98 protein-coding genes, 1 tRNA gene, 1 other RNA gene and 2 pseudogenes are annotated in these 103399 nt (G+C 74.4%); 56 read left to right on the forward strand and 46 right to left on the reverse strand.

Annotation, left to right across the window (positions count from 1 at the left end):
* The first annotated feature begins 561 nt into the window (after positions 1 to 561).
* The 3 genes from LPA42_RS25205 (at position 562) to LPA42_RS25215 (ending at position 1380) form a co-directional block, all read left to right on the forward strand.
* The gene (locus tag LPA42_RS25205) at positions 562 to 753 is read left to right on the forward strand and encodes a DUF397 domain-containing protein (RefSeq protein WP_228986907.1); all 192 of its coding nucleotides are present in this window, start codon (positions 562 to 564) and stop codon (positions 751 to 753) included.
* Positions 754 to 810: 57 nt separating this feature from the next.
* Positions 811 to 1053, forward strand: coding sequence for a hypothetical protein (locus LPA42_RS25210; RefSeq protein ID WP_077938866.1), 243 nt, complete (start codon positions 811 to 813; stop codon positions 1051 to 1053).
* 108 nt (positions 1054 to 1161) lie between these two features.
* The gene (locus LPA42_RS25215) at positions 1162 to 1380 is read left to right on the forward strand and encodes a hypothetical protein (protein WP_077938872.1); all 219 of its coding nucleotides are present in this window, start codon (positions 1162 to 1164) and stop codon (positions 1378 to 1380) included.
* Positions 1381 to 1456: 76 nt separating this feature from the next.
* Here LPA42_RS25215 and LPA42_RS25220 read toward each other — a convergent pair whose 3' ends face one another.
* The 8 genes and pseudogenes from LPA42_RS25220 to LPA42_RS25255 form a co-directional block, all read right to left on the reverse strand.
* Positions 1457 to 3025, reverse strand: a complete 1569-nt coding sequence (locus LPA42_RS25220) for an amidohydrolase family protein (protein ID WP_077938867.1) — start codon at positions 3023 to 3025, stop codon at positions 1457 to 1459.
* A gap of 471 nt (positions 3026 to 3496) precedes the next feature.
* Positions 3497 to 4723, reverse strand: a complete 1227-nt coding sequence (fabF, locus tag LPA42_RS25225) for a beta-ketoacyl-ACP synthase II (protein WP_077938868.1) — start codon at positions 4721 to 4723, stop codon at positions 3497 to 3499.
* 1 nt (position 4724) lies between these two features.
* Entirely contained in the window at positions 4725 to 4964 is a 240-nt protein-coding gene (locus LPA42_RS25230) for an acyl carrier protein (protein ID WP_007072348.1), read from the reverse strand.
* A gap of 85 nt (positions 4965 to 5049) precedes the next feature.
* Positions 5050 to 5994, reverse strand: coding sequence for a beta-ketoacyl-ACP synthase III (locus LPA42_RS25235; protein ID WP_077938869.1), 945 nt, complete (start codon positions 5992 to 5994; stop codon positions 5050 to 5052).
* Positions 5991 to 7157 carry an acyltransferase domain-containing protein gene (locus LPA42_RS25240; protein ID WP_077938870.1) on the reverse strand — a complete coding sequence of 389 codons (1167 nt, stop codon included), beginning with the start codon at positions 7155 to 7157 and terminating at the stop codon, positions 5991 to 5993. Before LPA42_RS25240 ends, LPA42_RS25235 begins: the two co-directional genes overlap by 4 nt.
* A gap of 101 nt (positions 7158 to 7258) precedes the next feature.
* A pseudogene (locus LPA42_RS25245) lies at positions 7259 to 8509 on the reverse strand (PucR family transcriptional regulator); the annotation flags it as partial.
* A 50-nt stretch (positions 8510 to 8559) separates the two neighbouring features.
* Positions 8560 to 9276 (reverse strand): response regulator transcription factor, encoded by a 717-nt coding sequence (locus tag LPA42_RS25250; RefSeq protein ID WP_228986914.1) that lies wholly within the window; start codon positions 9274 to 9276, stop codon positions 8560 to 8562.
* Positions 9277 to 9377: 101 nt separating this feature from the next.
* Positions 9378 to 10604 (reverse strand): sensor histidine kinase, encoded by a 1227-nt coding sequence (locus LPA42_RS25255; protein WP_077938873.1) that lies wholly within the window; start codon positions 10602 to 10604, stop codon positions 9378 to 9380.
* A gap of 180 nt (positions 10605 to 10784) precedes the next feature.
* On the opposite strand from LPA42_RS25255, the gene LPA42_RS25260 reads away from it, so the two are divergent.
* Positions 10785 to 11324: a hypothetical protein gene (locus LPA42_RS25260; protein ID WP_077938874.1), complete on the forward strand. Its 540-nt coding sequence runs from the start codon at positions 10785 to 10787 to the stop codon at positions 11322 to 11324.
* 105 nt (positions 11325 to 11429) lie between these two features.
* Positions 11430 to 11780: a hypothetical protein gene (locus LPA42_RS25265; RefSeq protein ID WP_077938875.1), complete on the forward strand. Its 351-nt coding sequence runs from the start codon at positions 11430 to 11432 to the stop codon at positions 11778 to 11780.
* 107 nt (positions 11781 to 11887) lie between these two features.
* Here the strand turns inward: LPA42_RS25265 and LPA42_RS25270 are convergent, their stop codons facing one another.
* Positions 11888 to 12643, reverse strand: coding sequence for a hypothetical protein (locus LPA42_RS25270; protein WP_091275298.1), 756 nt, complete (start codon positions 12641 to 12643; stop codon positions 11888 to 11890).
* Positions 12644 to 12870: 227 nt separating this feature from the next.
* On the opposite strand from LPA42_RS25270, the gene LPA42_RS25275 reads away from it, so the two are divergent.
* Positions 12871 to 13506 (forward strand): copper resistance CopC family protein, encoded by a 636-nt coding sequence (locus LPA42_RS25275; RefSeq protein WP_077938876.1) that lies wholly within the window; start codon positions 12871 to 12873, stop codon positions 13504 to 13506.
* A 67-nt stretch (positions 13507 to 13573) separates the two neighbouring features.
* On the opposite strand, the gene gltX is transcribed toward LPA42_RS25275, so the two are convergent.
* The 3 genes from gltX to LPA42_RS25290 form a co-directional block, all read right to left on the reverse strand.
* Entirely contained in the window at positions 13574 to 14983 is a 1410-nt protein-coding gene (gene gltX, locus LPA42_RS25280; protein ID WP_077938877.1) for a glutamate--tRNA ligase, read from the reverse strand.
* A 104-nt stretch (positions 14984 to 15087) separates the two neighbouring features.
* Positions 15088 to 16365, reverse strand: coding sequence for an MFS transporter (locus LPA42_RS25285; protein ID WP_077938878.1), 1278 nt, complete (start codon positions 16363 to 16365; stop codon positions 15088 to 15090).
* 4 nt (positions 16366 to 16369) lie between these two features.
* Complete coding sequence (locus tag LPA42_RS25290) at positions 16370 to 17773, reverse strand: GH1 family beta-glucosidase (protein ID WP_077938879.1); 1404 nt, start codon at positions 17771 to 17773, stop codon at positions 16370 to 16372.
* Positions 17774 to 18025: 252 nt separating this feature from the next.
* On the opposite strand from LPA42_RS25290, the gene LPA42_RS25295 reads away from it, so the two are divergent.
* Complete coding sequence (locus tag LPA42_RS25295) at positions 18026 to 18472, forward strand: SRPBCC family protein (protein ID WP_043966977.1); 447 nt, start codon at positions 18026 to 18028, stop codon at positions 18470 to 18472.
* Positions 18473 to 18573: 101 nt separating this feature from the next.
* On the opposite strand, the gene LPA42_RS25300 is transcribed toward LPA42_RS25295, so the two are convergent.
* From LPA42_RS25300 to aceE, 3 genes are all read right to left on the reverse strand, one after another.
* Positions 18574 to 19497, reverse strand: coding sequence for a hypothetical protein (locus tag LPA42_RS25300; protein ID WP_077938880.1), 924 nt, complete (start codon positions 19495 to 19497; stop codon positions 18574 to 18576).
* Complete coding sequence (locus LPA42_RS25305; RefSeq protein WP_077938881.1) at positions 19494 to 20783, reverse strand: choice-of-anchor B family protein; 1290 nt, start codon at positions 20781 to 20783, stop codon at positions 19494 to 19496. The genes LPA42_RS25300 and LPA42_RS25305 overlap by 4 nt, the downstream gene beginning before the upstream one ends.
* Before the next feature lie 153 nt (positions 20784 to 20936).
* Positions 20937 to 23681, reverse strand: a complete 2745-nt coding sequence (aceE, locus tag LPA42_RS25310) for a pyruvate dehydrogenase (acetyl-transferring), homodimeric type (protein WP_077938882.1) — start codon at positions 23679 to 23681, stop codon at positions 20937 to 20939.
* A gap of 157 nt (positions 23682 to 23838) precedes the next feature.
* Here aceE and LPA42_RS25315 point away from each other — a divergent pair, with 157 nt between their 5' ends.
* Together LPA42_RS25315 and LPA42_RS25320 are read left to right on the forward strand one after the other, a co-directional pair.
* Positions 23839 to 24159, forward strand: a complete 321-nt coding sequence (locus tag LPA42_RS25315) for a hypothetical protein (RefSeq protein ID WP_077938883.1) — start codon at positions 23839 to 23841, stop codon at positions 24157 to 24159.
* 92 nt (positions 24160 to 24251) lie between these two features.
* Complete coding sequence (locus LPA42_RS25320; RefSeq protein WP_176734070.1) at positions 24252 to 24656, forward strand: secondary thiamine-phosphate synthase enzyme YjbQ; 405 nt, start codon at positions 24252 to 24254, stop codon at positions 24654 to 24656.
* Between the two features lie 31 nt (positions 24657 to 24687).
* On the opposite strand, the gene LPA42_RS25325 is transcribed toward LPA42_RS25320, so the two are convergent.
* The gene (locus LPA42_RS25325; RefSeq protein WP_077938885.1) at positions 24688 to 26331 is read right to left on the reverse strand and encodes an alkaline phosphatase; all 1644 of its coding nucleotides are present in this window, start codon (positions 26329 to 26331) and stop codon (positions 24688 to 24690) included.
* 191 nt (positions 26332 to 26522) lie between these two features.
* On the opposite strand from LPA42_RS25325, the gene LPA42_RS25330 reads away from it, so the two are divergent.
* From LPA42_RS25330 to LPA42_RS25350, 5 genes are all read left to right on the forward strand, one after another.
* Complete coding sequence (locus tag LPA42_RS25330) at positions 26523 to 27005, forward strand: MarR family winged helix-turn-helix transcriptional regulator (RefSeq protein ID WP_077938886.1); 483 nt, start codon at positions 26523 to 26525, stop codon at positions 27003 to 27005.
* 79 nt (positions 27006 to 27084) lie between these two features.
* A complete protein-coding gene (locus LPA42_RS25335; protein ID WP_077938887.1) occupies positions 27085 to 29655 on the forward strand; it encodes a transketolase C-terminal domain-containing protein in 2571 nt (856 codons plus the stop codon).
* A 112-nt stretch (positions 29656 to 29767) separates the two neighbouring features.
* Positions 29768 to 30205 carry a DUF3052 domain-containing protein gene (locus tag LPA42_RS25340; protein ID WP_043966983.1) on the forward strand — a complete coding sequence of 146 codons (438 nt, stop codon included), beginning with the start codon at positions 29768 to 29770 and terminating at the stop codon, positions 30203 to 30205.
* Between the two features lie 100 nt (positions 30206 to 30305).
* Positions 30306 to 30773 carry a peroxiredoxin gene (locus LPA42_RS25345; protein ID WP_077938888.1) on the forward strand — a complete coding sequence of 156 codons (468 nt, stop codon included), beginning with the start codon at positions 30306 to 30308 and terminating at the stop codon, positions 30771 to 30773.
* Between the two features lie 97 nt (positions 30774 to 30870).
* Positions 30871 to 30942: transfer RNA gene (locus tag LPA42_RS25350), tRNA-Val, on the forward strand.
* A gap of 59 nt (positions 30943 to 31001) precedes the next feature.
* On the opposite strand, the gene LPA42_RS25355 is transcribed toward LPA42_RS25350, so the two are convergent.
* Together LPA42_RS25355 and LPA42_RS25360 are read right to left on the reverse strand one after the other, a co-directional pair.
* On the reverse strand, positions 31002 to 32201 hold the full coding sequence (locus tag LPA42_RS25355) for a pectate lyase (RefSeq protein WP_077938889.1): 1200 nt from the start codon (positions 32199 to 32201) through the stop codon (positions 31002 to 31004).
* A 146-nt stretch (positions 32202 to 32347) separates the two neighbouring features.
* Positions 32348 to 33016, reverse strand: a complete 669-nt coding sequence (locus LPA42_RS25360) for a TetR/AcrR family transcriptional regulator (RefSeq protein WP_077938890.1) — start codon at positions 33014 to 33016, stop codon at positions 32348 to 32350.
* Between the two features lie 49 nt (positions 33017 to 33065).
* Between LPA42_RS25360 and LPA42_RS25365 the strand changes: the two genes are divergently transcribed.
* Entirely contained in the window at positions 33066 to 33920 is an 855-nt protein-coding gene (locus LPA42_RS25365) for an alpha/beta fold hydrolase (protein WP_077938891.1), read from the forward strand.
* Between the two features lie 44 nt (positions 33921 to 33964).
* On the opposite strand, the gene LPA42_RS25370 is transcribed toward LPA42_RS25365, so the two are convergent.
* Together LPA42_RS25370 and LPA42_RS25375 are read right to left on the reverse strand one after the other, a co-directional pair.
* Positions 33965 to 34297, reverse strand: a complete 333-nt coding sequence (locus LPA42_RS25370) for a DUF6204 family protein (RefSeq protein ID WP_077938892.1) — start codon at positions 34295 to 34297, stop codon at positions 33965 to 33967.
* Between the two features lie 148 nt (positions 34298 to 34445).
* Complete coding sequence (locus LPA42_RS25375; protein WP_144082712.1) at positions 34446 to 35318, reverse strand: hypothetical protein; 873 nt, start codon at positions 35316 to 35318, stop codon at positions 34446 to 34448.
* Positions 35319 to 35504: 186 nt separating this feature from the next.
* Here LPA42_RS25375 and LPA42_RS25380 point away from each other — a divergent pair, with 186 nt between their 5' ends.
* Positions 35505 to 36302, forward strand: a complete 798-nt coding sequence (locus LPA42_RS25380) for an alpha/beta fold hydrolase (RefSeq protein ID WP_077938894.1) — start codon at positions 35505 to 35507, stop codon at positions 36300 to 36302.
* Here the strand turns inward: LPA42_RS25380 and LPA42_RS25385 are convergent.
* A complete protein-coding gene (locus LPA42_RS25385) occupies positions 36274 to 36942 on the reverse strand; it encodes a dihydrofolate reductase family protein (protein WP_077938895.1) in 669 nt (222 codons plus the stop codon). The two genes, LPA42_RS25380 and LPA42_RS25385, sit on opposite strands and share 29 nt — an antisense overlap.
* A gap of 66 nt (positions 36943 to 37008) precedes the next feature.
* Here LPA42_RS25385 and LPA42_RS25390 point away from each other — a divergent pair, with 66 nt between their 5' ends.
* The 3 genes from LPA42_RS25390 (at position 37009) to LPA42_RS25400 (ending at position 39386) form a co-directional block, all read left to right on the forward strand.
* Positions 37009 to 37608 carry a TetR/AcrR family transcriptional regulator gene (locus LPA42_RS25390; protein WP_077938902.1) on the forward strand — a complete coding sequence of 200 codons (600 nt, stop codon included), beginning with the start codon at positions 37009 to 37011 and terminating at the stop codon, positions 37606 to 37608.
* A gap of 64 nt (positions 37609 to 37672) precedes the next feature.
* Positions 37673 to 38152, forward strand: coding sequence for an N-acetyltransferase (locus tag LPA42_RS25395; RefSeq protein ID WP_077938896.1), 480 nt, complete (start codon positions 37673 to 37675; stop codon positions 38150 to 38152).
* Between the two features lie 82 nt (positions 38153 to 38234).
* Complete coding sequence (locus tag LPA42_RS25400) at positions 38235 to 39386, forward strand: polysaccharide pyruvyl transferase family protein (protein WP_077938897.1); 1152 nt, start codon at positions 38235 to 38237, stop codon at positions 39384 to 39386.
* A 69-nt stretch (positions 39387 to 39455) separates the two neighbouring features.
* On the opposite strand, the gene LPA42_RS25405 is transcribed toward LPA42_RS25400, so the two are convergent.
* Entirely contained in the window at positions 39456 to 39662 is a 207-nt protein-coding gene (locus LPA42_RS25405) for a hypothetical protein (RefSeq protein ID WP_043966998.1), read from the reverse strand.
* A gap of 159 nt (positions 39663 to 39821) precedes the next feature.
* On the opposite strand from LPA42_RS25405, the gene LPA42_RS25410 reads away from it, so the two are divergent.
* Positions 39822 to 40343 (forward strand): DinB family protein, encoded by a 522-nt coding sequence (locus LPA42_RS25410; protein ID WP_077938898.1) that lies wholly within the window; start codon positions 39822 to 39824, stop codon positions 40341 to 40343.
* Positions 40344 to 40421: 78 nt separating this feature from the next.
* Here the strand turns inward: LPA42_RS25410 and LPA42_RS25415 are convergent, their stop codons facing one another.
* Entirely contained in the window at positions 40422 to 41294 is an 873-nt protein-coding gene (locus LPA42_RS25415; protein WP_077938899.1) for a carbohydrate kinase family protein, read from the reverse strand.
* 85 nt (positions 41295 to 41379) lie between these two features.
* Here LPA42_RS25415 and LPA42_RS25420 point away from each other — a divergent pair, with 85 nt between their 5' ends.
* Both LPA42_RS25420 and LPA42_RS25425 read left to right on the forward strand, forming a co-directional pair.
* Complete coding sequence (locus LPA42_RS25420; protein ID WP_228986908.1) at positions 41380 to 44709, forward strand: DEAD/DEAH box helicase; 3330 nt, start codon at positions 41380 to 41382, stop codon at positions 44707 to 44709.
* Positions 44706 to 45752 carry an SWIM zinc finger family protein gene (locus tag LPA42_RS25425; protein ID WP_077938903.1) on the forward strand — a complete coding sequence of 349 codons (1047 nt, stop codon included), beginning with the start codon at positions 44706 to 44708 and terminating at the stop codon, positions 45750 to 45752. The genes LPA42_RS25420 and LPA42_RS25425 overlap by 4 nt, the downstream gene beginning before the upstream one ends.
* Here the strand turns inward: LPA42_RS25425 and LPA42_RS25430 are convergent.
* Positions 45721 to 45978 (reverse strand): DUF3040 domain-containing protein, encoded by a 258-nt coding sequence (locus LPA42_RS25430; RefSeq protein ID WP_043967006.1) that lies wholly within the window; start codon positions 45976 to 45978, stop codon positions 45721 to 45723. The genes LPA42_RS25425 and LPA42_RS25430 overlap by 32 nt on opposite strands.
* A gap of 445 nt (positions 45979 to 46423) precedes the next feature.
* Here LPA42_RS25430 and LPA42_RS25435 point away from each other — a divergent pair, with 445 nt between their 5' ends.
* From LPA42_RS25435 to LPA42_RS25455, 5 genes are read left to right on the forward strand one after another with little or no spacing between them, the layout of a single operon-like run.
* Positions 46424 to 48538: a DUF1800 domain-containing protein gene (locus tag LPA42_RS25435; protein WP_077938905.1), complete on the forward strand. Its 2115-nt coding sequence runs from the start codon at positions 46424 to 46426 to the stop codon at positions 48536 to 48538.
* A 32-nt stretch (positions 48539 to 48570) separates the two neighbouring features.
* Positions 48571 to 49950, forward strand: coding sequence for a DUF1501 domain-containing protein (locus LPA42_RS34240; protein ID WP_077938906.1), 1380 nt, complete (start codon positions 48571 to 48573; stop codon positions 49948 to 49950).
* Complete coding sequence (locus tag LPA42_RS25445) at positions 49947 to 51365, forward strand: ferric reductase-like transmembrane domain-containing protein (protein WP_077938907.1); 1419 nt, start codon at positions 49947 to 49949, stop codon at positions 51363 to 51365. Before LPA42_RS34240 ends, LPA42_RS25445 begins: the two co-directional genes overlap by 4 nt.
* Before the next feature lie 24 nt (positions 51366 to 51389).
* Positions 51390 to 51950, forward strand: a complete 561-nt coding sequence (locus LPA42_RS25450; RefSeq protein WP_228986909.1) for an FMN-binding protein — start codon at positions 51390 to 51392, stop codon at positions 51948 to 51950.
* A 49-nt stretch (positions 51951 to 51999) separates the two neighbouring features.
* A complete protein-coding gene (locus tag LPA42_RS25455; protein WP_228986917.1) occupies positions 52000 to 52758 on the forward strand; it encodes an FAD:protein FMN transferase in 759 nt (252 codons plus the stop codon).
* A gap of 432 nt (positions 52759 to 53190) precedes the next feature.
* Here the strand turns inward: LPA42_RS25455 and LPA42_RS25460 are convergent, their stop codons facing one another.
* Positions 53191 to 53862: a bifunctional DNA primase/polymerase gene (locus LPA42_RS25460; protein ID WP_077938910.1), complete on the reverse strand. Its 672-nt coding sequence runs from the start codon at positions 53860 to 53862 to the stop codon at positions 53191 to 53193.
* 247 nt (positions 53863 to 54109) lie between these two features.
* Here LPA42_RS25460 and LPA42_RS25465 point away from each other — a divergent pair, with 247 nt between their 5' ends.
* The 7 genes from LPA42_RS25465 (at position 54110) to mctP (ending at position 61076) form a co-directional block, all read left to right on the forward strand.
* Entirely contained in the window at positions 54110 to 55339 is a 1230-nt protein-coding gene (locus LPA42_RS25465; RefSeq protein ID WP_077938911.1) for a helix-turn-helix domain-containing protein, read from the forward strand.
* Entirely contained in the window at positions 55336 to 55938 is a 603-nt protein-coding gene (locus LPA42_RS25470) for a flavoprotein (protein ID WP_077938912.1), read from the forward strand. Before LPA42_RS25465 ends, LPA42_RS25470 begins: the two co-directional genes overlap by 4 nt.
* Before the next feature lie 108 nt (positions 55939 to 56046).
* A complete protein-coding gene (locus LPA42_RS25475; protein WP_228986910.1) occupies positions 56047 to 57012 on the forward strand; it encodes a Nif3-like dinuclear metal center hexameric protein in 966 nt (321 codons plus the stop codon).
* Complete coding sequence (locus tag LPA42_RS25480; RefSeq protein WP_077938914.1) at positions 57002 to 57739, forward strand: zinc ribbon domain-containing protein; 738 nt, start codon at positions 57002 to 57004, stop codon at positions 57737 to 57739. Before LPA42_RS25475 ends, LPA42_RS25480 begins: the two co-directional genes overlap by 11 nt.
* A 4-nt stretch (positions 57740 to 57743) precedes the next feature.
* A complete protein-coding gene (locus LPA42_RS25485; protein ID WP_077938915.1) occupies positions 57744 to 58973 on the forward strand; it encodes a bifunctional RNase H/acid phosphatase in 1230 nt (409 codons plus the stop codon).
* Positions 58974 to 59175: 202 nt separating this feature from the next.
* Positions 59176 to 59418, forward strand: a complete 243-nt coding sequence (locus tag LPA42_RS25490) for a DUF3311 domain-containing protein (RefSeq protein WP_077938916.1) — start codon at positions 59176 to 59178, stop codon at positions 59416 to 59418.
* Entirely contained in the window at positions 59418 to 61076 is a 1659-nt protein-coding gene (mctP, locus tag LPA42_RS25495) for a monocarboxylate uptake permease MctP (protein ID WP_077938917.1), read from the forward strand. Before LPA42_RS25490 ends, mctP begins: the two co-directional genes overlap by 1 nt.
* A gap of 126 nt (positions 61077 to 61202) precedes the next feature.
* On the opposite strand, the gene LPA42_RS25500 is transcribed toward mctP, so the two are convergent.
* Entirely contained in the window at positions 61203 to 61679 is a 477-nt protein-coding gene (locus LPA42_RS25500; protein WP_077938918.1) for a MarR family winged helix-turn-helix transcriptional regulator, read from the reverse strand.
* A gap of 53 nt (positions 61680 to 61732) precedes the next feature.
* Here LPA42_RS25500 and LPA42_RS25505 point away from each other — a divergent pair, with 53 nt between their 5' ends.
* The gene (locus tag LPA42_RS25505) at positions 61733 to 62965 is read left to right on the forward strand and encodes an MFS transporter (RefSeq protein WP_077938919.1); all 1233 of its coding nucleotides are present in this window, start codon (positions 61733 to 61735) and stop codon (positions 62963 to 62965) included.
* 22 nt (positions 62966 to 62987) lie between these two features.
* Here the strand turns inward: LPA42_RS25505 and LPA42_RS25510 are convergent, their stop codons facing one another.
* Positions 62988 to 63749, reverse strand: a complete 762-nt coding sequence (locus LPA42_RS25510; protein WP_077938920.1) for a sulfite exporter TauE/SafE family protein — start codon at positions 63747 to 63749, stop codon at positions 62988 to 62990.
* A 236-nt stretch (positions 63750 to 63985) separates the two neighbouring features.
* Here LPA42_RS25510 and LPA42_RS25515 point away from each other — a divergent pair, with 236 nt between their 5' ends.
* Together LPA42_RS25515 and rnpB are read left to right on the forward strand one after the other, a co-directional pair.
* Positions 63986 to 65638, forward strand: a complete 1653-nt coding sequence (locus LPA42_RS25515) for a hypothetical protein (protein ID WP_077938921.1) — start codon at positions 63986 to 63988, stop codon at positions 65636 to 65638.
* A gap of 38 nt (positions 65639 to 65676) precedes the next feature.
* Positions 65677 to 66095: RNase P RNA component class A (rnpB, locus tag LPA42_RS25520), an RNA gene on the forward strand.
* Between the two features lie 126 nt (positions 66096 to 66221).
* On the opposite strand, the pseudogene LPA42_RS34580 reads toward rnpB, so the two are convergent.
* The 3 genes and pseudogenes from LPA42_RS34580 to LPA42_RS25530 form a co-directional block, all read right to left on the reverse strand.
* Positions 66222 to 66481 (reverse strand): annotated as a pseudogene (locus LPA42_RS34580) (GntR family transcriptional regulator).
* Between the two features lie 224 nt (positions 66482 to 66705).
* Positions 66706 to 67194, reverse strand: coding sequence for a hypothetical protein (locus tag LPA42_RS25525; RefSeq protein WP_144082714.1), 489 nt, complete (start codon positions 67192 to 67194; stop codon positions 66706 to 66708).
* Between the two features lie 441 nt (positions 67195 to 67635).
* A complete protein-coding gene (locus LPA42_RS25530) occupies positions 67636 to 67857 on the reverse strand; it encodes a winged helix-turn-helix domain-containing protein (protein ID WP_077938922.1) in 222 nt (73 codons plus the stop codon).
* A 349-nt stretch (positions 67858 to 68206) separates the two neighbouring features.
* Here LPA42_RS25530 and LPA42_RS25535 point away from each other — a divergent pair, with 349 nt between their 5' ends.
* A complete protein-coding gene (locus LPA42_RS25535) occupies positions 68207 to 68563 on the forward strand; it encodes a hypothetical protein (RefSeq protein ID WP_228986911.1) in 357 nt (118 codons plus the stop codon).
* Between the two features lie 21 nt (positions 68564 to 68584).
* Here LPA42_RS25535 and LPA42_RS25540 read toward each other — a convergent pair whose 3' ends face one another.
* Positions 68585 to 68815, reverse strand: coding sequence for a hypothetical protein (locus tag LPA42_RS25540; RefSeq protein WP_077938923.1), 231 nt, complete (start codon positions 68813 to 68815; stop codon positions 68585 to 68587).
* Positions 68816 to 68891: 76 nt separating this feature from the next.
* Between LPA42_RS25540 and LPA42_RS25545 the strand changes: the two genes are divergently transcribed.
* On the forward strand, positions 68892 to 69578 hold the full coding sequence (locus LPA42_RS25545; RefSeq protein ID WP_077938924.1) for a TetR/AcrR family transcriptional regulator: 687 nt from the start codon (positions 68892 to 68894) through the stop codon (positions 69576 to 69578).
* 54 nt (positions 69579 to 69632) lie between these two features.
* Here LPA42_RS25545 and LPA42_RS25550 read toward each other — a convergent pair whose 3' ends face one another.
* The gene (locus LPA42_RS25550; protein WP_077938925.1) at positions 69633 to 70313 is read right to left on the reverse strand and encodes an HAD family hydrolase; all 681 of its coding nucleotides are present in this window, start codon (positions 70311 to 70313) and stop codon (positions 69633 to 69635) included.
* Positions 70310 to 71302 carry a DMT family transporter gene (locus tag LPA42_RS25555; protein WP_077938926.1) on the reverse strand — a complete coding sequence of 331 codons (993 nt, stop codon included), beginning with the start codon at positions 71300 to 71302 and terminating at the stop codon, positions 70310 to 70312. The genes LPA42_RS25550 and LPA42_RS25555 overlap by 4 nt, the downstream gene beginning before the upstream one ends.
* A gap of 124 nt (positions 71303 to 71426) precedes the next feature.
* Here LPA42_RS25555 and LPA42_RS25560 point away from each other — a divergent pair, with 124 nt between their 5' ends.
* The 4 genes from LPA42_RS25560 (at position 71427) to LPA42_RS25575 (ending at position 74706) form a co-directional block, all read left to right on the forward strand.
* On the forward strand, positions 71427 to 71960 hold the full coding sequence (locus tag LPA42_RS25560) for a YlcI/YnfO family protein (RefSeq protein WP_077938927.1): 534 nt from the start codon (positions 71427 to 71429) through the stop codon (positions 71958 to 71960).
* 80 nt (positions 71961 to 72040) lie between these two features.
* Positions 72041 to 72880: a DUF4097 family beta strand repeat-containing protein gene (locus LPA42_RS25565; protein WP_077938950.1), complete on the forward strand. Its 840-nt coding sequence runs from the start codon at positions 72041 to 72043 to the stop codon at positions 72878 to 72880.
* 30 nt (positions 72881 to 72910) lie between these two features.
* Entirely contained in the window at positions 72911 to 73870 is a 960-nt protein-coding gene (locus tag LPA42_RS25570) for an ATP-binding cassette domain-containing protein (RefSeq protein ID WP_077938928.1), read from the forward strand.
* Positions 73867 to 74706, forward strand: coding sequence for an ABC transporter permease (locus LPA42_RS25575; protein ID WP_077938929.1), 840 nt, complete (start codon positions 73867 to 73869; stop codon positions 74704 to 74706). Before LPA42_RS25570 ends, LPA42_RS25575 begins: the two co-directional genes overlap by 4 nt.
* A gap of 24 nt (positions 74707 to 74730) precedes the next feature.
* Here LPA42_RS25575 and LPA42_RS25580 read toward each other — a convergent pair whose 3' ends face one another.
* From LPA42_RS25580 to LPA42_RS25610, 7 genes are all read right to left on the reverse strand, one after another.
* A complete protein-coding gene (locus LPA42_RS25580; protein WP_077938930.1) occupies positions 74731 to 75105 on the reverse strand; it encodes a DUF4259 domain-containing protein in 375 nt (124 codons plus the stop codon).
* A gap of 217 nt (positions 75106 to 75322) precedes the next feature.
* Positions 75323 to 76846, reverse strand: a complete 1524-nt coding sequence (locus LPA42_RS25585; RefSeq protein ID WP_077938931.1) for a SulP family inorganic anion transporter — start codon at positions 76844 to 76846, stop codon at positions 75323 to 75325.
* Between the two features lie 239 nt (positions 76847 to 77085).
* Positions 77086 to 77685 (reverse strand): hypothetical protein, encoded by a 600-nt coding sequence (locus tag LPA42_RS25590; protein ID WP_077938932.1) that lies wholly within the window; start codon positions 77683 to 77685, stop codon positions 77086 to 77088.
* 193 nt (positions 77686 to 77878) lie between these two features.
* Entirely contained in the window at positions 77879 to 79102 is a 1224-nt protein-coding gene (locus tag LPA42_RS25595) for a S8 family peptidase (protein WP_077938933.1), read from the reverse strand.
* A 105-nt stretch (positions 79103 to 79207) separates the two neighbouring features.
* Positions 79208 to 79984, reverse strand: coding sequence for a nucleotidyltransferase (locus tag LPA42_RS25600; RefSeq protein ID WP_077938934.1), 777 nt, complete (start codon positions 79982 to 79984; stop codon positions 79208 to 79210).
* A 26-nt stretch (positions 79985 to 80010) separates the two neighbouring features.
* Positions 80011 to 80499, reverse strand: a complete 489-nt coding sequence (locus LPA42_RS25605) for a roadblock/LC7 domain-containing protein (RefSeq protein ID WP_077938935.1) — start codon at positions 80497 to 80499, stop codon at positions 80011 to 80013.
* A complete protein-coding gene (locus tag LPA42_RS25610; RefSeq protein ID WP_043967064.1) occupies positions 80496 to 80867 on the reverse strand; it encodes a hypothetical protein in 372 nt (123 codons plus the stop codon). Before LPA42_RS25610 ends, LPA42_RS25605 begins: the two co-directional genes overlap by 4 nt.
* Before the next feature lie 479 nt (positions 80868 to 81346).
* Between LPA42_RS25610 and LPA42_RS25615 the strand changes: the two genes are divergently transcribed.
* The 4 genes from LPA42_RS25615 to npdG all read left to right on the forward strand — a co-directional run bounded on the left by LPA42_RS25615 (position 81347) and on the right by npdG (position 84838).
* A complete protein-coding gene (locus LPA42_RS25615) occupies positions 81347 to 81550 on the forward strand; it encodes a hypothetical protein (protein ID WP_036372683.1) in 204 nt (67 codons plus the stop codon).
* Between the two features lie 82 nt (positions 81551 to 81632).
* Positions 81633 to 82394, forward strand: coding sequence for a hypothetical protein (locus LPA42_RS25620; protein ID WP_077938936.1), 762 nt, complete (start codon positions 81633 to 81635; stop codon positions 82392 to 82394).
* A gap of 131 nt (positions 82395 to 82525) precedes the next feature.
* Positions 82526 to 83944 (forward strand): RNB domain-containing ribonuclease, encoded by a 1419-nt coding sequence (locus LPA42_RS25625; protein WP_077938937.1) that lies wholly within the window; start codon positions 82526 to 82528, stop codon positions 83942 to 83944.
* Positions 83945 to 84139: 195 nt separating this feature from the next.
* On the forward strand, positions 84140 to 84838 hold the full coding sequence (npdG, locus tag LPA42_RS25630) for an NADPH-dependent F420 reductase (protein WP_077938938.1): 699 nt from the start codon (positions 84140 to 84142) through the stop codon (positions 84836 to 84838).
* Positions 84839 to 85063: 225 nt separating this feature from the next.
* Here the strand turns inward: npdG and LPA42_RS25635 are convergent, their stop codons facing one another.
* The 3 genes from LPA42_RS25635 to LPA42_RS25645 form a co-directional block, all read right to left on the reverse strand.
* On the reverse strand, positions 85064 to 85576 hold the full coding sequence (locus tag LPA42_RS25635) for a hypothetical protein (RefSeq protein WP_158229445.1): 513 nt from the start codon (positions 85574 to 85576) through the stop codon (positions 85064 to 85066).
* A 174-nt stretch (positions 85577 to 85750) separates the two neighbouring features.
* Complete coding sequence (gene panB / locus LPA42_RS25640) at positions 85751 to 86596, reverse strand: 3-methyl-2-oxobutanoate hydroxymethyltransferase (protein WP_077938939.1); 846 nt, start codon at positions 86594 to 86596, stop codon at positions 85751 to 85753.
* A 158-nt stretch (positions 86597 to 86754) separates the two neighbouring features.
* On the reverse strand, positions 86755 to 88545 hold the full coding sequence (locus tag LPA42_RS25645) for an NAD+ synthase (RefSeq protein WP_077938940.1): 1791 nt from the start codon (positions 88543 to 88545) through the stop codon (positions 86755 to 86757).
* A gap of 224 nt (positions 88546 to 88769) precedes the next feature.
* Here LPA42_RS25645 and glnA point away from each other — a divergent pair, with 224 nt between their 5' ends.
* The 4 genes from glnA (at position 88770) to LPA42_RS25665 (ending at position 91875) form a co-directional block, all read left to right on the forward strand.
* Entirely contained in the window at positions 88770 to 90119 is a 1350-nt protein-coding gene (glnA, locus tag LPA42_RS25650; protein WP_043967078.1) for a type I glutamate--ammonia ligase, read from the forward strand.
* Between the two features lie 102 nt (positions 90120 to 90221).
* Positions 90222 to 90647, forward strand: coding sequence for a DUF350 domain-containing protein (locus LPA42_RS25655; protein WP_077938941.1), 426 nt, complete (start codon positions 90222 to 90224; stop codon positions 90645 to 90647).
* A gap of 34 nt (positions 90648 to 90681) precedes the next feature.
* A complete protein-coding gene (locus LPA42_RS25660) occupies positions 90682 to 91374 on the forward strand; it encodes a YafY family protein (protein ID WP_077938942.1) in 693 nt (230 codons plus the stop codon).
* A 123-nt stretch (positions 91375 to 91497) separates the two neighbouring features.
* On the forward strand, positions 91498 to 91875 hold the full coding sequence (locus tag LPA42_RS25665) for a VOC family protein (protein WP_077938943.1): 378 nt from the start codon (positions 91498 to 91500) through the stop codon (positions 91873 to 91875).
* A 112-nt stretch (positions 91876 to 91987) separates the two neighbouring features.
* Here the strand turns inward: LPA42_RS25665 and LPA42_RS25670 are convergent, their stop codons facing one another.
* Positions 91988 to 92476, reverse strand: coding sequence for a hypothetical protein (locus LPA42_RS25670; RefSeq protein ID WP_077938944.1), 489 nt, complete (start codon positions 92474 to 92476; stop codon positions 91988 to 91990).
* A 187-nt stretch (positions 92477 to 92663) separates the two neighbouring features.
* Here LPA42_RS25670 and LPA42_RS25675 point away from each other — a divergent pair, with 187 nt between their 5' ends.
* On the forward strand, positions 92664 to 93548 hold the full coding sequence (locus LPA42_RS25675; protein ID WP_077938945.1) for a virginiamycin B lyase: 885 nt from the start codon (positions 92664 to 92666) through the stop codon (positions 93546 to 93548).
* Here the strand turns inward: LPA42_RS25675 and LPA42_RS25680 are convergent.
* The gene (locus tag LPA42_RS25680; RefSeq protein ID WP_228986912.1) at positions 93545 to 94495 is read right to left on the reverse strand and encodes an LD-carboxypeptidase; all 951 of its coding nucleotides are present in this window, start codon (positions 94493 to 94495) and stop codon (positions 93545 to 93547) included. The two genes, LPA42_RS25675 and LPA42_RS25680, sit on opposite strands and share 4 nt — an antisense overlap.
* 124 nt (positions 94496 to 94619) lie before the next feature.
* On the opposite strand from LPA42_RS25680, the gene LPA42_RS25685 reads away from it, so the two are divergent.
* Positions 94620 to 95387 carry a type 1 glutamine amidotransferase gene (locus tag LPA42_RS25685; RefSeq protein WP_077938946.1) on the forward strand — a complete coding sequence of 256 codons (768 nt, stop codon included), beginning with the start codon at positions 94620 to 94622 and terminating at the stop codon, positions 95385 to 95387.
* 7 nt (positions 95388 to 95394) lie between these two features.
* Positions 95395 to 98550: a bifunctional [glutamine synthetase] adenylyltransferase/[glutamine synthetase]-adenylyl-L-tyrosine phosphorylase gene (locus LPA42_RS25690; RefSeq protein WP_077938952.1), complete on the forward strand. Its 3156-nt coding sequence runs from the start codon at positions 95395 to 95397 to the stop codon at positions 98548 to 98550.
* Between the two features lie 71 nt (positions 98551 to 98621).
* On the opposite strand, the gene LPA42_RS25695 is transcribed toward LPA42_RS25690, so the two are convergent.
* Positions 98622 to 100208 carry a hypothetical protein gene (locus LPA42_RS25695; protein WP_077938947.1) on the reverse strand — a complete coding sequence of 529 codons (1587 nt, stop codon included), beginning with the start codon at positions 100206 to 100208 and terminating at the stop codon, positions 98622 to 98624.
* Positions 100209 to 100252: 44 nt separating this feature from the next.
* On the opposite strand from LPA42_RS25695, the gene mptB (LPA42_RS25700) reads away from it, so the two are divergent.
* On the forward strand, positions 100253 to 101677 hold the full coding sequence (mptB, locus tag LPA42_RS25700; RefSeq protein ID WP_198956661.1) for a polyprenol phosphomannose-dependent alpha 1,6 mannosyltransferase MptB: 1425 nt from the start codon (positions 100253 to 100255) through the stop codon (positions 101675 to 101677).
* A gap of 14 nt (positions 101678 to 101691) precedes the next feature.
* The gene (gene mptB, locus LPA42_RS25705; protein ID WP_228986913.1) at positions 101692 to 103320 is read left to right on the forward strand and encodes a polyprenol phosphomannose-dependent alpha 1,6 mannosyltransferase MptB; all 1629 of its coding nucleotides are present in this window, start codon (positions 101692 to 101694) and stop codon (positions 103318 to 103320) included.
* Positions 103321 to 103399: the final 79 nt, after the last annotated feature.

Raw genomic sequence — 103399 nt, forward strand, 5'->3', positions numbered from 1 at the left:
CGCCCCCAGCGCCGATCTTGCACTTTGGGCCCCGCAGATGAGCGTTTCGCCCCTTTCGCCGGGGCCGCAAGTGCAAGATCGCGGCGACCGAGGAGGCTGTCAGTCGGCCTGCGTCTCCTCGCGGTGTCACGTCCAGTCCGGCCATGATCGTCTGTCGTGCATGGAGACGACACGCCGCCGTTCGTCTCGATATTCAGCAGACGATCATCGTTGGTTCTGACACGCCGCCTGCCCTGTTGCTGCGCGTGGGTCGATCTGCGACCTCCAGCCTGCGCCGACCCGCCTCAACTGGATCGGTCGGGGCGACGCGAGCCGCGCGTTCGCTTCCGGGGCGCTTCCCGGGTGCGCGCGAGATCTTGAACGATTGACGTTCATCGCCTGGAGGGGCCGTTTCGCTCCAAGATCTCCCAATCTCGCCCGCGATCTTGCAGTGGCGGTCCCCCGGAGAGGGGCATCGTCCATCGGGTGGGCCGTGGCTGTGGGTGCGTGGGAAGCTGTCCGTGCGGTCGCCCTGCCGCGCGACCAGTCGAGAGACCTGATCCTGAAGCAGGTGAACGAGCTGTGAGCACCCCCCACCCCCGCTGGCGCACCCCCACCCGCAGCAACACCAACGGCGGCGAGTGCGTCGAGGTCGCCGACAACCTGCCGGGCGTCGTGCTGGTGCGCGACTCCAAGGCCCGCGACGCCGGCACCCTCACCTTCGCCCCGTCGGCGTGGCGCGCCTTCGTCGCCGACCTCCACACCCCCGCCTAGGGCCTGTCCTGCCCGATCATGGAACGGTGCGGTAGGCGTCTTGGCCAGAGTCTCGCCGTGGTTGTGGTCAACATGGTGGAGAAGTTCGGCGTGGACGATCTCCTCGAACGCTCATGGGATCTGCCAGCAGAAGTCATCGAGCCGTTGCGCGCGCAGGTCGAGGTGACGCCCGACGGGTGGGTCGTGGACATGTGGCCCATGACAGCGCAGCTCGCCGCCGTCGTGCAGCCCTGGGTTGACGAGTCCATCGATGTCGAGTCGGGTTCCTGGTTCGTCGGCTCTGCGCAGGTCGCTGCGTGAGGCGAGTCATCGGAGCCGGATGATGGCGCTTCAGCAGCACCGTCTGCCCAACGCCTGCGCCGCCGAAATCGGATGCGCGGCGCAGGCGGGGATGGGAGGGTGCCGGGCGTGGCAGAGGCGCAGGGATTCGCGTACGCCGAACGGGCGGACGGCACGGTGGTGATCACGCACCATGGGCGGGTCGCGGGGACGCTGCGGGGCGGCCGGGCGGCGCAGTTCCTCGCCGAGGTCGACGACGACCCGCAACTGGTGATGGCCAGGTGGACGGGCAACTACCGCCGGGGCAACGAACGTCAGGCGCGCCGGCACCCCCGCAACCGCACCTAGCCCTCCCGACCGCGCCCCGGATGTGGAGCCGGTGCCGCCGTGCACCCGGTCGCGGTCGGGTGCACGGCGGCGGTGCTCAGAACCGGGGCGGGGTGGGGCTGGCCGGGGTGAGGACGCCGCCGGCCCGCGTACGGACGGCGTGCGCCGCAGCCGCCGCGTTGCGCACGATCGTGCCGGCGTCGTGGCTGACCATCTCCCGGTTTCGCTTGACGATCCGGCCGTCGATCAACACGGTGTCGATGTTGGCCGGGGTCGCCGACCGCACCACGGTCGACTCCAGGTCGCCGATCGGGGCGATGTTCAGGTCGTCCGCCCGGATCAGGACGATGTCGGCCCGCTTGCCGGGGGTGATCGACCCGGTCACCGCCTGCAGGCCGAGCGCCTTCGCGCCGTTGATCGTGGCCATCTCGATCGCCTGCCGGAACACCACCGGCGGCAGTTCGGCGGTGTCCGAGCCCACCCACGGGATGCCCAGGTTCCAGGCCACGTTCATCGACTCGAACATGTTGATCGGGGCGAGCGAGCTGGCGTCGAACGACAGCGAGACGGTGACCCCGGCGGCCAGCATCCGCAGCAACTGCCCGTGGAACCCACCGGCCGTGCCGAGGCGTAGTTCGGAGTGGACGGAGAAGCTGACCGGCGCGTTCGTCCGCACCATCGCCTGCCGGTCCGCCTCGTCGAACGGCAGCGCGTGGCAGAGCAGGAAGTCCGGGCCGAGGAAGCCCATCTTCTCCAGGTCGGCGGCGTGCACCGCCGTGGTCGGTCCCTGCCCGGAGTGCACCGAGATCGGCAGCTTCCGCTTGCTGACCTCCGCCATCTCCGTCAGGAACGTCGGCAGCTGGCCGGGCCCGCGCAGGTTCACCCCGAGGTGCACCAGGCCGTCGAACGGCGACTTCTTGCCGAACCACGTGGCCGCGACCCGGTCGATGTCCGCGAAGTCGATCGGCTGGGTGGCCGGCTGGCCGTCCCGGTGGCCGTACGAGTAGCGCGCCCGCACGAGGCCGTCGGCGTGGGCGTGCAGCTCCGCGTCGGCGTACTCCGGCCCGCGTACGTTGTGCGACCAGTTGTTGACGGTGGTGATGCCCGCACTCGCGCACTCGACGAGGCCGAGCAGCACGCTGTGGTAGAAATCGTCCGGCTGATACGCGGCGACGGTGGCCGACTTCGCCGCGAAGTACTCGAATCCGGTGGAGACGAAATTGCGGCCGAGAGCGCTCCACATGTGATAGTGGGTCTCCACGAAACCGGGCATCGCAATCATTTTCGACGCGTCGATGACCCGCGCGCCGCGCGCCTTCAGGTTCGGGCCGACCTGGACGATGCGCCCGTCGCACACCTCGATGTCGGCCTTGGCCTGGTTGCCGATGGCGGGGTCGACGGAGACCAGCGCCGCGCCCTTGATCAGGTAGTGTCCCCGTTCCGGGCGTCGGCCGGGCTTCCCGCTGGGGGCGTGTGGGCCGGGGGAGGAGGCGGCGGCCGGAGCGCCGAACGCGAGCGGGGCGATGGCGGCGGCACCGGCGGCGGCGAGCAGCGCGCGGCGGCCGACCGAATGCGCGGGAACGGGCCGTCCGCAGTCGTCGACAATTGTCGTTGTGTGGTCGTCGCCGCTTTCCGGCGTCGACAGTGGATTTGCTGTGGGGGGCATGCCGGAAAGCTAGGGAGCACCGATTTCCCGCACATTGCCGACTGGCTAGCATCGCGTGAACCCGCTGGTCGCGACCGCATGCCGGGAAGACCGCCGCCGACCGGCACGCAGCGACGCGACGCTGCTGCCGACCGTCACGCCGCGGGTCGGCCTGGGCGCCGCCGGTGCGGGCGCCGGTGTGGTGCGGGCCTGGGTGTCGCCGGTGCGAGCGTGGGCGCGGTGTGGTGCGGGCGTGGGCGCGGGTGCCCAGCCGGATCCGGGAGGTCACCGTGGCGGCCATGACCGACTTCATGTCGGCGACATGGCGGCATCCGAGCCACCGTGACACCGCCATGTCACCGACATGAAGTCGATCTTGCCGCCTCGAAACGCTGCGGCCGCCGCCAGGCCCGCCACGTCAAGACGGGTGCGGGCGTTAAGAAGGGCCCCCTGCTATGCGGAAAGCGTTAACAGGGGGCCCTTCCTTGCACCTCAGGGGCGGGTGAAGACCAGGGCCACGTTGTGGCCGCCGAAGCCGAACGCGTTGTTCAGCGCGGCGGGGATCTCCAGGTGCCGTGCCTTGTGCGCGGCCACGTCCATGTCCAGCCCGGCGTCCGGCTCGTCCAGGTTGATCGTCGGCGGCACGACGCCGTCGCGGATCGACAGGATGGTGGCGATGGACTCCAGCGCGCCGGCCGCGCCGAGCAGGTGACCGGTCATCGACTTGGTGGCGGTGAGCACCGGGTGGTCGCCGAGCGCGGCGCGCAGGGCGCCGATCTCCAGCATGTCGCCGACCGGCGTCGAGGTGGCGTGCGCGTTGACGTGCACGATGTCCTCGCGGGCGATGTCGGCGTCCGCGATGGCCTTCTTGATCGCGCGGATCGCGCCCTCGCCCTCCGCGTGCGGCTGCACGATGTCGTACGCGTCGGAGGTGATCCCCGCGCCGGCCAGCCGCGCGTACACCCGGGCGCCCCGGGCGGCGGCGTGCTCGGCGCGTTCCAGGACCAGCACGCCCGCGCCCTCGCCGAGGACGAAGCCGTCGCGGCCGGTGTCCCACGGGCGGGAGGCCCGCTCGGGCTCGTCGTTGCGGGTGGACATGGCCCGCATCGAGGCGAACCCGGCGATCGGCAGCGCGTGGATGACCGCCTCGGTGCCGCCAGCCACCACCACGTCGGCCCGGCCGGAGCGGATGATGTCCAGCCCGAGGGCGATGGCCTCCGCGCCGGTGGCGCAGGCGCTCGCCACCGTGTGCACGCCGGCCTTCGCGCCCAGCTCCAGCCCCACCCAGGCGGCGGGGCCGTTCGGCATCAGCATCGGGATGGTGTGCGGGGACACCCGGCGGGGGCCGGACGCCTCCAGGATGTCGTCCTGGGCGAGCAGGGTGGTGGCCCCGCCGATGCCGGAGCCGACGCTGACGGCCAGCCGCTCCCCATCCAGCCCGGAGCCGGCGAGGCCCGCGTCCGCCCACGCCTGCCGGGCGGCGATGATCGCGATGGCCTCGGAGCGGTCGAGCCGGCGCATCTTCACCCTGTCCAGCACCTCGGACGGGTCGACGGCGAGCTGCGCGGCGATGCGCACCGGGAGCTGCGCCGCCCACTCCTGGGTGAGCGGACCCACCCCGGAGCGGCCGGCGAGCATGGCGTCCCAGGTCGACGCGACGTCCCCGCCCAACGGGGTGGTCGCGCCGAGCCCTGTGACGACGACGTCGGAACGACTCATGTCAGGACTGCGCCTCGATGTAGCTGACGGCGTCGCCCACGGTCTTCAGGTTCTGCACCTCGTTGTCGGGGATCTTGACGCCGAACTTCTCCTCGGCGGCGACCACGACCTCCACCATCGAGAGGGAGTCGACGTCGAGGTCGTCGGTGAAGGACTTGCCCTCGGCCACGTCGTCCGGGTTCACCCCGGCAACCTCTTCGAGGATCTCGGCGAGGCCGGCGGTGATCTCGTCACGGGTCATGGTTGGTGCGTTCCTCTCCTGGGTGTGGAATCGCCGGCGGCGCGTGCCGCGCGGCGTGCGAACGGCCCCCGATGGGGGCCGGACGTCAGGGGCAGCGGACGACCTGACCGGCGTAGGTCAGGCCGCCGCCGAAGCCGAAGAGCAGCACCGGGGCGCCCGAGGGCACCTCCCGCCGCTCGATGAGCTTGGACAGGGCCAGCGGCACGCTCGCCGCCGAGGTGTTGCCGGACTCGATGATGTCCTTCGCGATGATCGCGTCGGGGATGCCGAGCCGCTTGGCGATGCCGTCGATGATCCGCGCGTTGGCCTGGTGCGGCACGAACGCGGCCAGCTCGGACGGGGCGACCCCGGCCCGCTCGCAGGCCTGCAGGGCCAGCGGGGCCAGCGCCGTGGTGGCCCAGCGGAAGACCGTCTGGCCCTCCTGCTTCACGTACGGCCGCCAGCCCTCGATGCGTACGGCGTCGCTCTTGTCCGGCACCGAGCCCCAGACGACCGGGCCGACCCCGGCCGGCTCGCCCTCGGCGGTGGCGGTGACCACCGCGGCGCCGGCGCCGTCGCCGAAGATGATGCAGGTGGAGCGGTCGGTCCAGTCGGTGAAGTCGGAGAGCTTCTCCGCGCCGATGACGATCGCGTTGCGCGACGCCCCGGCCCGGATGGCGTGGTCGACGGTGCCCAGCGCGTACGCGAAGCCCGAGCACGCGGTGTTGATGTCGTACGCGCCGGGCGCGGTGATGCCGAGCTTGGCGGCGACCCGGCAGGCGACGTTCGGGCTGCGGTCGATGGAGGTGCAGGTGGCGACGACGACGAGGTCGATGTCGGCGGCGGTGAGGCCGGAGTTGGCCAGCGCCTTGCCGGCGGCGGCCGCCGCCATGTCGGACACCGTCTCGTCGCCGGCGATGCGGCGGCTGGCGATGCCGACGCGGTCCCTGATCCACTCGTCGTTGGTCTCGACGAACTGCGCGATGTCGTCGTTGGTGACGATCCGGGAGGGCTGGTAGTGCCCCAGGGCGAGAATCCGGCTACCTGTCATGAGTGACCCCCGATCCGGGCGAGCGGTTGACCCGGGGCGACCGGGGCGTCGTGGTGGGCGAGCCACTCGGTGAGCGGGCCGCCGTCGTGCGCGGTCACCTCGACCGGGCCCCGCCCGGTGACGACGTGGCCGATGACCTGGCCGATCTTCAGCGCCTGGCCCTCGGTCAGCCCCTGGGCGGGCTGGAAGACGCCCGGCGCGGGGGCCGTCACGACCCGGAACCGGGCGGTCGGCGCGGGGCGGGCGGCCGAGCCGTGCCGGGCGATCAGGTCGCGGGCGGCGGGCAGGTCGTCCGGCGTCTTCAGGGTGACGATCTCGGGCAGCGCGTCGGCGAGCTCCCGCTTGATCAGGCCGGCGAGGGTGCCGGCCGGCGGCAGCTCGACCACCCCGGTCACGCCGAGGTCGGCCAGGGTGCGCATGCACAGGTCCCACCGCACCGGCGAGGTGACCTGGCGGACCAGCCGCTGCACCAGCTCCGGGCCGTGGTCGACGGCCGTGCCGTCGAGGTTGGACAGCAGGATCCGGGCCGGGCGGGCCGGGGTGATCCCGGCGGCCACGCCGGCCAGGGCGGCCTCGGCGGGGGCCATGTACGGGGTGTGGAACGCGCCGGCCACCTTCAGCCGGACGACCCGCGCCTTCGTGGGCGGCTCGGCGACGAGCGCGTCCAGGCCGGTGATCGACCCGGCGGCCACGATCTGGCCGGCGCCGTTGCGGTTGGCCGCGTGCAGCCCGTGCCTGTCGAGGGCGGCGAGCACCTCGTCGGTGTCGCCGCCGAGCACGGCGGCCATGCCGGTCGGCTCGATCGCGCAGGCGGCGGCCATCTCCCGGCCGCGCACCCCGGCGAGGGTGATCGCGGTCTCGGCCGGCAGGACCCCGGCCAGCGCCGCCGCGCCCAACTCGCCGACGCTGTGCCCGGCCGTGAGGGTGACGTCGTGCATCGGCAGGTGCTCGGCGGCGAGCAGGGCCGCGGCGACCAGCAGCGGCTGGGTCCGGGCGGTGTCCTGGATCTCCTCCGCGCCGGCCGTGGTGCCCAGGTGGACCAGGTCGACGCCGGCCAGCGCCGACCACCAGCGCAGCCGTGCCTCGGCGCCGGTCAGGTCGAGCCACGGTGTCAGGAAGCCGGGTTTCTGGGAACCCTGCCCCGGTGAGAGTACGGCGAGCACGCCTATGACTCTTCCGGATACTCGCCGGTCACGTTGTTACCGGCCGCAACCAAACCGCACTAGAACCTTTGGAGGAACCCTACAGAAATAGGTGACCGTGATCATCTCTTTGCGGAGATTTGCCGGTTTGGTGGCGTTATGGGCGGAGGTGCCACGACGGGCACCACCGGGTCGAGCCGCCCCACGGTCAGCGCCACCTGCAACGCGAACGCGTCCCGGGGGGTCAGCGGCGACAGCCCCGTCACGTCGGCGATCCGCCGCAGCCGGTAGCGCACCGTGTTGGGGTGCACGAACAGCGCCCGCGCCGCGCTCTCCAGCGTGCCGCCGGCCGCGAAGAAGGCGTCCAGGGTCTCCAGCAGCTCGCCGCCCGCCCGGACCAGCGTCGCGTACACGTCGTGGCGCAGCCGGCGGCGAGCCTCGGCGTCCCCGGCGAGGGCCCGCTCGGGCAGCAGGTCACCGGCCGGCACCGGGCGCGGCGCGGTCGGCCAGGCGGGAGCCGCCCGGTAGCCGGCGAGCGCGGCGCGGGCCGAGTCCGTCGCCTCGTCGAGGCTCGGCACCGCCGGCCCGACCACCACCGGCCCCTCCCCGAACGCGGGCAGCAGCTTCCCCGTCGCCGCCATCGGGTCGGCCGCGCCGCCGAGCACGATCACCAGCCGGTCGCCGTGCACCCCGCCGATCACCTCGACGCCGACGCGCCGGGCCAGCCGGTGGACGGTGTGCAGCACGGCGGCCACCTCGCCGCCCGGGGATCGGCCCACCGCCACCGCCACCGGCGGCGCGTCCGACCAGCCCAGCGCCGCGCCCCGGCTGGCCAGCACGTCCGGGGAGTCACCGCGCAGCAGCGCGTCGACCAGCAGGGCCTGCAACCGGGCGTCCCAGGAGCCGCGCGACTCGGCGGCCCGCGCGTAGACCCGGGCGGCGGCGAAGGCGATCTCGCGGGAGAAGCGCAGCACCGCCTCCCGCAACTGCTGCTCCTCGCCCTCGGCGGCGAGGGTGCCCACCTGCTCCTCGACCACGTCGATCGTCACCTTGATCAACGCCACGGTCTGCTGGAGGCTGATCGAGCGGGCCAGGGCCAGCGGGGCGGTGGCGAAGACCTCGTCGGAGACCTCCTGGGTGCTGTCCGCCGTGCCGCCGCCGTCGCGCAGCCACTGCACCAGCGACCGCGCGCCGGCCTGGGCCACCAGCATCACCCAGGACCGCTGGTCGGCCGGCAGCGCCCGGAACCAGGGCAGCGTCTCGTCCATCCGGGCCACGCTGGCGGTGGCCAGGGCCCCCGCCGCCCGCTCGATGCGGCGCAGCGTGGCCGACAGCTCGATCCCGCCCGGCTCGCTCACCCCACCAGCCTTGCAGAGAAGGAGGGGCCCCTTGTTGACGCCCCCGGTAGAGAGGGGCACCCCGCTCACCCCGCGCCGCCCGGCGGCGGCACCGGCGGGTGGCGCGGCGGGACGGGCGGTGGGACATGCGGCGGGGGTGGCGCGGGCAGGGACAGCTCCTGGGCCACGATCGCGGCCTGTACGCGGCTGCGCAGGTCGAGCTTCGCCAGCACCCGGCTGACGTGGGTCTTCGCGGTGCTCTCCGCCATCGCCAGCCGGTCGGCGAGCTGCTGGTTGGACAGGCCCAGCCCGAGGCAGGCCAGCACGTCGCGTTCCCGCGCCGTGAGCGTGGCGACCGCGGCCCGCGTGGCGGCGGGCGCCGCTGGCGCGGTGGCGGCGAACGCGCTGATCAGCCGCCGGGTCACCGCCGGGGCGATGATCCCCTCGCCCCGGGCCACGGTGCGCACGGCGGCGACCAGGGCGTCGGCGTCGGTGTCCTTGAGCAGGAAGCCGGCCGCCCCGGCGCGCAGCGCGCCGAAGACGTACTCGTCGAGGTCGAAGGTGGTCAGCACGAGCACGTCGGCGAGCCGTCCCGCGACGATCTCCCGGGTGGCGGAGATGCCGTCGAGCCGGGGCATCCGGACGTCCAGCACGGCGACGTCCGGGCGCAGTTCGGCGCAGAGCCGCACCGCCGCCTCGCCGTCGGCGGCCTCGCCGACCACCTCGACGCCGGGCGCGGCGGCCAGGATCAGTGCCAGTCCGGCCCGCACCGCCGGCTGGTCGTCGGCGAGCACCACCCGCACCGGCCCCGCCGCGTCGCCCCGCCCGTCGGCAGGCCCGTCGGCACCCACCGGACCCGCCGGGTCCGTCCCGGCTGCGGCCCGCCCGGGGGTGGCCCGGCCGGTCACGCCGGCTCCCCGGTGGGCAGCCGCGCCCGGACCCGCCACCGCCCGTCCGCCGGGCCCGCCGTGAAGCCGCCGCCCAGCAGCACCGCGCGCTCGCGCATCCCGACCAGCCCGGCGCCCGCGCCGGGCGCCGCCGCGCCGCCCGCCCGCAGCGGGTTCGCCACGGCCACCACCACCTCCGTCGGCCCGTACGTCACGACCAGCTCCGCCTCGCCCGCGCCGTGCTTGAGCGCGTTGGTCAGCGACTCCTGCACGATCCGGTACGCCGCCAGGTCCACCCCCACCGGCAGCGGACGCGCCCCGCCGGTCACCTCGGTCCGCACGGCCAGCCCGGCGGCGCGCATCCGGCCCACGAGGCGGTCCAGCTCGGCGAGGCGTACCCGGGTCGCCTCCTCGGCCGGATCCACAGGGTCGTCCGGCGTGGGCCCGACGCCCGACGTGGGCTCCCGCAGCAGCCCGATGAGCTGCCGCATCTCCGCCAGGCCCTGCACGCTGTTCTCCCGGATGACCCGCAGCGACGAGGCCACCTGCTCCCGGTCCAGCCCGGGGACGGAGAGCGCGGCGGTGGCGTGGATGGCCACCGCGCCGAGATGGTTGGCGACCACGTCGTGCAGCTCCCGGGCCATCCGGGACCGCTCGGCGCGGACCGCCTCGCGCCGGTCCAGCTCGGCCAGCCGGGCGGTCTGCTCGGCCCGGGCCCGTTCCTCCGCGGCCCGCGCCCGCTCGGCCGCCGCCTGGTCCCGGTACTGCCGCACGCTGATCCCGGTCAGCACCGGCACGACGCCGACCAGCACCACCGGCACGCCCAGCGCGACCCCGCGCCAGTGGCCGAACGCCACCACCCCGCCGACGGCGGCGAGCAGGCTCAGCGCCACGCTGCCCCGCAGCAGCCAGCGCCACAGCCGGGGCGGGCCGTACACGCAGGAGTCGTAGAGCACCTGGGTGTAGATCAGCGCGGTGCCGAGGGTGGTGCCGAGCGCGACGTCGACGCCGAGCGCCGCCGTGCCGAGGGCCAGCCCCGTGCGGGTGGCCACCCGCCGCAGGGCCACCGCCGCCGACACGGCCACCAGCGACGGCAGGAAGGCCGCCGTGGGCACGCCGGGCCGCGGGGTGATCGCCAGGTGCGTGCCGAGGCCGAGCAGCGCCAGCCCACCCGCGAGGGCCACGCCGGCCAGCGCCGCGTCCCGCCCCGCGGTGCCGGACCGGAGCCAGGGCGGCAGTCGCATCCTCCGATCCCACCACACCCGCCGCCGCGCCGGCTCCGACCAGGGCACGAGGCCGCGTCCCCCGAAGGAGGTACGCCCCGACGCGGTCCATCGTTCGGCGTACCCGGATCTCGTCGCCCGGGTCGAGGGCGGGGCGCACGGCGGGCGGCACGCTGGACCCACGGACAGGGGGAGGTCGTCGTGCTGGTCGCGGTCATCGTCGGGTGCGAGATCGGGTTCTGGGTGCTGCTCGTGGCGGGACTCGTGGCCCGCTACCCGCTGCGTCGCCCCCGCCTCGGCGCGGCGCTGCTGGTCTGCGTACCCCTGGTCGACCTGGTGCTGCTCGCGGCGGCGGCGCTGGACCTGCGGCGCGGGGCCACCGCGGACGCCACCCACGGCCTGGCCGCCGCCTACCTCGGGTTCTCGGTGGCCTTCGGGCACTCGCTGATCCGCTGGGCCGACCAGCGCTTCGCCCACCGCTTCGCCGGCGGCCCGCCGCCGGTCCGGCCGCCGCGCTACGGCTGGGCCCGCGCCCGTCACGAGTGGCGGGAGTGGGCCAAGGGCCTGCTCGGCTGGGCCGTGGCCTGCGCGTTGCTCGTGGCGGCGATCGCCTTCGTCGGTGACGCCGAACGCACCCGGGCCCTGTGGGACTTCGCCCGCACCCTCACCGTCGCCCTCGTGATCTGGCTCGTCGCGTTCCCGGTCTGGGAGACGATCTTCCCGCGCCGCCCCCGCCGCTGAGGTGGGGTACGCGCCGCACGGCGCGTCCGCCCGCCCCAGTACGGTGACAGGGCACGCGGGCCAGGGGCCGGCCGGCGGGCGAGGAAGAGCGTGAGGAGACCGCCGATGGCGCACGGGGAGGCCGAGCCGGGCTGCGCCCAGGGGGAGTCCTGCCGGCCGGGCCACCACGAGCCGGCGGCGAAGCATCCCCGCCGGCTCACCGGGACGATCCATCCTGCCGAGCCGACCTGCGGCCGGGCCGCGGAGCCGACCTGCGGCCGGGGCGCCGCGCCGGCCGACGAGGACGCCCCGGTGCCCCGCCAGCGCGCCGCCGAGCCGCCCGCCGACGACGAGTCCGGCCGGGCCGCGGCCTGCCGCAGCGACCTGCCCGGCTGGGCCGGCGCGCACCGGCACGGCCCGGTCCGTCCCCGGCACCGGGCCGTGCGCCGGGAGCGCCCGCCGCGCCGCTGGTGCTGAGGCCGCGCCGCTGGTGCTGAGCGCCGCGCCGCCGGTGCGGGGAGAGCACGCGCCGCCGGTGCCGAGAGCACGTCGGCCCCGCGCCGAGTGGCACGGGGCCGGGCCCGTCAGCGGGTACGGCGGCGGATCAGCAGCGCGATCCCGGCCAGCCCGAGGGTGATCACCAGCATCACCCCGACGTTGAGCAGCAGCAGCCGCTGCAACTCGTCGAGCGCCTCGTCGATGTCGCCGGCCGGGTTCAGCGAATCGTCGGGCAGCACCCGCTCGCCGCCCCCGACGCCGCCGCTGACCGTGTCGACCTGCCGCTCCAGCGGCACCCCGACCGTCCGCAGCGTCTCGGACATGCTGAGCCGGCCGAGGAACCAGCCGGCCTTCTCCTTGCGGGCCGGGTCCGGCTGCTTCGCCGGCCGGTAGACCCGGGGGCCGCCCTTGGCCAGCGGGTAGAGGTCGTACGTCTGGGTGGCGATCTCCCCGACCAGCACCACCACCGTGTACTTCGGACCCAGGTCGGCGGGCTTCGGCCCGCTGGCCGCCCCGGTGGGGCCCAGCCAGCTCACCTGGTCGACGACCGCGACCACCTCGACGGGGTGGGCGGTGGCCCGTAGCCGCAGCGGCTCGGCCAGCCCCTCGCCCGTGATGTCCACCCCGGCCGGGAGGGTCTTCTTCGGCACCTTGCGGGCCAGCGCCGCGCTGGCGGCGGCGGCCGCGTCGGCCAGCGCCGCGCCCGTCGTCGCCGGACCCGTCGTCGCCGGACCCGTGGCCGTGCCGGCCGCCCGGGCCGGCCCCGCCACTGCCGTCGCCAGCGCCGTCGCCAGCAGCGCTCCCGCTGCCGCCCGGCTCAGCCGCCTCACCTGTCGGACCATCGCCGCCTCCTCGCCCCGTTCGATTTGGATGGCTTCGCTGCAGGTCACGCGTTGGTCGGTCGATGGCGGTGACCATGCCCACAGGGCGGGGCGCCCACCTGAAAGACTGCGCAGAACGTCGATCGGTTGCAGCTGTTGGATCGGGAATTGGAACTATCTGCGATCTCAGCTCGACTAATCAATCGGCCGTAGATCAGCGGGCGGATAGTACCTTTACGGAGGTGTACATGGGGGGCAGGTTCCCACGAGTGGCGCGTACCTGGTTGGCCGTGCTCGGCGTGGCGCTCGGTGTGTCGCTCGTGCTCCCGGCCGCGCCGGCCGCCGCGCACAACTCACTGAGCGGCAGCAACCCGGCCAACGGCGCGCGGATCGCCACCGCGCCGGAGCTGATCGAGCTCCGGTTCCTGGCGAAACCGAATCCGGGTACGACGAAGATCACAGTCACCGGGCCGGACAACGTGGCCGCCCTCGACGGGGAGCCGACCTTCTCCGGAACGCGGGTGCGGATCCCGTTCGCGCCCGGCAAGGCCGGCCTCTACATCGTCGGCTACCAGCTCGGATCCGCCGACGGCCACCCGATCAAGGGCGAGGTGCGGTTCACCCTCACCACCGGCACCCCGGCCGAGTCCCCGTCGCCGTCGGCCGCCGCGCCGGAGTCCGTCCCACCGTCGGACGCCCCGTCCGCCGCCGCGCCGTCGTCGGCCGCCGCGACCCCGGAGGGCGCCGGCAGCGCCGTGCCGGCCGCCAGCGAGTCGACCGACGGGGGCCCGCCCGGCTGGCTCTGGGCGCTGGGCGGTGGCGTGCTGCTGGTCGCCGCCGCTGCCGTCGGGTTCGCCGTGCGCCGCCGTCGCGCCGGCACCTGACCGACCCCGGGCAGGACGCGTAGGGGCCCGCCGGTCCACCGGCGGGCCCCTACGGTCGCGTACCCGATCAGGGCAGGCGCAGGCGGGCGGCGCGCAACCGGGCGAGGGTGCGCTCGCGACCCAGCACCTCCAGCGACTCGAACAGCGGAAGCCCGACGGTGCGGCCGGTGACCGCCACCCGGACGGGCGCCTGGGCCTTGCCGAGCTTGAGGCCGCGCTCCGCGCCGACCGCCTCCAGCGTCGCCTTCAGCGACTCGGCGTCCCACGACGCGAGCCCCTCGTACGCGGCGACCGTCGCGTCGAGCAGCTCGGCCGCGCCCTCCTTCATCGCCTTCGCCCACGCGGCCTCCTCGATGCTCGGCGAGGCCAGGAAGAGGAAGTCGACGTTGGGCACGATCTCGCTGAGCACCGCGATGCGGGTCTGGGCCAGCGGGGCGACGGCGGCGAACGCGGCCTCGTCGAACTCCTCCGGCTGCCACGGCGGCGGGGCGATCGTGTCGGTGCCGGTCAGCCACGGCCGGCACGCGGCCACGAACTCGTCGACCGGCAGCGCCCGGATGTAGTCGCCGTTGAACGCGCGCAGCTTCTTCTCGTCGAAGAACGCGGGGGAGGGGTTGACCTCCTCCAGCCGGAACTCGTCCTCGATCACCGACCAGGGCACGATCTCCCGGTCGCCCGACGGGGCCCAGCCCAGCAGCATCAGGTAGTTGCGCATCGCGTCGGCGAGGTAGCCCTCGTCCCGGTACGCCTCCAGGGCGACCTTGTCGCGCCGCTTGGACAGCTTCTGCCGCTTCTCGTTGACCACCACGGGCACGTGCGCCCAGACCGGCGGCTTGACGCCCAGCGCGTCCCACAGCAGCTGCTGCTTCGGCGTGTTGGGCAGGTGCTCCTCGGCCCGGATCACGTGGGTGATCCCCATGGTCATGTCGTCGACCACGTTGGCCAGCAGGAACACCGGGGAGCCGTCGCCCCGGGCGATGACGAAGTCCTCGATCAGCCTGTTCTCGAACGTCGGCTCGCCCCGGATCAGGTCGACCACCACGGTCTCGCCCGTATCCGGGGTGCGGAACCGCAGCGCGCGCCCCTCGCCGGCGGGCAGGCCCCGGTCGCGGCAGAAGCCGTCGTAGCCGGCGTACTGCGAGCCGGTGCGCGCCTGCACGGCCTCGCGGGTGCAGTCGCAGTAGTACGCCCGGCCGCCCTCGTGCAGCCGCTGCGCGGCGGCCCGGTGCTCGGCGGCGTACGACGACTGGAAGTAGGGGCCCTCGTAGCTGCCCCGGGCGATGCTGATCCAGTCCAGCGCCGACAGGATGCCCTCGGTCCACTCGGGCCTGTTGCGGGCCGCGTCGGTGTCCTCGACGCGGAGGACGAACACCCCGCCCTGCTGCCTGGCGAAGATCCAGTTCTGCAGGGCCGAGCGGGCGCCGCCGACGTGGAACATTCCGGTCGGGGAGGGGGCGAAGCGTACACGTACCGTCACGTCCCCAGCCTACGGCCGCCGGGAAGAGGTTTAAGGAGGGGCCCCTTGTTAACGCATTCTGTATAGGAAGGGCCCCCTGCAATCACCCGTCACGCCATCACCCGTCACGCCACGCCACGGATCTTGACGACGAGCGCGCTGCCGAGCAGGGTGACCGCCGCGGTGGCCGCGTACAGGGTGGGGTAGCCGCCCAGGTGCACCACGATCGGGGCGGACAGCGCCGGACCGAGCACCTGCGGCGCGGAGTTCGCGATGTTGATCACCCCGAGGTCCTTGGCCCGGTTCGTGGCCGCCGGCAGCACCTCGGTGATCAGCGCCGCGTCCACCGACAGGTAGACGCCGTAGCCCGCGCCGAGCAGCACCGCCGCGACCATCGCCATCGGCCAGACCGGCGCGACGGCCAGCAGCAGCGCGGCCACGGCCATCACCAGCCCGGAGGTGATCACGAAGACCTTGCGCCGGCCCGAGCGGTCGGAGAGCCGGCCGGAGACCACGGCGGTGAGGATCATCCCGAGCGTGTAGAGCAGGATCAGCACCAGCAGCCCGCCCTCGGGGTCGGGATAGCGCACCCCGTCGGCGAGGAAGTACAGCAGGTACAGCGTGCCCAGCGCGTTGCCGAGCTGCACCAGGAACCGGGTGAGCCAGGCCCAGGCGAAGTCCGGGTGCCGGCGCGGGCTGATCCACATCGAGGCGAGCAGCGCGCCCACCCGCAGCGGCGGCCGGTGCGCCCGGGGCAGCGGGTCGTCGGCGGTGAGCAGCGCGAACGGCAGCGACAGCAGCAGCACGGCCAGCGCGATCGTGGCGTACCCGGCGGCGTTGCCGGTCACCACCGCCGTCACCAGCACCGCGCCGAGCACCAGGCCCAGCGACTGCGGGATGCCCACCCAGCCGGAGACGCCGCCGCGCTGCAGCACCGGCACCCGGTCGGGGATGCCGGCGGTGAGGCTGGCCAGCATCGCGTTGAAGCAGACCTGGGCGGCCACCCAGCCGACCGCGACCCCGGCGATGGTGTCCTGCCGGGCCAGCAGCACCAGGGCGAGCGCGCCGAGCACCGCGCCGCCGGCCGTCCAGACGTGCCGGCGGCCCAGCTCCCGGCCGCCCACCCGCAGGCAGGTGCGGTCCGACAGCGCCCCGGCGAGCGGGTTGGCCAGCACCGCGGCGAGCGCGCCGAGGCCGGTGACCACGGCGAACATGGCCTCCTTGTCGCCCGGGGCGATCCGCTCGATCTGCTGGGGCAGCAGCACCTGGATCGGGGTGAAGAAGGCCATCCACACCCCGAGGTTCGCCGCGAAGATCAGCGCGATCCAGCTCCGCCGCACCGGGACGGTCGGCTCGGCGAGCGCGGCGGGCAGCGACGCCGGTGTCGGGTCGACGGTGGTCACGGCGCTACTCCGCGTCGGATGTGACGCGGCGGGCGGCGGGCGCGGCGGCGGTCTCGGCGGGCGCGGCGGCGGCCGTGCCGGGTCGCGTCACGGCGTCGCGCAGCCAGGCGTACGACGACTTGGGCGTGCGCGCCCCGGTGCCGAAGTCGACGTGCACGAGGCCGAAGCGCTTGGTGAAGCCCTCCGCCCACTCCCAGTTGTCCAGCAGCGACCAGACGAAGTAAGCCGTGACGTCCACGCCGTCGTCGATCGCCGCCCGCAGGGCGCGCAGGTGGGCGTCGAGGTAGGCGATCCGGTCCGGGTCGTGGACCCGGCCGTCGGCATCGGGTACGTCGTCGTAGGCGCAGCCGTTCTCGGTGACCTGGATCGGGGGCAGCCGGTCGCCGTAGCGGTCGCGCAGGCCGGTGAGCAGCTCGCGCAGCCCGTCGGGGGCCACCGGCCAGCCGAAGGCCGTGCGCGGGTACCCGGCGAGTTCCACCAGCTCGAACGGCAGCGGCGAGCCGGGCTCGGGCGCGCGTACCCCCGAGGGGTTGTAGTAGTTGACGCCGAGCACGTCGAGCGGCGCGGCGATGACGGCCAGGTCGTCGCCGCGCACGAGCCTTGGGTCGAGGTCGAGCAGGTCGGGGTAGCCGAGGCCGAGCAGCGGGTCGGTGAACAGCCGGTTGTGCAGCGCGTCGTACGCCGCGGCGGCGGCCCGGTCGGCGTCGGTGTCGCCGGCCGGGCGCACCGGCGAGTAGTTGTTGGCGATGGCGACCGGGCTGCCGGTGCGGGCGCGCAGCGCGGCGACGGCCAGCCCGTGCCCGAGGAGCTGGTGGTGGGCCGCCGGGAACGCGTCGAACAGCAGCGTCTGACCGGGGGCGTGCTCGCCGGTGCCGTAGCCGAGGCTCATGTGGATGAACGGCTCGTTGAGGGTGATCCACAGCTTCACCCGGTCGCCGAGCCGGGCGGCGACCAGGTCGGCGTACTCGGCGAACCGGGCGGCCGTGTCCCGGTGCAGCCAGCCGCCGGCGTCCTGGAGGGGCTGCGGCAGGTCCCAGTGGTAGAGCGTGGCGACCGGGTCGATCCCGGCGGCGGCCAGGTCGTCGACGAGCCGGTCGTAGAAGTCGAGGCCGGCGGCGTTGGCGGGCCCGGTGCCGCCGGGCTGGACCCGGGGCCAGGCCACCGAGAACCGGTACGCCGACACCCCGAGCCCGGCCATCAGCGCGACGTCCTCGGCGTGCCGGTGCCAGTGGTCGCAGGCGACGTCGCCGGTGCTGCCGTCGGCGATCAGCCCGGGGGTGTGCGCGAACGTGTCCCAGATGGAGGGCCCCCGGCCGGCGGCGGTCGCCGCGCCCTCGATCTGGTACGCGGAGGTGGAGACTCCCCAGCGGAATCCGGCCGGGAACTCGGGCAGCGGCTCGGTGGTCATGCGCTCTCCAGGCGGCAGGGGCCAGCGCGTCCGCGGGCGCGGGACGCGCGACGTCCCACGATGCCGGCCGGGCAGCCGGCGAACGTGAAACGTGTTCGGACTCTAGGCCGCGGCGGGAGTTTGCGCCATAGGCCGGCGGCGATCGGGGCGCAAGGGTTTTCGGCGTGTCTTTTCCAAAGTTGTCCGATTGAGTCCGATTTGGCGCATAGAGTGACGAATATCGCGGATGTCCTCAGTGGGGGAAAGAACGAAATGATCCTCGTGGAACGCAGTGCGCACGTGATGGCGCCGGTGGAAGCGGTCTGGGAAGTCGTGCAGCGGGCCGAGCAGTTGCCGGCCTGGCTGGCGGGAGTTCGCGCGGCGGAGGTCCTCTCGGGGGAGGGCTTCGGCCGGCGACAACTGGTCCAGGCCGGGCGCGGGTCGGCGCACGAGGCCGAGGTGATCGCCTTCCAGGAGCCGACCCTGATCGGCTGGCGGGAGCGCGCCAAGGGCGCCGGTGCCCGGGCCGAGGCCCGCACCGAGATCTACGTCCAGCTCACCGCAGACGAGGAGGAGGGCGGGACCATCGTGCGGCTCATCGTCGTACGCTGGCCCGCCGGCCCGGTCAAGGCCGCCCTCCTCCGGCTCGGGCTGCGGCGGGTCGGCGCCGACCTGGAGGACTCGCTGGCCCGGCTGACCGACCTGGCCGCCGTCGGCTGAGCGGGGCACGTCTCACAGCGCCATCCGCGACGGCGGTGGCCCGACCCGTCCCGGCCAGGGGCGAGACGGACCACCGCCGTCACACTGCCCGGCGCGGGCCGTCAGGCCGTCACCGTGAACGCGGCCACGTGTACCTCGTCGAGGTGCCGGAACTCGAAGAAGAGGCGGTACGTGCCCGCCGAGGGCACCTGCATCCCGAACGCCACCACGGAGCTCGGCCGGCTCGCCGCCGCCGGGTGCACGTGCAGGTAGGCCAGGTCCCCGTGGCGCAACGCGACCAGGTGCCCGTACGCGCCCAGGTGCGGTTGCAGGTCGTTCACCGGCCGGCCGTCGCGCCCCAGCCACACCAGGACCTGGTTCGCCTCGCCCGGGCGTAGGCCGCCGTCGAGGGTGACGGTGTACCCGTCGACGACGACGGTCTCCTGGGGTTGTTCCGGCGGCCTCGGCGCGTACCGGCCGGGCACCGCGACGTCCGCCCCGAGCGTCACCTGCCGCGCGGCGCCGACCGGCCAGAAGTCGGCGATCGCCCGCAACGGCCCGGCAGCCGCCGGGCCGACCGCCGCCCGCCAGGTGCCGTCCGCGTCCAGCTCCGGGTGCACGTGCTGGTAGTCGGTCAGGTCCCGCGACACCAGCACCAGGTGCATCAGCCGTTCGTGGACGGGCTGGAAGGCGGTCACCGGCAGGCCCGCCGCGTCGGTGATCCGGAACGCCAGCTTCCCGGCCCGGCCGGCGGTCAGGGTGGTGGTGTCCAGGGCGAGGGTGTAGCCGTCCCGGGACAGCTGCAACCCGGCTGGCTCGTGGTCGGCGTGCCCGACCGGACCGGGCGTCGCCGACCGTACGGTGGCGGGCGGGCCGCCGAACCGGCCCGCCGCGAAGCCGACCGCGAGGGTGAGGGCGAGGATCAGCCCCGCCGCCACGGCCCGGGCGGCCCGACCGGCCGGGGGTGGGGCCTGTGCGTCCCCCTGCCGGGGACGCCCGGGTGGGGGCGCCCCCAGCAGGACCAGCCGGCGTTGCGTCGTCGTCACGGCAGCCGGGGCGCGAGGACGAAGAGGCCCTGCTCGATGCCGCTGACCACGATGATCCCGCTGGGGAAGTACGGGTACGTGCTCCACGCCCCGTTCATCGAGTTGCTGTTGCTCGACGGGTAGATGTCGAAGTAGCCGGCCTCGGTCGCCCGCCCACTGGCCACCTCGGCCAGGTCCAGGATGCGCAACCCCGCCCGGTAGTTGGCCTGGTAGCTGTATCTGCCCTTGACGTACTGGTTGTGGTCGGTGGCAGTCACCCCGGCGGGCGCGCTGTAGGTGCCGATGTGCCGGGGCGCGTCGAGGTCGGCCAGGTCCCACAGGTACGTCTGGGTGTTCACCCCGCGCCGGGACTCGTCCAGCTCGTCGTCGAGGAGGAAGTACCGCTGGTCCCCGGTGAACCACCCCTGGTGGGTGTACGCCCGCCCGGTGTAACCGATGCGGGAGAGCTGCCGCGGCGCCGACTTGGTGGTCACGTCCACCACGGTCACGGTGTCCTCGTTGGAGTTCACGCAGATCTCCCGCCCGGTGTAGGCGGTGTCCGGGCCCCGGTAGACCACGCACTGGGTGTCGTGGGTGTATCCGTCGGTGCTGACGCAGCCGGCCGAGGCCGGCGACTTCGGCGTCCGGATGTCGATCATGTGCAGCCCGCCGCTGCACGTGTTCGTGCCGACCGCGTACGCGTACCCGGTCTCCTCGTTGATGGCGATGTTGTGCGCGTTGCCGAACTGGCCGTACCGCGCGTCCGCCGTCCAGGTCTGCGGGGCGGTGACGCCGCGCAGCCGGGTCAGGTCGAACACCTGCATCCCGTGGCCCGACACGTCGGCCACCACGTACGCGTGGTCGCGGTAGACCTTGATGTCGCGCCAGATCGCGGTGCGGTTCTGGTAGGCGGGCAGGTTGCCCAGGTACACGGGGGCCGTCGGGTTGGACACGTCGACGAACGAGGTGCCGTTGCGCCGCCCCACCAGCGCGTACTCCCGGCCGGTCAGGCTGTCGGTCCAGCCCCAGATGTCGTTGGCCTGGCTGCCGCCGATGTCGGCCAGCGGCAGGAACGACAGCAGGTCGACGTTGCGGCAGGGGTAGCCGGCGGCCTGACCGTTGGTGCAGGTCGCCGCCGCCTGGGCCGCCAACCGGTGGGTCGGTTCCCGCTGGGCCATGAACTCCTGCGCCGAGGCACGCCCGGCCGGGGTGTCCGGCGAGTGCGCGACCAGGGGTTGGCCCGACCCGAGCAGTGACGCCGCGAGGGCGCCGACCGCCAGGGCGACTCCGGTTCGGACGACTCGCATGGCGTCTCCTACCGTCAGCGATTTTATCGAGAAGGATGGATGCGCCTCGGTGGTCGGGACAAGGTGGTGGGGGATACCGGTCGGGTCATATCGTCCCCGACACGCCGAGGGGCCCGGCGCTCCGCGCCGGGCCCCTCGGGTCGCTGCCGCGACCTAGCTGTCGCCGCCGGTCTCGCCGACCGGTGCCGCGTTGACGTCGTCGATGGCGTACTTCTTCGCCGCCTCGGTCGGGACCTGTGCCGGCACCGCGCCGCGCAGGGCGAGCTGCCGCAGCGTCGCGACCGTCACCGACTCGGCGTCGACGTGGAAGTGCCGGCGCAGCGCGTGCCGGGTGTCGGACATGCCGAACCCGTCGGTGCCGAGCGAGGTGTAGTCGCCCGGTACCCAGCGGGCGATCAGGTCCGGTACGGCGCGCATCCAGTCGCTGACCGCGACCTTCGGCCCGTCGGCGTCGGCCAGCTTCCGCTGGATGTACGGCACCCGCTGCTCCGCGCCCGGGTTGAGCAGGTTGTGCTCCTCGCACTCCACCGCGTCGCGGCGCAGCTCCGTCCAGGAGGTCACCGACCACACGTCGGCGGCCACCCCCCAGTCCTGGGCGAGCAGCTGCTGCGCCTTGAGCGCCCACTGCATGCCCGTGCCGGAGGCCAGGATGTTGGCCCTCGGCCCGTCGCCCTCGACCTTCGGGGCGGGGGAGTAGCGGTAGATGCCCTTGAGCAGCCCCTCGACGTCCACGTCGGCCGGCTCGGCCGGCTGGTGGATCGGCTCGTTGTAGACGGTCAGGTAGTAGAAGATGTTCTCCGGCTGCTCGCCGTACATCCGGTGCAGGCCGTTCTCCATGATGTGCGCCAGCTCGAACGCGAACGCCGCGTCGTAGGCGACCACCGCCGGGTTGGTGGCGGCGAGCAGCAGCGAGTGGCCGTCCTCGTGCTGGAGGCCCTCGCCGTTGAGCGTGGTGCGCCCGGCGGTCGCGCCGAGCACGAAGCCCCGCGCCATCTGGTCGGCCGCCGCCCAGAACCCGTCGCCGGTGCGCTGGAAGCCGAACATCGAGTAGAAGATGTACAGCGGGATCATCGGCTCGCCGTGCGTCGCGTACGCGGTGCCGGCGGCGGTGAACGAGGCCACCGAGCCGGCCTCGTTGATCCCCTCGTGCAGGATCTGCCCGGTCGTCGCCTCCTTGTACGACAGGAACAGCTCCCGGTCGACCGAGGTGTAGCGCTGGCCGTGCGGCGAGTAGATCTTCGCCGTCGGGAAGAGCGAGTCCATGCCGAACGTGCGGGCCTCGTCCGGGATGATCGGCACCCAGCGCTTGCCGAACTCCTTGTCCTTCATGATGTCCTTGAGCAGGCGGACGAAGGCCATCGTGGTGGCCACCTTCTGCTTGCCCGAGCCCCGCTTGACGTCGGAGAACCGCTCGCTGCCCGGGATCGCCAGCGTCCGGCCGGCGGTCCGCCGCGACGGGAGGTAGCCGCCGAGCTGCTCCCGGCGCTCCCGCAGGTAGGCGATCTCCTCGGACTTCTCGCCCGGGGTGAAGTACGGCGGGAGGTAGGGGTTCTCCTCCAGCGTCTTGTCCGAGATGTCCAGGTAGAGCCGGTCGCGGAAGAGCTTCAGGTCGTCCAGCGTCAGCTTCTTCATCTGGTGCGTGGCGTTGCGGCCCTCGAAGTGCGAGCCGAGCGTCCAGCCCTTGATCGTCTTGGCCAGGATCACCGTCGGCTGGCCGGTGTGCTCCATCGCCGCCTTGTAGGCCGCGTAGAGCTTGCGGTAGTCGTGCCCACCCCGCTTGAGGTTCCAGATCTCGTCGTCGGTGAGCCCCTCGACCATCTTGCGGGTGCGCGCGTCGCGGCCGAAGAAGTGCTCCCGCACGTACGCCCCGGACTCCGCCTTGTAGGTCTGGTAGTCACCGTCGGGCGTGCTGTTCATCAGGTTGACCAGCGCGCCGTCGGTGTCGGCGGCGAGCAGCGGGTCCCACTCGCGGCCCCAGACCACCTTGATGACGTTCCAGCCGGCGCCCCGGAAGAACGCCTCCAGCTCCTGCATGACCTTGCCGTTGCCCCGGACCGGCCCGTCGAGCCGCTGCAGGTTGCAGTTGATCACGAAGGTGAGGTTGTCCAGCTCCTCGCGGGCGGCCACGCCGATCGCGCCGAGCGACTCGACCTCGTCCATCTCGCCGTCGCCGAGGAACGCCCACACGTGCTGCTGCGAGGTGTCCTTGATGCCCCGGTGGTGCAGGTAGCGGTTGAACCGGGCCTGGTAGATCGCGTTCAGCGGGCCGAGGCCCATCGAGACGGTCGGGAACTCCCAGAAGTCCGGCATCAGCCGCGGGTGCGGGTACGACGGCAGCCCGCCGCCCGGGTGGGACAGCTCCTGGCGGAACCCGTCGAGCTGGTTCTCGCTCAGCCGCCCCTCCAGGAACGCCCGCGCGTACATGCCCGGCGAGGCGTGACCCTGGTAGAAGATGTGGTCGCCGCCGCCCGGGTGGTCCTTGCCCCGGAAGAAGTGGTTGAAGCCCACCTCGTAGAGCGACGCGGAGCTGGCGAACGTCGAGATGTGCCCGCCGACGCCGATCTCGGGGCGCTGCGCGCGGTGCACCAGCATCGCCGCGTTCCACCGGATGTACGCCCGGATCCGCCGCTCGATGTGCTCGTCACCCGGGAACCACGGCTCGCGCTCCGGCGGGATGGTGTTGATGTAGTCGGTGGTGGTCAGCGACGGCACCCCGACCTGACGCTCCCGCGCGCGCTCCAGCAGGCGCAGCATCACGTACCGGGCGCGTTTGGTTCCGCGCTCGTCGATGACACCGTCCAGCGACTCGACCCATTCGCCGGTCTCTTCGGGGTCGATGTCCGGAAGCTGGCTCGGCAGACCGGCGGTGATCACCGGGCGCTTGCGTTCCGTGGCCACAGGCGTTCCCTCGGTTGTGTGTGGGATAGGTCTCTAGACGTTCATCCTGCCTTCTACCGACGGTTTTCGTCACGTCTGCCTCCCCCAGACGCGACGCTCAACACAGGTACCCGTCGGTAACTTATGGCTGCTTGCGGCCATCTCCTACCGTCGACCCATGACGATGCTGCGAGCCGTGGCGAGCGCACTCGTGCTGGCCGGAGCGCTCACCCTGCTGCTGTCGGTGCTCGGCCTCGCCGGCGGCCGACTCGACGCCGCCCCCGTGGGGCTGCTCGGCCTGGCCCTGCTCGCCGCGGGCCTGGTGCTGCTCAACCGCACCGGCGGCCGGAGCGCCCGCTACGGCTACGCCACCACCACCGGCGACCCCGCCGCCTCGTACGGCTCCGGCGCGTACGGCGCGGGCGCGGGCCAGCCCGGTGCCGACTTCCACGCCGGCGACGCCGGCACCGGCTGGTCCGGCGACCCGGGTCCCGGCTGAGGCAGGCCCGGCCGGCTCCCGGCTGACGGAAGCCCGGCCGCGACCCGGGTCCCGGCTGACAGGCCCCGGGTTCCGGCGGCAGAATGCGCCGTATGCGCACCGAGGTGATCACCGTCCAGACCGGCTCCCGACCGACCGTCCGGGACATCACCGCCGAGGCGGAACGGTTCGTCTCCGGCGCCGGCGACGGCCTGCTGCACGTCTTCGTGCCGCACGCCACCGCCGGGCTCGCCGTCATCGAGACCGGGGCCGGCTCCGACGACGACCTGCTCCGGGCGCTGGACGACCTGCTGCCCACCGACGACCGCTGGCGGCACCGGCACGGCTCGCCCGGCCACGGGCGCGACCACGTGCTGCCCGGCCTCGTCCCGCCGTACGCGACCCTGCCGGTGATCGACGGGCGGCTCGCGCTCGGCACCTGGCAGTCCATCTGCCTGGTCGACACCAACGGCGACAACCCCACCCGCAAGGTCCGCTTCTCGTTCCTGCCCGGCTGACCGCGCGCCGGCGCGGCCGCTGACCGCCCGGTCAGGGCCGCAGGGTCTCCGCCTCCACCGTCTGCCGGCCCAGGTCCGCCCCGTCCCCCGGGGCGGTGCGCGCGCCCGGTGCCGGCGGCCGGTCGTACGTCTGGTGCAGGCCCGGCACCCGGTCCTCGATCACGAACGTCGCCCGGGTGTACGCCGGGGCGTCCGGCCGGCTCACGTACGGCACCACGTCGAAGTCGGCCGCCAGCTGCGCCGGGGTGATCGTCGTGCGGACGTACCCCCGGAGGTTGTTCTGGAAGCGCAGGTGCGGGTTGAACGCGAACCACGGGTGGGAGCCCGTCGGCGAGTCCGCGCCGTCGCCGGTCGACGTGACCGAGGAGCAGACCAGCTCGCTGCCGACCGTGCGCGACGTGGGGTCGGCGTAGTCGAGCTTGAGGTCGCTGGCCCAGTGGGCGTGCACGTCGCCGGTGAGCACCACCGGGTTGCGCACCCCGGCGGCCAGCCAGCCCCGGGTGATCCGGTCCCGGGAGGCCACGTACCCGTCCCAGGCGTCCATGCTGGTGACCGTGAGCGGCCCCGAGTTGTTGTCCCGCTGCGCGAAGAAGACCTGCTGGCCCAGGATGTCCCAGCGCGCGTCGGAGCGGCGGAACCCGTCGAGCAGCCACGCCTCCTGCTCCGCCCCCGTGATCGACCGGGCCGGGTCTGCCGCCGCGGCGCACTCCTTGTATCCGTCGCCGCACGCCTGGTCGTCGCGGTACTGCCGGGTGTCGAGCATGTGGAACGTGGCCAGCCGGCCCCAGCGCACCCGCCGGTACAACTGCATGTCGATGCCGCGCGGCAGCGAGGTCCGCCGCAGCGGCATGTTCTCGTAGTACGCCTGGAACGCCGCCGCCCGCCGGGCGAGGAAGTCCGGGTCGGGGGCCTCCGGCACCTCGTCGGCCCAGTTGTTCTCCACCTCGTGGTCGTCGAAGACCACCACCCAGGGGGCCACCGCGTGCGCCGCCTGCAGGTCGGTGTCGGTCTTGTACTGGGCGTGCCGCTGCCGGTAGTTCGCCAGCGTCCGGGTCTCCGGGCCCTCGTGGTCGCGCGGGTTCCCGCCCGGCACCGTGTACGTGCCCTTCTCGTACTCGTACTGGTAGTCGCCCAGGTGCAGGATCAGCTCCGGCTCGGTCTCGGCCAGCCGCCGGTACGCGGTGAAGTATCCGTGCTCGTACTGTGAGCAGGAGACGAAGCCCATCGCCAGGGCCGACGGCAGGGTCCCCGGCGCCGGCGCGGTGCGGGTGCGCCCGACCGGGGACGCGTACCCCTCGGCCCGGAACCGGTAGAAGTACTCCCGGCCCGGCAGCAGCCCGCCCAGCTCCACGTGCACGCTGTGCGCCGACTCGGGTCGGGCCTGCGCCACGCCGCGCCGCACCACGTGCCGCAGCCCCTCGTCGGCGGCGACCTCCCAGGTCACCGCCACCGGTCGCGCCGGCATGCCGCCCAGGCCGTCCTCCGCGAGGGGCTGCGGGGCCAGCCGCGTCCACAGCACGAAACCCTCGTGGTCCGGGTCGCCGGAGGCCACCCCGAGGGTGAACGGGTCCTGCCGCAGCGGGCGGGCCGCCGCCGCGCCGGCCGCCACGGGCAGCCCGGCCACCGCGCCGACCGCCGCGCCGGAGAGCAGGATCGTACGTCGGGACAGTGTCACGGTTTCCTCCCCAGAGTCCGTGTTGTTCGACTCCGGGGAGCGTCGCGCCCGCCGATGGCCGTGAGGTGAAAGGAAGGGCCCCTTGTTATCGCCTTTTGTCGAACAAGGGCCCCCTGTTAACACCCGCCGGGCGGTCGGGCGGCCAAACTGATGGAGGTGGTCAACAGTTGCGCTGGGCGTACGATTGCGGCATGGCGCAGCGCATCCCCACCGAGGCGGGGCCTCCCTCGGGTGGCCGCGTCGACCTGGCCGGTGCCGCCGTACGCCGGATCATGCACGTCGCCTCGGCCATCCGGCACCGGCAGGAGGCCGGGGTGGCCGGGCTGGGCCTGACCCCGGCCGTCGCCCGGGCGCTGCACGTGCTGGACCCGGACCGCCCGCTGCCGGCCCGCACCCTGGCCGACCAGCTGCGCTGCGACCGTTCCAACGTCACCACCCTGGTCGACAAGCTGGAGCAGGCGGGCCTCGTGGAGCGCCGGGCCGACCCGACCGACCGGCGGCAGAAGACCCTCGTGGTCACCGAGGCGGGCCGGCGGATGCGCGACCGCGTCGAGCGGGTGATGTCGGACTCCCGACTCCTCGCCGGGCTCAGCGACGCTGAGCTGGCCACCCTGCACGAGCTGATGTGGAAGGTCGCCGACGGCGACTGCCCAGGGGAGCGCGCCCCGCGGTGACGCGCCGCCGGGGCCGGCGGCGACGGTGACCCGCCCCGGGCGGACGTGTCTGAGTGGGCGACGGGCCGCCGCGTCGGTAATGCTGTCGGACGTGACCACCCCGCAAGATCTCGACGACCGGTTCCGGGAGGCCCTCGCCGGGCTCGCCGCCGCGCCCCGGCGACGTGACCCGGCCGAGCGGGTCCACGACGGCGCGCCGCTGACCGGGGCGCAACTGCTGGACCTCTTCGACGCCCAGGTCACCAGCCGGCAGCTGGACCTCGCCGGGCGGTGGCTGCGCAGCTTCGGCGAGGGCTTCTACACCATCGGCTCCGCCGGCCACGAGGGCAACGCCGCGGTCGCCGCCGCGCTGCGCCCCGGCGACCCGGCTCTGCTGCACTACCGTTCGGGCGCGTTCTACTGCCTCCGCGCCGCCCAGGCCGCCGGGGAGGTCGCCTTCCCCGGGCCGGAGGGGGAGACCGACGCGTCGACGCCCGGGGCGCAGGCCGCGCCGCCCGAGGCGGCACCCGCGGGGCCCGAGGCGGAACCCACGCCGTCCGACGCGGAGGGAACGCCGCCCGCGGCCGGGACCCCGGCCGAGGTCGAGGCCGGGGCGGAGGCGGGGACAGGTGGCGAGGCCGCGGACGGCACGGCCGGCGGGCCGGCGGCGGGCCGCGACGGTGCGGCCGGGCGGGCGGACGCGTACGCCGGTGCCGCCCGGGACGTGCTGCGCGGGATGGTCGCCTCGGCCTGGGAGCCGATCGCCGGGGGCCGGCACAAGGTCTTCGGCCGGGCCGATCTCGCGATCGTCCCGACCACCTCCACCATCGCCTCGCACCTGCCCCGGGCGGTCGGCGCGGGGCTGGCCCTGGAACGGCTGCGCCGCCGCGATCCGGCCGGGCGGCGAGCCGGTGCGGACCCGCTCGGCGACGTCGGGCAGCCGCCCCGCTCTCCGTGGCCGCCGGACGCCATCGTGGTCTGCTCGTTCGGCGACGCCTCGGTCAACCACGCCAGCGCCACCGCCGCGTTCAACACCGCCGGCTGGTACGACCACACCGGCCTGCGCATCCCGGTGCTCTTCGTCTGCGAGGACAACGGGCTCGGCATCAGCGTCCGGTCCCCGAAGGGCTGGGTGGAGGCGACCCTGCGGTCCAAGCCGGGCATCCGCTACTTCTCCGCCGACGGCACCGACCCCGTGCAGGCGTACGAGGCGGCCGTGGAGGCGGCCGGCTGGGTGCGCCGGCACCGGCGGCCGGCCGTGCTGCACCTGAGCACCGTACGGCTGATGGGGCACGCCGGCGCGGACGCCGAGGCCGCGTACCGCAGCTCCGGCGAGATCGCCGCGGACCTGGACCGGGACCCGCTGCTGGCCACCGCCCGGCTGCTCGTGGCGGCGGGCGTCGCCACGACCGACGAGCTGCTGGCCCGCTACGACGAGCGCGGCTGGCAGGTACGCCGCATCGCCGAGGAGGTGCTCGGCGAACCGAAACTCGCCTCCGCGGCCGAGGTGGTCGCCGAGACCGCGCCCCGCCGCCCGGCCCGGGTGGCCCGCGCGGTCGCCGACGCGGCGACCCGGGCCGGCGGGCCCGGCGCGGCGGCCCGCGCGGACGTGTTCGGCGGCCGGCTGCCCGAGGCGGCCGGCCCGCTCACCCTGGCGCAGACCATCAACGCCGCCCTCGCCGACGGCATGCTCGACCACCCCGGGATGGTCGTCTTCGGCGAGGACGTCGCCGCCAGGGGCGGGGTGTACGGGGTGACGAAGGGCCTGCGCGACCGGTACGGCGCGGCCCGGGTCTTCGACACGCTGCTCGACGAGACGTCGATCCTCGGGCTCGGGCTGGGCGCCGGGCTGGCCGGGCTGCTGCCGGTGCCGGAGATCCAGTACCTGGCGTACCTGCACAACGCCGAGGACCAGCTGCGCGGCGAGGCGGCGACGATGCGGTTCTTCTCCTCGGGGGCGTTCCGCAACCCGATGGTGGTGCGGGTGCCGGGGCTGGCGTACCAGGAGGGCTTCGGCGGGCACTTCCACAACGACAACTCCCTGGCCGTGCTGCGGGACGTGCCCGGGCTGGTGATCGCGGTGCCGGCGCGGCCGGACGACGCCGCCGCGATGGTGCGTACCTGCCTGGCGAGCGCGGCCGTCGACGGCAGCGTCTGCGTGCTGGTGGAGCCGATCGCGCTTTACCACACCCGCGACCTCTACACGGAGGGCGACGGCGAATGGCTGGCCGACTACGCCGGGCCGGGCGCGTGGGCCGCCGGCCACGCGCCGGTCGGCCGGGCCCGGGTGTACGGCGTCGGCTCCGCCGAGGACGTCACGATCGTCACTTTCGGTAACGGGGTGCCGATGTCGCTGCGCGCCGCCGCCACCCTCGCCGACGAGGGGATCGGCAGCCGCGTCGTCGACCTGCGCTGGATCGCCCCGCTGCCGGTCGCGGACATCGTCCGGGAGGCGTCGGTGACCGGCCGGGTGCTGGTCGTGGACGAGACCCGCCGCTCCGGCGGGGTCGGCGAGGGGGTGCTCGCGGCGCTGGTCGACGGCGGGTTCGTCGGTGCGGCACGCCGGGTGGCCTCAGTTGACTCGTTTGTACCATTAGGTCCGGCAGCGCGTGCGGTGCTGGTCACCGAGGATGCCATCACCCAGGGTGCCCGTACGCTGCTGGCACGGTAAATTCCGTTCCACCCGGTGCGCCACTTGCGCGGGGGGCCGCGAGTGTGTGGACTTTGCCTGACGGCGTCACCGCGACGCCGCGAGCAGGGACGAGATGAGGAGGCACGCGACAGTGAGCGCGACCGCTGGTCAGGCCGCCGACGGGGTACGCAGCCTGGCGGACCGGTTCGGTATCGAGCCGGGGATGGTCGTCATGGAGATGGGGTACGACGAGGACGTCGACCAGGATCTCCGGGACGCCCTGACCGACCGCTGTGGAGAGCTGGTCGACGAGGACACCGACGAGGTGGTCGACGCGGTGCTGGTCTGGTACCGCGACGGCGACGGTGACCTCTTCGAGCTGCTCGTCGACGCCCTCGGCCCGCTGGCCGACAACGGCGTCGTGTGGCTGCTGACCCCCAAGGCCGGGCGGGAGGGCCACGTCGAGCCGAGCGAGATCGCGGAGTCCGCGCCCACCGCCGGCCTGCAACAGACGTCCACGGTCAACGCCGGCCGGGACTGGAGCGGTGCCCGTCTCGTGCTGCGCCGGGGCGCCAAGGCCAAGAAGTAGCCGAACCTGCCCCCGCCCGTGGGGCCGGCCACACTCGGTGGCCCCGGCCCTCGGGTGTGGCAGGCTGATGCCACCTCCAGAATCGACCCAAGGAGCTCGCATGCCGATCGAGGTTGGCGCCGAGGCGCCGGACTTCGTGCTCAAGGACCAGAACAACCAGGAGGTCCGGTTGTCGGACTTCCGCGGCAAGCGCACCGTGCTGCTGGTCTTCTACCCGCTCGCCTTCACCGGCATCTGCCAGGGCGAGCTGTGCGAGGTGCGGGACAACCTCAACGAGTACGTCAACGACGACGTCCAGGTGCTCACGGTGAGCGTGGACTCGGTCTACGCCCACAAGATCTGGGCCGAGAAGGAGGGCTACCAGTTCCCGCTGCTGGCCGACTTCTGGCCGCACGGCGCGGTCGCCCAGGCGTACGGCGTCTTCAACGACGTCGCGGGCATCGCCAACCGGGGCACGTTCGTGATCGACAAGGCCGGCGCCGTCCGGTTCGCCGAGATGAACATGCCGGGCGAGGCGCGCGACCAGCAGGGCTGGCGCAAGGCGCTGGCCGACGCGGTCGCCGCCTGATCCCACCACGGGCACACCGGCGCGGCGGGCCGGTGTGCCCGTGGCGTTAGTCGGCAGGGTAAGCTTGCCGGACTCCGGCCCGCCGCGCGGGCGTTCGGGGCGCGTAGCTCAGTGGGAGAGCACTCGCCTTACAAGCGAGGGGTCGCAGGTTCGAAACCTGCCGCGCCCACCCATCACCACCAGCGCGGAAACTTCTCCGAAGATCGGGAACCTGGCCGCCGGCAGTGACTACCGGAAGGTGACGTCACTCCTGTTGACCTTGCAGTTGGCGTCGTTCCAGCCCTCACCGAGGTAGCTGGGTTCGCTGCCCTTGGGCACGCCCTTGTACTTGCCGCAGATGGTGGCCGAGCCGATGACGACCACGCGGGTGATCGTCGCGGTGTCGTTCCAGTTGCTGTTGATGCCGGCGAGCATGTCGATGTCGTCGACGAGGACGTTGTCGATACGCACGTGGCGGGTGTACGAGGTGGTGCAGTTGCCGCAGCCGCGGTACAGCTTGCCGGATCCCTTGAGGTAGAAGCCGGAGATGTTGACCGTGCCGTTGCCGTTGTGCTGGAAGGTCTTGTCGCTGCCGCTGCGCGCGCCGCCACCGATGACGTAGGAGGTGCCGCCGTTGGTCTGCTTGAAGGTGGCGGCGTCCTCACCGATGTCGTTCCACCACACGTTGCGCAGCGTGCAGGTGCCCTCGCAGTGCACGCCGTCACCGGCGGGCGAACCGAGGATGACGTTCTGCAGCGTGCCGCCGTTGGCGATCTTGAACATCGGGTCCTGCGACTCGCCCTGCCCACCGTCACCGATGCAGCAGTAGGTCTTCATCCCGCCGTCGAAGGTGCCGGAGACGTTGACCGTGCCCGAGATGCTCACCGAGCCGGCCGACGACGGCCACGCGCCGGTCGGCGCGCCCGGGTTGCTGGTGGGGCCGGACGTCGGACCGCTGGTGGGGCTGGTGGTCGGGGTCGACCCGCCGCTGGAGTACGTCTCGAACTCGGCGATCCGCGGGGCGCCGGACGCGCTGGTGATGACGAAGGAGAGCTTCTTCAGCGACGTCGAGGAGAAGTTGATGGTGCTCGGGGCGCTGCTGCCGCTGGCCAGGACGGCGCCCGTGTCGTGGTTCGTGAGCTGCCAGCCGCTGATCGAGCCGCCGCCCGAGGCCTGCACGATGACGGCCGAGGACACCGTGGTGGCGCCGCCCCACTTGACCGAGATCGTGCCGGTCGAGCCGCTCGGCGACCAGAAGGTGCTGGTGTTGCCGTCGATGACGTTGCCATAGCTGGTGCCACTGGCCTTGCTGGAGCCGTCGGCGCCGGCACCGATGCTCAGGTTCGTGGCGGCCGAGGCGTGGGGGACCTGCAGCGCCAGCGCGGCGACGGCACCTGCGACCGCAGTGGCACCGCAGGCCAGCCACCGGGTAGCGACTTTGCGTCTCATCTGATCCGCCTTTCAATCATGAACACCCTGTTACGGAAAGCGCTTTCCAGTAACCATAGGGCTTTATCGATGGCGCGGCAAGCCAGCCGGCGACGGGCCGGCGGCCCGCTGCGCCCCGGCTCAGCCTCCGGGCTGCCCCGCAGGTCTCACCCGGCGTCGCCGAGCAGTCCGCGTAGGACGCCGCGTACGGTCGCCTCGAACAGATCGCGCTGTGCCGGTGGCGCCTGCGGCGCGGTGAGGGCGGAGGCCAGGTTGGGGAACGCCGCCAGGTCGATCCCGTCGAAGCGGGCCGGCGGGCCGGCGACTTCGCTGCGCGCGAAGAGCGACACCACGCCGGTCGTCATCGCGATCGCCTCGAACTTGGTGGTGGTCGCGGCCGGCACCGGCCGCAGGACCGCCAGGCAGTGGTCGAAGAAGGCCAGGCTCTCCGGGCCGAAGGCGGTCGGCCGGGGCAGGATCTCCACCAGCCACCGGTGCCTGCGGTACAACTCCAGTTGCCGGCGGGCGATGCGCAGCATCGCGTCCAGCCAGTCGCCGGTGGCCTCCGGGTAGGGGCGCAGCTCTCCCGCCGCCCGGTCGGCCATCAGGTCGAGCAGGTCGTCGCGGGAGGTCAGGTAGCGGTAGAGCGATCCGGCGCCGGTGTCGAGCGCGGTGGCGACGGCCCGCATCGAGACCGCGCCGAGGCCGTCGGCGTCCGCCATCGCGATCGCGGCGGCCACGATCTCGTCCCGGGTGTGCGTCGGTGCCGGGCCCCGCGTGCCCCGAGCCGGGCGGGACCAGATCGACGGCCGCACTGGTTCGGGGGATGAGGTCACCGCTACACTCTAAACTGCGAACGACGTTCGCGGTTTAGGGGAGGGTGACATGGAACAGGGTTGGACCGTGCAACGGGTGCCCGCAGCCGACGGGGCCGAGATCGTGCTCCACTCCATCGGCGCCGGGCCGGGCATCGTCGTCGTGCACGGCGGCGGTGTCACCATCGAGATCTACCGACGCCTGGCCATCCGGCTGGCCGACCGTCTCACTGTGCACCTCTACAACCGCCGGGGGCGGGCCGACGCGGCCGCGCGCGCCGAGCCCTACGACGGCGAGCAGGACATCGACGATCTCGCGGCGCTGCTGACCCACACCGGGGCCCGCAACGTCATCGGCCACAGCGGCGGCGGCTTCATCGCCCTGCGCGCCGCCGCGCGGCGCCTGCCGATCGACCGGCTCGCCCTCTACGACGCGGCGGTCCAGGTCGACGGCCTGTTCCCGGCCGCGTGGCTGCCGGCCGCCCGGGACGCGGCGCGGGCCGGAGACCTCGCCCGCGCCATGGCTCTCACCGGTGCCGGCCTCAACACCCAGTCCGCCACGTCGCGCCTGCCGCTGGGCCTGCAGGTCGCCATGTGCCGGCTGTTCATCCGTACGCCCATCGGTCGCACCATGGCCGAGCTGCTGCCCACCACTCTCGACGAGACGACGCTGATCTTCCGCCACGACGGCCCGCCGGAGCAGTGGGCCGGCATCGACGCCGAGGTGCTGCTGGCCTGCGGCGGGGCCGGGCCGCCCTACTACCGGCCGACCAACGAGGCCCTGGCGGGAGCCCTGCCGCACGCCCGCACCCTGGTGGTGCCGCGCGCGGGTCACGACGCGCTCAACCGTGCCCCGCGCCACCTGGTCGACGCGCTCGCCGAGTTCTTCACCGCCCCGGTGACCTCGGATCGGGCGGGCTCGTAAGGCGGGCGGGGCTCAGACCGCCAACCGGCCCGCTGTCGTCGCGGTCAGCGTCCCCGGGGGCGGACCTTGATGCTGTCGAGGTCCGTCGCCACCGACGTGAGGTCGCCGTGGTCGGCGCCCAGCCCGCGCACGGCGGCTGCGGCCAGCGCCTCCGCCCGGCCGGTCACCACTTCCGCCGCGTCCTCCGCCGTGGCCCGGACGACGCAGCGGAAGGTGAACCCGAGCAGGGAACGCTCGTAGGTCACCGTGCCCTCCTCCGTGAACCGCGCCGCGAACACGTCGTGCTCGTCGGCGCGGGCGAGCAGCGCGGCCCGTTGCCCGGCGTCGAGCGGCGCGAACCTGCCGCGCACGATGACCTGATACGCCTTGTCCGCCATTGCTGATGCTCCCCGGTTTGTGGACGAATTCACGCGGCGATTCCACCGTCATCTTGCCGCGCCCCCGCCGTACGGCAAGCGGTTTACGCCCCGCCGCCGCGACGGCGCGGGCCGCCGGGGGTGAGACCGGCGGCCCGCCGTGACCGGGTCAGTTCGCGCAGACCGCGTACGCGCGCACCTTCCAATTGCTGCTGAAGCCGTTCTCGTCCTCCATGGCCCGGACGGTCACCGCGGTCGAGGAGGTGGCCCGCATCTCGGTCAGGCGCACCTGGCCCTCGCCGCCGAGGATCTCGCCGCCGACCCCGTGCACCCGGGTCCCGGCCGGGCAGGTGGCCACCACCGACTGGACGGCGGTGGAGCTGTAGGAGCTGTCGTCGACGACGCGCTGCTCGCCGGGGAGCGGATCGGCGCAGATCGCGGTGGCGTCGAGCCACCAGCTGCCGGCGAAGCCGGTGCCGTCCTCGACGCCGGCCACCACGACACTGTTCTGCTGGATGCGCAGGTCCTCCAGGATCACCTCGCTGTTGGACGCCCCGACGACCGCGCCGCCGACCCCGATGGCGTGCTTGCCGGCGGGGCAGGACTTCTCGAACCAGTTGGACGTGCCGAAGCTGGGCGCGGAGCTGCCGGAGACGGTCACCAGGCCGCTGGGGGCGGGGGCGCACAGCGCGCTCGCGGTGACCGCCCAGTTGCCGGCGACGCCGTTCTCGTCCTCGCGGCCGGTCACCGAGTACGCGCTTCCGCCGGCCAGCGGCAGCATGATGTCCATGCCGACCTGCCCGAGGCCGGAGCCGGTGATCGCCCCGCCGCCGCCGATGACCGTGGTGCCCGTCGGGCAGGTCGCGCTCTGCGACTTCGCGACGGAGTTGCTGGGGCCGGTCGTCGTCCTGATGCTCAGGCCGGGCACCGCCGCCACGGGCCCGGTGAGGGTCAGTTGGCCGAGCACGAGCGCGCTCAGCGCCGCCCCGCCCACGGCGGTCGTGCGACGCGTCCACCGGCTCCGGTTCGATCCTTCTCGCATGCTGTTCGACCTCTCAGAGAAGCTCGGCGGGCGATCCGGCCGAGGGTGTGTGTGCGTTGACACCGGTGGGAGTGGCGAGGGGGCGGGCCGCCAACAGAAAACTCCGGAGAAGTTTCCGGGCCGGAACGTCGTACCGCTGGGGTTGGATCGGAAGCGGGACGGTCGACGGAGCCGGAGGTGCCCGGGGTGAGCTACGCGGAGGTCAACGGCCTGCGGCTGTGGCACGAGGCGCACGGCTCGGGCCGCCCGCTGGTGCTGCTGCACGGGGGATACGGCGCGGCGGAGTCGTTCGCCCCGCTCCTGCCGGCGTTCGCCGGCCGGCGGCGGGTGGTGACGGTCGACCTCCAGGGGCACGGCCGCACCGCCGACGTCGACCGTCCCCTGCGGTTCGAGTCGATGGCCGACGACGTCGCCGCGCTGATCCGCCACCTGGGCCTCGGCGAGGCCGACGTGCTGGGCTATTCGCTGGGCGGCGGGGTGGCGCTGCGCCTGGCGATCCAGCATCCCGCGCTGGTGCGCCGCCTCGTGGTGGTCTCTGCGCCGTGCCGCAGCGGGGGGTGGTATCCGCAGGTGCTGGCCGCGATGGCGGCCCAGGACGCGGCGGCGGGGGAGCGGATGCGGGGCACCCCGCCGCACGAGCTGTACGCCCGGGTCGCCCCCCGCCCGCAGGACTGGCCGGCGCTGTGGGCGAAGACGGGGGAGCTGCTGCGCCGCGACTACGACTGGTCGGCGCAGGTCGCCGCCCTGGCCAACCCGACCCTGCTGGTCTTCGCCGACGCCGACTCGGTCCCGACCAGCCACGTGGCGGAGTTCTTCGGGCTGCTCGGCGGCGGCCACCGCGACGCCGGCTGGGACGGCAGCGACCGTCCCGCGTCGCGGCTGGCCGTCCTGCCGGGGCTGACCCACTACGAGATGCTCGACTCGCCCGCGCTGCCGGCCGCCGTGCTGCCGTTCCTCACCGCCCCGGCGCGCCCTCCGCAGTGACGCCCGCCCGGCCCGATGTCGCCGGGTCCGCTGCGCCGGTCGGCGCCGACGACGGGGCCGGCTCGGCGGCGTAGTGCAGGAGGATCAGGCCGCTGTCGAACGACCGCGTGGCGGTCAGCGTGAACCGGTGCGCCGCGAAGCCCCGGGCGGCCAGCGGGATGCCGCTGCCGGCCACGATCGGGTGCAGCTTGACGACGAGTTCGTCCACCTCGGGCAGGAGCTGCCCGGCGAGGTCCCCGCCGCCGCAGAGCCAGATGTCGCCCCCGGGTCGCCCCTTCAGCTCGCGGACGAAGGCCACCGGGTCGCCGGCGACGACCTCCAGCCCGGGGTCGGCCGACGGCGGCAGCGACCGGGAGAAGACGTACTGCCGCAGGTGGGCGTACGGGCTGGTGACGCCGACGCGCAGCGCCGGATCGTAGGTGGCACGCCCCATCAGCACCGCGTCGAAGCGGCCGGTGGGCCGGTCGATGCCGAGCTGCGGGTGGCTGAACGTGGGGAAGGTCTGCGGCCATCCGGCGGTGAGGTGGGCGGCCACGTCCGGCTCCAGGGGGAAGAAGTCGTAGGCCCCGTCGGGGGCGGCGATGAAGCCGTCGAGGGTGCTGGCCACGTAGTACACGAGCTTGCGCAAGGGGACTCCCATCAACCACTACTGCTGTCGTGGTTGGAACGTACTACACCTGTCGTGGTTGTTGCTAGGGTGTTCGACATGGCCCGGAACCCGCAACGACGCGCCCTGCTCGCCGACGCCGGGCTGCGCGTGCTCGCCGCCGCCGGGGCGCGGGGCCTCACGCACCGCGCCGTCGATGCCGAGGCGGGCGTGCCCACCGGCACCGCCTCCAACTACTTCCCGACCCGCGAGGCGTTGCTCGGCGCGCTCGGCGAGCGGGTCTTCGAGCGGTACGCCCCCGACGAGGCCGTCCTCGCCCGGCTCGCCGCCCGCGACCCGTCGATCGACCTCACCACCGACTACGTCCGCTACATCGTCGAACGCACCACCCGCGAGCCGTACGTCACCCGGGCGCTGATCGAGCTGCGGCTGGAGGCGGCCCGCCACCCCGAGCTGGGCCGGGGCTTGGCCGAGGTGCTCCGCCGGGGGTACGCCGACGATGTCGCGTTCCACGCGGCCGCCGGGTTACCGGGTGGCGCGTTCGAGATCGCCCTGCTCCACTATGCGGTGGACGGGTTGCTGCTCGACCTGCTCACCACGTCGATCGACGCCGGCTTCGACGTCGACGAGGTGGTTTCCGCCCTGGTGTCCCGCCTCGTCGGCGGCGCCGCCCCGCGAACCGGGGCCGCCCGCGACTGACGGCGTCCGCCTGGGCGCGACGGGCGACGCGCCCCCGGCCGTCCCGAAGAACCGAAGGAGTCGCGTGTCGCTCACCCTGGCCCCGATGACCGACGACCAGCTCGCCCGCCTGCGGGTCGGGCTCGAACGGTCGTACGCCGAGAACCTCGCCGAAGCCCGGGGACTGTCGCCGGAGGCGGCCCGGGCCGAGGCGCTGGCCCAGATCGGCCGGTCGCTGCCCGACGGGGTGGCCAGCCCCGGCGTCCTGCTGCGGGTGGCCCTGCTCGACGGCGAGGAGGTCGGCTGGATCTGGACCACCCTGCCCGACGCCGACCGGCCCACGATGGCCTGGATCCACAACATCGAGGTGCATCCCGCCCACCGGGGGCAGGGGCACGCGCGGCGGATGATCCAGCTCGCCGAGGCCGAACTCGCCCGGCTGGGCGTCGACCGGCTCGGGCTGAACGTGTTCGGGCACAACACCGTGGCGATCCGGCTCTACGACAGCCTCGGCTTCCGCGTCGCCGCCCAGCAGATGGTCAAGCCGCTGCCGCCGCCCGGCTGACCGCCCCGACCCGGGACGTGTGCCCCCGCGAACAGCGGGAAACCCACCCGGAACGCGCATCCTGCGGGGAGGAGCGAGGCCAATGAGGGACCGCACCGCACCGACGATCGGCGTGCTGGGCTCGTACGGCGGTCGCAACCTCGGCGACGAGGCGATCCTGAGCGGCCTGCTGGCCGACCTGCGCTCACACGAGCCCGACGCACGGATCATCGTCTTCTCCCGCAATCCGGCGCACACCGCCCAGGCGCACCCCGACGTCGAGGCCGTGCCGTGGGAGGGGGTGAGCCGGGTCGACTCGGCCGAGGTGCTGGCCGAGCTGGACCTGCTGATCCTCGGCGGCGGCGGCATCCTGTACGACCGGGAGGCCCGCCGCTACCTGCGCGTCGTGCGGGTCGCCCAGGAGCGGGGGCTGCCCCTGCTCACGTACGCGGTCGGGGTGGGCCCGCTCAGCGACGGGGTGGACACCGGCATGGTGCGGGAGACCCTGGCCGGCGCCACCGAGGTCACCGTGCGGGACCAGGAGTCCCGGATGGTGCTGGAGGAGGCCGGGCTGCTCAACCCGATCACGGTGACCGCCGACCCCGCGTTCCTGCTGGAGCCGGAGGAGTTCCCCGCGCACCTGCTGCGCGAGGAGGGCGTGCCGAACGGCAAGCGGCTGGTGGGGCTCAGCGTGCGGGAGCCGGGCCGGGCCGCCGAGCGGCTCGACGTCGACGGCTACCACCGGCTGATCGCGCAGATCGCCGACTTCCTCATCCACCGGATCGACGCGCACGTGCTCTTCGTGCCGATGGAACGCGACGACATCCGGCACTCGCACGGCGTGATGTCGCACATGACCGCCGCCGACCGGGGCCGCATCCTGCACGGCGACTACTCGCCCCGGCAGGTGCTGGGGCTGATGCGGCACTTCGACCTCGCCGTCGGCATGCGACTGCACTTCCTGATCTTCTCGGCGATGGTCGGCACCCCGTTCCTGCCCCTGCCGTACGCCGGGAAGGTCTTCGACCTCGCCCAGCGGCTCGGCGTGCCCGCCCTGCGCGGCGTGGAACGCGAGGTCGAGGGGCCGCTGCTGGCCGAGGTCGACCGCCTGTGGGACGAACGGCACGCGCGGGCCGCGGAGACCGCCCGCCGGGTGGCGGAGGTCTGCGACCAGGCCCGGGGGACCTCCCAGGTCACGGGCGCGGTGCTGGAGAGCCTGCGGTCGCGGACCCTGACCCGCGCCGGGGCGGCCTGACCTGCGCCGGGTGGAGTGAAGCGCGTCGGGGCGTCCTGACCCCACCACCGCCGCGGTGGCGGTCGGCGGTCAGACGGCTGGCCCCCGCCAGCGGTAGAGCCACCCCTGATCCCCGCCGACGGTCGACTCCAACTCGTAGATCTCGGCCTCGGCCAGCCCGTGCCCGCCGAGGTGGTGGTGGGTCAGCGGCGGTCGGCCGTTGCTGTCGAGCTCCACCCTGACCGTCTGCCCGTCGGCGCTGCCGCCCGTCAGCGGGATCTCTGCCGTTGCTGCCATGGGCCCATCCTGCCCCGGCACCGGACGCCCCGCAGGGCCGTCACCCGGAGATCTTGGTGATTTTCGGCCCCTCTGGGGGCACTTTCGTACCAAGATCTACGCCCGGCGGGGCCGCCGCGCGGGGCAGCGCGACCAGAATCGGACAAGTAGCGTGCGGGGATGGCGGAGATCAAGATCGACCCGACCCTCGGCCCCGTGTTGGCGCGCACCGGCGACGAGCGCGCGGTGCTCGAATCCTTCCTCGACTTCCACCGGGGCATCGTGCTGCGCAAGGTGGCCGGGCTCTCCGACGCCGACGCGCGTCGCCGGCTGGTGCCCTCCCGCACCACCCTCGCCGGCCTGGTGAAGCACCTGACGATGGTGGAGCGGAACTGGTTCCCGGCCCTGCTCGCCCCCGGGCCGGGCGACGTCCACGTCACCGGCGAGGCGGATGCGGCGGACAGCTTCACCCTCGACGGATCCGACACCATCGAGTCCCTGGTGGCCGGCTACGAGCGGGCGTGCGCCCGGTCCCGGGAGGTCGCGGCGCGCTTCGACCTCGACCACGTGGTGCCGCAGCCGCAGCTCGGCGAGGTCTCCCTGCGCTGGATCCTGACGCACATGATCGAGGAGACGGCCCGGCACGCCGGGCACGCCGACATCCTGCGCGAGCTGACCGACGGCTCCACCGGCGCGATCTGACCACGAACGGCCCCGGTGGCGAACCGGCCCGCCCCCGCTCACTGCCCGCCCCGCTCGCCGGGGCTGCCGCCGCTGCGTTCACCGGGCCGGCAGCAGCCCCGGCGGGTACTCCATGCCGTCGTGGGCGCAGGCCGCGGCGGCCACCCGGGCCGCGTACGCCGCCGCGTCGGCCAGCCCCGCGCCGCGCAGCCGGGCCGCGACCAGGCCGGCCGCGAAGGCGTCCCCGGCGCCGTTGGTGTCCACGACCGGCGTGGGTGCGACGGCGGCCGGCACCCGCACGGGCGGGGCCCCGCCCGCGAACAGCTCCGCCCCGTCCGCGCCCCGGGTGACCGCCGTCGTCCGGGGAGCGAGGGCGGCGGCGAGCGCCCCGGCCCGGTCGCCCAGCCGCACCCCGCTGACGAAGACCAGGTCGGCGACCTCGGCGAACGGCCGGTGATAAGGGTTGCCGCCGTCCCAGTCGTGCAGGTCGGTGGAGAGGCCCACCCCGGTGGGCAGCCCGGCGCGCAGGCCGGGCAGCAGGGGCGGCACCCAGTCCATGATCGAGACGTGGACGTGCGCCGCGTCCCGGGCGAGCGCGGCCAACCGCTGCGGCGTGAACGGCGGTGGCCCCTGCCACGGGCGGGGGTCGTAGAGCGACATCCGCCGACCGGCGGGGTCGACCAGGTTCACCGACCGGCGGGTGCCGCCGGGGTCGACGACCAGCTCGGCGTGCACCCCGGCCCGCTCCAGCGCCCGGCGCACCACCTCGCCGGCCGGGTCGGCACCGAGCACGTCGACGACCGCGACCCGCAGCCCCAGTGCGCGGGCGGCCAGCGCCACCCCCGCGCCGGTGTTGCCGATCCGCAGGTCGATCGGGGGCACGGTGAGCGAGTCGGCGGCCGGCAGGGGGAGCTGCGGCACCCGTACCCGCAGATCCACCCCCAGCCCCCCGAGCACCAGAAGGTCGAACATCCCCCGACCGTAGCGGCCCGGCCCGGTGCCCCGGTGGCCCCGCCGGGCCCGGCTATCCTCGGGGGTCGTCGGCGGAGGGGGAGCGGTGCTGGTCGTCCACGGGGCGTGGCTGCCCGGCGCGGGGCTCGTCGTCTGGGCGGAGGACAGCGCCCTGCCCCCGCAGGCGCCCCGCCGGCCGGGCCGGGCCCCCCGCGAGCGCCCCCACCCGTTCGCCGCCGACCACGCGGCCCTCGCCGCCGCCCTGGCGGGCGCCGTGCCGCAGACCGTCGCCCCCTCGGTCCGCCCGGCGAGCGCCGGGCCGCAGCGCTCGGGGTCGCCGAGCGCACCGCCACAGAGCACGGGACCGCAGGCCCCGACCGCCGCCGAGCCCGGGTCGGTGCTGCTGCGCCTGCCCACCCGGGCCGGCTCGCCGGCCGACTCCCCGGAACTGGTCCGCCCGGCCGTCGCCGAACCGGCCCGGGGGACGGTCACCCTCGCCGGCTGGCGCGCTCCCGCCCTCCGGTACGCCCCGGCGGACGCGCTCGCGCTGCTGCGCGCTGCCGGTGACCGGGCCGGGGTGCCCGGCGCGACGCTGCGGCACCTCGCGGAGCTGGCCGGGTTCGCCGTCGACCTGGTCCGCCGGGGCCGGGTCCTGCCCGGCGTGGCCGGAGCACCCGAGCCCCGACCGACCGCCTTCCGCCCACTCGACGGTGCCTCCGCCGCGCCGCGCGCCGCCGGCCCGGGTCGTGCCGGCGAGGCCGGGGCGCGGGCGGTGTGGCGGCCCCTGCTCACCGGCGCCGACGCCGCCTGGGCCCGGTCGCTCGCCCTGGCCCTGCCCCCGGCCGCGCGGGCCGCTGCCGCCGACGTGCCGGCCGGCGAACTGGTCGCCGACGCCCTCGACGCGCTCACCGACGCCGCCGCGCGGGCGGCGCTGACCCGGACCGTGCTCACCCAGGGTGGCCGCCGAAGCGGCGCGGTGCCGGCCTGGCTGGCGGCGCTCACCGCGCCGGACGGCGGGTTCACCGCCGAGCGGGTCGCCCTCGACGCGCTCGCCGCCGAGCTGGACGACTGGCAGCGGGACGCGGCAGGCGGCGCGGTCCGGGCCAGCTTCCGCCTGGTGGAGCCGGCCGTCGACCCGATCGCCGACGCCCTGGCCGCCGCGCTGGACCCGACCGCCGCCACCGACACCGACGCCACCGCTGCGACCGCCACCGCCGACGCCACCGACGACTCCGGTGGGCCGGGCGGCGGCGCGGAGACCGGATCCGTCGACGCCGGCCGCTGGCGGGTGGAGTTCGGGCTCCAGGCCGCCGACGAGCCGGGCCTCGTCGTGGACGCCGGGCACATCTGGCGGTCCCCGCACGCCCCGTCCGGGCTCGCCGGCCGGCTCGACTCGCCCCAGGAGACCCTGCTCGCGGAGCTGGGCCGGGCCAGCCGGCTCTGGCCGGAGCTGGACACCGCCCTGCGTACGGCGACGCCGGAGGCGCTGGAGCTGGACGTCGAGGGCGCGCACCGGTTCCTGCGCGAGGGCGCGCCGGTGCTGCACGCCGCCGGGTTCGGGGTGCTGCTGCCCGGCTGGTGGCGGCGGCCGTCGGCGCGGCTGGGCGCGCGGTTGCAGGCGCGCAGCCGTACCGCCCCCGGCACGGTCGCCGCCGCCGACGGCGGGTTCGGCCTGGACGCCCTGGTCGACTACCGGTGGGAGGTGTCCCTCGGCGACGAGCCGATCTCCGCCGAGGAGCTGGCCGCGCTGGCGGAGCTGAAGACCCCGCTGGTGCGGCTGCGCGGGCGCTGGGTCGAGCTGGACCCGGGGCGGCTGGCCGCCGGCCTGCGGCTGCTGCGTTCGGCGGGCGAGCTGACGGTGGCCGACCTGCTGCGACTCGGGCTGGCCGAGGCCGACTCCGCCGACGCGCTGCCGGTGCTGGAGGTCGTCGCCGACGGCGCGCTGGGCGACCTGCTCGCCGGGCAGGCCGAGCGCCGGCTCGTCCCGCTGGACCCGCCGCCGGCCTTCGCCGGGACGCTGCGGCCGTACCAGCGGCGCGGGCTGGCCTGGCTGGCGTTCCTCCAGTCGCTGGGCCTCGGCGGGGTGCTCGCCGACGACATGGGGCTGGGCAAGACGGTGCAGCTGCTCGCCCTGTTCGCCGGGGACCCGCCCGATGCCGGCCCGACCCTGCTGGTCTGTCCGATGTCGCTGGTCGGCAACTGGCAGCGGGAGGCCGCCCGGTTCGCCCCGAAGCTGCGCGTACACGTGCATCACGGTGCCGAGCGGGCGCGGGGCGACGACTTCGTCGCGGCCGTGCACGCGGCGGACCTGGTCCTCACCACCTACTCGGTGGCCGCCCGCGACGCCGTCGACCTCGCGGGGATCGACTGGCACCGGGTCGTCGTCGACGAGGCCCAGGCGATCAAGAACGCCTCCACCCGGCAGGCGGAGGCCGTGCGGGCGCTGCCGGCCCGGCACCGGATCGCGGTCACCGGCACGCCGGTGGAGAACCGGCTCGCCGACCTGTGGTCCATCATGCAGTTCGCCAACCCCGGCCTGCTCGGCCCGGCCGCCAGCTTCCGCAAGGCGTACGCCGAACCGATCGAGCGGCACGGCGACGCCGACGCCGCCGAGCGGCTGCGCCGGATGACCGGCCCGTTCGTGCTGCGCCGGCTCAAGACCGACTCCTCGATCATCTCCGACCTGCCCGAGAAGCTGGAGATGGAGGTGCTGTGCAACCTCACCGCCGAGCAGGCGGCGCTCTACCGGGCGGTGGTGGACGACATGCTGGCCCGCATCGAGTCCACCGACGGCATCGAGCGGCGCGGCCTGGTGCTGGCGGCGATGACCCGGCTCAAGCAGGTCTGCAACCATCCCGCCCAGCTCCTGCACGACGGCTCCGCCCTGCCCGGCCGCTCCGGCAAGCTGGCCCGGCTGGAGGAGATCCTCGACGAGGTGCTCGCGGCGGGGGAGAAGGCCCTGCTGTTCACCCAGTACGCCGAGTTCGGCGGGATGCTGCGCGGCCACCTGTCGGCCCGGTTCGGCCGCGAGGTGCTCTTCCTGCACGGCGGGGTCGGCAAGGCCGACCGGGACGCGATGGTGACCCGGTTCCAGTCCGACGCGGGACCGCCGCTGTTCGTGCTCTCCCTCAAGGCCGGCGGCACCGGGCTCACCCTCACCGCCGCCAACCACGTCGTGCACGTCGACCGGTGGTGGAACCCGGCGGTGGAGGACCAGGCCACCGACCGGGCGTTCCGCATCGGCCAGCGGCGGCGGGTGCAGGTCCGCAAGTTCGTCTGCGCCGGCACGGTGGAGGAGAAGGTCGCCGCGATGATCGCGGAGAAGCGGAGCCTCGCCGCGTCCGTGGTGGGCACCGGCGAGCAGTGGGTCACCGAGCTGTCCACCGAGCGGCTGCGCGAGCTGTTCGCCCTGGAGGCGGGGGCGGTGGTCGAGTGACCGGCCCGTTCGCCGACTACGGCAGGCCCCGCCGGGTCGAGGGCGGGCTGCGTGCCCGCAGCACCCGGGGCGCGATCGGCCGGTCCTGGTGGTCCCGCCGCTTCCTGGAGGTGCTGGAGTCGTTCGCGCTGGGCACCCGGCTCACCCGTGGCCGGTCGTACGCGCGGGCGGGGCAGGTGCTCGACCTCGACGTCGCCCCCGGCGTGGTGACCGCGCGCGTGCAGGGCTCCCGCCCCCGGCCCTACCAGGTGCGGATCGCGGTGGAGCCGTTCCCGGCGGCGCGGTGGGAACAGGTGGAGGCGGCGCTGGCGGCGCAGGCGTTCTTCAGCGCCCGGCTGCTCGCCGGCGACCTGCCGGCCGAGTTGGAGGAGCTGTTCGCGGCCACCGGCGTGCCGCTGTTCCCGGCCGGCGTCGGCGAGCTGGACCAGCACTGCTCCTGCCCCGACCACGCGGTGCCGTGCAAGCACCTGGCGGCGACGTTCTACCTGCTCGCGGAGGCGTTCGACGCGGACCCGTTCGAGCTGCTGCACTGGCGGGGCCGCCGCCGCGCCGACCTGCTGGACCGGCTGCGGGCCCTGCGCGCCGCGACCACCGACCAGGGAGGCGACGACGGCGGCACCGTCGCGCCGGGGTCCACCGGGGACGGCCGGGACGCGGCAGCCACGCCGGGCGACCCGGGCACACCGTCCACAGGCGAGGGCCGGAAAGCGGTCGCCACGGCGGACGACGACGGCCGGGCCGTGCCGGCCGTCGGTGCCGCGCGGGCGCTCGCCCCGCTGCCCGCCGCGCCGCTCGCCGACGCGGTGGACCGGTTCTGGGTCCCGCCGGTGCCGCTGCCGGACCGGCCGCCGAGCCTGGCGACCGGGCCGGACCTGCTGCTGCGGCAGCTCGGCGCCCCGACGGCCGCGCTCGGCGGCCCCGGCCTGACGGAACGGCTGGGCCGGGCGTACCGGGAGTTCGGCCGGTTCCGCCCGGAGGCCGACCGCCCGGAGGCCGACGGCGACGGCGCGGCTACCACCAGCGGCGGCGGAACCGCCACATGACGGCGGCGTTGGCCAGCAGCACCGCCGCGAAGATCGCCCCGGCCGGTCGGCCGGCCAGGACGGTCGCCGCCGGCAGCGAGGCCCACAGCACGACGGTCAACAGCATCAGGTACCGGCCGCGACGGGCCCGGGCCCGATGGTCCAGGCGGGCGAAGAACTCCGGGTCGCTCTCCCGGAGCTGACGGGTGATCTGTTCGAACCTGCGCTGATCCTCTTTGCTGAGCATGGCGGTGCCTTCCCCTCACGCGTTCAGCGGTTCGGCGGCATACCCGCTGCGGTGGCGGCTCACGCGCTCCTGCTGCTGCTACTTTCGATGGGCGGGTCCGCCGCCGGTCCGCGCGGCACCTGAGAGCCCGGTTATCCCCGCCTTAAGTTTCCCTGTGGCAAGCAACGGCGCGGCCGGCGGCCGGTCGGGGCGAAATGTCGCAGCCCGGGCCTGCGGGGTGCGCGTCCGCCCTGCTCGGGACACCCTCGGCGGCAGGGCCCGAACCGGACCGTGCGGCGTCGGCGTTGAGCGCCGTCTTAAGTGCCCTCCCCGGCCCGCCCGCAGCGCCTTGAAGCGGCCACCACCCGTCGTTAACTTCCCTGGAAACTCCTCCAGGCAACAGTCGCCGCACCCGCCCCACCCCCGGGCTGGGCCCCGCCGGCGCTTGACGAAAACGGATTGGTACATGGCCGACCAGAACGTGCCACCGCGCCGACCGCGGGACGACCGCGCCTGGGACGGGCGACAGGACCCCAGCCCGGACGCCTACCGCGAGCACGGACCATCCACCGCCTACGGACCCACCGGCCACCAGCCGGGCCAACTCCCGTACCACCAGGCCCCGTACCCCGCCGGGCCGCAGCCGGGCCGCCCGCAGGCCGCGTACCCGACGGTCGTCGGCCCCGGCCACGACCCGGCCCGGCGCGGCCCGCGGTGGGTGGGCCCCGACGGCCTCGGCGGGCCCACCGGCCCCGGCGGCCCCGGACTGCCCAACCTGGACGACGACGGCGACCCCGGCCGCCGGGTGGGCCGCCGCCGCGCCCTCGCTGCGATCGGCGGCACCGCCGCCGTGGTGGCCGGCGGCGCGGCCCTGGCCATGACCCCGCAGGTACGCGGCCTGCTCGACCTCGGCGGCGACGCCCCGATCGGCGACGCCACCGGCACCACCGTCACCGACGGCAGCTCCGTGCGCCCCGGCGGCCAGCAGCCCAGCACCGTGCGCACCTACACGGAGCAGAACGAGAGCTACATGGGCTCCCGGGCCGGCGCGGCGCTGAAGCGGAACACGCCCACCGGTGGCCGCACCTTCTCCGGCCCGGCCGCCGCCGCCGAGGCGACCGAGGTGACGGTCAAGACGGTGCTCGCCAAGGACCCGGTGCGGCACCTGGCCAGCCGGGCCACCTTCGGCGCCACGCCGAAGCTGCTGGCCGACATCAAGCGGATGGGCATCGACGCGTGGGTCCGCCAGCAGCTCGAACCCGAGAAGATCGCCCCCAGCGCGGCCGAGCTGAAGCTGTCCGAGCTGCCCACCCTCAAGCTCAGCCCGCAGCAGCTGCGCGACCAGCGCGACGCGCTCAACGAGCGCGGCGCGCAGCCGGAACGGGAGCTGGTCGACGCCACCATCGCCCGGCAGATCTGGTCGGAGCGCCAGCTCTTCGAGGTGATGGTCGACTTCTGGAACGACTTCCTGCACGTCGCCGCCGACTTCGACGGCGGCGAGGTCTACCGGGCGTCCTTCGACACCGACGTGGTGCGCAAGCACGCGCTGAGCAGCTACCCGGAGATGCTGGTCGCCGCGAACAAGCACCCCGCGCTACTGCTCTACCTCAACCAGAACGACTCCCGCGCCGACGCGGTCAACGAGAACCTGGCCCGGGAGAACCTGGAGCTGTACTCCGTCGGCGTCGACGGCGGCTACACCGAGAAGGACGTGCGGCAGGCCGCCCTGCTCCAGACCGGCCGGGGCGTCAACGACGGCACGTACGTGTTCCGCCCCGAGCGGCACTACCTGGGCAAGGTGAAGATCCTCGGCTTCACCCACGCCAACAACTCCGACGACCCGAAGAAGGCCGACGCGGCCATCGACGCGTACATCGCGTACATCGCGCTGCACCCGTCGACCGCGAAGTACGTGGCACAGAGCCTCGCCACCCGGTTCGTCTCGGACACCCCGCCGAAGTCCCTCGTGGAGCGGCTCGCCAAGACGTACGCGGCGAACAAGGGCATGATCAAGCCGATGCTGATGACGCTGTTCAGCTCCTCGGAGTTCTGGGCGTCGGTCGGCCAGAAGGTGCGCCGCCCGATGGAGTACCTCGTCGCCACGTACCGCACCCTCGGCGTCTCCCCGCAGGCGTCGCCCGCGTTCGAGCAGCGCGACAGCCGGCGCACCGCGTTCGCCCAGGGGCTGCGGCAGGTCCAGGACAAGATGCGCGAGCTGGGCCAGTATCCGATGGGCCAGCCCACCCCGGACGGCTACCCCGACGTCTACGTCGCCTGGACCTCCGCAGGCACGATGGTCAACGGCTGGAACGAGGCCGGCGAGCTGGTCGGCGGCAGGCGCACCCAGTTCACCTACACCCCGCCGGAGAAGCTGGTCGCGAAGCCGCCCGCCACCGCCGGGGCGTACGTGGACGCGCTGGCCCAGCGCCTCGTGCACCAGAAGCTCAGCGCCCGCGAGCGGGAACTGATCCTCGATGTCGCCGGCGTCCCGGCGGGCACCCGGGTCGACGCCACGTTCGACGGTGCCGTCGCCGCCGTCGCGCGGGCGATCCTCGCGTCCCCCCAGCACCACCTGCGGTGAGGCACCCGATGGAGAAGCCGACGAGGCACCCGATGGAGAAGACCGTGCACCCGTTCCCCCTGCACCCCGAATGCCCCGACCTGCGCCGCCTGGCCGACGACCCGGCCGAGGCGCTGCTGCGGGCCGAGGCCGACATCGTCGCCGCCGAGAACGCCGCCGAGGCCGACCGCTACCGCCGGCTGGAGGCGCTGGAGGAGGCCCAGCAGGACGGCCGGGGCGTCACCCGGCGCACCTTCGTCGCCGGGGCCGCCGCCACCGCGACCGCCCTGGCCACCGCCCAGTTCGTCACCACCTCCGCCTCGTTCGCGGCGACGAAGACCGGCACCCTGATCCACGTCTTCCTCTATGGCGGGCTGGACGGGCTGAGCCTGGTCGCCCCGGCCGACGACCCGGTGCTCGCCAAGGCCCGCCCCGACCTGCTGCTCGGCGACGACTCCCTGGCCCTGGGCCGCGGCTTCAAGCTGACCAGCGCGTTCGCCCCGCTGGAGAAGTGGCTCAAGGCCGGGCAGCTCGGCTTCGTCCCGGCGGTCTCCGACGAGCGGCTGTCCCGCAGCCACTTCCAGGCCGCCGACGCCTGCAACCTCGGCGGGCTGCCCAGCGAGACGGGCGGCCGGGGCTGGCTGGACAGCCTCGTCGACAACCTCGGCAAGGGCACGGCGTTCCGCAGCGTCGGCATCGGCAGCACCCTGCCCCGGTCGCTGGTCGGCACCAACGGCGCGCTGGCCATCAACAGCGTCGGCTCGCTGCGGCTCAATGGCGACGAGAAATACCGGGCGGCCACCGAGAAGGCGATCCGGGGCCTGTTCACCGGGATCAACCACCCCGTCCAGGAGGCGGTGCAGGACGGCCTCGGCGCGCTGGCCACCGCCCAGAAGCTCGCCGCGAAGCCGTACCAGCCGGCCGAGGGCGTCAAGTACGAGGGCGTCGGCTACGCGTTCGGGCAGCTCGCCCAGCTCATCAAGGGCGGGGCGAACGTCCGCGTCGCCACCGTCGGGATGGGCGGCTACGACACCCACGAGAACCAGGGCACCCGCCCCGGCGGGCAGCTGCACCGCCGCCTCGGCGAGCTGGCCGCCGCGCTGGCCGCGTTCTTCACCGACCTGGGCGACGCCGCCGCCGACGTCACCATCATGGTGTCCAGCGAGTTCGGCCGCCGGGTCGCCTCCAACGGCGGCGGCACCGACCACGGCCACGGCGGGGTGGTCACCGTCCTGTCCGGCCGTAAGCTCGCCGGCTCGCTGCTGGGCGCGTGGAACGGCCTGAGCGACCTCGACTCCGGCGACGTGCCCGAGTACAACAACATGTTCGACGTGTACGGCTCCGTGGCGCAGGGCCGGTTCGGGCTCACCACCGCCGAGGTCGACAAGATCTTCCCCCGGCAGAAGTTCACCCCCATGAAGCTGTACGCGTGACCCACCCGCACACCCACACCGCCGGCCGCCGTACGGGCAACCCCGCCCCGCACGGCGGCCGGTCGGCTGCGCCCGTACCCCCGGCGGCGGTGCCCCGGCGCGGGCCCGGCGGCCGGCGGGCGCTGGTGGGCCTGTTCTGGGCGGGCCTGGTCGCCGCCGTGCTGCCGTGGTGGCTGGACACCCCCGCCGGTTCCCTGGACGGCAGCGCCGCCGCGCTGACCGCCGCCGGCCGCATCACCGGCCTCGTCGCCGGCTACCTGCTGCTGGTGCAGGTGCTGATGATGAGCCGCCTCGGCGCGTTCGAGCGGTCGGCCGGCGCGGAACGGGTCTCCCGCTGGCACCGGGACGTCGGCGCGACCCTGCTCGTCGCGGTGCTGGCCCACCTGTCGCTGATCGTGGCCGGCTACGCCGCCGAGGGCGGCCGGTCGGTGCTCGGCCAGGCCGGCGAGCTGCTGGCCGACTACGAGGACATGGTGGGCGCGTTCGCCGCGGCCGGCATCCTGGTGCTGCTCGGCCTCACCGGGGTCCGCGCGCTGCGCCGGGCGCTGCCCTACGAGCTGTGGTACCACCTGCACCTGGCCAGCTACCTCGCCGTCGCGCTCGGGTTCGGCCACCAGTTCAGCAACGGCGCGCAGCTCTTTCCGCCGGGGCCGGTGCGCACCGGCTGGATCGCCGCGTACGCGCTGGTGGTCGCCGCCCTGCTCTGGGGGCGGGTGGTCGCCCCGCTGCGGTTCAACCTGCGCCACCGGCTGCGGGTGGCCGACGTCGTGGCGGAGAGCCGCGACACCGTGTCGATCTACCTGACGGGCCGGCGGCTGCACCGGCTCGACCTGCTCGGCGGGCAGTTCCTGCGCTGGCGGTTCCTCGCCCCGGGCTGCTGGTGGCAGTCGCACCCGTTCTCCGTCTCCGCCGCCGCGAACGGCCGCTGGCTGCGGCTGACCGTCAAGGTGGTCGGCGGGCACACCGCCGACCTGCGCGAGGTCGAGCAGGGCACCCGGGTCTGGGCGCAGGGCCCGGCGGGCACGTTCACCGCCGCCCACCGTCGCCGGGAGCGGGCCCTGCTGATCGCCGGCGGCAGCGGCATCGCCCCGCTGCGGGCCATGCTGGAGGAGCTGCCGCCGGGCGCGGCGCTGATCTACCGGGCCCGCACCCCCGACGACGTGCTGCTGCACCGGGAACTGGACTGGCTCGCCCAGGAACGCGGCACCGACGTCTGGTACGTCGTCGGCTCCCGCGACGACCCCGGCCCCCGGCAGGTGCTCAGCGCGCCGGGGCTGCGCAAGCTGGTGCCCGACGTGGCCCGCCGCGACGTCTACCTGTGCGGGCCGCCCGGCCTGGTCGAGCAGTCGGTCCGCGCGCTGCGGGCGGCCGGCGTGCCCCGCCGCCAGATCCGCCTCGCCACCTTCGAGCTGTAGTCCATCGCCGAGAGGTCCCTGCCCATGCGTCGCGCGCTCCTCGCGATCACCGGCCTCGCCGCCGGCACCACCGCCCTGGTGGTGCTCAAGGGCTCCCCGGGGGCCAGCCAGGCCGCCCAGGGCCCGCCGGCCGTCGCCTCGCCGTCGGGCGGGGTCACCCCGTCGGCCGACCGCGCCACCCTCGGCGCGAAGCCCCGCGCCAGCGCCACCACCCCGGCCGCCACCCGCACCCCGACGGCCCGCGCCACCACGGCCCGGCCCACCCCGGCCCCGCGTGCCACCACCGCCGCGCCGCGCGCGACGACCCGCCGGGTCACCGGGCCGGTCGTCGAGAACGAGTACGGCAACGTGCAGGTGCAGATCGTCCTCTCGGGCACCCGGATCGTCGACGCCGTGGCCCTGGAGCTGCCGCAGGAGACGGCGCAGTCCGACCGGCGCAGCGACCAGGTCGACGGCCGCTACAGCGGCACCTCGGGGCAGGTCGTGCAGCGGCAGAGCGCAGACCTGGACACCGTCTCCGGGGCGACCGCCACCAGCGAGTCCTACCGGCGGTCGCTCCAGGCCGCCATCGACCGGGCCCGCTGAGGTGGCGGCGGCACCGACCCGGCCGGGCCTGCGCCGGGTCGAGCAGATCATGGGTACGGCGATCAGCCTCGACCTCGCCGACGACCTGCCCGCGGGGCGGCTGCACGAGCTGGCCGAGGAGACGTTCGCCTGGCTGCGGGAGGTCGACGCCCGGTTCAGCACCTACCGGGCCGACAGCGAGCTGCGCCGCTTCGACCGGGGCGAGGTGCTGCTGTCGGAGGCGTCGCCGGATCTGCGGGCCGTGCTGGCGCGCTGCGCCGACCTGTGGGGCGACACGGATGGCTTCTTCGACGCGTACGCGACGGGGGCGCTGGACCCGTCCGGCTACGTGAAGGGCTGGGCGGCGCAGGTCGCCTCCGACCGGCTGCTCGGGGCCGGCGCGCCGAACCACTGCGTGAACGCGGGCGGGGACGTGCGGGTGCGGGGACTGTCGGCGGGCGGCCGGCCGTGGCGGATCGGCGTGCGGCACCCGTGGGACGAGACCTCGACGTGCCTGGTGCTCACCGGCACCGACCTGGCGATCGCCACCTCCGGGGTGTACGAGCGCGGCCACCACGTGCTCGACCCGCGCCGGGGTGCCCCGGCGACCGGGCTGCGCTCGGTCACCGTGGTCGGGGCGGACCTCGGCGTCGCCGACGCGTACGCCACGGCGGCGGTGGCCATGGGCGTGGCCGGCATCGGCTGGCTGGACCGCCTGGCGGGCCACGAGCACGCGATCGTCACCGACGACGCCCGCCTCCTGCACTCGACCCGGCTCCCCACCCTCCCCACCCTTTCCACCCACCCCACCCTCCCCACGGCCCCCTGACCGCCCATGCCCCCGCGATCTTGCAGTTTCGGCCCCCGACACGTGGCTTTTCTCCCGCCTTGTCGGGGCCCAAAGTGCAAGATCGCGGGTGCGAACGCGGGCGCCGGGGGCGGGGTCAGGCGGTGGGGCGGCGGGTGCCGGCCGGGTGGGAGCCCAGCGGGCGGGGGCGGCCCGGGCGCGAGCCCGGCGGACGGGTGGGCGGCCAGCGCCGGGGCCGGCGGTGGTGCGGCGGCGGCTCCGCCCCGTCGGGTCGGCGCGTCGCGTCATCCCTGGACATCAGACCCCCGATCGGGGCGCTGTCGCGCCCTCGTCCGGGTCAACGACGCCCGTGGCGGCCGGGACGCTGCCCGCCCGGCGTCCGCTCCCCGACAGTGGCCCTCGCCGGCCGCCTGCCGACGGGGCAGCTCATCGGCCGCCTGCCGGCGGTGGCCCTCACCAGCCGCGCCGGGGCAGCGGCAGGTGACCGGGGAGCAGCTCGGCCGGGAGCGACACGCCGGTGGCCCGCAGGGCGTCGACCAGCACGTTCTGCATGAGGTAGGAGTCCGGAAGCTGCCAGCGCGCCTGCTCCGGGGCGACCGCCCAGCGGACCGGGCCCTCCGGCAGCCGGGTCGGCGGGGCGGCGATCCACGAGCCGGGGCCGTGCCGGACCACGTGGAAGCAGTGCTCCAGCTCGGGGCGGAGCGGGTCGCCCGGGCGGACCAGGAACATCCAGCGCCCGGTCGGGGTGACCAGCACCGGCCCCCGGACCCCGGTGCCGGCCGGGTGCGTCCCGATGGAGTCGAGCACGTGCCGCCCGAGGTGGGCCGGCACCTCGAGGACGTCGAAGGCCCGCCCGGTGGGCAGCAGCACGCCGTGCGGGCGGCTGCGCCACCAGGTCGCCACCCGGGCCGGGTCGGCGGTGGCGGCCCGCTCCCACTCCTGGAGGGCGGGGTGGCAGCCGACGGTGGGGCAGCCGGCCCGGCCGCACACGAAGCGACTGCGGGCGAGGCAGGCGCCGGGCGTCACCTCCCAGCCGTGCGCGGCGTAGCGGACGGCGACCCTCCGCAGCCGGACCCGTTCCAGCGGCGACAGTTGTGCGACCCGTGGGCCGACGTTCCCCCACATCCGTTCGTCCTCCTCTGCCTGACGCTAGATGTCAGGTCACATGTTGAGCGCCGTCACTGCCGCAGGCCGCCGTCGTTGACCTGACGGAACGGTTGGTGCAACTTGCACGAAAGCTATGAGGGTCACCCGTACGGCCGACGTACAGGCTGTGCGACCAGCGAAAACCTGAGAACGAACGGACTGCCGCGCCACCCGCGCAGGCGGCCGCCGGTGGCCGGTCGGGCCCCGGCAGGGGAGGGATGGGGAGATGGACGAGTTACCCATTGGCCGGCGGGTGGCCTACTGGCGCGGGCGGCGCAAGCTGTCCCAACAGGTCTTCGCCGACCGGCTCGGCAAGTCCAAGAGCTGGGTGGACAAGGTCGAGCGCGGGGTGCGCCGGCTCGACAAGTTCTCCGTCCTCTACGAGATCGCATACATCCTCGAAGTCGACGTGCAGCTGCTGCTGGGCAAGGACCCGGAACGCCGCGCCGACGCGCTCAACTGCATCGACCAGGTCGAGGTCCAGGAGATCCGGGCGGCCCTGGAGCGGTACGACTCGATGAGCGCCTACTTCGACGCGGCCCCGTTCCCGCCGCCCCTGATGGACATGCGCAAGGCGGTCAACCACGCCTGGCTCACCTACCAGTACGGCCGCTACGGGATGCTGACCCGGGCGCTGCCGAAGCTGCTGCGCGACGCCCAGGCCGCCGACGCCGGCCACGACGGCGACCACTCCCGGGAGGCGGCCCACCTGCTCGGCCAGGTCTACCAGATCGCCTCCTCGGTGCTGCGCAAGCTCGGCGAGTGCGACCTGGCCTGGCTGGCCGCCGACCGGTCGATGGCCGTCGCCCAGCGGGCCGACGACCCGCTGCTGGCCGGCATCGCCACCACCCGGGTGTGCAACGCGATGGTCGCGATGGGCCGGCCCCGCCCCGCGCTGGAGCTCAACCTCACCATCGCCAACCGGCTCGCCCCCGGCGGCGACAACGACAGCGACCCGGGGCGGCTCTCCGTCTACGGGCTGCTGCTGCTGCAGGGCGCGATGGCCGCCGCCCGGCTCGGCGACACCGCGACCGTCGACGACCTGGTCAACGGCGCCCACGAGGCGGCCCTGCAGCTCGGCAGCGACCAGAACCACTACTGGACGTCGTTCGGCCCGACCAACGTGGAGCTGCACCGGGCCGCCGCGGCCGTCGAGCTGGGCGACGGGGGGCGGGCGGTGGAGGTCCACCGCCAGCGCATCGCCGAGCCGATGTTCAACACCCTGCTGCCCGAGCGCCGCGCCCACCACCTGCTCGACCTGGCCCGGGGCTTCGCCCAGATCGGCGACGTGGCCAACGCCGGGGAGATGCTGCTGCGCGGCGACCGGCTCGCCCCCTCGGAGATCCGCTGCCGCCCCATCGCCCACGAGGTGATGTCGGACGTCCTGCGTCGCACAAGGGGTGCGCCGCCTTCGCTGATCGCGGAGTTGGCTGAGCACATGGGAGTGGGAGTATGAGCGCGGCGGGGGTCGGGATCACCGACCCGCACCGCAGCAGCGAGCGCCGCGAGGTGCTCTACGTCATCGCCTGCGGGTCGCCGCTGGCCAGCCACGTCGGCCGGCTCGTGGACCTGGCCCAGCAGGACGGCTGGGACGTGTGCGTGGTCACCACGCCGGACGGCGCGAAGTTCGTCGACCGGCCGGCGCTGGCCCGACAGACCGGTCATCCGGTCCGCAGCCGCTACAAGTTCCCGGGCGACCCGGACGTGCTGCCCCCGGCCGACGCGATGGTCGTCTGCCCGGCGACGTCCAACACGGTCAACAAGTGGGCCGCCGGGATCACCGACACCCTCGCCCTCGGCCTGCTGGTCGAGGGACAGGGCAAGGGGGTGCCGATCGTGGCGGTGCCGTTCACCAACGTCGCGATGGCCGGGCACCCGGCCTTCCGGGCCAGCCTGGCCCGACTGGCCGAGTGGGGGGTCGACGTGCTCTTCGGCGACCACGTCCTCCCGCTGCACCCGCCCGGCACCGGCGAGCACCACCTGCACACGTTCCCCTGGGCCGCCGTCCTGGCGGCCGTACGCGGCCTGCGCTGCCCGGTGAGCCCGGCCGCCTGAGCCCAGCCGGGAAGCAGGGGCCCCTTGTCAGCGGATTCCGTGAGCCGAGGGGCCCCTGTCCACCGCCGAGGCCGTGACGCGCGGCCGACGCCGGTAAGCTGGCCCGCCGTGAGCACAACCGCGACACCGCCGCAGCCGACGACCGTGGCCGACGTGGTGGCGGCGCTCGCGCGCCGCTACCCGACGACCTGGGCCGAGGACTGGGACCGGGTGGGGCTGGTGCTCGGCGAGCCCACCGCCCGGGTGCGGCGGGTGTCCTGCGTCGTCGACGTGGTCCCCGAGACGGTCGCCGAGGCCCTCGCCGCCGGTGCCGACATGATCGTCGCCCACCATCCGCTGCTGCTGCGCGGGGTCTCCTCCGTCGCCCCGACGACGTTCAAGGGGCGCATCGTCCACGACCTAATCAAGGCCGACGTGGCGCTGTACGTGGCGCACACCAACGCCGACGTGGCCGACCCGGGGGTCTCCGACGCCCTCGCGGCCCGCTTCGGGCTGACCGGCCTGCGCCCCCTGCACCCGCCGGCCCCCGGCTCGCCGGCCGCGGGCGCGGGGCGGGGCATCGGCCGCATCGGCGAGCTGCCCCGGCCCATGACCCTCGCCGAGCTGACCCGGCACGCCGCCGCCGTGCTGCCCGCCACCGCCTGGGGCGTTCGCGCCGCCGGCGATCCCGGGCGTATGGTTCGTACCCTCGCGGTCAGCGGCGGCTCGGGCGACGCGTTCCTCGGCGCGGCGACCGCGGCCGGCGTCGACGCCTACCTGACCTCCGACCTGCGCCACCATCCCGCCGGCGAGCACCTCGCCGCCGGCGGCCCCGCCCTGCTGGACGCCGCCCACTGGGCGACCGAGCGGCCCTGGCTCGACGACCTGGCCGCCGCCCTGCGGGCCGAGCTGGGCGTCGAGACCATCGTGTCCGACCTGGACACCGACCCGTGGACGGTGCACGCCGCCGCCCCCACGGCTGCCACCCCGGCAGCCACCCGCACCGTGCCCGGCGGCACCGCCCCGGGACCCGCCGCCGACCCCGCCGACCCCGCCCCCGCCGCGGACGACAAGGAGCCCCGACGTGAAGGCTGACCCGAAGGTCCAGCGCCGCCTGCTCGACCTCCAGGCGATCGACACCACCCTCGCCCAGCTCGCCCACCGCCGCCGCACCCTGCCCGAGCTGGCCGAGCTGGAGACCCTCGCCCGGGAGCTGTCCGCGCTGGAGGACGAGCGGGTCCGCGCCCAGGTCGCCGTCGACGACCTGGACCGCGACATCGCCCGCATCGAGAAGGACGTCGAGCAGGTCCGGGCCCGCAAGAGCAAGGACGAGGCGCGGCTGGCCTCCGGGAGCGGACCGGCCCGGGAGCTGGAGGCGCTCCAGCACGAGCTGGTCTCCCTCAACCGCCGGCAGAGCGACCTGGAGGACGCCGAGCTGGAGCTGATGGAGCAGCGGGAGACCGCCCAGGGCGTACTCGACGGGATCGAGCGGCGGGCCGCCGACGCGCGCGAGCGGCGGGCGGCGGCCGAGCGGCGTCGCGACGACGCCCTCGCCGAGATCGCCAAGGAGGAGGAGTTCAAGCGGCAGTCCCGCCAGCCCCTCGCCGGTGACCTCCCGGCGGAGCTGGTCACCCTCTACGACAAGATCCGCGCCGACACCGGGCTCGGCGCGGCCCTGCTCACCGGCGGGCGCTGCGGCGGCTGCCGGCTGGAGCTCTACGGCGCGGACATGGCCCGCATCCGCAAGGCCGCGCCGGACGACGTGGTGCGCTGCGAGGAGTGTCGCCGCATCATGGTCCGCACCAACGAGTCGGGGCTGTAACCGGATGGCGGTGCGCGCGGTCGTCGTCGAGGCCGACGGCGGGTCCCGGGGCAACCCCGGCCCGGCCGGCTACGGCGCGGTGGTCCGGGACGCGGCCAGCGGCGAGGTGCTCGCCGAACGCTCCGAGGCCATCGGCACGGCCACCAACAACGTCGCCGAATACCGGGGCCTGATCGCCGGCCTGGAGGCCGCCGCCGAGCTGGGCGCGGCCGAGGTCGACGCCCGGATGGACTCCAAGCTGGTGGTCGAGCAGATGTGCGGCCGCTGGCAGATCAAGCACCCGGGGCTGCGCCCGCTCGCCGCGCAGGCCGCGGAGCTGGTCGGCCGGTTCGCGGCGGTGCGGTTCCAGTGGATCCCCCGGGAGCGCAACCGGCACGCCGACGCCCTGGCCAACGCCGCGATGGACGCGGCGGCCACCGGCGGGAAGGCCCGGAAGGCCGACGCGGGCGGGGCGGCCCGGCCCGCCGCCGAGCCGCCCCGCGAGGTTGCCGCACCGGACTCGCCCGCCCGCGCCCTCGCCCGGGAGGCCGCCGCCCGCGCCGCCACGAAGCGGGCCGGCACCGACCCGGCGACCGCCCCCGCCTCCTGGGAGCCGCGCCCCAGCGACACCGCGACCCGGCTGATCCTGGTCCGCCACGGCGAGACCGAGTTCACCGAGCAGCGCCGCTACTCCGGCCGCGGCGACGTGCCGCTGTCCGCCCGGGGCCGCGCCCAGGTGCGGGCCACGGCCGCCCGGGTGGCCGCCCTCGCCCCGACCGCCGCGGCCGTGGTCAGCTCGCCGTTGTCCCGGTGTACGGCCACCGCGCGGGCGATCGCCGGGGCGCTGCGCGGCACCGTGCCGCTCCGCACCGACGACGACCTGATCGAGTGCGACTTCGGGGCGTGGGAGGGGCGCACCTTCGCCGAGGTGCGCGCCGGCTGGCAGGGCGAGCTGGACGCCTGGCTCGCCTCGACCCGGGTCGCCCCGCCCGACGGGGAGTCGTTCACCGAGGTCGCCGCCCGGGTGACCCGGGCCACGGACGCGCTGGTCGAGGCGTACCCCGGGGAGACCGTGGTGGTGGTCTCGCACGTCTCGCCGATCAAGCTGGTGCTGCGCGAGGCCCTCGCCGCCGACGACGCGTTCCTGCACCGGCTCTACCTCGACGCGGCCGGCATCTCGGTGCTGGACCGGTGGTCCGACGGCGGCGTCGCGGTGCGCTCGGTCAACGACACCGCCCACCTCGCCGCGCTCTGACCCACCGCGAAGGAGCGGCCGTCCCCACGGGGACGGCCGCTCCTTCGTCTGCCCACGACCGGGGAGACATCGACGGACATGCCGTTCGGCGCATCCGGCGGCCCGCTCGGCGCACCGCCCCGCGTCGGTTGAACGTGACGCCCGTCACCGGGTCGTAACGTCCGGCCGTCATGGGGAGACAAGACCACCGGAGGTGTGTCGTATGACCGCATCCGAACCGGAGGAACCCGGCTCGGCGTCGTCCAGGGCGAAGGACCACAGCCCCTGGAACTGGTTGCTGTTCGTCCCGATCGTGGTGCCGCTGATCCCGGTGTTCTTCAACGCCGACGCGCCGCGCGTGTTCGGGTTTCCGCGCTTCTACTGGCTGCAACTGGCCTACATCCTGCTCGGCGTGGCCACCACCACGCTCGTCTACCAGCTGACCAAGAAGCGGGGTGACCGGTGATGTGGCGCGACCATCTGACCGAGATCATCGTCTTCACGGTGCTGTTCCTGCTGGTCAGTGCCATGGGTTTCGTGGCGGCCCGGTGGCGGGCGCCGAGGGACATGGCCCACCTCGACGAGTGGGGGCTGGGCGGGCGCAGCTTCGGCGGCTGGATCACCTGGTTCCTCGTCGGCGGTGACCTCTACACGGCGTACACGTTCGTGGCGGTGCCGGCGCTGGTCTTCGGCGCGGGCGCGATGGGCTTCTTCGCGGTGCCGTACACGATCGTGATCTACCCGATGGTGTTCCTGGTGCTGTGCCGGCTCTGGTCGGTGTCGCACCGGCACGGCTTCGTCACCCCCGCCGACTTCGTCCGCAGCCGTTTCGACTCGCCGGTGCTGGCGCTGGTCGTCGCGATCACCGGCATCGTCGCCACCATGCCGTACATCGCGCTGCAGCTCGTCGGCATCGAGGCGGTGCTCAAGACCATGGGGGTGACCGGCGAGAGCGCCCTCGCGCGGCACCTGCCGATCATCATCGCGTTCGCGATCCTGGCCGCGTACACGTACCAGTCGGGGCTGCGCGCGCCCGCGCTGATCGCATTCGTCAAGGACACACTGATCTACGTGGTGATCCTGGTGGCGGTGCTGTGGCTGCCGCAGAAGCTGGGCGGCTGGGGCTCGATCTTCGACGCCGCCGAGGCGAAGTTCCAGGCCACGGCGCAGAACCCCAACGACGGGATCCTGCTCAACGCCAACAACCAGCTCCAGTACGTCACCCTGGCGTTCGGCTCGGCGCTGGCGTTGTTCCTCTACCCGCACAGCATCACCGGCGTGCTGGCCAGCCGGAACCGGGACGTGATCAAGCGGAACATGTCGGCGCTGCCCGCGTACAGCCTGGTCCTCGGGCTGATCGCGCTGCTCGGCTACATGGCCATCGCGGCGGGGGTGAAGCCGCTGCCCGGGTCGACGCCCGGCAGCGCGGACGCGAACACCGTCGTGCCGGTGCTGTTCGACCAGCAGTTCCCGGACTGGTTCGCCGGGGTCGCGTACGCGGCCATCGGCATCGGGGCGCTGGTGCCGGCGGCGATCATGTCGATCGCGGCGGCGAACCTGTTCACCCGCAACATCTACAAGGAGTACCTCAAGCGGGACGCCAGCCCGGCCCAGGAGGCGAACGTCTCGAAGATCACCTCGCTGGTGGTGAAGGTCGGCGCGGTGGCCTGCATCGTCTTCCTCGACCCGCAGTTCTCCATCGACCTGCAGCTCATCGGCGGCGTGATCATCCTCCAGACGCTGCCGGCGGTGGCGCTGGGCCTCTACACCCGCTGGTTCCACCGGGGCGCGCTGATCGCCGGCTGGGCGGCCGGCATGGGGCTGGGCATGTGGATGCTCTACCAGATCCCCAACCCGGCGACGAAGCGCGCCCACTTCGGCGGCTCGGCGTTCCCGCTGAGCGACTTCGGCTTCGACACGAAGAAGACGATCTACGTCGGGATCGTGGCGGTGCTGGTGAATCTGCTGGTCGCCGCCCTGGTGACCCTGGTCCTGCGGGCGGCGAAGGTGGACGCGGGCCGCGACGGCACCACGCCGGACGACTACTTCGCCGACGAGGGCGACCCGCGCGTCACCCCGGGCCCGGCCCGCGACGCCGACGCCGCCCCGGAACCGGTGGCGTAAGGAAGGGCCCCCTGTTAACGCATTTTGTTGTACAGGGGGCCCCTGCTAACAAGGCCGCCGCCAGGCGCGCGCCCGCCGCAGCGGGGGAGCGGAGCGCGGGCGCTCGGCGGCGGCCCGGCGCGCCGGTCAGCGGCGGCTGCGGGTCTCCAGCGCCTCGTTGAGCCGGTGCAGCAGGTGGGCCAGGGTGTCGCGGTCGGCCGGGGCCCAGTCGGCGAGGATGTCGCCGTAGAGCCGGGTGCGGGCCGCCCGGACGGCGGCCATGCGCTGCAGCCCGGCCGGGGTGGGGGAGACCACCGTGCCCCGGCCGTCGCTCGGGTCGGGGGCGCGGGCGATCAGCCCGTCGCGCTGCATGGCGGAGACCTGCCGGGTGACGGTGGAGCCGTCCAGGTTGAGCCGGGCGGCGAGCGCCGAGACGTTCTGCGGGCCGGCGCTGTCGAGGTGCCGCAGGATCACGTACGCCGCGCGGTCCAGCACCCGGTGCTCGGCCGTGCCGGTGGCGCGCCGGGTCGCCTCGCCGAGTCGCATGAGGAGCGCCACCTCGGTCTCGATCCTCCCGAGTGTGACCTCTTCCGCAGTGCCTTCCGCAGTGCCGTCTTCGCTCATAGCTGTAGGATACAGGGAAACTAACTGTACGATACAGCTATCTGGGAGGCGGAGTGGACCGGCGCAACGAACCCCACCGCAGTGCCATCTACGCCACCACGCTGGTGGCCTTCCTCGCCATCGCCGGCATCGCCGTCGTCGACCCCATCCTGCCCGCCATCGGCGAGGCCATCGGCGTCACCGCCTGGCAGGTCGAGCTGCTGTTCACCGCGTACATCGCGGTCATGGCCCTGGGCATGATCCCCGCGACCCTGGCCAGCGGCCGGTTCGGCTTCAAGCCCGTGCTGATCACCGGCGTCTCCGTGGTCGGCCTCGCCGCCATCGGCGCCTCGTTCAGCAACGACATCGTGCAACTGTCGGTGCTGCGCGGCGTGTGGGGGCTGGGCAACGCCATGTTCTTCGCCACCGCCATGGTGGTGCTGGTCAACCTCGCCAACGACCGCGAGTGGGTGGTCGGCCTCTTCGAGACCGCGCTCGGCCTCGGCTTCGCCGTCGGCCCGCTGCTCGGCGGCCTGCTCGGCGAGGTGAGCTGGCGACTGCCGTTCTTCGTCTGCGGGATCTTCATGGTCCTCGCGCTCGCCGTCGCGTCCCGCCGGCTCCGCGAGCCGGCAAACCCCCAACCTCGGGTACGCCTCGGCGCGATCTTCGCCACCTACCGCCGGCCCGCGTTCGTGGCCCTGTGCGCCGTCACCGCCGCCTACAACTTCGTCTTCTTCGTCGTGCTCGGCTACACGCCGCTCTTCCTCGGCCTCGACGTCATCCCGCTCGGCCTCGCGTTCACCGGCTGGGGCCTCGGCCTCGCCGCCGGCATCCTCGTGGTCGGCCACCGGCTCGCCCACCGCATCGGCGCGGTGCAGACCGTCGGCGTGGCCGTCGCCGGCCTGCTGGCCTGCATGGTCCTCTTCGCCACCTCGACCGGCACCGCCACGTCGCTGGTCGTGCTCGTCGTCGCCGGCCTGTTCATGGGCCTGGCCAACGCCAACCTCACCGACCTGGCCCTCGGCCTCGGCGCCGCCGACCGCCGGGTCGCCACCGGCGCGTTCAACCTGGTCCGCTGGGGCGCCGCCGCGCCCGCCCCGATCATCTCCGGCAAGCTCGCCGAGCACGGGCCGGCCCTGCCCTTCTGGGTCGGCCTCGGCGTCCTCGCCGCCGGCGCGCTGGTCTACCTCGCCACCGCCCACCGGATGGCCGCCGGCCACGGCGAACGGGTGCTCTGGGCCCGCTGGAACCGGGCCGCCGCGCGCAACGAGCACGCCCCGGAGGAGCCGGTCGGCGAGGCGTACTGAGCCGGCTCGCGCGCGGTGCCGCTCAGCGCATCGCGCGCCACAGCAGGTAAAGGCCGATGGCCGTGCCGAACGCCACGATCAGCGTCTTCAGCACCACCGGCGGCAGCCGGCGCACCAGCCGCGCGCCGACGTACCCGCCGACCAGGGTCGCCGGGGCCACCACCGCGACGGCCGCCCAGTTCACCGGGCCGAAGAGCGCGAACACCACCAGCGTGGTCAGCCCCACCGTCGCCGAGAGCAGGTTCTTCACCGCCGACACCCGGGCCAGCGTCGCGTCCAGCACCAGCGCCAGACCGGCCACCAGCATCACCCCCAGGGCCGCGCCGAAATAGCCGCCGTACACCGCGCCGACCGCGACCATGGCCTGCACGGTGACGGTACGGCGGCGCGGCCCCAACTCGGCCGGATGCCCGACGAGGCGGCGCAGCGGATCCTGGAACGCGAGCACGGCGGTGGCCCCGAGCACCAGGAACGGCACCACCAGCTCGAACGCCCGCGCCGGGGTGCCCAGCAACAGCAGGCACCCGACGATCGTGCCCACCACCGTGGTCGGCAGCAGCGCCCACAGCGCCCGGCCGCGCGGCAGGTCCGTGCGGCTGCCCGCCACGCTCGCGACGTACCCGGGGAACACCGCCACGGAGTTGCTCACGTTCGCCGGCACCGGCGGCAGCCCCGCCGCGATCATGGCCGGGAAGGTGATCAGCGAGCCGCCGCCGGCCACCGCGTTGACCGTGCCCGCGGCGAGACCGGCGGTGACCAGCAGCGCGGCGTCGGAGAGTTCCACGCCGCCGAGGCTAGCCCGCCCGGCCGCCCCGCCCCCGCCCCGCCCCCGGGCGGCTGCCCTTGCCCCGCCCCGCTCGGCCTTCCCCCTAGATCATCTGCATGTCGGCGACATGGCGGTATCCCAGCGCCCCGGACCCCGCCACGTCGCCGACATGGTGTCGCCGTTCACCGGCGAGACCCAGGTTTGACGATCACCCCGCCGGGTAGCCGGCCGTCCAACCGGGTGGGGAGAGGGTCGTGACCACGGACGAGACGTGCGACGACCCCGCCTCCGTACGCGAACTGGTGCGCGCCTACGACCGGGCCCGCGCGGCGGCCGACGAACTGGGCCCGCTGGTGTGGACGCGGAGCCGTCCGTGCGCCTGGTGGTCCCTGCGGCTGCCCCGCTCCACGCTCCTGACCCGCTTCTACCTCAGCCGGCACATCGACCGCAGCCTAGGCGCACTGGTGCGCGGCTACAACGCCCGGGAGGCACTGGGCACGCTGGACGACGCCATGCAGCGGGACCGCGACCTCTGCGCCGCCTACCGACGCTCGCTGCGCATCCCCAGCCAGTTGGTGGCCGTCCTGGCGTACGGGATGGCGGCCCTGGTGATCGCACAGGTGCTGGTCTCGAAGTCGGAGGAGTTCGAGGACACCCTCGCCTGGATCGTCGCCGTCCACGCGGCCGAGTTCGAGCAGGTCGACACGGACCTCGCCCGCGAGACGCTCGGCCTCGCCGCGAAGACCGTGAGCGGGAGCCCCGCCACCCTCGTGGACGTCGTCGACCGCAGCATGGACATGTCGGTCCTGACAGGATTCGTGGCATTGGCCGCCGCGGTCTTCGTGGTCTACGTGACGACGCGGATGCTGGTTCCGGCCTTCCGCCTCAAACGCCAACTGCTGTGTCTCGCCGACCAGGCCGAGTTTGGCGTACGGGACACCGCGACCGGATGGTTCGTCGACAAGTCGGTCGGGGCGTACGCGCGGGAGCGCGCCGTGTTCCGCGCCGTCGGTGCCCGGCCGCCAGCCGAATGGCCGGTGGACCTGATCATCCTGGCCGGGCCGCCGATCCTCCTGCTGTGCATCGCCGTCGGCTACGCGCGCTTCGAGGCGGGCTTCCTCTACCCGCTCACCGTGTCGAGCTGGTTCCTCGCGGCCGCCGCGCTGCGGGCCCGGTGGCTCGACACGTGCAGGCGCGGCCGGAACATCGCCGCACCCCTCGGCGGGGGCACGGGCGCTGTCGGGGCGAACCCTCCGTTCGTGGTGCGGGTCGCCGGCGGCCGGCACGTCGAGGGCCGGGCCGTGCCGGAGGTCGCGGCCCTGCCCGTGCTCGCCGCGATCCTGGTGCCGTTCGTCCTCAACGTCGTGGTGATCCGGCCGTTCTACTACGTGGAGAACGCGGTGGCCAGCGCACTGGAGGTCGTGGTTCCCGCGTTCCTGCCCTGGCTCGTCGCCGGCTCCTGGCACCGGCTGGCAAAGACGACGAGGCAGATCGAGGGGACCTTGCGGGCAGGTGCCCGGGGCCGAGGACCACTCCGGGCCTGGGCGTCGGTGGTGCTCTTCGTCTCGGTGGTCCTGGCACCGGTCGTCGTCACGAGAGACCTCTGGGCGCTCGGCGGTCTCCTCCACGACCGGCCGCGACGGAACCGGGCGCGGCGGCTGGCTGCCCTCGGTGTCGTCGTACCGCTGCTGAACCTGCTGTTCCTGAAGTTGGTAAGCACGTCCCTGGCTGCGGTGGGCCCCCTGCACCCGCCCCGGACGGGCTGGCTGTTCGCGCTGACCGGCTCCCTCGTGGTCCTCGGGTACGGTGCCCTGCTGGGAGCCGTCCAATGGGCGCAGAACCTCCTGCTGCCCACCTGCGGTGAGCTGACCGCGTTCGGCCGCTGCGACGGACCGGGCCGGCAATAGCCCGGGAGATCGCGTCGTTAGGATGGGGGAGCGACGGACGAGTCGACCGGGCGGTCGCGTCGGCGGGCCAGGTGCCCGTCGCCGAGGAACGTCCGGACTCCACAGGGCAGGGTGGTTGCTAACGGCAACCCGGGGCGACCCGCGGGACAGTGCCACAGAAAACAGACCGCCGGCCCCCAACGGGGACGGTAAGGGTGAAACGGTGGGGTAAGAGCCCACCAGCATCCCGGGTGACCGGGATGGCTCGGTAAACCCCACCCGGAGCAAGGCCAAAATGGGCCGTCACCGCAAGATGACGACCTGCGCAGACGCCTGAGGGCTGCCCGCCCGATGTCTGCGGGTAGGCCGCTGGAGCCTGCCGGCGACGGCAGGCCTAGATGGATGGCCGCCGCTGGCGCGGAACCCCGCGAGGGGTACGCGCCGGGCACAGAATCCGGCGTACAGGTCGACTCGTCCGTCGCCCATCAGCTCGGCGCCTTGATCGGGGCTTCGAGCTGGTGAGATTTTCAGGTGCCGATGGCCGTCGTTGGTTAACATTGGCCGACATTTGACGGCCTGGCGATGGCCCGATTCTGCTCGAGGGCTATTGGTTCTCAGGCTTGACGAACGTCCCGCGTTGGGGCACCACGAACAGCGCGCCTTGGTTGACCAGCACGGCGTTGGCGCCGTCGCATGGTCGCGCGGGCAAGGCCGTACTCCTGGGCAAGCTGGGACTCGGACGGGATGGCCCGGTTGGGGCTGCGAGTCACTGCGACGAATCCGGGCCGCGAGGATGCCGGCCACTTGGCGGTAGGGCGGCAGCGGCGCGCCGTGGCCGATGCCGGCGTCGGGGTTGGACTCCATGGGACTAGCGTTTGAAGTCTCGACACCAACGGCTTCGATTTTTCTATGTATCTGGAGGCCTGTAGACCAAGCTTGGTGCGGTGCGGCCATCCCGCTGTGCTGGTCGTAGAGACCGAACTCGTCCCAATGCGGCGGTGTCCCTGCCCGGCCGGGCTCCTCCGTACCCGTCGGGCAGGGCCAACGGTGGGGAGGAAGACCGTGTCTGCTGACATAGAACTGTCCGGCTAGTCAGCCTCCTCTCCATCGGACGAATGATGCGTTATTTCGCCTATAGATATCTTTGAGAACTTTAGGGGAATTAGTATACTTTTGCCGTTCGTCATTTCAACCTTGACAAGCGCCGGGTCCCATCTTCGCAAATCAGACCACTTTATCGCGAAATCCCCTCGCGGCCTGAAATGGAAACGGTCGCCCGAATGGGCCTCGATTTTCAGCGGATAAGTTGCATCCCTTGCGTATAGCCCCCAAATGACAACGGCTTCTCGGCGACGCTTTCTGTAGCCATGCTTCTGTAAGTTCATGGCTCTAACGAACGCTACGCTTCTGCCTCGATTGCGGATATCAACCCACAGGCCGTACTCCCCTTTGTCGTCCTCAACAAGAGTCGCATCTCCTGAAAGCCGAGGATTACCTGATCGATAGGTGAGCCACGATACGGCAAGCGCACTTGTGGAAACGACGGCTGCGTAAGCCGCTAGAATTTCCGTCAGCATTGGCGGATGCTACCAAGGTGATGCTGTTCGCCGGAACAGCCGCCTAAAGTGGTAGCGCGCAGAGAACCCCCTCTTGCCATCCGTCGCCGTCGTCCCACACCTCGTGGAGCAGGCCCGCCCCAGGGTGAGTTCCCCCGCTTTGATGGAGCGGTTGGATCGGGTTGGACAGGCGGCCGGTGTGGGTGATGATGAACTGCCCGTCGCACCTGTCGTTGATGTCGCTGTTGGGTGCATCGGCTCGCCGTCTCGGCGTAGGTCGGCGGCGGTCATCGGCAGCCGCCATGGCGGTCGTGCCAGGTGGTGAGCAAGGCGCCAGCGCGTTTCGTCCTCATCGATCTCGCGTGCGTCGGCGGTGCCCCGCGCAGCGCGTCCTCCTGCCCACCGTGAGGTGCAGGTGTTGACCCGTTGGCGGCATGGCCTGCCTGCCGCTCCCGGTTGGATCTACGCTGCCGGGGGTTTGACGTAGACACCTCGGCCGGGCTGCCCGTAGACGAGGTCCCGCGCCTTGAGTTGGATCATCACGAACCGGATGACCGTCTCGCTCACCTCGTACTGTTCGCACAGTTGGCGGGTGCTGGGTAGGCGGTCGCCGGGCTTCAGCACGCCAGCCTCGATCTGGCGCGTGATGTCGTCGGCGATTTGTTGGTACAGCGGCTCAGCCATCCGATGCCCTCCCCACGCAAGGGAACACGTAAGGCACTACGACGGGCGACACGGGGTATCGTTGGTGCACCAGGTACACCCAGTAACGTAGGTTGTGAGGTGCCGATGGTCCGCTCTGACGAATACCTGTTGGCCGCAGCTCTAACCCTCGCCCGACGGCATCGGCCGGTGTGGTCCTGGATCAGGTGGCGGCGGGTCTGCCGATGCGGCTCAGAGCTGCCATGCCGGGCCAAACGCCGCGTCCCGACCAGCGCAGGGTATCGGCCCGGTGATCGATCATGATCGGGCGTCGGATGCCCCCGCTGATCCTGGACGCCTGGCGCACCCTCGACTGGCACAAGCACCGACGGTGTCCAGTCTGCCGCCCAAGCGGCGGCTGTTCTCTGGTCGAGGTGGCCCGGAACCGGATCAGGGCATGGCGACGTTACGGCCCTCGCCGATGATCGAGCTGAGAGCCGGCGATGTCCTCCACATCACCGCCGCGTGCAGCGTCCAGTTCACGAAGCCGATGGTGTTTCGCCTGATCAAGGTCCGGCACGACCTGGTGACCTACGACCACTGGATCTGGCTCGACGGCTACCAGCTCGATGCCAACGGCGAGGCGGTGGCCCGACGGGAGGTATTCGTCCTGCGGGCGGGGCTGACGGTGCAACGACCAACCGTCCCGACGCAACCGAGGAGGCCCAGACTGCAGACGCGGACGTAAGTCTGCCGGCTGGGCGGGTGCTCAAGGCGCAGTATCGACGTAGACCTCGACGTCGTAGAGCAACTGCACGTTGCGGCGGCCGTTCGTGATGCCGACGAAGACCGGTTCGCCGGCCGGGGTGCGGCCCTGCCGCCACACCGCGTCCCGCGCCGCTTCCCGCGACTCGTGGTGGGTCTTGCCCTCCTGGTGCAGTTGCAGGATGCGTCGGGCGGTGACCCGGTCGCTGTCGAGGTGGACCCGCAGCAGAGGCATGACGCCGCCCCCTCCCCGATTCCGAGCCCAACTTACCAACGTTAAGTCGCCTGTCCACCGTACTAGAATGAACTCCATGACCACCACGCCGCCGCCCGTCTGGCTGCGCGCCGAGCCGGCGCGCGCCCGGCGGAAGCCGCCGCTGACCCTCGACCGCATCGTGGGCGCGGCGGTGACCCTGCTCGACGCCGACGGCATCGAGGGCCTGACGATGCGCCGCCTCGCCCAGCGGCTCGACGTGACGGCCACCGCCTTGTACTGGCACGTGAAGACGAAGGACGACGTCCTGGACCTGGCCGTCGACGGGGTCTTCGGCGACGTGCCGATCCCCGAGGTGACCGACGACTGGCGACAGGACGCCCGCGTCCTCGTCCGTGCCTGGCGCGCCGCGATGCTGCGCCATCCCTGGGCGCCGGGGCTGATCGGGCGGCCGATGCTCGGGCCCAACGTCCTGGCCCGCACCGAGTTCCTGCAGGCGGCGCTGGTGCGCGGCGGCTGTGGCGGGCTGCGGCTCGCGGTGGCCACGCGGATGCTGGCCAACTACGTCATCGGCGCGTCGCTCACGGAGGCCACCTGGCGGCAGCACGCGGACCCCGGGGTGAGGGCCGCCGCCCGCGAGCACGTCGCCGCGCGCGCCGACACCTATCCGACCCTCCACGCCTCGGGCCATCTCGACGACACCCGGTGGGACGACGACCTGCTGTTCGAGGAGGGCCTCGACGGAGTTCTCCGGGCGGCGGCACGCGCGGGGGCATCGGTCTGACCGGGCCGGGCGGCGGCACGCGCGGGGGGCATCAGGACCGGGGCCGGGCGGCCGTCAGCCCTCGCCGAGGGCGGCCACCAGCTCGGCCATGCTGTCGATGGTGGCGTCCGCCGCGGCGAGCCGGGCCCGCTTGCCGGGCTTGTTGGCGTACCCGATGGCGGCGACCCCGGCGGCGTGGGCGGCCTCGACGTCGGTGGCCGAGTCGCCGACCAGGACGCAGTCCGCCGGTTCGGCGGCCAACTCCCGCAGGGCCGCGAGCACCGGGTACGGGTCCGGCTTCATCCGCCCCGGCGCGCCCTCGGGGCGGCCGACGACCGGGTGCACGTACGAAGTGAGTCGACGGGCGCTCAGGTAGGCGCGGACGCACGCGGCGGAGTTGTTCGACACCACGGCGACCCGGCGGCCGGCGCGGTGGGCGGCGAGGATGGCCTCCCGGCCGTACGGGGTCGGCGCGGCGGTGTGGGCCGCGGTGACCTCCGCGCGGGTCAGCGCCTCGTCGACGAGGCGGACGACGGCGGGGCGACCGAGCGTGGCGGCGAAGCGCAGCACGGCGAGCGGGTCGGGCTCGTGCCGGATCCCGGCCGGCAGGGGCACGCCCCGGTCGGCGAGCAGCCGGCGCAGCTCGTGGGCGACGGCCGACGCGGGGTACCGGGCGAAGACGCTGCACACGGGCCCGTCGAAGTCGAGCAGGACCACGCGGGCGCGGCCGACGAGGGGAGCGAGAACGGCGGTCACGGCCCGACGGCCCCGTCGGGCTGCGCCGGGCCGGGCCTTGTCGGTGCGGGGGCGGTCCGGTCCTGGCCCGTAGGTTGCAGGGCGACGACCGCCGCGAGGATGAGCGCGCCGCCGAGCAGCGCGGGCGCGGTGAGCCGCTCGCCCAGGAGCAGCGCCGCCAGGAGGGCGGCGGAGAGCGGCTCGACGAGGGTGGCCACCGTGGCGGCCGACCCGGACGTCGTCCGCAGCCCTGCGTAGAGCAGGCCGTACGCCAGGGCCATCGTCGCGACCCCGAGGTATGCCAGCAGGGCGAGCGAGGCGGGGTCGGCCGTGAGCACCGGCTCGCCTGCGGCGAGGGCGATCCCGAGCCAGGGGAGCAGCGCCAGCGTCCCGGCGGCGGTGGCGCACGTGGTCAGGGCCACGGAGTCGACCCGCTGGGCCAGGGTGTGCCCGAGCAGCGTCGTCGCCGCGTACGTGGCCCCGGACGCGACGGCGAGGACGATCCCGAGCCCCGGCCGGCCGCCGGGGGCGGGTGAGCCGTGTCCGGCGGTGGCGCTGATCAGCACCAGCCCGGTGAGCGCCGCCGTCAGCACGGCCACCTCGCGCAGCGACGGGCGTGACCGGGCGGCGGCGTGCTCCCAGGCGGCGGTCAGGACCGGTGCCAGCCCGAGCGAGACGACGGTCGAGACGCTCACGCCGACCAGCAGGACGGAGCCGAAGTACAGGGCCTGGTAGAGGGCGGTGCCGACGCCGACCACGACGGCCAGCACCGGGTGGGTGCGTATCGTCGCGAGCACGACGCCCGACCGGCGGGTCACCACGGCGAAGCCGACCAGGGCGACGGCGGCCAGCGCCATCCGCCACGCGCTGACCGTCATCGCGCCGAGGCCGTCGCGGCTGTGCAGCACGGTGACCACGAGCCCGCCTGTGCCCCACAGGACGCCGGCCCCGCAGACCTGGAGCAGCCCGATGCGGGTACGTCGGTGCGTGGCCCCCGCTGTCGTCGTCACGGCACCAACCTATGCGGCGCGGGAAGCTCGTTCGATCCGATTATGCCGCCGTGGTGCCATGCCTGGCGGCACTGCTGTGCCAAGTTGGCTTGTTCGTGTGCCATCTATGTGCCATAGTGGTGCCATGGACCTGACCTCCTACGTGAGCAACCTCGGACGCGAGTTCGCCACCCTCGCCGAGGCCGGCGGCGACGAGTCGCGGTTGCTGGTCGAGCGCCTGACCGGGCCGCTGGAATCGGCGATCCGGATGACCCTGCTGGAAGCGCTCTCGGCCGCCGCCGACGAGATCACCCGGGACCTGGCCCCGGGGTCGGTGGAGCTGCGCCTGCGCGGGCGCGACCCCGACTTCGTCGTCACCCCGCCGCCCGCCGAGCCGCTCCAGCCCGCCGCGGGAGGCACCGCGGCGACGGGCGGCGGCACACCGGACGCCGTCCCGCCGATCGCCGAGGACGGCCCCGCCGCGCGGATCAACGTACGCCTGCCCGAGCAGCTCAAGGCCGCGATCGAGGAGGCGGCGGCGCGGGAGGGCCGCTCGGTCAACGCCTGGCTGGTCCGCGCCGCCGCCGCCGCCCTGCAACGACCCGACCACGACCAGCGCCCCGAGCCCCGCGACAGCGGCAGGCGCGCCCGGCAGAGCTTCACCGGCTGGGTGCGCTGACCGCACCCGCTCCACGCCGCCCCGGCCTCACGTCCCCGACCTGCGGGGACGACTCACCCACCCACGATGTGGAGACGACCATGCCTACTTTCGAGACCCCCGAACCGATCTCCGTCACGCTGGAACTCGGCGTGGCCCACGTGCGGGTCGCCGCGAGCGACCGGACCGACACCGTCGTCGAGGTCCGGCCCAGCGACGAGACCGACGAGTCCGACGTGCAGGCCGCCGCGCAGGTCCGGGTCGACTACGCCAACGGCGCGCTCCAGGTCACCGGCCCGAAGCGCACGTTCGACTTCTCCAAGAAGAGCAGGTCGGTGGAGGTCTCCATCGAACTGCCCAGCGGTTCCCCGCTCTCTGCCCACCTGGTGATGGGCGACGTCCGCTGCACCGGCCGGCTCGGCGAGTGCCGGATCAGGACCACCGGCGACGTCCGGATCGAACAGACCGGCCCGCTGCGCCTGCATACGGGGGTCGGTCACGTCACCGTCGACGCCGTCGCGGGCGACGCCGAGGTCTCCACCGGCTCGGGCAAGGTCGAGCTCGGCGAGGTCGCGGGTGCCGCGTCGGTCAAGAACTCCAACGGCGACACCAGCATCGACGCGGTCACCGGCGACGGGCGGGTGCGCGCGGCCAACGGCGGCATCCACGTCGAGCGGGCCGGTGCCGGCGTCGACGCGAAGACGTCCAACGGCAGCATCCGGCTCGGCGAGGTGGTCCGCGGCGCGATCGTGCTCGGCACCGCCGCCGGGAACCTGGACGTCGGCATCGCCGAGGGCACCGCCGCCTGGCTGGAGGTCAACACCGGGTACGGGCACGTGCGCAACCTGCTGGAGAACACCGGCCGGCCCGGCGGGACCGAGCAGACCGTCGAGGTCCGCGCCGCCACCTCCTATGGCGACATCACCATCCACCGCTCCTGACCCGCCTTCCGGCCCGAGGAGAGAACAACCATGTCCAGTACGCGAACCCGGCCGGCGATCGCCGCGACCGGCCTGCGGAAGTCGTTCGGCGACCAGGTCGTACTCGATGGTGTCGACCTGTCCGTGCCGGCCGGCACGGTCTTCGCGCTGCTCGGCGCGAACGGCGCCGGGAAGACCACCACCGTCCGGATCCTGTCCACCCTGCTCGGGGCCGACGCCGGTGACGTCCGGGTCGCCGGGCACGACCTCGCCCGCGAACCGGACGCGGTGCGCGCCGCGATCGGGGTCACCGGCCAGTTCTCCGCCGTGGACAACCTGCTCACCGGCGAGGAGAACCTGCTGCTGATGGCGGACCTGCACCACCTGCCCCGGGCCGAGGGCCGGCGGCTCGCCGCCCGGCTGCTCGGACAGTTCGACCTGACCGACGCGGCACGCAAGCCGGCATCGACGTACTCCGGGGGCATGCGGCGGCGGCTCGACCTGGCGATGACCCTGGTCGGTGACCCGCGAGTGATCTTCCTCGACGAGCCGACGACCGGGCTGGACCCGCGCAGCCGCCGCAACATGTGGCAGCTCGTCCGGGACCTGGTGGCCGGCGGCGTCACGATCTTCCTGACCACCCAGTATCTGGAGGAGGCCGACGAGCTGGCCGACCGGATCGCGGTCCTCGACCGGGGCCGGGTGATCGCCGAGGGCACGGCGGAGGAACTCAAGCGCCGCATCCCCGGCGGGCACGTCCGCCTGCGGTTCGCCGACGAGCAGGGCCTCGACGCGGCCCGGCGCGTGCTCGGCCAGGTGACGCGCGACGGCGACGCCCTCGCCCTGCGGGTGTCCAGCGACGGCAGCCTGCGCTCGCTCAGGGCCCTGCTCGGCCGGCTCGACGACCAGGCCGTCCAGGTCGACGAGTTGTCCGTGCACACCCCCGACCTCGACGACGTCTTCCTCGCCCTGACCGGCGGCCCCACCGACGAGAAGGTGACCATCCCATGAGCACCCCCGCCCTCAGCGGCCCCGCCCCGGCGGCCCTGCGCCTGCACCCGCTGCGCGACTCGGCGACGATGCTGCGCCGCAGCCTCCGGCGCATGCTGCGGTACCCGTCGATGACCGTGACGCTCGTCGCGATGCCCGTCGTCTTCCTGCTGCTGTTCGTCTACGTGTTCGGCGGCACGCTGGGCGCCGGGCTCGGCGGGGCGGTGCCCGGCGGCGCGGCCGGCGGGCGGGCCGCGTACGCCAACTACGTGGCCCCCGCGATCATCCTGATGACCGTGACGGCGGCGGTCCAGGGGACGGCGATCACCATCGCCATGGACCTGACCGAGGGGATCATCGCCCGGTTCCGCACGATGCACATCGCCCGCGTCTCGGTGCTGACCGGGCACGTCCTGGGCAGCCTGATCCAGGCGATGCTCAGCGTGGTGGTGGTGACCGCAGTGGCCGTGCTGGTCGGCTTCCGGCCCACGGCTGGGCCGGGCGGTTGGCTGGCCGCGGCCGGCTTCCTGGCGGCGGTGACCTTCGCGCTCGTCTGGCTGGCCGTCGCGCTCGGCCAGGTGAGCGGGAGCGTCGAGACCGCCAGCAACCTGCCCATGCCGCTCGTCCTGCTGCCCTTCCTCGGCAGCGGGTTCGTCCCCACCGACTCCATGCCGGCCGGGCTGCGCTGGTTCGCCGAGTACCAGCCGTTCACGCCGATCATCGAGACCCTGCGCGGCCTGCTGATGGACGAGCCGGTCGGCAACGACGCGTGGATCGCGCTCGCCTGGTGCGCGGCCATCGCGCTGGGCGGCTACCTCTGGTCGAGGCGGCTGTTCAACCGGGAGCCCGCGCGCTGACGGTGGGCCGGCTCCGGCTCCGGCTCATGCCCTGCCCGCCGAGGCCAGCTCGGCGAGCTGGTCGAAGGTGCGGACGAGCACGTCGCGTCGCTGCGCCCGGTATTCGGGGTCGGGCTCCAGGCCGTCGATCGCCTCGTCCCAGACGGTCAGGAACCGGCTCTTCCAGCCGGCGATGGTCTCCGGGGCGGGCAGCGTGACCCCGACGTGGCGCTGGCTGCCGATGAGGTGCAACAGCTCCAGGTTGCAGGGGACGGCGACTCCCCAGTATTCGTCCGGCTCCAACTCGACCGGGTCGCCGGACATCGCCGTCGCGATCTCGTCGACCAGCCGCCCGGTCACCGTCGACAGGTGGTCGGCGGCGGTGTCGTCCTCGAAGTTGCCGCTGCCCCAGGTCCCCATGCTGTCGTCCGCTCCTTCCGCGACCGTCGCTCGATCGTCGGCCGAGTCAATCAGACCCCACCGACAATCCGCCGCCGCCGGCCGATCCGCCCGTCGACCAGTCCGCCGTCGCCATGTCGGCGACATGGGGGCATCCGGCCGGTCGGGATACCCCCATGTCGCCGACATGGCACCAGCCGCCCAGCCCACCAGCCGCCCAGCCGCCCAGCCGCGCGGGTCAGTCCGTCGCGTCGACCGTGCGGGGGCGGTCGTCCTCCGCCGGGCGCGGCGCGACGACGTGCACCGACACCCCCGCGTTGCGGTTGTGCGTCTCGATCCAGGTGTCCAGCGCGGTGCGGCAGGCGTGGTCGACGTGTCGCAGCCCGCGCAGGTCGAGCCGGACGGTCCGGTCGGCCGGCAGCTCGTTGAGCGTGGTGAGGATGGTGGGCAGCCGCAGGAAGGTGGCGTTCCCGGTGATCGCGACCTCGACCGGCCCCGGGCCGGCGTCGCCCACGGTGGCGTCGTGCACGGTGACCCGGACGTGCGAGGTCTCCCACGCGGTCTTCACCACGGCCAGGCCGAGGCCGACGAGCACGCCGGTGAACATGTCGGTGGTGAGGATGGCCAGGGCCGTCACCGCCAGCACCGCCGCCTCGCCCCGGTGTTCCCGCCACAGTTGCGGCAGCGCGCGCAGCGGCAGCAGCTTGACGCCGGCGTGGACGAGCACGGCGGCGAGCGCGGGCAGCGGCATCAGCCCGATCAGGCCGGGCGCGGCGGCGGCGAACAACAGCAGCCACAGCCCGTGCAGCACCCGGGAGGCCTTCGTCCGCGCGCCGGCCCGCACGTTGGCGGAGCTGCGGACGATGACGGCGGTCATCGGCAGGGCGCCGAGCAGGCCGCAGATCGTGTTGCCGGTGCCCTGCGCCACGAGTTCCCGGTCGAAGTCGGTGCGGGGGCCCTGGTGCAGCCGGTCGACGGCCGCCGCGCTGAACAGGCTCTCCGCTGACGCGACCAGGGTGAACGTGGCGACGGTGGCCAGCACCCCGACGTCCGCGAGGGTGCCCCAGTGCCCGAGCGACGGCTGCATCGCCGCGAGCAGCCCCTCGACCTCGATGGTGTCGACGGGCAGCCCGAGCGCGGCGGTCACCCCGGCCGCCGCCACGACGGCGACGAGCGCGCCGGGGACCGTCCGCAGCCGACCGGGCAGCCTGTCCCAGCCCACCATCACGGCGATGGTGGCCACGCCCACGGCGAGCGAGACCCGCGCCGGTGTGGACGTGGCGACCTCGCCGACCAGCCCCGGCAGGCCGGTGAACTTGCCCGGCCCGGTGTGCGGCGCGGCGACGCCGGCCAGGACGTACAGCTGCCCGGCGATGAGCAGCAGGCCGATGCCGGCGAGCATGCCCTGCACCACCGCCACGGTGATGGCGCGGAACCAGCGGCCGAGCCGCAGCAGCCCCAGGCCGATCTGGAGCAGCCCGGCGACCAGGACGATCGTGCCGAGGCCGGCGATGCCGTAGCGGTCCACGGCCTCGGCGACCAGCACGGTCAGGCCGGCGGCGGGGCCGCTGACCTGCATGCTGCTGCCGGGCATGAACCCCACGACGAGGCCACCGACGATGCCGGTGACCAGGCCGAGTTCGGCCGGCACGCCGGAGGCGACGGCGATGCCCACGCAGAGCGGGAGGGCGACGAGGAAGACGACGACGGAGGCGGACAGGTCGGCGCGCAGCGTGCGCCAGGGCAGGGCGGGAGGCGACATCGTTCACATCCGGGGAAGGCGGGGCGTGCGGGCAACGGGTCGGCCACCGACGCCGGCCGCCGGCTGGTCGCACCGCCGGCCGGGCCGGGGGTACGGGTGTCGGCGGCGCGGTGGCCGGCGGGTGACGCGTGGTGGTCAGGCGTACGGAAAGGTGCCCGACGGGCCGGGGGACGTCCTCGCCGTCCGCCGGCCGTGCGCCGCCCGCGACGGCGGGCGGGCCGGGTGCCGGCTGGCGGCGCTCAGCAGCGCAGGACGCTCAGCCGGATCGGGTCGGGTCCGGCGTCGGCGGTGGCGGGGCGCCCGTCGGCGGTGCTGCCCCGGCGGACGGCGGCGTCGGGCAGGGCCGACCCGGCCTGCGGCCCGGGGTCGCGGCGGTCGGTGCCCTGGTTGCCCCGCCCGGAGCGGCTGACCGATCCGCACGCCTTCCCGTCGAAGCGGGGCACGACGGTGGGGTCCGGCGGCTGACCGGTGTGCGCGGCGAGCGTGGTCACGAGGCGGTACGCCTCCAGCGCGACCTGCCCGGCCCGCCCGGTGCGCGGCGGCCCGCCGGCCCGGGAGGTTGCCCCGGACCGGGCATCGGCGCGGGCCCGGGGGCCCAGGTCGGCGGCCGGGGCGACGGCGGCCGGGGCGGCGACTGCGGTCGGGGCGCTGGCGTGCGGCGCGACGGCGGCCGGGGCGCTGGCGTGCGGTGCGGTGTCGGCCTGCGGTGCGGTGTCGGCCTGGGGCGCGACGGCGACGGCGACGGCGTCGAGCGGGGAGCGGCAGGCGAGGCCGAGGTGCAGCAGGAGCGCGCCGGCGAGCAGCGGGGCGAGGAGAACGGCGACGGGTCTGCGCTGCACCGCTCACCCCCAGGCCGGTACGCGTGCACGCACACCGCGTGCCACCACACCGTAGATCTCCCGACCCGCGTTGCCGGTTACGCCCGTTTTAACGGATTAATGCGCGCTGTGGGGGCATGTCGTGATCCGTGCCCGGACACGGTGCGGCCCCGGAGCGATCGAGCGCTCCGGGGCCGCACCTGGGGGTGGGTGATCAGCTGGTGGGGGAGACGTACAGCAGGCGGTTCGGGGAACCGGTGCCGGGGCTGGTGACCACGCCGGCGGTGGCCGTGCTGGTCAGGTACGAGGCGACCTGGGCCGGGGTCCAGGTCGGGTTGTTGGACAGGACGCGGGCGGCGGCGCCGGCCACGTGCGGCGAGGCCATCGAGGTGCCGCTGATGGTGTTGGTCGCCGTGTTGCTGCTGTACCAGGCGGACAGCACGTCCACGCCCGGGGCGAAGATGTCCAGGCAGGTGCCGTAGTTGGAGAAGCTGGCGCGCGCGTCGTTGCTCTGCGTCGCCCCGACGGTGATCGCCGTGGGCACGGCGGCCGGCGAGGAGGTGCAGGCGTTGGCGTTGGAGTTGCCGGCGGCCACCGCGTAGGTGACCCCGTCGGCGATGGAGTTCGCCACGGCCGTGTCCAGCGACGAGTTCGCGCCGCCGCCGAGGCTCATGTTCGCCACCGCCGGCTGGCCGGCCTGGTGGTTGGAGGTCACCCAGTTGACGCCGCCGATGACGCCGGCGTTGGTGCCCCGGCCCCGGCAGTTGAGCACCCGCACGGCGACGAGCTTGACGTCCTTGGCCACGCCGTAGGTGGTGCCGCCGACGGTGCCGGAGACGTGCGTGCCGTGGCCGTTGCAGTCGGCGGCCGGCAGGGCGTTGTCGACCGCGTCGTACCCGTCGACGGCCTGGCCGCCGAAGTCGTTGTGGTTGATGTTGATGCCGGTGTCGATGATGTACGCCGTGACGCCGGTGCCGGCGCTGGTGTAGTTGTACGAGCTGCTCAGCGGCAGGGCGGCCTGGTCGGTGCGGTCCAGCCCCCACGGCGGGTTCGCCTGGGTGGTCTGGAGGCTGACCTCGTGGTTCTGCTCGACCCAGGCGACGGACGGGTGCGCCGCGAGGCGCTTCGCGGCGGCCTCGGACAGCCGCACCTCGAAGCCGTTGAGCGCCGCGCCGTACACCTGGGCGACGCTGCCGCCGAACCGCTTGGCCAGGCTGCCGGCGGAGCTGGCGACGGCGGCGGCCCGGGTGCCGGCCTTCCCGCCCACGGCGCTGTCCTTCAGGACCACGATGTAGCTGGAGGGAACGGCGGTGGCACCACCGGCGTGGCGGATCTCGCCGGTCGCGGGCGCTGCGGACACCGGGCTGCCGATCATCGTGGCGGCCAGCGCCGACGCGGTCAGCACGCCGAGGGTGGCGGCCTTGCGGGGGAGCGTCATCTATCGGTCTCCTCTGTCGTCGACCGCGTCAAGCTGCGGGTACGCGGTCTGAGATCGTGATGACAGGCTATCGATAGATCCACAGTGAGCTATATATCGAATGGGTCATAGCATCGCGCGTATCTCGTCGCGTACTCCCCGCTGGAACGCGCGGGCCGCCACGCCGCCCGGTGGCGGGCCGCCGCCCCGGGCCGCGATCGCCCGCTCGATCAGGCCGGCCGCCGGGTGCCCCCGCCCGACCAGCCGCCGCCCCGCCGCCACCTTCGGCAGCCAGTCGCCGTCGCGGCAGCGCACCAGCGCGCGGCACGCGCCGAGCACCGCGTCCTCGGCGCCGGCGGCCGGCTCGTCGCCCGGCGGGGTCGGCAGCGCCAACCACCAGGTCAGCGCGTCCACCAGCAGCCGGCGCAGGTCGGCCGGCGTCAGGTCGGCGAACGCCTCCCCGGCCGGCGGCCCGAGCAGGGCCGACCCGCCGGCGTGCAGGATGCTGCGGTCCAGCCCGTACCAGAACCGGCCGTCGGCGGCCGGCCGCTCGTCGCCGGACCAGGTCACCCGGGGCGGCATCCGGGCGCCCGTGTTCAGCTCCACCTCGAAGCCCGGCTCCGGGGTGCCCGACCGGGCCACGTCCCGGCGGTAGACGACCAGCTCCAGCCCGCGCGCCGGGCAGGGCAGCGCCTCGTGCCGCAGCCGGGCGACCAGCTCCCGCTTGCGTCCGGCGGGCAGGGTCCGCGCGCACAGCAACGCCACGTCCACGTCGCTGCGCCCCGGCTGGTACGCGCCGAGCGCCACCGACCCGGCCGCGTACGCGCCGGCGAGGTCCTCGCCGAGCACCTCGCCGGCCGCGGTGACCAACTCCGTCAGGTAGCGCTCCACCTCCGTGTCCACCGTCGCATTGTGGCGGTCCGGCCCGCTCAGGGGCGGTCCCGCTCCAGCAGGGCGGCGAGCCGCTCGGCCGTCGACGGCGCGTGCAGGTGCAACCGGGCCACGTTGATGCTGTCCTGACCCACCACGGCGAGCAGCGCCTGCGGGCTGACGGCGTAGACGCTCAGGTAGCCGCGGTCGTTGCGGACGGTGGACTGCTGGAACTCGCCCTGGCCCAGCCGCAGCCCCACCTGCCGGCCCAGGCCGTACGTGGTCGCGGCGAGCGCGGCCAGGTCGTTCGGGTCGACGTCGGTCTGCATGTTGTGGGTGATGAGCAGGCCGTCCACGCCGCCGAGGACGCAGCCGTGCACGCCGGGGATCTGCAACCGCAGGTCGGCCAGCTCCTGCCCGATCGCCGAGTACGGCAGCGCGGGGTTGCCCGCCAGTGAGGGCGGGAACGACCGGGGCGCCGGCAGGTCCCCCGGCTGCCGCGCGGTGCGCCGGGGCAGGACGGTTCCGGTGCTGTCGACCACGCTCACAGCTCCAGGCTCTCCTCGATGACGCGCAGCTGGTGGCGGGCCATCGCCAGGTTGGCCCGGCTCTTGCTCACCATCAGGTACAGGAACAGGCCCTTGCCGGTCCGGCTGGTGACCGGCCGGATCAGGTGGTACTGCGAGCCGAGGGTGATGAGGATGTCCTCGATCTCGTCGTTCAGGTTCAGCATCTCGATGGTGCGCAGCTTGGCGCGGACCACGTCCGTGTTGCCGGCGGCGGCGACCGTCAGGTCGATCTCCCCGGTGCCGCCGGCGACGCCGAGCGTCATCCCGCTGTTGTAGTCGACCAGTGCGGCGCCGATCGCGCCATCGATGTTCATCGCGCTCTTGAGCGCGACGTCAAGGTTCGCCACGGTGTTGTCCCCCAGGTCGGGCGCGCGGGCGTCGCCTGTGCGTTGCCGTGGGTCACCTGTCGGTGACAGGGGCGCCGCGCCGCGCAGAAGGTTTCGCAGAGGCTCGCACACGGCGCGGCGGGGCGCACCCGCAAGCAGGCGTATCGACCTGAGCGGAGGGGCGTGCCGGCTCGCCGGTCCCGTAAGTGGGACCCGGTGACGGATGGCCCGTTCTCGTCCAGGCTGATATGAAGCCCCCCAGGGTGGGTGGTAGGGGACGGGAGCGCCCTTACCGACCGCCGCGCGGTCTCCGCCGACACCGCGCCGGCCGCGCCGTCGTGGCGGCCGTCCCGGCGGGGCCCCGCGACGGCGCGGACTCCCGGTCGGCGGGTTCCGCCATTCCGGCCCGGAGGCCGGTCGGCGCGTCTACTGTGGAAGACGTCGGCGACTATTTGCCTGAACCGGTGGCGGCCGGGCGGTGCGCGGTGCACAGTGATCCCATGAGCGACAGCGGAAGTGGTGGGCACTACTACTGGTGCACGCGACACCACCGGGTCGAGACCGAGGCCGACGTCTGCGCGGCGCGGCACGTGCTCGGGCCGTACGCCTCGGCGGCCGACGCGGAGAACGCCCTGCAACAGGTGCGGGAGCGCAACGACGCGTGGGACGCCGAGGACGCCCGTTGGGCCGGGGAGGACAGATAAACGGCGCGGGACGGCCCGCGTCGAGGAACTCCGTGCCCCGAGAGGAGGCACGCGAGCGCATGTCCCCAAGGAGGGAACCACGATGGCCGAAGCACAAAAGGCCACCACCCGCCCGGCCGCCCAACGTACGACCGCGAAGAAGACCGCCGCGGCCGGACGGGCCGCGGGCTCGACCCGGGCCGCCACCACGGCGACCCGGCGGTCGACCGTGACCAAGGCGTCCCCGAACGCCTCCGGCGCCGGGGCCGGCCGGGTGCCGGCGAAGAAGGCGGTCGCGAAGAAGGCCGCCGCGACGAAGGTGGCGACCAGCAGGACCCCGGTCGGCAGCAGGACCGCGGCGAAGAAGGCACCCGCGACGCGGACGGCGGCGAAGAAGGCCCCGGCCGCCAAGACCACGACCGCCAGGAAGACCACCGCCGCGAAGACCACCGCCACCAAGACCGCGAGGAGCGCCACCGGCGCGGCGGCGACCAAGCGGACGACGGCGGCGACAAAGAAGGCGTCCCCGGCGGCGAAGCGCACGACCACGACGGCGGCGAAGCGCACGACCACGGCGGCGAAGCGGACGACCACGACGGCCAAGCGCGCCGGCGCGACGGCGGCGAAGCGCACGACGGCGGCGGCGAAGAAGGCGCCCACGGCGGCGAAGCGCACGGCCGCAGCCGCGAAGAAGGCCCCGGCGGCGAAGAAGACCACGGCCCGGAAGACCACGGTCGCGAAGAAGGCCCCGGCCGCCAAGAAGACCACGGCACGGAAGACCACGTCGTCCCGGTCCACCGCCACCCGCACGGCCACCGCCAGGAAGGCCCCGGCGAGGAAGTCGACGCCCTCCCGTAACCCCTGATCCCGCCCACCCCGCCCCGTCGACCAGGAGGTTCGCGCCGAAGGCCCGCCGGCCGGCGACGTGAACCTCTTGGCCGACCCCGCGGTGCGGGGCGCCGCGGTGCGGTGGGTGGGGGGTGTCAGGATGGGGCCGTGGTGATCCGACGCGTCCTCGCGCCCCGCATCGACTTCGGTGCGCTGCGCCGCGAGCTGGAACTGCCCGAGCGGTTCCCGCCCGCGGCGCAGCGCGAGGCCGAGGAGGCCGCCGCCGCGCCGCCCCGGCCCGACGTCGACCGCACCGACGTCCCGTTCGTCACCGTCGACCCGGCCACCTCACGGGACCTCGACCAGGCGATGCACCTCGCCCGCCGCCGGAGTGGCGGCTTCCGGGTCCGGTACGCCATCGCCGACGTCGCCGCCCACGTGCGCCCCGGCGGCGCGCTGGAGGAGGAGACCTGGCGGCGCGGGCAGACCGTCTACCTGCCCGACGGCAACGTCCCCCTGCACCCGGAGACGCTCAGCGAGGGCGCGGCCAGCCTGCTGCCCGACCAGGACCGGGCGGCCGTGGTGTGGACGATCGACCTCGACGCCGACGGCGGCACGGTCGCCGTCGCGCTGGAACGCGCCCTGGTGCGCAGCCGCGCGAAGCTGGACTACGTCGGCGTCCAGGCCGCCGCCGACGCCGGTCGGCTGCCCGAGCCGATCGCCCTGCTCCCCGAGCTCGGCGCGCTGCTCACCGCGCGCGGCCTGCGCCGGGGGGCGGTCAACCTGCCGCTGCCCGAGCAGGACGTCGAACCGGACGGCGACGGCTGGCGGCTGGTGCTGCGCGGCCCCGTCCCGATGGAGGAGCACAACGCACAGATCTCCCTGCTCACCGGGATGGCCGCCGCCGACATCATGCTCGCCGGCGGGATCGGCCTGCTGCGGACGATGCCGCCGCCGAGGCCGGAGGCGGTGGCCCGGCTGCGCACCGCCGCCGCCCCGCTGGGCGTGCACTGGCCCGACGGCGTCGGCGTCGGTGAGGTGCTGGCCGGGCTGGACGCCTCCGAGCCCCGGGCCGCCGCGTTCGTCGACCAGGCGGCCGAGCTGATGCGCGGTGCCGCGTACACGGCGTTCGACGGCGCGCCGCCCGAGCAGCCGGCACACGGCGGGGTCGCCGCCGCGTACGCCCACGTCACGGCCCCGCTGCGCCGGCTGGCCGACCGGTACGCCACCGAGGTCTGCCTGGCCCTGCACGCCGACCGGCCGGTGCCCGACTGGGCCCGCGCGGCGCTGCCCAGGCTGCCGCAGGTGATGGCCGCGACCGACCGGACGGCCGGCGCGGCGACCCGGGGCGCCGTCGAGCTGGCCGAGGCGGTGCTGCTGGCGCACCGGGTCGGCGAGACCTTCGACGCGGCGGCGCTGGAGGTGGACGAGCCGAGGCCGGGCCGGCAGCCCGGCGGCACGGTGGCGCTGGACGCCCCGCCGGTGCGGGCCCGCTGCACGGGGGCGCTGCCGCTGGGCGAGCGGGTCCGGGTCCGGCTGGTCACCGCCGACCCGGCCACCCGGAAGGTCCTGTTCGCACTGACCTGACGGCCGGCCCGCGAGTACGCGCCGCACAGCCGCAGCCCGCGCCGCGCAGCCTGCGCCGCAGTCCGCGCAGCCGGCACCGGCGGGACGGCGTCCGGCCGGCCCGCCGCAGCACCCGCCGGAGCCGGCCCGGCGCTGGTCGCTGCGGCTGCGCGCCCGGCGCTGCTGCCGGCCCGCCTGGTTTGCGAGGATGGGCCCATGGCATACGACGCGAGCACGCTGCCCGACGTGTCCGGGCTGACCGTCGGCATCATCGGCGGCACCGGCGACCAGGGCCGGGGCCTGGCCTACCGCTTCGCCCGCGCCGGGCAGTCCGTGCTGATCGGTTCCCGGTCGGCCGAGCGCGCCGCCGAGGCCGCCGCCGAGATCGCCGCCCTGCGGGGCGTGCCGGCCGACGCCGAGGTGACGGGCGCGGGCAACGAGGAGGTCGCGCGGCGCAGCGACGTGGTCGTGATCGCGGTGCCGTGGGACGGGCACGCGGCGACCGTCGCCGCCCTGGCCGGGCCGCTCGCCGGCAAGATCGTCGTCGACTGCGTCAACCCGCTCGGCTTCGACCGGCAGGGCCCGTACGCGCTGACCGTCGCCGAGGGCAGCGCCGTCCAGCAGGCCGCCGCCCTGCTGCCCGACTCGCGGGTCTGCGCGGCGTTCAACCACGTCAGCGCCCCGCTGCTGGCCGACCCGGAGGTGGACCGGATCGACCTCGACGTGCTGATCTGCACCGAGGACCGCGAGCTGGTGGACGTCGTCGGCGCGCTCGCCGCCCGGATCCCCGGCATGCGGGGCATCTACGCCGGCCGGCTGCGCAACGCCCACCAGATCGAGGCGTTCACGGCCAACCTGATCGCCATCAACAAGCGTTACAAGGCCCACGCCGGCCTCCGCGTCACCGACCTCTGAGCGACGACGGCCCGCCCCGGGCCCGCCGTCTGCCCGACAGGTCGGGCGGACGGGTTGAGCGGACGGGTCGGGCCGCGCGATGTCGGCGACATGGCGGTATCCGGGCGGTTGGGATACCGCCATGTCGCCGACGTGGAGTCGATCACCACCTGTGGGGCGGGCTGCCGCGCCGGGGCGGCACCGCGGCGGTAGCAGGCCGCCGGCACACCCAGTTCGGCGCTCGGGTCAGAGGTTCGGGTCGACGCCGACCTTCTTGCAGGCGGCGTTGGCCTTCGCGCCGGCCTTCTCCAGGGCGGCGCTGTCCTCGGCCGCGGCCTCGACGTCCGCGGCGTTCGCGATCCTGCGGGCCTCCGCGCCGACCGCGGCCAGCGCGACGGCGACCTCGCTGCCGGAGCCGCCCGTCGCGGGCGCGACCTCCGACATCTCGGTGAACGCCTTCTTCATCGCCGCCGCCGGGTCCCCGCCGTCCACAACGGCCTTCATCAGCGCCTTCTTCGAGTCGTCCGCGACCTTCTTCGCGGTCTCGCAGAGCTTCTTGTCGGCGGCCGGGTCGGCGGAGGCGGGGGCGGCGGCCGTCGGGGCGGCCGCGCCGGTGGTCGGGGCGGCGGCAGCAGTGGTAGCAGTGGCGGCGGCCGAGGTGGGCGCGGCCGTCGGGGCCGGCTCCTCCCCGCCGCACGCCGCGAGCGCCAGCACGGAGACGCAGGTCAGGACAACGGTTGAGATACGAACATGATCCACGAGCGGGTACCTTAGCCGCTGCGTCCGCTGGCCGGACGCCCGCGTCACCACCCGCCGGCTGTCGCCACCCGCCCGTGTCACCACCCGCCGGCTGTCACCGCCGTCGGCGCGGGCCGCCGGGGCGCTGCCGGTGGACGACGCGGGGCGCGCCGCCCACCGCAGCCCCCGGACGTGTCAGAAGGTGTGCTCGGCGGCCGGGAACCCGCCGCCCCGGACCTCGTCGGCGAACCGCCGGGTCGCCTCGGTCAACGCCCCGGCCAGGTCGGCGTAGCGCTTCACGAACCGGGGGGCCTTGCCGGTGCGCAGGCCGGCCATGTCCTGCCAGACCAGCACCTGCGCGTCGGTGTCCGGCCCGGCGCCGATGCCGACCGTCGGGATCGCCAGTTCCCCGGTGATGCGCTTGGCCACCTCGCCCGGCACCATCTCCAGCACCACCGCGAACGCGCCCGCCTCGGCCACCGCGAGGGCGTCGGCGAACACCTCGTCGGCCGTGTCGCCGCGCCCCTGCACCCGGTATCCGCCGAGGGTGTGCTCGCTCTGCGGGGTGAAGCCGACGTGCGCCATCACCGGGATGCCGGCCCCGACGATCGCGGCGACCTGGTCGGCGCAGCGCCGGCCGCCCTCCAGCTTCACCGCGTGGCAGCCGCCCTCCTTCATGAACCGCACGGCGGTGCGCAGCGCCTGCGTCGGCCCCTCCTCGTACGAGCCGAACGGCAGGTCGCCGACGACCAGCGCCTGCTTCGTCGCCCGCACCACCGCCCGCACCAGCGGCAGCAGCTCCTCGGTGGTCACCGGCAGCGTCGTCTCGTAGCCGAAGACGTTGTTCGCCGCCGAGTCGCCGACCAGCAGCGCCGGGATCCCGGCGGCGTCGAAGATCGACGCCGTGTACTGGTCGTACGAGGTGAGCATCGACCACTTCTCGCCGCGCTCCTTGGCGGCGAGCAGGTCGCGGGTGCGCACCCGCCGGGTGGCCGGGCCGCCGTAGAGGGCGGTCACCTCGGTCGGGGTGGACTCCACCATGACTGTCTCCTTCCTCGAGGCCGCGTGCGCGGTCCCCGGGTTCCGTCGCAAGCGTCGCACCGCGCGACGGTCGACGGCAGGAGGCAGTGGAGGATTTCACTCCCCGGCGGGACCGGGCGCGCCCCGCCGAGCGGCGACGCCCCCGGCCCCGGCCGGGCTCAGCCGTCCTCGCGCCAGCGGTTGGTGATCGGCAGCCGCCGGTCCCGTCCGAACGCCTTCATCGAGATCTTCGTGCCGGGGGCCGACTGCCGCCGCTTGTATTCCGCGGTGTCCACCATCCGCAGCACCCGGTCGACGACCGCCGGGTCGTGCCCCGACTCGACGAGCCCCGTGCGGCCCAGGTCGCCGTCGACGTACCCGATCAGGATCGGGTCGAGCACGTCATAGTCCGGCAGCGTGTCGCTGTCGAGCTGGCCGGGGCTCAGCTCGGCGCTCGGCGGCTTGCCGATCGAGTTCTCCGGGATCGGCGGGGTCTCGCCCCGGCGGGTGGCGTCGGCGTTGCGCCACTTCGCCAGCCGCCAGATCAGCGTCTTCCACACGTCCTTGACCGGGTTGAAGCCGCCGACCGAGTCGCCGTAGAGGGTGGAGTAGCCCACCGCCAGCTCGCTCTTGTTGCCGGTGGTGAGGACCAGGTGGCCCTCCTGGTTCGACAGCGCCATCAGGATCACCCCGCGCACCCGGGCCTGGAGGTTCTCCACCGTCACCCCGGACAGCGACATGTTCGCCAGGAACGTGTCCACCATCGGCTGGATCGGCTCGACCCGGTAGTCCAGGCCGGTGCGCTTGGCCAGGTCCTCCGCGTCGGCCCGCGAGTGCTCCGACGAGTGCCGGCTGGGCAGCGAGACGCCGACCACCCGGTCCGGGCCGAGCGCGTCGACCGCGAGGGCCGCCACGACCGCCGAGTCGATGCCGCCGGAGAGCCCCAGCACCACCGACGGGAACCGGTTCTTGTCGACGTAGTCGCGCAGGCCCAGCACCAGCGCCTGCCACACCTCCGCCTCGTCGGCCACCGGCTCGATGATCCCGCCCACCGCCGCCGGGCCGCCGGGTGCCGGCGGGACGTCGCCGACCGCGGCCCGCACGATCCGCATGCCCGCGGCCAGCTCGCCGCCGGCCGGCGCCGCCCCGCCGGCCATGGCCGCGTCGCCGCCGCGACCCTCGGCCGCCGGCAGCTCGACGTCGTGCACGAGCAGGTGCTCGACGAACTGGGGGGCGCGGGCCAGCAGCGTCCCGTCCGCGCCGACGATCAGCGAGTCGCCCTCGAAGACCAGCTCGTCCTGGCCGCCGACCATGTTGACGTACGCCACGGCGGCACCGGCCTCGGCGGCCCGGCGGCGCACCAGCGGCAGCCGGATGTCGTCCTTGTTCAGCTCGTACGGCGAGCCGTTGATCGTGACGACCAGGCCGACGCCGGCCTGCCGGGCCGCCGCGAACGGGCCCCCGGCCTGCCACATGTCCTCGCAGATGGTCAGGGCGACGTCCACCCCGCCGACGCGGACCACCGTCAGCGCGTCGCCCGGGACGAAGTAGCGGTCCTCGTCGAACACCCCGTAGTTGGGCAGGTGGTGCTTGAAGTAGGTGGCCACCACCTCGCCGCCGTGCAGCACCGCCGCGGCGTTGCGGGCCCCCCGGCCCGGCTCGGCGTCGGAGCTGACCTGCGGCGGGCCGTCGGCGTCGAGGTACCCGACCACCACCGGCACCCCGCCCAGGCCGTCGGCGGCCAGGTCGGCGGCGAGGCGGCGCAGCGCGGCCTGCGACGCGGCGACGAAGGACCGGCGGAACACCAGGTCCTCGACCGGGTACCCGGTGAGCACCATCTCCGGGAACAGGACGAGCTGGGCGCCGGCGTCGGCGGCCGTGCGGGTCCACCGGCGGACCAGGCCGGCGTTGCCGGCGAGGTCGCCGACGCTCGGGTTGACCTGGGACAGGGCGAGACGCAGGGTGGGCATGTCCACATCTTGCCCCAGCCGACCGGCGCCGACACGGCCGCGGCGCGGAGACGGCGGCCACTCGCGCGGCGACGCCCGGCAGCCCGGCGGGGGTCCGTCCGCCAGGGGGCGGGACACGACAGGACGCGGTCCGGGCCGGTCGCGTAACGTCTGCGTAAAGGAGCCGGTGGAGACTGGGCGGCCAGGCCCCACCGGTGGTGGAGACAGTGGCACGAGGGGTGGAAGTGGACCGTCAGCAGGAGTTCGTCCTCCGTACGCTGGAAGAGCGGGACATCCGGTTCGTCCGGCTGTGGTTCACCGACGTGCTGGGCACGCTCAAGAGCGTGTCGGTGGCCCCCGCCGAGCTGGAGGCCGCGTTCGAGGAGGGCATCGGGTTCGACGGCTCGGCGATCGAGGGCTTCGCCCGGGTCTTCGAGTCCGACATGGTGGCCATGCCCGACCCGACCACCTTCCAGGTGTTCCCCTTCGAGGGCGGGGTCAGCGGCGAGAGCGCCCGGATGTTCTGCGACATCCTGCTGCCCGACGGTGGCCCGTCCTGGGCCGACCCCCGGCACGTGCTGCGCCGGATGCTGTCCAAGGCCGCCGAGAAGGGCTTCACCTTCTACACCCACCCCGAGATCGAGTTCTTCCTGCTGGAGAACGGCCCGCAGGACGGCTCGGTGCCGACCCCTGTCGACACGGGCGGCTACTTCGAGCACACCACCCACGCCGTGGCGCGGGACTTCCGCCGCCAGGCCGTGCTGGCCCTGGAACGCATCGGCATCTCGGTGGAGTTCAGCCACCACGAGGTCGCCCCCGGCCAGCAGGAGATCGACCTGCGGTACGCGGACGCGCTGACCACCGCCGACAACATCATGACCTTCCGGCACGTGGTCAAGGAGGTCGCGCTCTCCACCGGCGTGCAGGCCAGCTTCATGCCGAAGCCGTTCACCGACCAGCCGGGCAGCGGCATGCACACCCACCTGTCGCTGTTCGAGGGCGAGCGCAACGCGTTCCACGACGGCGGCGACCCGATGAAGCTGTCGAAGGTGGCGAAGTCGTTCATCGCCGGGCTGCTCACCCACGCCCGGGAATACACGGCGGTCACCAACCAGTGGGTCAACTCCTACAAGCGGCTGTTCCCGCAGGCGCTGCCCGACCGGATCACCGAGAGCCCCGCGTACGTCTGCTGGGGTCACCTCAACCGGTCGGCGCTGGTCCGCGTCCCGGCCTACGGCAAGCCGAACTCGGCCCGGGTGGAGGTCCGCTCGCTGGACTCGGCGACGAACCCCTACCTGGCGTTCGCGGTGCTGCTCGGCGCCGGCCTCAAGGGCATCGAGGAGGGCTACGAGCTGCCCCCGGGCGCCGAGGACGACGTCTGGTCGCTGAGCAGCGCCGAGCGCAAGGCGATGGGCTACGAGGCGCTGCCGGAGAACCTGGCCGAGGCGATCGACGTGATGGCCGGCTCGGAGCTGGTCGCGGAGGTGCTCGGCGAGCACGTCTTCGACTTCTTCCTGCGCAACAAGCGGGCCGAGTGGGAGCAGTACCGCCGCGAGGTCACCCCCTACGAGCGGCAGCGCTACCTGTCGCTCTAGGCGCCGCAGGCCGGCGGTCTGTCGGGGAGTTGCGGCGGGCCGCTATCGTCTCGATCACCGCGCCGGCACCCCCGCCGGGCGGCAGGTGGTGGGAGGCAGTCGGTGCTGGAGGACCTGCTCAGCGGAGCATGGCAGAGCGTCGTGTTCGGGGTCGTCGGGGTGGGGCTGATGGCGGCCGGCTTCGGCCTGGTCGACCTGCTCACCCCCGGGAGGCTGCGCGAGCTGATCTGGGTGCGGCGCAACGGCAACGCGGCGTTGCTGCTCGCCGCGAACCAGCTCGGCATCGCCGGCATCGTGTTCACCGCGATCCTGACCAGCTACAGCGACTTCGCGAAGGGCCTGGCGTCCACGGTCGTCTTCGGGCTGATCGGCCTGCTGATCATGGCGCTGGCGTTCTTCGTGCTCGACCTGCTGACCCCCGGTCGGCTGGGCGAGATCATCTGCTCCGACGAGCCGCACCCGGCGGCCCGGGTCAGCGCCGCCACCCACTTCGGGGCCGCGCTGATCGTCTGCGCCTGCATCGCCTGAGCGGCCTGTCACACCCGGCGGCTAGCTTCGCGGGGTGAACCGCACCGACCGCCTCTACGCCCTGGTGGAGGAGCTGCGGGCGGTGTCGCCCCGGCCGCGCAGCGCCCGCTGGCTCGCCGGCCGCTTCGAGGTCAGCTCCCGCACCATCGAGCGCGACATCGCCGCGTTGCAGCAGGCCGGGGTGCCGATCTGGGCCGAGCCGGGCCGCACCGGCGGCTACGTGGTCGACCGCGCGCACACCCTGCCGCCGGTGAACCTCACCGCCGTGGAGGCGGTGGCGATGGCCGTCGCGCTGCACCGCCTCGACGGCGGCCCGTTCGCCGAGGCGGGCGCGACGGCCCTGCGCAAGCTGCTCGCCGTCATGCCGCCGGCCGACGCCGCCGAGGCCCGCCGGCTCGCCGGGCGGGTGCACCTGGTCGGGGGCGGGCCGGCCGCGCCCGTCCCGGCCGCCGTCGCCGGGGCGGTCACCGCCGCCCGGGTCCTGCGCATCGGGTACGCGGACCGGGCCGGCGCCGCCACCGAGCGCACCGTGGAGCCGCTGGGCTTCCTCGGCAACCCCTGGCACTGGTATCTGCTGGCCTGGTGCCGGCTGCGCGACGGCCCGCGCGCGTTCCGCCTCGACCGGATCTCCTCGGTGACCGTGCTGGCCGAGCCGGTGACCCGGGAGCTGCACCCCGACGTGCTGGACATCCCGCGGCAGGTCGTCCGCCAGCTCACCCTCGCCTGAACCGCGCCGCGCCCCCCGCCCGATCCCCGTCGGAAACACCGACAGGACGTTGTCGCGGCGCGGGGCGAGGCTGGGTCCCGCGACGCCGGTCGACCGGCCGGCGCGACGTACGGGAGGCAGTCCATGACCACGACCAACGCGATCACCTGGTTCGAGATCGGCACCGACCGGCCGGACGAGGCCGAGCGCTTCTACGGCGAGCTGTTCGGCTGGGAGTTCGCCGAGCAGGGCGCGCCGGGCCGGTCGTACCGGGTGACCGGCGGTGGGGCGGGCGGCGAGGGGATCGGCGGGGCGATCCGCGCCTCCGACGGCAGCACGCCGAACTACGCGATCTTCTACGCGCAGGTGGCGGACGTGGCCGACGCCGTCCGGCGGGCGGAGACGGCCGGCGGCCGGGTGCTGGTGCCCACGTTCACCGCGCCGAGCGGGCTCACCTTCGCCCACCTGCTCGACCCGTCGGGCAACCACTTCGGCGTCTTCGCGCCGCCCCCGGGGCGGTGAGCGCCGCCTTGCGCGGGCGGTGAGCGCCGCGCGCCATGACGCCGACATGGCGGGGTCGGAGTGCTCCGGACCCCGCCACGTCGGCGACCTGGTGTTGCTCAGGTGCGCGGCGTCACTCGCCGGCCGGGCCGCCGTGGCCCCGGCCCCAGCCGCCGGGGAAGCCGCCCCCGCCGGGGAAGACGCCGGCCTCGACGGCCTTGGTGATGGCGTCGGCCTGCTCCTGGGTGAGCTTGCCGTCCTTGACGGCCTGGGCCAGCCGCTCCTTCAGCGCGGCCTGCCGCTCGGCGGCGTCGGGGCGCTCACCACGCTCGCCGACCTTGCCCCGCTCCGGCCGGTCGGCCTTGTGCTGCTCCCGGACCTTCTCCAGGGCGGCGGTCACCTTGTCGGTGGAGACGCCCAGCTCCTTGGCGAGCGCCTCGGCGAACTCCGACTGCCGCTCGGCCCGCTTCTCCTGCCGATCGGTGTGCTCGCTGCTGCTGGCGCTCGGCGACGGAGTGCCCTCCTCGGCGAACGCGATGGTCGGCGCCGCGATTCCCACGCCGAGCACGCCGGCCGCCGCGAGGCCGGCCAGCACGTGCTTCTTCGACATCTTGCGGGACATCCTGTGTCCTCCAGATTCGTTGCTCGGATGCGATGACGTCACCGACAGTGACGGATCTAGCTGGGCCGGAGCCGTGGCGACCCTGTCAGCGAGCTGAAAATCGGGCATTTGGGGGCGGACAAACCGGTTGCCGAGGGACACCGGGCACGGCAGGGTGGCCCGTAACCCACAGAGAGGCGGGACGCCCGTGCCGCAGCCCACCATCCGCGAGACCGCCCTGCCCGACCCGGACTGCGGGCCGTACGGGATCGCCGCCGGCCCCGACGGCGCGCTCTGGGCGACGCTGGTCCACTCCGGCGGCATCGCCCGGGTGAGCGCCGACGGCACCGTGCGGGTCCACCCCGGCGACCCGGCGAGCCGGCCCCTCGTCGTCACCGCCGGCCCCGACGGCGCGCTCTGGTTCACCCGCTCCGGCGACGACCGGCTCGGCCGGATCACCACCGCCGGGGCGGCGACCTCCGTCGCGCTGCCGGCCGGCACCGGCCCCGGCGGCATCGCCGCCGGCCCCGACGGAGCCCTCTGGTACGCGGGGATGAGCAACGACACCGTCGGCCGGGTCGACGTCGACGGCGCCCACACGGCGTACCCGCTGCCGACCTCCGGCGGGTTCCCGTCGATGATCACGGCGGGGCCCGACGAGGCCCTCTGGTTCACCCTCCACCAGGCCAACGCCGTCGGCCGGATCGCCTGCGACGGCGAGGTGACCCTGCACCCGCTGCCCACCGCCGCCGCCGGCCCGGTCGGCATCACCCTCGGCGTCGACGGGGCGCTGTGGTTCGTCGAGATCGCCGCCGGTCAGCTCGGCCGGATCACCACCGACGGACGGATCGAGGAGTTCCCGCTGCCCGACCGCGCCGCCCGCCCGCACGCGATCGTGGCCGACGCTGCCGGCGGCTGCTGGTTCACCGAGTGGGCGGCCAACCGCATCGGCCACGTCACCGCCGGCGGCCACGTCGACGGTTACGACCTGCCCACCCCCGGCTCGGAGCCGCACGGCCTGGCGGTCCTGCCCGACGGCACGGTCCACGCCGCCCTGGAGTCGGGCGCGATCGCCCACCTCACCCCGGCCTAGCGGACGGCGGGGGCGACGGTCAGGGTGCCGGCGGTGGCATCGAGGGTGGCCTCCGTGCCGACGGGGACGGTGAGCTGGCCGTGGCCGTGGCCGATCGGCAGGCCGCCGAGGACCGGCACACCGAGGTCGCCGAGGCGGTCGGTCAGCACGTCGGCGACCGTGGTGTCCCAGCCGTCCGCGCAGTCGGTGAACTGGCCTACGGCCACCCCGGCCAGGCCGTCCAGCGCCCCGGCCCGGCGCAGCTGGGTGAGCATCCGGTCGACCTTGTACGGGGGCTCCTGCACGTCCTCGACGAGCAGGACCGCCCCCGTCAGGTCCGGCATGTCGGCGGTGCCGAGAGTGGCGGCGAGCAGGCACAGGTTGCCGCCGAGCAGCGTGCCCGTGGCGCGACCGGGCACCCGTACCCCGAAGGTCTCCTCGCCGGGGACGGCGGCGACGGTGACCGGCGCGGTGGTCATCAGCGCGGCGTGCAGCGACTCGGCGGAGCGCAGCGGGGTGCGCTCGTCCCGCCAGGCCGCCCCGGGGCCGTGCACGCCGGCCAGCCGCGCGCCCCGCCACAGGGCGAGCTGGAGCGCGGTGATGTCGGAGAAGCCGGCCACCACCTTCGGGTCCCGGCGCACCGCCGCCATGTCGAGGGCGTCCACGACGCGTTGCGCGCCGTAGCCGCCCCGGGTGCAGATCACCCCGCGCACCTGCGGGTCGGTGAACGCGGCGTTCAGGTCGGCGGCGCGCAGCTCGTCCGCGCCGGCCAGGTAACCCCGCCGGGCGTACGCGTGCGGGGCCGGGACCGGCCGCAGCCCCCAGCCGGTGAGCAGCTCCACGCCCCGGGCCACCCGCTCCGGCCGGGTCGGCCCGGACGGCGACACCAGCAGCACCGTGTCGCCGGGGCGCAGGGCCGGTGGACGCAGCACGGCGGCCGGGCGCGGCACGGCGTCGTCGGCGGTCACAGCCGCAGAGCCTAGCCGCCGGCCGGCTCCCCGCAGCGGGCACTCCTGCACGGGACCGGACGCGGCCGGCGCGCGGGCCGAGGCGTTCCGGGCGGCGGTCGACGCACCCGATAGCCTCGACGGCGTGGGAACCGCGCTGGTGATCGAGAACGACCCGACCGACGACCCCCGCCGCCTGGGGGAGTGGCTGGTGGAGGGGGGCCTGGAGCTGCGCGTGCTGCGCCCGCACGCCGGCGACGACCTCCCCGACGACCTCGACGGGTACGTCGCGCTGGTGGTGCTCGGCGGCGACCAGCACGCCTACCCGACACCCGACGGCACCCCCGGCGCCCCCTGGTTCGGCAAGCTGGAGGGGCTGCTGCGCAAGGCCGTCCGGCACCGGGTGCCCACCCTCGGCGTGTGCCTCGGCGCGCAGCTGCTCGCCACCGCCCACGCCGGCCTGGTCGAGCGCAGCCCGTCCGGGCCCGAGGTCGGCCCGGCCGTCGTCGGCCGGCGGGACGCCGCCGAGACCGACCCGCTGTTCCGGTACGTGCCGCTGATCCCCGACGTGCTCCAGTGGCACACCGACGAGATCACCGAGCTGCCGCACGGGGCGACGCTGCTGGCCGCGTCCACCCGCTACCCGCACCAGGCGTTCCGGCTCGGCGACCGGGCCTGGGGCCTGCAGTTCCACATCGAGTGCGACACCGCGATGATCGCCGACTGGGCGGCCGGCTCCGTCCTGCTCGACGAGCTGGGCTACGACCCCGAGCTGGTGGTCGCCGCCTGCGACCGGGTGATGGCCGACGTCGAGGAGGTGTGGCAGCCGTTCGCGATCCGGTTCGCCGCCCTCGCCCTCGGCGAGCTGGGCGACGACAGCGTCCGGCGTCCCCTGCCGCTGCTGGGGCACTGAGGCGATGATGAGCAGACCTGCGCGGGGCCGGCTCGCCCGCTACGGCTTCGGCACCGACGACGGCTCCCGCGCCGCCGACCTGCTCGGCCCGGCCGGGCTCGACCTGTGGCACCCGCAGGAGCAGGAGCCGGTCGACGACCGGGCCGCCGAGCTGCTGGCCGCGCTGTCCCGGGCCGCCGACCCCGACCTGGCCCTGCGCCAGCTGCACCGCCTCGTCGAGGCCGAGCGCCGCACCACCGGGGGCGCCGCCACGCCCGCCACCAACGGCAGCGGTGCGGGCGGTGCCGGCGACCGGGCCGCCGGCTCGGCCGTGCTGGACGCCCTGCACGCCGACCCGGGGCTGCGCCGCCGGCTGGTCGCCGTGCTCGGCGCGTCCTCGGCCCTCGGCGACCACCTGGTGGCCAACCCCCACCAGTGGCCGGTGCTCGCCACCGCCCCCGACGGGCTCGCCCCCGCCGCCGAGGGCCGGCTCGACCTGGCCGCCGCCGCCCGCCTCACCCCGTCCACCCAGCCGGTGGCGGTGCTGCGGCAGGCGTACCGGCTGGCCCTGCTGCGCATCGCGGCGGCCGACCTGACCGGCGGCCGGGCCCTGGAGCAGACCATGGCCGCGCTGTCCGCGCTGGCCGACGCCACCCTCGCGGCGGCGTACGACATCGCGGTGGGCGAGCTGCCCGAGGGCACCGCCGTGCCGCGCCTCGCCGTGGTCGCGATGGGCAAGTGCGGCGGCGGCGAGCTCAACTACGTCTCCGACGTCGACGTGATCTTCGTCTGCGCCGACGACGACGAGCTGCCGGCGGCCACCACGATCGCCACCCGGCTGATCCACGTCTGCGGGCTGGTCGCCTGGCCCGTCGACGCGGCGCTGCGCCCCGAGGGCAACCGGGGCCCGCTGGTGCGCACCCTCGCCAGCCACCTGGCCTACTACCGGCGCTGGGCGCGCACCTGGGAGTTCCAGGCACTGCTCAAGGCCCGCCCGGCGGCCGGTGACCTGGCGCTGTGCCAGGAGTGGATCGACCAGCTCGCCCCGCTGGTGTGGACCGCCGCCGAGCGGCCCGAGGCCGTCGACGACGTCCGGTCGATGCGCCGGAAGATCATCGACAACATCCCGCCGAAGGAGCTGGAACGCGAGATCAAACGCGGCCCCGGCGGGCTGCGCGACATCGAGTTCGCCGTCCAGCTGCTGCAACTGGTGCACGGCCGCGGCGACGAGACGCTGCGCGTACCCGGGACGATCCCCGCCCTGCGCGCCCTCGTCGCCGGCGGCTACGTGGGCCGCGCCGACGGGGAGGCGCTGCTGCGCGGCTACCGCTTCCTGCGCGGCGTCGAGCACCGGCTCCAGCTCCAGGGCCTGCGCCGCACCCACACCGTGCCGACCGAACCGGCCGCGCTGCGCTGGCTCGCCGCCGCCCTCGGCTACGCGGCCACGCCGGGCCGCAGCGCCGTCGAGGAGTTCCGCGCCGAGTGGGTCACCCACGCCACCGAGGTACGCCGGCTGCACGCCAAGCTGCTCTACCGGCCCCTGCTGGAGTCCGTGGCCCGCGTCCCCGCCGACGGGCTGCGGCTCACCCCCGAGGCGGCCCGGCACCGGCTGGAGATCCTCGGCTTCGCCGACCCGGCCGGGGCGCTGCGGCACCTCCAGGCCCTCACCGGCGGGGTGAGCCGCACCGCCGCCATCCAGCGCACCCTGCTGCCGGTGCTGCTCAGCGAGTTCGCCGACGCCCCCGAGCCCGACCGGGGGCTGCTCAACTACCGGCAGGTCTCCGACTCCCTCGGCAGCACCCCCTGGTATCTGCGGCTGCTGCGCGACTCCGGCCCGGTGGCCCGCCGGCTGGCCCGCGTCCTGTCCTCCTCCCGGTACGCGGCCGACCTGCTCGCCCGCGAGCCGGAGGCGCTGCGGCTGCTCGCCGAGGAGAACGAGCTGACCCCCCGCCCGCGCGCCGTCCTCTGCGAGGGCTTCGCCGCCGCGGCGGCCCGGCACGCCGACGACCCCGTCGAGGCGACCCGGGCGGTACGCGCGCTGCGCCGCCGGGAACTGGTCCGCATCGCCTGCGCCGACATGCTGAGCCGCGCCGGGTCGCTGGCTCCCACCCCGAGCCGGGACGCCGACCGGGCCGCCGCAGGCCGGAACCCCGACCGGCCGGCGTCGGGCCGGAACCCCGACGCCGCCGGTGGCCGCCCCGACGTCGACGGGCGGGCCGCGCTCGGCCTCGCCGACGTCACCGCCGTCGGCACCGCCCTGTCCGACGTCACCGACGCCACCCTCGCCGCCGCGCTGCGCGCCGCCCGGGCCGCCCAGCCGGCCCTGCCCGGCCTGCGGTTCGCGGTGATCGGCATGGGCCGGCTCGGCGGGTACGAGTCCAACTACCTCTCCGACGCCGACGTGCTCTTCGTCTACGACCCGCCCGCCGGGGCCGACGAGGGCGCGGCCAGCTCCGCCGCCCACGCCATCGCCGAGGAGCTGCGTCGGCTGCTGTCCGCCCCCGCCCCCGACCCGGCGCTCGGCGTCGACGCCGACCTGCGCCCCGAGGGCCGGCAGGGACCCCTCGTGCGCAGCCTCGCCGCCTACGCCCAGTACTACGCCCGCTGGTCGAAGGTGTGGGAGGCGCAGGCGCTGCTGCGCGCCCGGTTCGTCTGCGGCGACGCCGACCTGGGGGCCGAGTTCGAGGCGATGGTCGACCCGGTCCGCTACCCCGCCGACGGGCTCACCCGGGAGCAGATCGTCGAGATCCGCCGGATCAAGGCACGGGTGGAGACCGAGCGGCTGCCCCGAGGCGCCGACCCGGCCACCCACACCAAGCTGGGCCGGGGCGGGCTCGCCGACGTCGAGTGGGCGGTGCAGCTGCTCCAGCTCCGGCACGCCGGCCGACTGCCGGAGCTGCGCGGCACGCGTACCCTCGACGCGCTCGCGGCGGCGGCCGACGCGGACCTGGTCGACCCGGCGGACGCCACCGCGATGGCCGCCGGCTGGACCCTCGCCGCGCAGGTCCGCAACGCGCTGATGCTGGTGCGGGGCCGCTCCGGCGACCAGCTGCCCCGGCACGGCGTGGAACTGGCCGGGGTGGTGCGGCTGCTCGGCCGCGACGACCCGGGCGAGTTCCTCGACGAGTACCTGCGCACCGCCCGCCGATCCCGCGCGGCGATGGAACGCGTCCTCGACGCCTGAGGTGCAAGGAAGGGCCCCTTCTTATCACTTTCTGCATAGCAGGGGCCCCCTCTTAACCGCGTCGAACCGCGTCAACCGGTCAGCGTGAAGGTCCCCGGTCCTGGCGGATGCGCAAGCGTCCACCCGTCCGCCGGCCGCAGCGTGACGCCGGCGGTGGTCCGCAGCCACCGGCTGTACCTCATCCTGATCAACACCTGTTCGTCCGACCTGGTGGTGAAGGTGACGGTTGACGCCGTCTGGCCGACGAGAGTGGCCGGTTGTCCGACGAGAGGCTGGGCCTCGGTGAAGGCGAACAGGCGCCAGTGCGCGTCCTGCCAGACCGGCCGGAGATAGGGCAGGCCGCCGGTGACGAGCTGAGCCTCCGGCCGGCCGACCCAGGACAGCGGGGCGTCCGGGACGGCCACGTACTGGACGGCGTTGTCGGCCAGCCAGTCCCGGTAGGTGGCCGCCGTCAGCGGCACGCCCGTCCCCTCCGCGCCGGGCACCTGGCCGAAGAAGAGGGGATTGCGGTCGACGTCCGCCTGCCGCAGCCAGCCCCGCGCCAGCGGCACGTCGCCCAAGAGGGCCGCCTCCCAGTAGTTCCGGGTCGGCGGCACCTCGACCCGGCCGGTGAGCCCCCGCCGCGCCAGTTCGGCACGCAGCGGCGCGAAGTAGGCCGGATCGCTGGTCGGATCCCCGACGCTGCGCAGGTCGGCCGGCACCACCGGGGGCTGCCACCAGCAGACGGCGGCCAGCAGCACGGCCAGGGCGACGCCGGCCACGCCGCCCCGGCGCAGTCCCGGCGGCACCCGCCGGGCCGCCGGGCCGGGCAGGCGGGCGGCCGCCGCGAGCAGGGGCAGCGCGAACATCACCGCCAGCCGGGTCGCGTTCAGCCCGACGGGCGTGTGCACGACGGAGGCGATCAGCACCCCGCCCGCCGACAGCAGGGCGCCCACCCGGACCGGCCGGTACGCCACGAGCGCGGCCACCAGCAGGCTGGCGAGCACCGCCCGCACCGTGTCGGTGCGGCTGATGTTCATCCAGCCGCCCTCGCCGAACAACAACCCGGTGACCGCCAGGGGAACGGCCGCGCCGACGCCCAGCAGCAGGCCGTCGCCGCGGCGGCGGGCGAGCAACAGCGCGGCCCCGGCGAGCCCGACGAACAGGCCGGCCACCGGGCTGGTCGCCGACGCCACGAGCGCTGCGGCGACGGCCAGCCCGACACGTAGCCGTCGCCGGCCAGGGGACACGCTCGTCGGCATGGTGAGGGCCAGCAGCGCGGCCAGCCCGAACGCCACGCCGAGGCCGTAGGTGACCCGGCCGGAGACGAGGTTTCCGGCGATGGTGAGCACCCCGACCAGGCTCCCGAGCAGGGGGCGGGGAACGCCGGTGCGCACCAGCAGGGCCGCGAAGGCCGCCGCCGAGGCCACCAACGCGAGGACGCCGGTGCCCCGGACCCCGAGGACCGCCATCACCGGCGGCGAGACCAGGCTGTAGCCGAGCGGGTGGATGCCGCCGTACCACCGGAGGTCGACCAGGGCGGCACCGTGCGCGGCGAAGAAGTCGGCCCGGGCCACCTGGGCGGACAGGTCCGAGCCCATTCCCGGCAGCAGCAGGTACGCCACGCCCAGGGCCACCGCCGACGCGGCGGCAACCGCCACCACCCGACTGCGACGCATGCCCACCTCCGTACCGCGACCACCGTACTGGCAGCATGGCGGGCGTGCCTCACCACCTCGCGCGCTGGACCGGGTTGGCCGGTTCCCTGCTGCTCGCCGTGTCCGCGTTCCTCGGCGGCGTGTTCCCGGACGGGGACCTGCGTCCCACCCCGGTCAGCATCTGGCAGGGCCCGCACGGGCCGCTGATCATCGCGTCCTGGCTGGTCGGCACCGCGCTCATGGCGTGGGCCTGGTGGTCGCTGCGCGACGGGGTGCCGTCCGCGCGGTGGGCCCTGGTGACGGTGGGGCTCTGGCTGCTGCCGCTGCTGTTCGTGCCACCGATGGGCAGCCGGGACGCCTACGCGTACGCCTGCCAGGGCGCGAGCTTCGCCAACGGCATCAGCCCGTACGAGTACGGCGTGTCGGCGCTGCCCTGCCCGTGGCTGGACACCATCTCGTACATCTGGCGGGACACCCCGGCCCCGTACGGACCGCTGTTCGTGCTGATCGCCGGTGCCGTGGTCAAGGCGACCGGGTCGCTGACCGGCGCGGTCGTCGCGTTCCGGCTGCTGGCGGTGGCCGGGGTGGCGCTGACCGCCGCCTGCCTGCCGGTGCTGGCCCGCCGCTGCGGGGTTCCCGTCGGGCGGGCGCTGTGGCTGGCGCTGGCCAGCCCGCTCATCGGCGTGCACCTGGTGGCCGGGGCGCACAACGACGCGCTGATGGTGGGCCTGCTGGTCGCCGGCCTGGCTGTGGTGGCGGCCCGGCCGGGCCGCCCCGTGCCGCTGCTGGCCGGGGGAGTGCTGCTCGGGCTGGCCGTGTCCATCAAGATCACCGGGCTGGTGGTGATCCCGTTCGCGGCGCTGGCGGCGATCGGCGGGCCGTACCGGTTCCGTGCGCTGCTGCGGGACGGTGGCCCGGTGGTCGCCGGGGCCGTCGCCACCGTCATGGGGGTGACCTTCGCCGGTGGGCTGGACTTCGGGTGGATCGGCGGGCTGGAGAGCGGGGGCGAGGTGATCGCCTGGACCTCGCCGCCGACCGCCGTGGGACAGACCGCCGGGTACGTCGCGCTGCTCTTCGGGCTGCACGTCGACGCCCTGCCGGTGGCCCGGGCCATCGGGGTGCTCGCGCTCGCCGCGCTGCTGCTCTGGCTGTGGTGGCGGGCCCGCACCCGCGACCCGTTCTTCCACGCCGGCCTGGCGCTGGCGGCCACCGTCGCGCTCTCCCCGATCGTGCACCCCTGGTACTGGATCTGGCCGCTCACGGTGCTCGCCGCCACCGCCCGCGACGGCGTGTGGTTCGCCGCGGTCGCGCTGGTCGGATCATTCCTGGTGCTGCCGGACGGCACCGGGCTGGCCCGGTACACCAAGCTGCCCGGGGCTCCGCTGATGACGCTTCTGCTGATCTGGGCGGCCGTGCGGTTGGTACGGTCGGCCAGGGTGGACCGCGCGGTGGACCGCGCGCCGGACCCCGCCATCCGGGGAGCCGACTGAGCGAGGGGTGTGCCGTGGCCGTCGTCGCCCGCTGGGCGGGACTGCTCGGTGCCGCTCTGCTCGCCGTCGCCGGCTGGCTGGGCGGGGCGCTGCCCGACCTGACCGGCGGCACTCCCGCCCAGGTGTGGCGGGGCCCGCACGGCCCGGCGGTGCTGGGCTGCTGGCTGGTCGGCACCGCGCTGATGGTCGGGGCGTGGTGGGCGCTGCGCGACGGCGCCCCGTCGGGCCGGTGGGCGTACATGACCGCCGGGCTCTGGCTGCTGCCGCTGCTGGCGGCGCCGCCGCTGGGCAGCCGCGACGTCTACTCGTACGCCTGCCAGGGCTGGTCGTACGCGCACGGGCGCGACCCGTACCGGTTGGGGGTGGCGGCGGCCGGCTGCCCGTGGCTGGACTCGGTCGCCCCGATCTGGCGGGACACCCCCGCGCCGTACGGGCCCGTGTTCGTGCTGCTCGCCGCGCTCACGGTGACCGTCGGCGGCAGCCTGGTCGGTGCCATCGCCGTCCTGCGGCTGTACGCCGTCGCGGGCGTGCTGCTGGCCGCGTACTGCCTGCCGGGGCTGGCCCGCGCGGCGGGCGTGCCGGTCCGGCGGGCCGCCTGGCTGGCGCTGGCCGCGCCCCTGGTCGGGGTGCACCTGGTGGCCGGGGCGCACAACGACGCGGTGGCCCTCGGCCTGCTGCTGGCCGGCCTGCTCATGCTGGTCCGCCGGCCGGCCGGGCTGGTCCCGCCGGCCGGGCCGCCGCCGGTCGGGCAGGCTCCGACTGCCGGGGTGCTCCTGCTGGCCGGAATGCTGCTCGGGCTGGCCGTGGCCGTCAAGGCGACCGCCGTGGTGGTGCTGCCGTTCGCGGCGCTGGCCGCCCTACGGGGCCGGTGCACCTGGCGGGCGCTGCTGCGCGCCGGGGCCCTGCTGGCCGGCGGCGTCCTCGCCGCGCTACTGGCGACCTCCGTGGCGTCCGGGCTGGGCCTGGGCTGGGTCAAGGGGCTGGCCCGCAGCGGCGACTCCGCGCAGTGGACGTCACCGCCGACGGCAGTCGGCTTCGTCGTCGACTACATGGGGGAGTGGGCCGGGCGGCGGCCCGACGCCGTGCCGGTGACCCGGGCCGCCGGCCTGCTGCTGCTCGCGGCGACACTGGTGGCCCTGTGGTGCTGGGCGTGGCGGTCGCTGCGCCGGCAGGGCGCCGGCACGGATGCCCCGGCGGCGGCCCGGCCCCGGGTGGCCCTGCTCGGCGCGGGGCTGGCGCTGGCCGCCACCGTCGCCCTCTCGCCCGTCTTCCACCCCTGGTACGCCACCTGGCCGCTGACGCTGCTCGCCGTCTCGGTCACCCGGGTCGCCCGGACCCCGTGGTTCGTGCTGCCCAGCGCGGTGGCCGCCGTCCTCACCCTGCCCGACGGCACCAACCTGGCCCGTTCCACGAAGGCCCCGGGCGCGATCGCAATGACGGCGTTGCTGGTGGCGTTGGCGGCAGCGGCGACGCTGGCGGCGGTCCGTGCCACCGGCGGTCGGCGCGGCGGACGTGGTGGCGGACATGGCCGTGGTGGCGGAGGTGGCGGACATGGCGGCGGCGGAGGTGGCGGAGACAGCGGCGTGGGCAGCGAGGGCGAGATTGGCGGGGACGGGGATGGCAAGGCTCCGTGCGGCCCCTAGGGAGCTGAGTCATCGGCGACATCACGGTGTCGGTGCCCACCTCGTGGCTGGCCCCGATCAGCGCCGCGAGGGCCACCCC

Source organism: Micromonospora sp. DH13, assembly GCF_020873825.1.
Classification (GTDB): domain Bacteria; phylum Actinomycetota; class Actinomycetes; order Mycobacteriales; family Micromonosporaceae; genus Micromonospora; species Micromonospora haikouensis.

What these genes read in the sequence shown, in the direction of transcription:
- LPA42_RS25485 (WP_077938915.1), top strand. Translation starts at nt 57,744, where the DNA reads ATGGCGGTGCGCGCGGTCGTCGTCGAGGCCGACGGCGGGTCCCGGGGC.
- LPA42_RS25265 (WP_077938875.1), top strand. Translation starts at nt 11,430, where the DNA reads ATGGCGCACGGGGAGGCCGAGCCGGGCTGCGCCCAGGGGGAGTCCTGC.
- fabF (WP_077938868.1), bottom strand. Translation starts at nt 4,723, where the DNA reads ATGAGTCGTTCCGACGTCGTCGTCACAGGGCTCGGCGCGACCACCCCG.
- LPA42_RS25410 (WP_077938898.1), top strand. Translation starts at nt 39,822, where the DNA reads ATGGCGGAGATCAAGATCGACCCGACCCTCGGCCCCGTGTTGGCGCGC.
- LPA42_RS25580 (WP_077938930.1), bottom strand. Translation starts at nt 75,105, where the DNA reads ATGGGGACCTGGGGCAGCGGCAACTTCGAGGACGACACCGCCGCCGAC.
- LPA42_RS25415 (WP_077938899.1), bottom strand. Translation starts at nt 41,294, where the DNA reads ATGTTCGACCTTCTGGTGCTCGGGGGGCTGGGGGTGGATCTGCGGGTA.
- LPA42_RS25665 (WP_077938943.1), top strand. Translation starts at nt 91,498, where the DNA reads ATGACCACGACCAACGCGATCACCTGGTTCGAGATCGGCACCGACCGG.
- LPA42_RS25585 (WP_077938931.1), bottom strand. Translation starts at nt 76,846, where the DNA reads ATGTCGCCTCCCGCCCTGCCCTGGCGCACGCTGCGCGCCGACCTGTCC.
- LPA42_RS25290 (WP_077938879.1), bottom strand. Translation starts at nt 17,773, where the DNA reads ATGACCACCGAGCCGCTGCCCGAGTTCCCGGCCGGATTCCGCTGGGGA.
- LPA42_RS25560 (WP_077938927.1), top strand. Translation starts at nt 71,427, where the DNA reads ATGGACCTGACCTCCTACGTGAGCAACCTCGGACGCGAGTTCGCCACC.
- LPA42_RS25220 (WP_077938867.1), bottom strand. Translation starts at nt 3,025, where the DNA reads ATGCCCCCCACAGCAAATCCACTGTCGACGCCGGAAAGCGGCGACGAC.
- LPA42_RS25335 (WP_077938887.1), top strand. Translation starts at nt 27,085, where the DNA reads ATGCTGTCGGACGTGACCACCCCGCAAGATCTCGACGACCGGTTCCGG.
- LPA42_RS25645 (WP_077938940.1), bottom strand. Translation starts at nt 88,545, where the DNA reads ATGCCCACCCTGCGTCTCGCCCTGTCCCAGGTCAACCCGAGCGTCGGC.
- LPA42_RS25545 (WP_077938924.1), top strand. Translation starts at nt 68,892, where the DNA reads ATGACCACCACGCCGCCGCCCGTCTGGCTGCGCGCCGAGCCGGCGCGC.
- LPA42_RS25695 (WP_077938947.1), bottom strand. Translation starts at nt 100,208, where the DNA reads ATGCGTCGCAGTCGGGTGGTGGCGGTTGCCGCCGCGTCGGCGGTGGCC.
- LPA42_RS25565 (WP_077938950.1), top strand. Translation starts at nt 72,041, where the DNA reads ATGCCTACTTTCGAGACCCCCGAACCGATCTCCGTCACGCTGGAACTC.
- LPA42_RS25430 (WP_043967006.1), bottom strand. Translation starts at nt 45,978, where the DNA reads ATGCTCAGCAAAGAGGATCAGCGCAGGTTCGAACAGATCACCCGTCAG.
- LPA42_RS25315 (WP_077938883.1), top strand. Translation starts at nt 23,839, where the DNA reads ATGACGATGCTGCGAGCCGTGGCGAGCGCACTCGTGCTGGCCGGAGCG.
- LPA42_RS25370 (WP_077938892.1), bottom strand. Translation starts at nt 34,297, where the DNA reads ATGGCGGACAAGGCGTATCAGGTCATCGTGCGCGGCAGGTTCGCGCCG.
- LPA42_RS25270 (WP_091275298.1), bottom strand. Translation starts at nt 12,643, where the DNA reads ATGGTCCGACAGGTGAGGCGGCTGAGCCGGGCGGCAGCGGGAGCGCTG.
- LPA42_RS25355 (WP_077938889.1), bottom strand. Translation starts at nt 32,201, where the DNA reads ATGAGACGCAAAGTCGCTACCCGGTGGCTGGCCTGCGGTGCCACTGCG.
- LPA42_RS25305 (WP_077938881.1), bottom strand. Translation starts at nt 20,783, where the DNA reads ATGCGAGTCGTCCGAACCGGAGTCGCCCTGGCGGTCGGCGCCCTCGCG.
- LPA42_RS25450 (WP_228986909.1), top strand. Translation starts at nt 51,390, where the DNA reads ATGCGTCGCGCGCTCCTCGCGATCACCGGCCTCGCCGCCGGCACCACC.
- LPA42_RS25575 (WP_077938929.1), top strand. Translation starts at nt 73,867, where the DNA reads ATGAGCACCCCCGCCCTCAGCGGCCCCGCCCCGGCGGCCCTGCGCCTG.
- LPA42_RS25570 (WP_077938928.1), top strand. Translation starts at nt 72,911, where the DNA reads ATGTCCAGTACGCGAACCCGGCCGGCGATCGCCGCGACCGGCCTGCGG.
- LPA42_RS25400 (WP_077938897.1), top strand. Translation starts at nt 38,235, where the DNA reads ATGAGGGACCGCACCGCACCGACGATCGGCGTGCTGGGCTCGTACGGC.
- panB (WP_077938939.1), bottom strand. Translation starts at nt 86,596, where the DNA reads ATGGTGGAGTCCACCCCGACCGAGGTGACCGCCCTCTACGGCGGCCCG.
- LPA42_RS25615 (WP_036372683.1), top strand. Translation starts at nt 81,347, where the DNA reads ATGAGCGACAGCGGAAGTGGTGGGCACTACTACTGGTGCACGCGACAC.
- LPA42_RS25255 (WP_077938873.1), bottom strand. Translation starts at nt 10,604, where the DNA reads ATGCGACTGCCGCCCTGGCTCCGGTCCGGCACCGCGGGGCGGGACGCG.
- LPA42_RS25365 (WP_077938891.1), top strand. Translation starts at nt 33,066, where the DNA reads ATGGAACAGGGTTGGACCGTGCAACGGGTGCCCGCAGCCGACGGGGCC.
- LPA42_RS25670 (WP_077938944.1), bottom strand. Translation starts at nt 92,476, where the DNA reads ATGTCCCGCAAGATGTCGAAGAAGCACGTGCTGGCCGGCCTCGCGGCG.
- LPA42_RS25525 (WP_144082714.1), bottom strand. Translation starts at nt 67,194, where the DNA reads ATGCTGACGGAAATTCTAGCGGCTTACGCAGCCGTCGTTTCCACAAGT.
- LPA42_RS25500 (WP_077938918.1), bottom strand. Translation starts at nt 61,679, where the DNA reads ATGAGCGAAGACGGCACTGCGGAAGGCACTGCGGAAGAGGTCACACTC.
- LPA42_RS25375 (WP_144082712.1), bottom strand. Translation starts at nt 35,318, where the DNA reads ATGCGAGAAGGATCGAACCGGAGCCGGTGGACGCGTCGCACGACCGCC.
- LPA42_RS25470 (WP_077938912.1), top strand. Translation starts at nt 55,336, where the DNA reads ATGAGCGCGGCGGGGGTCGGGATCACCGACCCGCACCGCAGCAGCGAG.
- LPA42_RS25345 (WP_077938888.1), top strand. Translation starts at nt 30,306, where the DNA reads ATGCCGATCGAGGTTGGCGCCGAGGCGCCGGACTTCGTGCTCAAGGAC.
- mctP (WP_077938917.1), top strand. Translation starts at nt 59,418, where the DNA reads ATGTGGCGCGACCATCTGACCGAGATCATCGTCTTCACGGTGCTGTTC.
- LPA42_RS25230 (WP_007072348.1), bottom strand. Translation starts at nt 4,964, where the DNA reads ATGACCCGTGACGAGATCACCGCCGGCCTCGCCGAGATCCTCGAAGAG.
- npdG (WP_077938938.1), top strand. Translation starts at nt 84,140, where the DNA reads ATGGCATACGACGCGAGCACGCTGCCCGACGTGTCCGGGCTGACCGTC.
- LPA42_RS25385 (WP_077938895.1), bottom strand. Translation starts at nt 36,942, where the DNA reads ATGGGAGTCCCCTTGCGCAAGCTCGTGTACTACGTGGCCAGCACCCTC.
- LPA42_RS25275 (WP_077938876.1), top strand. Translation starts at nt 12,871, where the DNA reads ATGGGGGGCAGGTTCCCACGAGTGGCGCGTACCTGGTTGGCCGTGCTC.
- LPA42_RS25435 (WP_077938905.1), top strand. Translation starts at nt 46,424, where the DNA reads ATGGCCGACCAGAACGTGCCACCGCGCCGACCGCGGGACGACCGCGCC.
- LPA42_RS25295 (WP_043966977.1), top strand. Translation starts at nt 18,026, where the DNA reads ATGATCCTCGTGGAACGCAGTGCGCACGTGATGGCGCCGGTGGAAGCG.
- LPA42_RS25320 (WP_176734070.1), top strand. Translation starts at nt 24,252, where the DNA reads ATGCGCACCGAGGTGATCACCGTCCAGACCGGCTCCCGACCGACCGTC.
- LPA42_RS34240 (WP_077938906.1), top strand. Translation starts at nt 48,571, where the DNA reads ATGGAGAAGACCGTGCACCCGTTCCCCCTGCACCCCGAATGCCCCGAC.
- LPA42_RS25405 (WP_043966998.1), bottom strand. Translation starts at nt 39,662, where the DNA reads ATGGCAGCAACGGCAGAGATCCCGCTGACGGGCGGCAGCGCCGACGGG.
- LPA42_RS25595 (WP_077938933.1), bottom strand. Translation starts at nt 79,102, where the DNA reads ATGACGCTCCCCCGCAAGGCCGCCACCCTCGGCGTGCTGACCGCGTCG.
- LPA42_RS25390 (WP_077938902.1), top strand. Translation starts at nt 37,009, where the DNA reads ATGGCCCGGAACCCGCAACGACGCGCCCTGCTCGCCGACGCCGGGCTG.
- LPA42_RS25620 (WP_077938936.1), top strand. Translation starts at nt 81,633, where the DNA reads ATGGCCGAAGCACAAAAGGCCACCACCCGCCCGGCCGCCCAACGTACG.
- LPA42_RS25690 (WP_077938952.1), top strand. Translation starts at nt 95,395, where the DNA reads ATGAGCAGACCTGCGCGGGGCCGGCTCGCCCGCTACGGCTTCGGCACC.
- LPA42_RS25530 (WP_077938922.1), bottom strand. Translation starts at nt 67,857, where the DNA reads ATGGCTGAGCCGCTGTACCAACAAATCGCCGACGACATCACGCGCCAG.
- LPA42_RS25455 (WP_228986917.1), top strand. Translation starts at nt 52,000, where the DNA reads ATGGGTACGGCGATCAGCCTCGACCTCGCCGACGACCTGCCCGCGGGG.
- LPA42_RS25460 (WP_077938910.1), bottom strand. Translation starts at nt 53,862, where the DNA reads ATGTGGGGGAACGTCGGCCCACGGGTCGCACAACTGTCGCCGCTGGAA.
- LPA42_RS25465 (WP_077938911.1), top strand. Translation starts at nt 54,110, where the DNA reads ATGGACGAGTTACCCATTGGCCGGCGGGTGGCCTACTGGCGCGGGCGG.
- LPA42_RS25235 (WP_077938869.1), bottom strand. Translation starts at nt 5,994, where the DNA reads ATGACAGGTAGCCGGATTCTCGCCCTGGGGCACTACCAGCCCTCCCGG.
- LPA42_RS25540 (WP_077938923.1), bottom strand. Translation starts at nt 68,815, where the DNA reads ATGCCTCTGCTGCGGGTCCACCTCGACAGCGACCGGGTCACCGCCCGA.
- LPA42_RS25490 (WP_077938916.1), top strand. Translation starts at nt 59,176, where the DNA reads ATGACCGCATCCGAACCGGAGGAACCCGGCTCGGCGTCGTCCAGGGCG.
- LPA42_RS25330 (WP_077938886.1), top strand. Translation starts at nt 26,523, where the DNA reads ATGGCGCAGCGCATCCCCACCGAGGCGGGGCCTCCCTCGGGTGGCCGC.